The 115,343-nt window shown below is 56.9% G+C and carries 90 protein-coding genes, 3 tRNA genes and 1 pseudogene (2 of these 94 only partly in view); 46 read left to right on the plus strand and 48 right to left on the minus strand.

All coding sequences use genetic code 11. The annotated features are described in order from the left end of the window. From ACZ5DH_RS00945 to ACZ5DH_RS01000, 12 genes are all read left to right on the plus strand, one after another. Window positions 1-5,160: the 3' portion of an amino acid adenylation domain-containing protein gene (locus ACZ5DH_RS00945; RefSeq protein WP_464255305.1), read on the plus strand. The gene continues 3,114 nt to the left of window position 1, outside the view; only the last 5,160 of its 8,274 coding nucleotides appear in the window; the start codon falls outside the window, past its left edge; its stop codon occupies window positions 5,158-5,160. Between the two features lie 23 nt (window positions 5,161-5,183). Continuing rightward, on the plus strand, window positions 5,184-9,758 hold the full coding sequence (locus tag ACZ5DH_RS00950) for an amino acid adenylation domain-containing protein (protein ID WP_464255306.1): 4,575 nt from the start codon (window positions 5,184-5,186) through the stop codon (window positions 9,756-9,758). After that, on the plus strand, window positions 9,755-15,253 hold the full coding sequence (locus ACZ5DH_RS00955; RefSeq protein ID WP_464255307.1) for an amino acid adenylation domain-containing protein: 5,499 nt from the start codon (window positions 9,755-9,757) through the stop codon (window positions 15,251-15,253). Before ACZ5DH_RS00950 ends, ACZ5DH_RS00955 begins: the two co-directional genes overlap by 4 nt. Window positions 15,254-15,302: 49 nt before the next feature. Then, a complete protein-coding gene (locus tag ACZ5DH_RS00960) occupies window positions 15,303-16,433 on the plus strand; it encodes a saccharopine dehydrogenase family protein (RefSeq protein ID WP_464255308.1) in 1,131 nt (376 codons plus the stop codon). Then, window positions 16,433-17,248: an outer membrane lipoprotein-sorting protein gene (locus ACZ5DH_RS00965; protein WP_464255309.1), complete on the plus strand. Its 816-nt coding sequence runs from the start codon at window positions 16,433-16,435 to the stop codon at window positions 17,246-17,248. Before ACZ5DH_RS00960 ends, ACZ5DH_RS00965 begins: the two co-directional genes overlap by 1 nt. Window positions 17,249-17,755: 507 nt before the next feature. Continuing rightward, on the plus strand, window positions 17,756-18,574 hold the full coding sequence (locus tag ACZ5DH_RS00970; protein ID WP_464256579.1) for a 4'-phosphopantetheinyl transferase family protein: 819 nt from the start codon (window positions 17,756-17,758) through the stop codon (window positions 18,572-18,574). A 287-nt stretch (window positions 18,575-18,861) separates the two neighbouring features. Next, window positions 18,862-20,643: an ABC transporter ATP-binding protein gene (locus ACZ5DH_RS00975; protein WP_464255310.1), complete on the plus strand. Its 1,782-nt coding sequence runs from the start codon at window positions 18,862-18,864 to the stop codon at window positions 20,641-20,643. Continuing rightward, window positions 20,637-22,379, plus strand: a complete 1,743-nt coding sequence (locus ACZ5DH_RS00980; protein WP_464255311.1) for an ABC transporter ATP-binding protein — start codon at window positions 20,637-20,639, stop codon at window positions 22,377-22,379. Before ACZ5DH_RS00975 ends, ACZ5DH_RS00980 begins: the two co-directional genes overlap by 7 nt. 53 nt (window positions 22,380-22,432) lie before the next feature. Then, window positions 22,433-23,263 (plus strand): outer membrane lipoprotein-sorting protein, encoded by an 831-nt coding sequence (locus ACZ5DH_RS00985; protein ID WP_464255312.1) that lies wholly within the window; start codon window positions 22,433-22,435, stop codon window positions 23,261-23,263. A gap of 71 nt (window positions 23,264-23,334) precedes the next feature. Further along, window positions 23,335-24,564, plus strand: a complete 1,230-nt coding sequence (locus ACZ5DH_RS00990) for a DUF1302 family protein (RefSeq protein WP_464255313.1) — start codon at window positions 23,335-23,337, stop codon at window positions 24,562-24,564. 91 nt (window positions 24,565-24,655) lie between these two features. After that, window positions 24,656-26,959 carry an efflux RND transporter permease subunit gene (locus tag ACZ5DH_RS00995; RefSeq protein ID WP_464255314.1) on the plus strand — a complete coding sequence of 768 codons (2,304 nt, stop codon included), beginning with the start codon at window positions 24,656-24,658 and terminating at the stop codon, window positions 26,957-26,959. Next, entirely contained in the window at window positions 26,956-28,005 is a 1,050-nt protein-coding gene (locus ACZ5DH_RS01000) for a helix-turn-helix transcriptional regulator (RefSeq protein WP_464255315.1), read from the plus strand. Before ACZ5DH_RS00995 ends, ACZ5DH_RS01000 begins: the two co-directional genes overlap by 4 nt. 9 nt (window positions 28,006-28,014) lie before the next feature. On the opposite strand, the gene ACZ5DH_RS01005 is transcribed toward ACZ5DH_RS01000, so the two are convergent. The 3 genes from ACZ5DH_RS01005 to ACZ5DH_RS01015 form a co-directional block, all read right to left on the minus strand. After that, window positions 28,015-28,908: a helix-turn-helix transcriptional regulator gene (locus tag ACZ5DH_RS01005; protein WP_464255316.1), complete on the minus strand. Its 894-nt coding sequence runs from the start codon at window positions 28,906-28,908 to the stop codon at window positions 28,015-28,017. Between the two features lie 518 nt (window positions 28,909-29,426). Continuing rightward, entirely contained in the window at window positions 29,427-29,660 is a 234-nt protein-coding gene (locus ACZ5DH_RS01010; protein WP_464255317.1) for a hypothetical protein, read from the minus strand. A 149-nt stretch (window positions 29,661-29,809) separates the two neighbouring features. Next, complete coding sequence (locus ACZ5DH_RS01015) at window positions 29,810-32,017, minus strand: TonB-dependent receptor (protein ID WP_464255318.1); 2,208 nt, start codon at window positions 32,015-32,017, stop codon at window positions 29,810-29,812. Window positions 32,018-32,754: 737 nt separating this feature from the next. Between ACZ5DH_RS01015 and ACZ5DH_RS01020 the strand changes: the two genes are divergently transcribed. Then, window positions 32,755-33,123 carry a transposase gene (locus ACZ5DH_RS01020; protein WP_464255319.1) on the plus strand — a complete coding sequence of 123 codons (369 nt, stop codon included), beginning with the start codon at window positions 32,755-32,757 and terminating at the stop codon, window positions 33,121-33,123. 144 nt (window positions 33,124-33,267) lie between these two features. Here the strand turns inward: ACZ5DH_RS01020 and ACZ5DH_RS01025 are convergent, their stop codons facing one another. The 3 genes from ACZ5DH_RS01025 to ACZ5DH_RS01035 all read right to left on the minus strand — a co-directional run bounded on the left by ACZ5DH_RS01025 (window position 33,268) and on the right by ACZ5DH_RS01035 (window position 35,933). Then, window positions 33,268-34,071, minus strand: coding sequence for a 2-amino-3,7-dideoxy-D-threo-hept-6-ulosonate synthase (locus tag ACZ5DH_RS01025; protein ID WP_464255320.1), 804 nt, complete (start codon window positions 34,069-34,071; stop codon window positions 33,268-33,270). A gap of 130 nt (window positions 34,072-34,201) precedes the next feature. Beyond that, window positions 34,202-35,539, minus strand: a complete 1,338-nt coding sequence (locus tag ACZ5DH_RS01030; protein ID WP_464255321.1) for an isochorismate synthase — start codon at window positions 35,537-35,539, stop codon at window positions 34,202-34,204. 70 nt (window positions 35,540-35,609) lie between these two features. Next, the gene (locus ACZ5DH_RS01035; RefSeq protein WP_464255322.1) at window positions 35,610-35,933 is read right to left on the minus strand and encodes an isochorismate lyase; all 324 of its coding nucleotides are present in this window, start codon (window positions 35,931-35,933) and stop codon (window positions 35,610-35,612) included. A gap of 342 nt (window positions 35,934-36,275) precedes the next feature. On the opposite strand from ACZ5DH_RS01035, the gene ACZ5DH_RS01040 reads away from it, so the two are divergent. The 6 genes and pseudogenes from ACZ5DH_RS01040 to ACZ5DH_RS01065 all read left to right on the plus strand — a co-directional run. Then, window positions 36,276-36,551: a metal-sensing transcriptional repressor gene (locus tag ACZ5DH_RS01040; protein WP_464255323.1), complete on the plus strand. Its 276-nt coding sequence runs from the start codon at window positions 36,276-36,278 to the stop codon at window positions 36,549-36,551. Window positions 36,552-36,664: 113 nt separating this feature from the next. Then, window positions 36,665-38,548 (plus strand): heavy metal translocating P-type ATPase, encoded by a 1,884-nt coding sequence (locus ACZ5DH_RS01045; RefSeq protein WP_464255324.1) that lies wholly within the window; start codon window positions 36,665-36,667, stop codon window positions 38,546-38,548. A gap of 304 nt (window positions 38,549-38,852) precedes the next feature. Beyond that, window positions 38,853-39,542: a MotA/TolQ/ExbB proton channel family protein gene (locus tag ACZ5DH_RS01050; RefSeq protein ID WP_464255325.1), complete on the plus strand. Its 690-nt coding sequence runs from the start codon at window positions 38,853-38,855 to the stop codon at window positions 39,540-39,542. A 2-nt stretch (window positions 39,543-39,544) separates the two neighbouring features. After that, window positions 39,545-40,012, plus strand: a complete 468-nt coding sequence (gene tolR / locus ACZ5DH_RS01055; protein WP_464255326.1) for a protein TolR — start codon at window positions 39,545-39,547, stop codon at window positions 40,010-40,012. Next, entirely contained in the window at window positions 40,009-40,686 is a 678-nt protein-coding gene (locus tag ACZ5DH_RS01060; protein ID WP_464255327.1) for an energy transducer TonB, read from the plus strand. Before tolR ends, ACZ5DH_RS01060 begins: the two co-directional genes overlap by 4 nt. A gap of 133 nt (window positions 40,687-40,819) precedes the next feature. Beyond that, window positions 40,820-40,979 (plus strand): annotated as a pseudogene (locus ACZ5DH_RS01065) (transposase); the annotation flags it as partial. Between the two features lie 9 nt (window positions 40,980-40,988). Here ACZ5DH_RS01065 and ACZ5DH_RS01070 read toward each other — a convergent pair. Both ACZ5DH_RS01070 and ACZ5DH_RS01075 read right to left on the minus strand, forming a co-directional pair. Beyond that, window positions 40,989-41,213: a transposase gene (locus ACZ5DH_RS01070; RefSeq protein WP_464256580.1), complete on the minus strand. Its 225-nt coding sequence runs from the start codon at window positions 41,211-41,213 to the stop codon at window positions 40,989-40,991. Continuing rightward, entirely contained in the window at window positions 41,161-41,511 is a 351-nt protein-coding gene (locus tag ACZ5DH_RS01075; RefSeq protein ID WP_464255328.1) for a transposase, read from the minus strand. The genes ACZ5DH_RS01070 and ACZ5DH_RS01075 overlap by 53 nt, the downstream gene beginning before the upstream one ends. A 1,323-nt stretch (window positions 41,512-42,834) precedes the next feature. Here ACZ5DH_RS01075 and ACZ5DH_RS01080 point away from each other — a divergent pair. The 6 genes from ACZ5DH_RS01080 (at window position 42,835) to rfbC (ending at window position 46,460) form a co-directional block, all read left to right on the plus strand. Next, window positions 42,835-43,056, plus strand: coding sequence for an AbrB/MazE/SpoVT family DNA-binding domain-containing protein (locus tag ACZ5DH_RS01080; protein ID WP_464255329.1), 222 nt, complete (start codon window positions 42,835-42,837; stop codon window positions 43,054-43,056). Window positions 43,057-43,058: 2 nt separating this feature from the next. After that, window positions 43,059-43,487 carry a putative toxin-antitoxin system toxin component, PIN family gene (locus tag ACZ5DH_RS01085; RefSeq protein WP_464255330.1) on the plus strand — a complete coding sequence of 143 codons (429 nt, stop codon included), beginning with the start codon at window positions 43,059-43,061 and terminating at the stop codon, window positions 43,485-43,487. A gap of 69 nt (window positions 43,488-43,556) precedes the next feature. Further along, complete coding sequence (locus tag ACZ5DH_RS01090) at window positions 43,557-43,916, plus strand: hypothetical protein (RefSeq protein WP_464255331.1); 360 nt, start codon at window positions 43,557-43,559, stop codon at window positions 43,914-43,916. Beyond that, on the plus strand, window positions 43,913-45,031 hold the full coding sequence (gene rfbB, locus ACZ5DH_RS01095; RefSeq protein WP_464255332.1) for a dTDP-glucose 4,6-dehydratase: 1,119 nt from the start codon (window positions 43,913-43,915) through the stop codon (window positions 45,029-45,031). Before ACZ5DH_RS01090 ends, rfbB begins: the two co-directional genes overlap by 4 nt. Further along, window positions 45,028-45,921, plus strand: a complete 894-nt coding sequence (rfbA, locus tag ACZ5DH_RS01100) for a glucose-1-phosphate thymidylyltransferase RfbA (protein ID WP_464255333.1) — start codon at window positions 45,028-45,030, stop codon at window positions 45,919-45,921. The genes rfbB and rfbA overlap by 4 nt, the downstream gene beginning before the upstream one ends. Further along, window positions 45,912-46,460 carry a dTDP-4-dehydrorhamnose 3,5-epimerase gene (rfbC, locus tag ACZ5DH_RS01105; RefSeq protein WP_464255334.1) on the plus strand — a complete coding sequence of 183 codons (549 nt, stop codon included), beginning with the start codon at window positions 45,912-45,914 and terminating at the stop codon, window positions 46,458-46,460. The genes rfbA and rfbC overlap by 10 nt, the downstream gene beginning before the upstream one ends. A 459-nt stretch (window positions 46,461-46,919) precedes the next feature. Here the strand turns inward: rfbC and ACZ5DH_RS01110 are convergent, their stop codons facing one another. From ACZ5DH_RS01110 to ACZ5DH_RS01120, 3 genes are all read right to left on the minus strand, one after another. Next, window positions 46,920-48,059, minus strand: coding sequence for a double-cubane-cluster-containing anaerobic reductase (locus tag ACZ5DH_RS01110; RefSeq protein ID WP_464255335.1), 1,140 nt, complete (start codon window positions 48,057-48,059; stop codon window positions 46,920-46,922). A gap of 195 nt (window positions 48,060-48,254) precedes the next feature. Then, window positions 48,255-49,040: an acyl-CoA dehydratase activase gene (locus ACZ5DH_RS01115; RefSeq protein WP_464255336.1), complete on the minus strand. Its 786-nt coding sequence runs from the start codon at window positions 49,038-49,040 to the stop codon at window positions 48,255-48,257. Between the two features lie 539 nt (window positions 49,041-49,579). Further along, window positions 49,580-50,182, minus strand: coding sequence for a PadR family transcriptional regulator (locus ACZ5DH_RS01120; protein WP_464255337.1), 603 nt, complete (start codon window positions 50,180-50,182; stop codon window positions 49,580-49,582). Window positions 50,183-50,493: 311 nt separating this feature from the next. On the opposite strand from ACZ5DH_RS01120, the gene ACZ5DH_RS01125 reads away from it, so the two are divergent. Continuing rightward, complete coding sequence (locus ACZ5DH_RS01125) at window positions 50,494-51,462, plus strand: biotin synthase BioB (protein ID WP_464255338.1); 969 nt, start codon at window positions 50,494-50,496, stop codon at window positions 51,460-51,462. 393 nt (window positions 51,463-51,855) lie between these two features. Here ACZ5DH_RS01125 and ACZ5DH_RS01130 read toward each other — a convergent pair whose 3' ends face one another. From ACZ5DH_RS01130 to ACZ5DH_RS01145, 4 genes are all read right to left on the minus strand, one after another. After that, window positions 51,856-54,228, minus strand: coding sequence for a hypothetical protein (locus ACZ5DH_RS01130; RefSeq protein WP_464255339.1), 2,373 nt, complete (start codon window positions 54,226-54,228; stop codon window positions 51,856-51,858). Further along, window positions 54,225-56,483 carry a hypothetical protein gene (locus ACZ5DH_RS01135; protein WP_464255340.1) on the minus strand — a complete coding sequence of 753 codons (2,259 nt, stop codon included), beginning with the start codon at window positions 56,481-56,483 and terminating at the stop codon, window positions 54,225-54,227. Before ACZ5DH_RS01135 ends, ACZ5DH_RS01130 begins: the two co-directional genes overlap by 4 nt. Next, window positions 56,444-57,241, minus strand: coding sequence for a nucleoside triphosphate pyrophosphohydrolase (gene mazG, locus ACZ5DH_RS01140; protein ID WP_464255341.1), 798 nt, complete (start codon window positions 57,239-57,241; stop codon window positions 56,444-56,446). Before mazG ends, ACZ5DH_RS01135 begins: the two co-directional genes overlap by 40 nt. A 190-nt stretch (window positions 57,242-57,431) precedes the next feature. After that, complete coding sequence (locus ACZ5DH_RS01145; protein WP_464255342.1) at window positions 57,432-57,920, minus strand: CvpA family protein; 489 nt, start codon at window positions 57,918-57,920, stop codon at window positions 57,432-57,434. 548 nt (window positions 57,921-58,468) lie between these two features. Between ACZ5DH_RS01145 and ACZ5DH_RS01150 the strand changes: the two genes are divergently transcribed. The 4 genes from ACZ5DH_RS01150 to ACZ5DH_RS01165 all read left to right on the plus strand — a co-directional run bounded on the left by ACZ5DH_RS01150 (window position 58,469) and on the right by ACZ5DH_RS01165 (window position 64,616). Beyond that, window positions 58,469-59,125, plus strand: a complete 657-nt coding sequence (locus ACZ5DH_RS01150; protein ID WP_464255343.1) for a molybdenum cofactor guanylyltransferase — start codon at window positions 58,469-58,471, stop codon at window positions 59,123-59,125. A gap of 241 nt (window positions 59,126-59,366) precedes the next feature. Further along, a complete protein-coding gene (locus ACZ5DH_RS01155) occupies window positions 59,367-61,049 on the plus strand; it encodes an FmdE family protein (protein WP_464255344.1) in 1,683 nt (560 codons plus the stop codon). 943 nt (window positions 61,050-61,992) lie between these two features. Then, a complete protein-coding gene (locus tag ACZ5DH_RS01160) occupies window positions 61,993-63,606 on the plus strand; it encodes a DUF6056 family protein (protein ID WP_464255345.1) in 1,614 nt (537 codons plus the stop codon). Window positions 63,607-63,695: 89 nt separating this feature from the next. Then, complete coding sequence (locus tag ACZ5DH_RS01165) at window positions 63,696-64,616, plus strand: glycosyltransferase family 2 protein (protein ID WP_464256581.1); 921 nt, start codon at window positions 63,696-63,698, stop codon at window positions 64,614-64,616. Between the two features lie 258 nt (window positions 64,617-64,874). Here ACZ5DH_RS01165 and ACZ5DH_RS01170 read toward each other — a convergent pair whose 3' ends face one another. The 5 genes from ACZ5DH_RS01170 to ACZ5DH_RS01190 form a co-directional block, all read right to left on the minus strand. Beyond that, window positions 64,875-65,816 carry an IS481 family transposase gene (locus tag ACZ5DH_RS01170; RefSeq protein ID WP_464255346.1) on the minus strand — a complete coding sequence of 314 codons (942 nt, stop codon included), beginning with the start codon at window positions 65,814-65,816 and terminating at the stop codon, window positions 64,875-64,877. A gap of 926 nt (window positions 65,817-66,742) precedes the next feature. Next, window positions 66,743-66,817: transfer RNA gene (locus tag ACZ5DH_RS01175), tRNA-Gly, on the minus strand. 35 nt (window positions 66,818-66,852) lie between these two features. Continuing rightward, window positions 66,853-66,926 (minus strand) — tRNA-Cys (locus tag ACZ5DH_RS01180). 11 nt (window positions 66,927-66,937) lie between these two features. Continuing rightward, a tRNA-Gly gene (locus tag ACZ5DH_RS01185) sits at window positions 66,938-67,012 on the minus strand. A 322-nt stretch (window positions 67,013-67,334) separates the two neighbouring features. Further along, window positions 67,335-68,639, minus strand: coding sequence for a phenylacetate--CoA ligase family protein (locus ACZ5DH_RS01190; protein ID WP_464255347.1), 1,305 nt, complete (start codon window positions 68,637-68,639; stop codon window positions 67,335-67,337). Window positions 68,640-68,965: 326 nt separating this feature from the next. On the opposite strand from ACZ5DH_RS01190, the gene rsfS reads away from it, so the two are divergent. From rsfS to ACZ5DH_RS01210, 4 genes are all read left to right on the plus strand, one after another. After that, window positions 68,966-69,391: a ribosome silencing factor gene (gene rsfS / locus ACZ5DH_RS01195; protein WP_464255348.1), complete on the plus strand. Its 426-nt coding sequence runs from the start codon at window positions 68,966-68,968 to the stop codon at window positions 69,389-69,391. Window positions 69,392-69,394: 3 nt separating this feature from the next. Further along, on the plus strand, window positions 69,395-70,963 hold the full coding sequence (gene gpmI / locus ACZ5DH_RS01200; RefSeq protein ID WP_464255349.1) for a 2,3-bisphosphoglycerate-independent phosphoglycerate mutase: 1,569 nt from the start codon (window positions 69,395-69,397) through the stop codon (window positions 70,961-70,963). Then, complete coding sequence (locus ACZ5DH_RS01205; RefSeq protein WP_012624199.1) at window positions 70,956-71,198, plus strand: hypothetical protein; 243 nt, start codon at window positions 70,956-70,958, stop codon at window positions 71,196-71,198. Before gpmI ends, ACZ5DH_RS01205 begins: the two co-directional genes overlap by 8 nt. Before the next feature lie 264 nt (window positions 71,199-71,462). Continuing rightward, window positions 71,463-72,992, plus strand: coding sequence for an outer membrane homotrimeric porin (locus ACZ5DH_RS01210; protein WP_464255350.1), 1,530 nt, complete (start codon window positions 71,463-71,465; stop codon window positions 72,990-72,992). Between the two features lie 745 nt (window positions 72,993-73,737). On the opposite strand, the gene pstA is transcribed toward ACZ5DH_RS01210, so the two are convergent. The 3 genes from pstA to ACZ5DH_RS01225 all read right to left on the minus strand — a co-directional run bounded on the left by pstA (window position 73,738) and on the right by ACZ5DH_RS01225 (window position 76,757). Then, a complete protein-coding gene (gene pstA, locus ACZ5DH_RS01215) occupies window positions 73,738-74,556 on the minus strand; it encodes a phosphate ABC transporter permease PstA (protein ID WP_464256582.1) in 819 nt (272 codons plus the stop codon). 118 nt (window positions 74,557-74,674) lie between these two features. Further along, window positions 74,675-75,565: a phosphate ABC transporter permease subunit PstC gene (gene pstC / locus ACZ5DH_RS01220; RefSeq protein WP_464255351.1), complete on the minus strand. Its 891-nt coding sequence runs from the start codon at window positions 75,563-75,565 to the stop codon at window positions 74,675-74,677. A 343-nt stretch (window positions 75,566-75,908) separates the two neighbouring features. Continuing rightward, window positions 75,909-76,757 carry a PstS family phosphate ABC transporter substrate-binding protein gene (locus ACZ5DH_RS01225; RefSeq protein WP_464255352.1) on the minus strand — a complete coding sequence of 283 codons (849 nt, stop codon included), beginning with the start codon at window positions 76,755-76,757 and terminating at the stop codon, window positions 75,909-75,911. A gap of 256 nt (window positions 76,758-77,013) precedes the next feature. Between ACZ5DH_RS01225 and ACZ5DH_RS01230 the strand changes: the two genes are divergently transcribed. The 5 genes from ACZ5DH_RS01230 to ACZ5DH_RS01250 all read left to right on the plus strand — a co-directional run bounded on the left by ACZ5DH_RS01230 (window position 77,014) and on the right by ACZ5DH_RS01250 (window position 82,140). Continuing rightward, the gene (locus ACZ5DH_RS01230; protein ID WP_464256583.1) at window positions 77,014-77,694 is read left to right on the plus strand and encodes a response regulator; all 681 of its coding nucleotides are present in this window, start codon (window positions 77,014-77,016) and stop codon (window positions 77,692-77,694) included. Between the two features lie 73 nt (window positions 77,695-77,767). Then, on the plus strand, window positions 77,768-79,753 hold the full coding sequence (locus ACZ5DH_RS01235; RefSeq protein ID WP_464255353.1) for a sensor histidine kinase: 1,986 nt from the start codon (window positions 77,768-77,770) through the stop codon (window positions 79,751-79,753). A gap of 2 nt (window positions 79,754-79,755) precedes the next feature. Then, complete coding sequence (gene pstB, locus ACZ5DH_RS01240) at window positions 79,756-80,511, plus strand: phosphate ABC transporter ATP-binding protein PstB (protein ID WP_179980922.1); 756 nt, start codon at window positions 79,756-79,758, stop codon at window positions 80,509-80,511. Between the two features lie 114 nt (window positions 80,512-80,625). Then, window positions 80,626-81,489, plus strand: a complete 864-nt coding sequence (gene phoU / locus ACZ5DH_RS01245; protein WP_464255354.1) for a phosphate signaling complex protein PhoU — start codon at window positions 80,626-80,628, stop codon at window positions 81,487-81,489. Between the two features lie 24 nt (window positions 81,490-81,513). Then, window positions 81,514-82,140 (plus strand): YkgJ family cysteine cluster protein, encoded by a 627-nt coding sequence (locus ACZ5DH_RS01250; protein ID WP_464255355.1) that lies wholly within the window; start codon window positions 81,514-81,516, stop codon window positions 82,138-82,140. A gap of 489 nt (window positions 82,141-82,629) precedes the next feature. Here ACZ5DH_RS01250 and clpB read toward each other — a convergent pair whose 3' ends face one another. From clpB to thiD, 9 genes are all read right to left on the minus strand, one after another. After that, window positions 82,630-85,236: an ATP-dependent chaperone ClpB gene (gene clpB / locus ACZ5DH_RS01255; protein ID WP_464255356.1), complete on the minus strand. Its 2,607-nt coding sequence runs from the start codon at window positions 85,234-85,236 to the stop codon at window positions 82,630-82,632. A 247-nt stretch (window positions 85,237-85,483) separates the two neighbouring features. Next, window positions 85,484-85,798 carry a chaperone modulator CbpM gene (locus ACZ5DH_RS01260; protein ID WP_464255357.1) on the minus strand — a complete coding sequence of 105 codons (315 nt, stop codon included), beginning with the start codon at window positions 85,796-85,798 and terminating at the stop codon, window positions 85,484-85,486. A 21-nt stretch (window positions 85,799-85,819) separates the two neighbouring features. After that, the gene (locus ACZ5DH_RS01265; protein ID WP_464255358.1) at window positions 85,820-86,815 is read right to left on the minus strand and encodes a DnaJ C-terminal domain-containing protein; all 996 of its coding nucleotides are present in this window, start codon (window positions 86,813-86,815) and stop codon (window positions 85,820-85,822) included. Window positions 86,816-87,367: 552 nt separating this feature from the next. After that, complete coding sequence (gene uvrC / locus ACZ5DH_RS01270; protein ID WP_464256584.1) at window positions 87,368-89,428, minus strand: excinuclease ABC subunit UvrC; 2,061 nt, start codon at window positions 89,426-89,428, stop codon at window positions 87,368-87,370. 661 nt (window positions 89,429-90,089) lie between these two features. Further along, on the minus strand, window positions 90,090-91,643 hold the full coding sequence (locus ACZ5DH_RS01275; RefSeq protein WP_464255359.1) for an outer membrane homotrimeric porin: 1,554 nt from the start codon (window positions 91,641-91,643) through the stop codon (window positions 90,090-90,092). Window positions 91,644-92,546: 903 nt separating this feature from the next. Then, on the minus strand, window positions 92,547-93,332 hold the full coding sequence (truA, locus tag ACZ5DH_RS01280; RefSeq protein WP_464255360.1) for a tRNA pseudouridine(38-40) synthase TruA: 786 nt from the start codon (window positions 93,330-93,332) through the stop codon (window positions 92,547-92,549). Then, complete coding sequence (locus ACZ5DH_RS01285) at window positions 93,332-94,687, minus strand: MotE family protein (protein WP_464255361.1); 1,356 nt, start codon at window positions 94,685-94,687, stop codon at window positions 93,332-93,334. The genes truA and ACZ5DH_RS01285 overlap by 1 nt, the downstream gene beginning before the upstream one ends. Then, window positions 94,644-95,087: a flagellar export protein FliJ gene (gene fliJ, locus ACZ5DH_RS01290; protein WP_464256585.1), complete on the minus strand. Its 444-nt coding sequence runs from the start codon at window positions 95,085-95,087 to the stop codon at window positions 94,644-94,646. Before fliJ ends, ACZ5DH_RS01285 begins: the two co-directional genes overlap by 44 nt. 242 nt (window positions 95,088-95,329) lie before the next feature. Further along, a complete protein-coding gene (gene thiD, locus ACZ5DH_RS01295; RefSeq protein ID WP_464255362.1) occupies window positions 95,330-96,130 on the minus strand; it encodes a bifunctional hydroxymethylpyrimidine kinase/phosphomethylpyrimidine kinase in 801 nt (266 codons plus the stop codon). A gap of 275 nt (window positions 96,131-96,405) precedes the next feature. Between thiD and ACZ5DH_RS01300 the strand changes: the two genes are divergently transcribed. From ACZ5DH_RS01300 to ACZ5DH_RS01330, 7 genes are all read left to right on the plus strand, one after another. Then, the gene (locus tag ACZ5DH_RS01300; RefSeq protein WP_464255363.1) at window positions 96,406-97,929 is read left to right on the plus strand and encodes a hypothetical protein; all 1,524 of its coding nucleotides are present in this window, start codon (window positions 96,406-96,408) and stop codon (window positions 97,927-97,929) included. Then, a complete protein-coding gene (locus ACZ5DH_RS01305) occupies window positions 97,926-98,630 on the plus strand; it encodes a bifunctional adenosylcobinamide kinase/adenosylcobinamide-phosphate guanylyltransferase (protein WP_464255364.1) in 705 nt (234 codons plus the stop codon). Before ACZ5DH_RS01300 ends, ACZ5DH_RS01305 begins: the two co-directional genes overlap by 4 nt. After that, complete coding sequence (locus ACZ5DH_RS01310) at window positions 98,624-99,316, plus strand: hypothetical protein (RefSeq protein ID WP_464255365.1); 693 nt, start codon at window positions 98,624-98,626, stop codon at window positions 99,314-99,316. The genes ACZ5DH_RS01305 and ACZ5DH_RS01310 overlap by 7 nt, the downstream gene beginning before the upstream one ends. Before the next feature lie 66 nt (window positions 99,317-99,382). Further along, window positions 99,383-99,820 (plus strand): hypothetical protein, encoded by a 438-nt coding sequence (locus ACZ5DH_RS01315; RefSeq protein WP_464255366.1) that lies wholly within the window; start codon window positions 99,383-99,385, stop codon window positions 99,818-99,820. A gap of 181 nt (window positions 99,821-100,001) precedes the next feature. Next, window positions 100,002-100,439 carry a hypothetical protein gene (locus ACZ5DH_RS01320; RefSeq protein WP_464255367.1) on the plus strand — a complete coding sequence of 146 codons (438 nt, stop codon included), beginning with the start codon at window positions 100,002-100,004 and terminating at the stop codon, window positions 100,437-100,439. Window positions 100,440-100,606: 167 nt separating this feature from the next. Continuing rightward, window positions 100,607-101,041 (plus strand): hypothetical protein, encoded by a 435-nt coding sequence (locus tag ACZ5DH_RS01325; protein ID WP_464255368.1) that lies wholly within the window; start codon window positions 100,607-100,609, stop codon window positions 101,039-101,041. Between the two features lie 167 nt (window positions 101,042-101,208). Next, window positions 101,209-101,649, plus strand: coding sequence for a hypothetical protein (locus ACZ5DH_RS01330; protein WP_464255369.1), 441 nt, complete (start codon window positions 101,209-101,211; stop codon window positions 101,647-101,649). Window positions 101,650-101,694: 45 nt separating this feature from the next. Here ACZ5DH_RS01330 and ACZ5DH_RS01335 read toward each other — a convergent pair whose 3' ends face one another. The 16 genes from ACZ5DH_RS01335 to ACZ5DH_RS01410 form a co-directional block, all read right to left on the minus strand. Further along, a complete protein-coding gene (locus tag ACZ5DH_RS01335) occupies window positions 101,695-102,036 on the minus strand; it encodes a hypothetical protein (protein ID WP_464255370.1) in 342 nt (113 codons plus the stop codon). After that, window positions 102,036-102,689, minus strand: coding sequence for a DUF4417 domain-containing protein (locus ACZ5DH_RS01340; protein WP_464255371.1), 654 nt, complete (start codon window positions 102,687-102,689; stop codon window positions 102,036-102,038). Before ACZ5DH_RS01340 ends, ACZ5DH_RS01335 begins: the two co-directional genes overlap by 1 nt. Before the next feature lie 258 nt (window positions 102,690-102,947). Then, window positions 102,948-103,523: a hypothetical protein gene (locus ACZ5DH_RS01345; RefSeq protein WP_464255372.1), complete on the minus strand. Its 576-nt coding sequence runs from the start codon at window positions 103,521-103,523 to the stop codon at window positions 102,948-102,950. Further along, window positions 103,523-103,981: an N-acetyltransferase family protein gene (locus ACZ5DH_RS01350; RefSeq protein WP_464255373.1), complete on the minus strand. Its 459-nt coding sequence runs from the start codon at window positions 103,979-103,981 to the stop codon at window positions 103,523-103,525. The genes ACZ5DH_RS01345 and ACZ5DH_RS01350 overlap by 1 nt, the downstream gene beginning before the upstream one ends. A 132-nt stretch (window positions 103,982-104,113) precedes the next feature. Then, window positions 104,114-106,195, minus strand: coding sequence for a phage tail protein (locus ACZ5DH_RS01355; RefSeq protein ID WP_464255374.1), 2,082 nt, complete (start codon window positions 106,193-106,195; stop codon window positions 104,114-104,116). A gap of 12 nt (window positions 106,196-106,207) precedes the next feature. Beyond that, on the minus strand, window positions 106,208-106,726 hold the full coding sequence (locus tag ACZ5DH_RS01360) for a tail fiber assembly protein (RefSeq protein WP_464255375.1): 519 nt from the start codon (window positions 106,724-106,726) through the stop codon (window positions 106,208-106,210). A gap of 10 nt (window positions 106,727-106,736) precedes the next feature. Next, window positions 106,737-108,161, minus strand: a complete 1,425-nt coding sequence (locus ACZ5DH_RS01365; protein WP_464255376.1) for a hypothetical protein — start codon at window positions 108,159-108,161, stop codon at window positions 106,737-106,739. 67 nt (window positions 108,162-108,228) lie between these two features. Next, window positions 108,229-108,819, minus strand: coding sequence for a phage connector family protein (locus ACZ5DH_RS01370; protein ID WP_464255377.1), 591 nt, complete (start codon window positions 108,817-108,819; stop codon window positions 108,229-108,231). 449 nt (window positions 108,820-109,268) lie between these two features. After that, a complete protein-coding gene (locus ACZ5DH_RS01375) occupies window positions 109,269-109,712 on the minus strand; it encodes a hypothetical protein (protein ID WP_464255378.1) in 444 nt (147 codons plus the stop codon). 153 nt (window positions 109,713-109,865) lie between these two features. Next, window positions 109,866-110,855, minus strand: a complete 990-nt coding sequence (locus ACZ5DH_RS01380; RefSeq protein WP_464255379.1) for a major capsid protein — start codon at window positions 110,853-110,855, stop codon at window positions 109,866-109,868. Between the two features lie 231 nt (window positions 110,856-111,086). Then, entirely contained in the window at window positions 111,087-111,734 is a 648-nt protein-coding gene (locus ACZ5DH_RS01385; RefSeq protein ID WP_464255380.1) for a hypothetical protein, read from the minus strand. Continuing rightward, window positions 111,724-112,068, minus strand: coding sequence for a Bbp19 family protein (locus ACZ5DH_RS01390; RefSeq protein ID WP_464255381.1), 345 nt, complete (start codon window positions 112,066-112,068; stop codon window positions 111,724-111,726). The genes ACZ5DH_RS01385 and ACZ5DH_RS01390 overlap by 11 nt, the downstream gene beginning before the upstream one ends. After that, window positions 112,068-112,427, minus strand: coding sequence for a hypothetical protein (locus ACZ5DH_RS01395; protein WP_464255382.1), 360 nt, complete (start codon window positions 112,425-112,427; stop codon window positions 112,068-112,070). The genes ACZ5DH_RS01390 and ACZ5DH_RS01395 overlap by 1 nt, the downstream gene beginning before the upstream one ends. A 24-nt stretch (window positions 112,428-112,451) precedes the next feature. Then, a complete protein-coding gene (locus tag ACZ5DH_RS01400) occupies window positions 112,452-113,951 on the minus strand; it encodes a portal protein (protein ID WP_464255383.1) in 1,500 nt (499 codons plus the stop codon). Between the two features lie 2 nt (window positions 113,952-113,953). Beyond that, window positions 113,954-114,898 carry a GNAT family N-acetyltransferase gene (locus ACZ5DH_RS01405; protein WP_464255384.1) on the minus strand — a complete coding sequence of 315 codons (945 nt, stop codon included), beginning with the start codon at window positions 114,896-114,898 and terminating at the stop codon, window positions 113,954-113,956. Further along, window positions 114,898-115,343, minus strand: the 3' end of a protein-coding gene (locus tag ACZ5DH_RS01410; protein ID WP_464255385.1) for a hypothetical protein. 934 nt of this gene lie beyond the right edge of the window; only the last 446 of its 1,380 coding nucleotides appear in the window; its start codon lies off the right edge, out of view; it ends in the stop codon at window positions 114,898-114,900. Before ACZ5DH_RS01410 ends, ACZ5DH_RS01405 begins: the two co-directional genes overlap by 1 nt.

The raw sequence follows: 115,343 nt of genomic DNA on the forward strand, positions 1-115,343 counted from the left end.
GAAATGTACTGCCATACAGCCATTCGCCCTGGCGGTTCATGGCGGGATGACGATTTCACGGCGGATTTTCATCTGTTTGCCCCGGATGGGCACCTGATTGCGGCGGTTGAAGGGGTAGAAATGAAAAACACCCATCTTCCGGAAAACGCCCATAACGACGCATACACCGTGCAATGGCAAGTACAGGCTCCCGTTGCGGAACGGACTTCCGTGGCCGGTGATGAATGTTGGCTTGTCATCGGGAATAATAAGAATGTCGCGGAGCAACTTTGTTCCCTCATTCTGGAGTCTGGGCATGAAGCGACGGCATTGCCGGATGAACTGCATTGCGGGGCAGGAATGTCCGAACTTCTTGCCGAACGCCTTTCCGTCCGAAAGGGAATGAACGTCAACATTATCCTCCTGCAGGAGACAAGTGCCCTGCGAGAAGATGTTGACCCGGCTGAAGCGGCAGTGGAAGGGCAGGTAAAGGCTGTTTCACTTCTTCAGACAATCAAGGCGTCCCGTGCTGCGGTCGCGCGCTTTTGCGTGGTGACGTGCGGCGCGGTTGCTGTTTTGCCGGAAGATTCCATTGCCCCGCATATGGCCCCCTTGTGGGGATTTTGCCGTGTTGCGGCACAGGAGCACCCGGACATGGGCTTTTCCCTCGTTGACCTCGCTTCCGGCTGGGAGGGACAGACCGGATCTGTCAGGCTGCTGTGGGACACGTTGCGTCATCAAGGGAATGAATCGGAAACGGCCCTGCGTAACAATCAGGTCTATGTTCCCCGTCTCCGTCGGCTGGTGCGGCCAGCGCGTGCTGGAAGCGGCGATTGCCAGGACGAGCTGGACGGCACTTTTCTGGTCACTGGCGGACTTGGCGGCGTGGGGCTCAGAACCGCCGCATGGCTTGCGGAACAGGGGGCCCGGCGCATCGTTCTGATGGGGAGGAATGACCCTGACAATGTGGCGCAAAAGACAATTGACAAACTGGCGGATTCCGGCGCCCAGATTATTGTGCGGAAAGGCGATGTCGCTTGCGGGGAATCACTTGCCGCTGTTTTGGATGAAATTCGGGCTGCCGTTCCCCCCCTCAAGGGTGTTTTTCACCTTGCCGGTGTGGTTGAACAGAGCCTCCTGCTTGAGCAAAGCACGGAGAATATAAAAGAAAAAATGTCGGCCAAGGTCGAGGGCGCCTGGAACCTCCATCGTCTTACGGTGGCTGATCCGCTGGAATTTTTTGTGCTTTTCTCATCTTTGTCCACGCTCATGGGGGGGCCTGGCAGCGGAAATTATGCGGCGGCCAATATTTTTCTTGATGCACTGGCCCATTTTCGGAGCCGGCAGGGCCTGCCCGCCCTGAGCGTCAATTGGGGGCCGTTTTCTGAAGTCGGAATGCTGGCTGACGACACGCAGGGGCATCTGGCCCGTAAGCAAATGGGTATCCATTCCTTTTTACCGGCGCAGGCTTTGTCCCGCATGGCCGACCATTGGACATGCGCCCATCCGCAGGTGTGCATCGCTCATGTGGACTGGGATGCCTATGTCGCCGGACTGGGGGAAAATGTGCCCCCGCTGTTCTCTTGCCTCGCAACGGCACCGTCCCGTGAACCTGAGCAGGCAAAGAGCGCTGACGCTGTGATTCTTGACGGAATAATGGCCGGGAGCGAAGAGCAGCGGGAAAAGCTGCTGACGCAATTCCTTACCGCGCATGTGGCGGAGCTGCTCGGTCTGGACATTGAGGAAGTGCCGGGAGACGCGGATTTTATTCAACTGGGGATGGATTCACTAATTTTTATTAATCTTTCAAGCGTATTGAGCAAGAAGCTGAACGTCAGGGTGACATCTCACGAATTTTCTCAATTCTCCACAGTGGGGCAGCTGGCCCGGCATATTATGGGCGGGTTAAATACACAAAAAGGGAATGATGGTGCCAAAGTTGATGTTTCCGAATGCTTTGTTCTGCACGCTGACCCCGAAAACCGGTTTGAACCTTTTGACCTGACGGACATCCAGCAAGCCTACTGGGTGGGGCGCAGCGGCATGCTGGGCATGGGGCGTATTTCTTGCCACGGGTATAGTGAATACGACTTTGATGATCTGGACCCCGAGCGTTTTCAAAAGGCCTGGAGGAGCCTGATCCAGAGGCACGAGATGCTGCGGGCCGTCGTGCAGCCGGAGGGGCGTCAGAAGATACTTGAAACAGTGCCTGACTTTGTCATTCCCATATACAATCTGGCGGGTCTGGGAGATCACGCTGCCGGGGATCGTCTGGCGGAAGTTCGCAGCGAAATGTCGCACCAGATATTTGCATCAGACCAGTGGCCGTTGTTTGATGTCCGCATATCACGGCTGGGCGGCGTTCACAGCATAGTTCACATGAGTATGGATTTTCTTTTGACCGACGCCCACAGTATGAGAAATCTGTTTGAGGAGCTTTGGCACTACTATAACAATCCCGACGTGCCTCTGCCTGCACTGACCCTTTCTTTCAGGGACTATGTGCTGTCGGAAAAGAGCTTCCGCGATTCTCCTGTTTATCAGGCCTCCCGGCAGTACTGGATGGAGCGGCTGGATACTCTTCCCGGCGCGCCGGAACTGCCAACGGTAAAGACGCTTGAGGACGTTGATTCCCCGGTGTTCGTCCGGCGGCGGGCTCTTTTGGAGGCCGCTGGTTGGAAGAAGGTGAAAAACAGAGCCTCCACGGCCGGTGTTACACCCTCGGGCATTCTTATGGCCGCCTACGCGGAAGTTTTGGCGGTATGGAGCAAATCTTCCCATTTCTGCATCAACATAACCTTGTTCAATCGCTTGCCTGTTCATGAGCAAATAAATGATATATTTGGTGATTTTACTTCGTTGACGTTTCTGGAAGTGGACATGCCGGAAGGCGCCGGCTTCGAAGCCCGAGCCCGGCATATCCAGAACCAGATGCTGCGAGACATGGAACATCGCTGGTTCAGCGGGGTTCAGGTTTTACGGGAGTTGGGCAAGAAGGCCCCAGGAAACCGTGTGAACATCATGCCTGTAGTTTTTACGAGCAACCTGATTGCAGGCATGGGCGGGAAGGACACGGGGCCTTTGGGAAAGGCTGGGAAAATCCGCCATGGTGTGAGCCAGACCCCGCAAGTGTGGCTGGACCTTCAGGTGCATGAAGACGGGGGCGATCTTGTCATATTCTGGGATGCCCTTGAGGAAATTTTTCCGGGGAACGTCCTTGAAGACATGTTTCATGCCTTTGTGGCCCTGCTGGAGAGATTGGCCGACGACCCCGCCGTATGGGATGCCGTTTATATTCCTCTGGTTCCGCAATCGCAGCTTGACGTTCGCGCACGCATGAATGATACGGGGCAACCTGTGGAACCATGCCTGTTGCATGAGCTGTTTACACGCCAATGCCGGGCTTGCCCGGAAAAAGAAGCTGTAGTGGCCGCTGGGCGCACGATGAGCTACGCCGAAGTTGCCGGGCATTCCGATGTGCTGGCCCGCGAGCTTCGTCAGAAAGGCGCGGTGCCGGATTCTCTGGTGGCTGTGGTTATGGAAAAGGGATGGGAGCAGGTTGTCGCGGTGCTGGCCATTCTGAAATCCGGTGCCGCCTATCTGCCTATTGCTCCCGACACGCCGAAAAAACGCCTGGAGTTTATGCTGATGAGCAGCAATGTGACTCTGGTGCTCACGCAGCCCGGCATAAGCGAGAAGGTCTGCTGGCCGGAAGGCGTTGAAATCAGGGTTGTGGAGCAGATCTCAGGGGAGGGTATCGCCCCTGCGCCTCTGGAGTCCGTTCAAACGCCCGATCAACTAGCCTATGTCATTTTTACCTCCGGCTCCACAGGGCAGCCCAAAGGCGTCATGATTGACCACAAAGGCGCCGTAAATACCATTACTGACATTAACGAGCGTTTTGCTGTCGGGCCGGATGACAGAGTTCTCGCGTTATCGAAATTGAATTTCGATTTGTCTGTGTATGACATCTTCGGAATACTGGCGGCCGGGGGAACCGTCATCATGCCTGACCCGTCCGCTGACCGCGAACCTGCGCGCTGGATGCAACTGCTGCGTGATCATCGGGTTACCCTCTGGAATTCAGTGCCGGCGCTGATGCAGATGCTCGTGACCTATGCAGCAGAGCGGAAGGAGAATCTTTTACCTTCTGTCCGGCTGGCCTTGCTCAGTGGGGACTGGATTCCCACGGACCTGCCCCAAAAAATCCGCGGCACGATGCCTGATGTCGAGTTGGTGAGCCTTGGCGGGGCAACAGAGGCTTCCATCTGGTCCATTCTTTTCCCCATTCAGGAGGATGCTGCGCGGTGGCCCAGCATTCCCTACGGGCATCCAATGAAAAATCAGCGTTTTCATGTGCTTGATGCCCAGTTGATGCCCTGCCCGGACTGGGTTGTGGGCGAGATGTACATAGGGGGAGCAGGGCTTGCCAAGGGCTACTGGCAGGACAGGGAAAAAACCGACGATCACTTCATCCTGCACCCTCTCACGCATGAGCGGCTCTATCGTACAGGCGACATGGGGTATTACCGGCCGGACGGCAACATCATGTTTATGGGCAGAGAGGATTTTCAGGTAAAAATCGGCGGCCATCGCATAGAGCTGGGTGAAATTGAGGCGACGGCCAGACAGCTTCCGGTAGTTAGGGATTGCGCCGTCACCGTCATGCGCGGGCAGAATGATGCGCGTCTTCTGGTCGGGCATATGGTTCCGCAGCCGGGAAGCATCCTCTCCGCGTCCACTGTTCAGGCTTATCTGGCGGAACGTCTTCCTGCCTATATGGTGCCAACCTATTATTCCTTTTCTGACAAACTGCCCCTGACTGCCAACGGAAAAGTAGACCTCCAGGCTCTTTCTCAGTCAGAGGTGGAAACGGGTGCTCAGGCCCAGAGGGATGAGCACCCGGATACTGGTATTGAGGAAGAACTGGCGGAAATTTTCGCCAACGTGCTGCAAGTCAATACTGTGGGTATGCACGACTCGTTTTTCATTCTGGGAGGCGACTCCCTGACGGCCATACGGATAGTCAACAAAATAAAGGCCAGGTTCAATATAGACCTCTCCATTGCGTCCCTCCTGGAGGCGGGCACCGTTTTTAAAACAGCCAGTCTTCTGATGGAACAAGGCTTGGCGGTTGATGCGGTGGATGATTTTGAAGAAGGCGCATTTATCATTCAGTGAAAAACTGAAGGAGACACAGATCAATGGAGAAAGATTCAATTTTGACAGAATTTTCCGAACAGGGCGTGGAGCTGTGGGAAGACGATGGAAAGCTTCGGTACCGGATCAAAAAAGGACAGGATGCCAAGGCGCTACTGACCCGTATTTCTGACAGCCTGCCACAGATTCTCTCTGCTATCCGGGCCAGGAAAGAGCGTGAGGGGGCATTGCTGCAAACACTTGCTCCCGACCTTGAAAACCGCCACGAGCCTTTCCCCGTCACAGGTTTGCAAAGTGCGTACCTTCTTGGTCGTCAAGGTTTTTTTGAGCTCGGTAACCTGAGTTGCCAGGCGTACTTTGAGTTTGAAGGTGAAGCTCTTTCCGCCCAGCGGCTCACCGAGGCATGGCAGACCTTGATACAACGGCACGAAATGCTCAGAGCCGTTTTCGACGAGGAAGGGAACCAGAGGATACTGGAGGAAGTGCCTGCGTATACCATTCCTGAGCTGGACTTGAGGGAATTCTCCCCGGCGCAGAGAGACAGTAAGCTGGAAGAATTGCGCACTGTTCTGTCCCATCAGGTCATGAATCCGGAACAATGGCCGCTGTTCGACCTGAACATCGTATTCACGGAGGGCGAAAAGCTCCGCCTTCTTATCTGCATAGACATGCTCATTGCCGATTTTTACAGCATCCGGATTTTGTTCATGGAGCTGTTTGCGCTGTACAACTTCCCTCAGCGGGCTCTTCCTGCGCTTTCTGTTTCCTTTCGGGACTATGTGGTGGCAACGCGGGGCATGGCGGCATCGCTGCCGTACCAGCAGGCCAGAACATACTGGCTGGAACGGCTGCCATCCCTGCCGCCGGCCCCCGTATTGCCTCTCGCCCGAAACCCTTCAGGCATCAAGGCTCCCTCTTTTTCCCGATTTGGATTTACGCTTGACCCCGAAGACTGGCGCGCCCTGAAGCAGCAGGCTCAAATTCACGGTGTAACGCCTTCCGTGGCCCTTTTGACGGTGTATGCCGATATTCTGGGTGCCTGGAGCAATCAGGCGCATTTTTCGCTCAACCTCACCATTCTCAACCGGTTGCCTCTCCATCCTGAAATTATGGACGTTGTCGGAGATTTCACCACGGTGAATCTTCTCGAAGTGGATGTGCGCGAGCGAAAAACATTCGCCCGCAGGGCCGGAGATATTCAGGCCCGGCTGTGGATGGACCTGGAACACCGATACTTTGACGGCGTCAACGTCCTTCGGGAGATGTCCGGAAGCGGCGGCGGCCAGGTTTCCATGCCTGTTGTCTTCACCTCCACCATTGGCTTGGGGGGGGATGATCTGGAAGCGCAAGAGGGTTTTGGCGTGGGCAACATGACCTACAGTATTACCCAGACCCCTCAGGTCTGGCTGGACTTTCAGCTTGGCGAACTCAATGGCGCGCTGATGCTGGCCTGGGATTACGTGGAAGGGTTGTTTCCGGAAAAAATGCTGGAGTCCATGTTTGAGCGCTTCAAAGATCTTGTGCACGACCTTGCGCGAGATACGTCGGCATGGGGGAGTGAAGCTTCCATATCTGCCCCGCCGGAACAGCTTGCAGTGCGGGATATGGTCAACAATACCACGGCAGCACCGGAAGAGCGCCTGCTTCACCAGTTGTTTGAAGACCGTGTTGCTGAAAATCCCGAGCATATTGCCATAAGAAACGGCTTCATAACCATGACGTACGGGGAGTTGGCCCAGAAATCAGATTCCCTGGCGCATGTGCTGCGTGAAAAGGGTTTGGAGAGCCAGCAACATGTGGCCGTAGTTCTTGAAAAGGGATGGCAGCAGGTTGTTGGTGTTCTCGGTGTCCTCAAGGCAGGCGGGGTTTACCTTCCCATTGATGTTGCGACTCCGGAACTGCGGCTGCGCCACCTGTTGAAACATGGCGATGTTGACATCGTATTGACCCATAGCAGTCTCCTTGAGCGCATGCCCGGGCATGTGACCGGCATTGCGATAGATGCCCTGCCTCTGCGTGATGCGCAGCCTGTTTCGCAACGGGGTAAAAAAGAAGACCTTGCATATGTGATCTATACGTCCGGCTCAACGGGTGAGCCCAAGGGAGTCATGATTGATCATGCCGGTGCGGTTAATACGATTGTCGATATCAACCGCCGTTTCAATGTCGGACGGGATGATGTTGTTCTTGGATTATCCAGTCTGAATTTCGACCTTTCCGTCTACGACATTTTTGGGGCTCTGGCTGCGGGCGCAACCCTGGTGTTGCCCGAAGCCGGTCAGCAAAAAGAGAGCGGCCACTGGCTGCAATTGATGCAGCAGGAAAAAATCACCGTCTGGAATTCCGTGCCGGCGTTAATGGAGATGCTGCTTCAGGAGGCGCAGGGGGCAGACGATCCTGCTTTTACGGACATGGCGCTACGGCTGGTTCTTTTGAGTGGCGACCATATACCAACGCAACTGGTGCGAAAGATTCACTCCCTGTTCAACCCTGTGGCCTGCGTCAGCCTTGGCGGGGCCACGGAAGCGTCCATCTGGTCTATTTTTCACCCGATATCCTCAAATGATTTCGATATGTGCGCCATTCCGTATGGCCGCCCGCTTGCCAATCAGCGTTTTTATGTCCTGAATCCGACGATGGACCCTTGTCCTGATTGGGTCGTGGGAGATCTGTATATAGCGGGTAGCGGTCTGGCAAAAGGCTACTGGGCGGACGAAGACAAAACCCGGCAGGCCTTTATCCTGCATCCTGTCACAGGCGAACGGCTTTACCGAACTGGGGACCTGGGTTTTTATCGCCCCAATGGCGACATCATGTTCAGCGGGCGGAAGGACGCGCAGGTGAAAATACGTGGGCACCGGATCGAACTGGGAGAAATTGAAGCAACCCTGCGGCGGTATCCTGGAGTCGTTGATGCTGTTGTCGCCGTTTCCGAGGATAAAAATCAGAGCAGGCAGATTATTGCTGGCGTGGTAGTGGAGAATAAGCCGGAATGCCATGCCCCTGCTGAAGACGCCGCAGAAACCGCATCGCCCTTCACCGCCCTGGTCAACGGCGTCATGAAGGCAGACGAGAACATTCTGGCCTCCCTTGACCGTGAAGGTTTATCGGACTTCGTCCGTTGGGTGCATCAGATTACTGTGCTGGAGATCGCCCGTGTGTGCAAAGAGATGGGGCTGTTTGCCGGTGCTGGGGAGTCCGTAAGGTTGGATGAACTGACCTTGCGGCATCACATTCAGCCTGAATTTCATCCCCTCGTCCAACAGTGGTTTTCACTCCTGGTTCGGGAGGGGTGGTTGAACATGAAGGAGGAGGGTGTGTTCTTCAGGGACAAACCTTTTCCTGAGCATCCGTCAGCAAGCATCCCCGCCGGAGAATTCGCGGGAGTCGGCTGGCTGAAGCCGTATCTGGAAAATGCGGCCAGAATCGTCCGTGAGTGCGGGGGGCATGCGCAAAGCATCATCACAGGGGCTGCCGACCCGGCAGAAGTGTTTTTTCGGGAATCAGCCTCCCTCTCCCCCAGTTCATTGAACAGGGCCATGCCGGGTGCCGGGGAAATCTCCGCCGTGCTCAGTAACGCTCTGGAAGCCTTCATTCAAGCCAGAGGCGCGGAAGTACGCATTTTTGAAATCGGCGCTGTAGACGGAGCTGACACCCGTGTCTTTCTGGCAGGCCTGAACCGCAAAAATATCCGCTACACCGTGTCCGCCACTTCACCGTTTTTTATGAATACGGTCAGAAGAAATCTGAAGGACATCCCCGAACTGGAATACGCAATATTCAATGCGGAGCGAAACCCGGAAGAACAGAACCTGCCCTTGGGAGGGTTTGACATCATTCTGGGGGCCAACAGTCTCCACCGTGCCAAGGACATACCGGGGCTGCTTCGGCATCTGAAATCTCTGCTGGCCCCCAACGGCGTGCTCCTGTTCTCCGAAGGCACTGCCAACACAAGCCTTCAGTTAATCACTGCGGGTTTTCTTGAGCGGGGTTTTGGAGGTTTTACGGATGAGCGGGCAAAGACAAACACTCCTTTGCTCCCGGCGCCTCGATGGAAAGCCCTTCTGGGGGAGGCTGGTTTTGAGGACGCAGGGTTTTGCCCCGCCCATGAATCAACCGGGCAGAGCATAGGGCAGGCCGTATTTTTTGCGCGGATGCCTGCCGGAAGCACTGCCCCGAGCATTGCCAGGATCAACGACTTTTTGAAGCAGCGGCTGCCCGAATACATGATTCCGGGTGCTTATGCCTTTATTGACAAAATTCCTCTGTCTCCCAACGGAAAAGTGGACCGAAAAAGCCTTTCCGGTTGCATTGACGCTCTACCGCAAGACAAGCGGCCAATGGTTTCTCCTTCAACGGAAACGGAGATGCTTCTGGCGGAAATCTGGTGCCAGATCCTGAATATAGAATCCGTCGGCATTCATGAGGATTTTTTCGGCATGGGGGGGGACTCGCTGCTGGCGAACATGCTTGCCACTCAGCTGAAAAAAAGAACCGGGATTCGGGTTCCGTTGGGAACCGTTTTTGAAAAATCCACAATTTTTACATTAGGGCGGCATATCGACAAGAACCCCCATTTGTTTGAGCAAGAACCTGTAATGGAAGAGGGATTGGTATGAATGCCAGGGAATTACTTGATTATTTAAAGGGTAATGACGTTGAATTATGGAAGGATAATGGAAATATCCGTTTCAGTGCTCCCAAAAATGTAATGAACGGGGACTTGCTTGGTGAGTTATCAGCAAAAAAGGCAGAAATCCTTACATTGCTGGAAGAGCCGGAATCCAGAGAAAAATCCGAACAGACGCGGGCTTGCCCCGAGGGCAGGAACCAGCCGTTCCCGCTGACGGAGGTACAGCAGGCTTACTGGATTGGGCGCAACAACGTCTATGATCTTGGTGGCGTTTCTTGCCACAACTATATTGAGGTGGATTGCCCTGATCTGGACATCCCGCGGCTGGCGCTTGCCTGGAAGCAGATTGTCCGGCGTCACGAAATGCTCAGGGCCGTGATCAGGGAAGACGGGCAGCAGGTGGTTCTGAATGACGTTCCGGATTACGAAATCCGCACTATTGATGCGTCCAACGCCGCGGTCGAAGATGCCGAAGCCACGGTTCTTGGTGTCAGGGAGGAAATGTCTCACCAGGTCATGGACGTTGCTGCGTGGCCTTTGTTCGACATTCGGGCGGTGAAGTGCCCGGGCAGTAAAACGCGCCTGCATCTGACGTTTGAATACCTGGTGGCTGATGCATGGAGCATCAATATCTTCATTAAAGAATGGATACAGCTGTACTACGAGCCCGAGCACGCGTTTACGCCCCTTGAGTATTCCTTTCGCGAATATGTGCTTCACGGGGAACGCCTGAAAAAAAGCAAGGAGCATACGGCCGCTTTTGAGTATTGGAAAAAACGGCTGCCGACCCTTCCTGCCGGGCCGGATTTGCCTTTGAAAGCATCGTCAGGCGGGCTTGAAAAAAACACGTTTACCCGTTTGTCGTCCGCATTGGAAAAACCTCTTTGGCAGGCGCTCAAGCAATTGGGAAAAAAGAAAAAAATAACTCCTTCAGCCATTTTGCTGACCGCATTTTCCCAGATTCTCAGCACGTGGAGCAAGAAACCAAATTTCTGCATCAACCTGACGCTGTTTAACAGGCTGCCTGTTCATCCACAAGTAAATGATATTGTTGGTGACTTTACGTCACTCAACCTGCTGGAAGTGGATGCCTCCCTTCCGGGAACCTTTGAAGACCATGCGCACCGCCTGCAGAAGCAGCTATGGGCAGATATGGAGCATCGGTCCGTCGGGGGCGTTCAGGTTCTTCGCGAACTTGCACGTGAACGTAAGGATGGGGAGCAGATATTCATGCCCGTGGTGTTCACCAGTGTGTTGGGCTACGACACGCTGGAAGAGAACAATGCCTCCGCATATTCCAGACTTGGAAAGATTGTTTACAATATCACCCAGACACCGCAGGTCTGGATTGACCATCAGGTGACGGAAAGCAACGGGGCGCTTCAGTTCAACTGGGATGTGGTGGAGGGCCTTTTTCCGCAAGGCATGATTCAGGAAATGTTTGCCGCCTATTGCCGCTACCTGAAACAGCTGGTTCAGGAGTCGTTGTTTTCAGCAGCAGTCCCCCTGCTGACGCCTGAAAGCCATCTGGCGGTGCGGCGGCGCGTCAACCGCACAGAAGCAGCCAGACCTGAAGCGACGCTTCATGGCCTGTTTTCGGACATGGTTGATCAGGCGCGAGACAGGCCGGCCGTTGTCGCCTCTGACCGAGCTGTGACCTATGGGGAACTTGACGCCATTTCCAGCCAACTGGCCGGCTTCCTGACAGGCAAAGGCGTGAAAAAGGGCTCCCTTGTGGCTGTGGTTATGGAAAAAGGCTGGGAGCAGGTTGCGGCGGTGCTTGGTATCCTCAAGGCGGGGGCTGTCTATCTTCCCGTTTCTCCCGGGCTTCCTGAAGAACGCATGGCCCACATACTGGAGCATGGGGGCGTGGCTCTGGCACTCACCAGATCTGCTGACGGAAATCTGGCGCTGCCGTCCAGCGTTGCTGTTGCCTCTGTCGATTCTCCTGAAATTCAAGCATATCCCTCTCATTTTTCCGGGGTTGATGTCCTCCCCGAAGACCTGGCCTATATCATCTACACTTCCGGTTCCACGGGGCTGCCCAAGGGAGTGATGATTGACCACAAGGGGGCGGTCAATACCATTCTGGACATCAACGCCCGTTTCGCCGTCACACCGGCTGACCGCGTACTGGCCCTTTCCAGCCTTTCATTCGATCTGTCTGTCTATGATATCTTTGGAACCCTCGCCGCCGGGGCAACGCTTGTAATGCCCGTTGCGGAAGAACTGAAAGACCCTAGCTACCTGGCGGAACTGGTCGCCAAAGAAAGGGTTACGGTGTGGAATTCCGTTCCGGCATTACTGGAAATGGTTGTGGATTACGTTGCATCAGCGCCCGATATGGATATTTCCTCCATTCGTCTGGCACTGCTCAGTGGTTCGTGGATTCCGTTGGATCTGGCGGAAAAAGTCAGAATGAAGGCTCCCGGCGCCGAAGTTGTCAGCCTTGGGGGAGCCACTGAAGCTTCCATTTGGTCGATTTTTCATCCCATCGGTTCTCTGGACGCCTCCTGGGAAAGCGTACCCTATGGCACCCCGCTTGAAAACCAGAACCTGCGTATTCTTGATCAAGGCCTGAAAGACCGTCCCGACTGGGTTGTCGGTCAAATTCACATCGGCGGTATGGGCTTGGCCCAGGGGTATTTTAACGACCCGGAAAAGACGGCTTCCGCCTTTATCGTACACCCGGAAACAGGTGAACGGCTGTACAAAACGGGTGACATGGGAAGGTACCGTCAGGACGGCACTATTGAACTGCTGGGCAGGGAGGATAATCAGGTAAAAATACGTGGATACCGGGTGGAGCTGGGGGAAATTGAGGCCGCCATCAAGAGCCACCCCGCAGCGAAAGAAGCGGTGGTGGCAGCCGTTGGGGGTATCAGGGAAAACAAAAAGCTGGTTGGCTTCGTGCAGGTAGCCGCAGAACATTCGGAAGACTTTTACGATATCAGCACCGCCGATGCCACGGAGGCTTGCCAAGCCATGGCGGCCCTGGTGCAGTCCGCCAATGCCCAAGCCTTTTATTCGTCTGAAATTGGCGACCTTGATACCACCACATCGTTCATGGCCCTGCTTGAGGAACTGGCATTTCAGTATGTCTGCAAAGGGTTCATGACCATGAACCTGTTTGTGGACGCCACTGAAGGCCTTTCCCGCGATGACATGATCCTGCGTAGTGGTCTGGATCTCCGGCATGAAAAGCTGTTCAAACGGCAGATAGACCTGCTGCTTGAAAGAGGCGTTTTTGAGGAAATGGATGGCCTGATTTTTCAGGCCAACTCCTTCGTACCCGGCGATGCCATAAATTCCCTGTGGCAGGACGTGGATAACTTTTTGAAATGGATTCCCCAAAACCGGGAAGAAATCCATATCTGGCTTTCCTACATCCGTTCTTGCGGGGAAAATCTGGTCGGGTTGTTCCAGGGCAGCGTTGACCCTCTGAACATCTTTTTTCCCGACGGTTCATGGGAAACCGCGGAAACAACCTACCAACTCAATCTGGTCAGCCAGCATTACAATGCCGTTTACGGCAGCATCATGGCGTACCTTTCGCAAAACTGGAACAAAGAAAGGCCTCTACGCATACTGGAGGTCGGGGCCGGCGTGGGAAGTGCCTCCGCTTCCATCCTTCCTGTCCTGAACCCGGACAATACCGTTTACAACTACACTGATATTTCGAACTTTTTTACCAACGAGGCAAAGGTCAAATTCAAGGAATTTGCCTTTATTGAGTACGGCATTCTGGATATTAACCAGGATCCGTTTATTCAGGGATATTCGCCGGACAGTTTCGATGTCATTCTCGCCAACGGCGTTTTGCACAATGCATATAACATGGAATCCACCGTCCAATATCTTCAGTCTTTGCTGGCTCCGGGCGGGTATGCCCTGATCTTCGAGCCCGTTAAGGACACCAATCAGCTCATGATCACCATGTCCTTCCTTGCAGGGCTGAGTAATTTTGAGGACGACTACAGAATCAAAAGAAATTCCCCCTTCCTTCATAAGGAAAAGTGGCGTGAAGTGCTGCTTGGCAACGGGTTTGAGCGTGTGGAGTATGTGGGCGCGCCGGCTGCGTCGTTTGAGATATTCGGCGTGGAACTGATGATTGCGCAGGGCGCCACCCGGAAAAAGCTCTTCAACCCTGCGGTCATTACAGAACATCTGCGTAAAAAGCTGCCGGAATATATGGTTCCCTCGCTCTTTATGCCGGTAAAGGAGTTTCCGCTCACTGCGACCGGCAAGCTGGACAGGAAGGCCCTGCTCCATAAGCTGGGCGACCTCAACCTTGACCGCAGGCAGAAGTATGCGGCCCCGCGCAACTCGCTGGAAAAGCAGATTGCCGCCATATGGGAAAGCCTTCTTGGTATGGAAAGCATAGGAATTAATGACAATTTTTTTGAACTGGGAGGGGATTCTCTGCTGGTTTCCCAAATGCTCGTGAGGTTGCGGGAGCAACTGGCCCCAAGCATTCACTGGGAGCCTGTAATCCGCAATCTGGTGGAGTTTCCAACCATCGCCGGAATGGTGGAATCAATTCAGCACAATCAGGATATACGGCAGGGAGCGAACTCTCCTGTTGTGCGGCTTAAGGAAAATGGCAGGCTTACTCCTTTCTTTTGTTTTCATGACGGCACGGGCAACCTTTCGGTCTACTCCCGGCTGCCCAATTACATTGAGGCCGACCGCCCTCTTTACGCTCTCAAAATTGTTGATGCCGAAGAATATACGGACATTGCCAAAGAGCAGTTGGTCGAACGCTGGGCGGCGAAATATCTGGAGGAAATAACATCTATTCAGCCGGAAGGCCCCTATTTCCTGGGCGGATTCTGCATGGGTGGGCTCTTTTCTTGGGAAGTTGCCCAGCAATTGTGGCAAAGGGGTCAAGAGGTGAAGGCTCTGGTCTTGATCAGCAGTTCCCATACCCCGTTCATGATTGATGACGACTCTATGATATTGGAACTGTTTTCCTGGATATACCGTTTCTCTCTGCAGCCTAACGGGGTTGATCTTAAAACCGGCGACCGACTTGCAGGATTCATGAAACTGCTGGCGCAGCATAGCCCGGATGTCGTCAACCCGGAGTTCGTCAACAAGCTGTTCGCAGAGAACTTCTCTCTGGACGACACGCAATGGCCGGAACTGTCTCGCAAAGCTTATGCCATTGCCAGGGAGGAAAGCCTGGCTTTCGGTGAGGATTCTACCTTCGAGGATTTTGAAAGGGCTTTCAAAATTTTCAGGCACAGTTCTCTGAGTCTCCCCTTGTACAAGGTCCGGCCATACGGCGGAAGCGTCCACCTTTTCAAACCAAAAATGGCTGAGTACGCGTGCCTCTATGGCAAGCGGGATATGTCGGAGTATTTTGGCGGCCTTGCTGAAGATTTTCATCTTCATGAAATCCCCGGCAATCACCTCACGTGCATGGAAGAACCCAATATCCGCATTCTTGCGTCAAAGTTGAATTCCGTTCTGTCGTGATCTGCCGTCGGCGTTTTCATAGTGTGCAGAATGGTGAGGAACAGCTTCTATGAAAATTGGTATTCTAGGAGGTTCGGGGCAGGTGGGCCAGCATGCGGTGGCCCGCCTGCTGGCCTGCACCAACCATGATATTTTGATTGGAAGCAGGAATCAGACCGTGCTGGAGCGTGTGCGTGAAACCTTCGGCGAGCGGGTTCGGGTTTTAAGAACAGACATTTTTGACCCGGAATCTCTTGGTGAATTTTGCCGGGCATCTGATCTGGTGATTAACGCTGCCGGGCCATCTGCCTTGATTTTTGACAGGGTTGCGCAAAAGGCTCTTGAAGCGTCTGCCCACTACGTTGACCCCAGCGGCAACGCGAAGCTTTTTGCGCAGGCCATGGAGAAATCAGGGCTGATAAAAGAAAAGGGGCTGACGTTTGTTTTCTACGCAGGCCTGAGTCCGGGAATTTCCGCGATATACCCGCTGTTTCTGGGCGAAGGATTGTTTGATGAAGTGTCTTCTTTGGACTTTTTTCACGCAGGCGGCGGTAAAACGACTTTCAATTCCGCGTACGACTTTATCGCCAGTATGAATGACGGGAGTTCGGAAGGAATGGTGTACTGGCATGAAGGTCAGAAAAAAAAATGGAAGGCCGAGGTAAAGGAACACCATCTCCCCAGGCCTGTAGGTCGCGTTAAAGCATATCCCACGTTGTCACATGAATACATTCAGGTGGCAAAGCGCCTGTCAGCAGCTACAGCCCGCGCCTACAATGCCTATACGGGAAAAGAAACCCTCGCGACGCTGTTCAACATTCAGGTTTTCAACCAGGCCACAACACCGGGGCAGCTTGAGGAATCAAGCAGAAAATTCATGGAAGCAGTCAACCGCGACATGGAAGGGCGTGATCCTTGCTTCATGTTGCATGTGAAAATGGACGGCCGAAAAGACGGCAAAAGGCGAAAGATCATCTCAACCATGAGAGTTGATGACACGTATCAGATGATTGGCAAGGTTCTCGCCCACTGCGCTGAAAAAATACTCGCCGGTTCAGGTCATGGACCGGGTTGTTTCCTTTTTCATGACGCTGTTGATGCCGCCGGAGTGATGGAGCTTTTGGAAGAAACTGGAATAGTTCCTGAAACATGCATTATTGAGGAAAAACCCGGATCTACGAACATAGAAGGAGAAATCTGATGGTTGTAAGGCATATTGCAATATTTTTTGCCTTTTTTGCGGCTTTGTTGTTTTCGGATGTGTTGCCGGCAATGGCTGATGCTGCCCGGCCGACGGGCGCTGAAATTATGGACAAGATGTATACCCGCCCTGAGGGAAAAGACAGAACCGGCATAATGACTATGACCCTCACCAACGGTGAAGGCGCCAAAAAGGTTTTGACCTTTAAATACTACATAAAGGAATACGGGAGAGACAAAAAAAGTCTTATAACTTTTTCTGAACCTGAGCAGCTTCAGGGGATGGGGCTTCTCCAGTATGATAACTGGGACCCCTCCGTGGAAGACGAAAGATGGTTGTTCCTCCCTGAAAAAAAAGACGGAACAGCAGCCCCGGCCATGAACAAGGGTTTTCTCGGCTCGGATTTTACCTATGAAGAAATGGGCTGGCGCTCAACAGATGAAGACAACCATAAACTCGTCGGCGAAGAAGTTATTTCTGGTGTTCCGTGCTGGATCGTTGAATCCACGCCCAAAGACGAAAACCATGCGTATTCTAAAGTTGTAACATGGGTGAATAAAGATAATTCCGTCTATATGAAAAGCCTTTTTTATGACCGTGAAGGCAAACTTCTGAAAAAAATGACAACCTCAGATATCCTCAAAAAGGACGGCTACTGGACTGTGTATAAAACACGGATGGAGAACGTTCAGAAGTCGCATGTAACGGAGTACTCTTTGCAGGATATACAGCATGATACAGGACTTTCCGATGATCTTTTCGACCCCGGTAAGGTCAAAGGGCATTTGATCAAAATAGACAAGACAAAAAAATAGACGCCCGCGCAGTCGTCGCCGTGGGCGCATCAGGGGATGGCGTGAAGAGGGAGGGGGAGCCTTCCTCCCGCCGCTCCCCTGGCGTGGGAATGCCGGTTTGAAAAAAGGCGATAACCAGGCAGGGCTGGGGCAGAGAGGCAGGCTGATGTCCCAGCCCTGAAGCTGGAGGCATTTTATGCTGCGGTATTTGTCGAAAGCGGTCCAGGGCTGTCTCTAGAGCAGATTAACGTTGAAATGCTTCACATTTCAAAGTTTTCATTCAGCCGAAAAATACGATTTTCGGCTGAATCCACGCCATGTTGTGGCGCGCTGCACTTTCGCGCAGCGTTAGAACATTTACACTTTTTCAAAGTTAAAATGCTCTAAAGTGGTCTAATAGAACAAAAATGCCGGTTTCATGCCGCATGCACCAGAATTTGACACCCAGCCTCGCGTACTGGTTCCTGTCGTGCACAATTCCGGCGGGGCAAGGAACCTCAAGGCATGCCAGTCTGTTCATATCCCGCAATGCGGCCCCGTATCCATAAGGCAGGTTTTTCTGCCTGTCGCTTTTCTGCGGTACCCCACGGCATCATACAGTGCACAGGTTTGTGTGTCGGCAAAGCCACTTCGTGGATTCAGGCCTGCCGCCCTCACGTCACGGCCAACGAGCTGCACAAAGCCGCACGGTTCATGCATGCTGAGGACGCAGTCCGGCACATGGCGGGCCGGGCGCTTGTGCGGCGGGTTCTACAGGCCTCCGCCCAGAGAGCATTGACTGCCGAATTTACCCTGAACCCGTATGGCAAACCCTGCTGCCAGGACTCAGATGTGCATTTTTCCATTTCTCATTCGGGGGGCATGGTGTGGGCGGCATTTTGCCGCGATGCGTCCGTCGGCATTGATGTACAAAAAAAACTCCCTTTACAGGATTTGATGGCTCTTGTCATGCAGCTCCACCCGCAAGAAGCCATGGACATACGCAATTTTTCAGCTAACGAGCGTGCTGCCGCGTTTTATCGTTGCTGGACGCGTAAGGAAGCCGTGCTCAAAGTTCTTGGAAAGGGGCTGAGCTTGCCCTTGGACAGTTTTCAGGTGCGCGTTGATCTGAGTTGCTCGGACTGGATCGCATCTCTGCCTGATGAGGCTTGCCGCGCAACAACAGGAGCGGAGTATCGAGAACCGGGTTTCAGTGACGGGCAGAGCGGGTATTCTTGCAGGCAAGCTGTGGCGGTGCCGACAGGATGGACGAGCCTCGACGTCTGGAGTTCAGGCGTATACCAGTGCGGCGTAGCCGCCCAGGCTCCGGGGCTTGAACTGCACGTTTCTGTCATCACAAAAGCATAGAGTGGTCTCATGCCGCCCGTAAGCCGGGGCGCACGCCGGGGTACAGGCTTCACCCGCGGCAAAATTACTCCCGCGCCAGCCAGCCCCATGAACTGCGTACCCGCCGCTGGTTTGTCACTCTCCTCCAGAATTCAAAGGAGTTACGGCCATCAGGAATATTTTTTTGTACTGATGGCAGCTGCCACTAATATTATGGACGCCATCGCTAGCGACCATCCCCTCCGCGACGTATACATCTCAAAGCCTTTTGAGGTCCATCTACGGAGCTATGCCCAAGGGGGAAATGCATGCACAGCCGTCAAAATTCTTCCATTGCCCGTCTGTTACAGATTGGTGGTGAAAAGAAATTGTATCTCATCGCTTCAGTCGTAATTGCCGTTGCCGCCGCAATTATATCACTTGCGCCATATATCATCACATACATGGTATTAAGCATGCTGTTGCAGCCAAATTTTGGGGCAGAGCAATACAGCGAAGTGTTTAAGCTTGGCGTGCTCGCGGCTGTTCTGGCAATTGTTCATGGCATTCTTCATTTGGCGTCGCTTATGGCCTCGCACATTGCCGCTTTTGATATTCTGTACAACCTGCGCTCAAGGATATGCGCCCACCTTGGCAGACTTTCCATGGGGTATTTTACCTCCCGCCGTGCAGGCGCCATCAAAAAGGTGCTTACCGAAGACGTGGAAGAATTGGAGAGTTTTATTGCGCACCATATCCCGGATGTGGTGAGTGGCCTGGCCGTGCCCCTGTCCATTGTGGTTTATCTTTGCTCAGTCAATCTGAAGCTGGCCCTGGTAGCGTTTTTGCCCATACCGCTGGCCCTTTTTCTGCAACAGCGCACCTTCGCCAAGGGGAACAAGGAAAATTTTCGCGAAAAATACCACCAGGCTCTGGAAGATCTGAACGGCACCATTGTGGAGTACGTGCGGGGCATGCCTGTGGTGAAAATTTTCAACCACTCGGTTTCCTCTTTTACCAAGTTGAAAGAAGCCGCCCTGAATTACAAAAAATTCATTGAGCTTTGCACACTGAGTACCGCTCCGGCCTGGGCTGTATTTGTTGTGATTACCTCATCCGGGCTTTTGTTTATCTTGCCGTTTGGGGTGTATTTTTACCTCAAAGGCGACATAGGTTTGCCCACCCTTTTTCTCTTTTTCATGCTGGGGGCCAGTTACATGACCCCTCTTCTCAAAGTGGCCCTAATGGGTTCCCAACTCGGCCACCTGATTCTGGGGCTGGACAGGGTTGAGGCCATCCTGGCCGAACAACCCCTGCCCGAGCCGGAACATCCGCTTGAACCCAAGGATGCCAGCATAGAATTCAGAAACGTTTCCTTTGGCTACGGTGAAACAAAGGTATTGGATAATATAAACCTTTCCATTCCCGAAGGGCATATGGTGGCGCTGGTAGGCCCTTCGGGCGCCGGCAAAACCACTATCGCAAAACTGCTGTTACGCATGTGGGACATACAGGAAGGGGCCATCCTGCTGGGAGGCGTTGATGTGCGCTCCGTGCGCCTTCAGAACCTTATGGAACACATTTCCTTCGTTTTTCAGGACGGTTTTCTTTTCAGCGACACCCTGCGCGAAAATATCCGTATGGGTATGGAAGGGGTGGATGACGAGGCCATCATGAAGGCCGCACGCGCCGCTCAATGCCTGGACTTTATAGAAAAGATGCCCAGGGGGCTGGATACAAGGGTGGGTGAAGGCGGGGAGGTGCACCTTTCGGGGGGTGAAAAGCAGCGGGCTTCCATGGCCAGAATTATGTTGAAAAACTCCCCCGTCGTTGTTCTGGACGAGGCTACAGCCTTTGCCGATGCCGAAAACGAGGCCCGAATGCAGGCCGCCTTTGCTGAATTGATGCAGGGTAAAACGGTTATAGTAATCGCTCACCGCCTGGCTACCATTACAGACGCCGACTGCATTTATGTGGTGGACGGCGGCAAGGTCGTCCAGAGCGGAACCCATGAGCAGCTTGTGGCGCAAGCCGGGCTGTACGCCCATATGTGGGAAGCCCATATGAGCGCTCAGGACTGGAGCCTGAAAACGGAGGAAGCGGCATGCTGAAATCTCTGCGCATCATAGCAGGCGACCTGAGAAACCTCTATGGCCTGACCATATTGAATGCCTTGCATCTCATTCTGCGGGGTATTCCTTTTGGTATTCTTTTCCTTGTCATTCTGGAACTACTTAAAGACAAGGATGCGGTTTCCGTTTCCCGTCTGGTGGCCCTTTTTATTTTCATGGCCGTCACGATGGTGTTCAATATCTTTTTTGCCGTCAGGGTGCATGTGCGGGGGTACATTTCCGCCTTTGAAATGACAACCGAGGCCCGTTTGCGCCTTGGTGACCATCTGCGCACACTGCCTCTTGGTTTTTTCAAACAGCGGGACCCCGGCGATATTTCCGGCCTGCTCATGCAGGACATGTCAAAGGTGGAGGGGGTTTTCAGCCACAGCTATATGGACGCAATGGCCTGCCTCATTCTGCCCCTGATGCTGTTGACCTTTTTCTTTATGGCCGACACCGAGATGAGCAGCCTTATCCTCATATCGGTTATTCTGGCCTTTATCGTCCTGTTTTTTGCCCAACGGGTCATCAGCCATTTCGGTAAGCGACAGATAGCATCCAGAAACGCAACCATGTCCCGAATGCTGGAATATTTGCAGGGAATGCAGGTACTGAAGGCTTTTTCCCTTACGGGAAAAAACTTTTCCCGCCTGGACGCAACAATGCGCCGCCTGCGCGACGACAGCATTAAACTGGAAGGGGCAGGTGGTGCGCCTGTGGTGGCATTCTCCGCGCTGCTTGATGTGGGCTTTGCCTCTCTGCTGGTGTTCGGGGCATGGCTGCTTTCAGAAGGGCGTATCGAGGTGCCGGTCTTTGTGTTGTTTCTGGTCATTGGCCATAAATTTTATGAGCCCCTGCTCAACTATGGCCTGATAGCCTCGGAAATGCGGTACATGAACATTGCCGCAGAGCGCATTGCCGCTGTTCTGGAGACGACGCCTCTTCCCGAAAGCCCGTCACCGCAATGGCCCGAACGGCATGACATTGTCTTTTCCAATGTTACGTTCAGCTATCTGCATGAAAAAAATACCAAAAATGTTCTGGATAATATAACCGTCTCTATTCCGCACGGCACCATGACCGCCCTTGTGGGGCCATCCGGCAGCGGAAAAACCACCATTACCAGTCTTATCCCCAGATTCTGGGATGTGGATTCCGGCAGCATCACCATTGGGGGTGTGGATATAAAGAATATCCCCAATGACTATCTTAATTCTCTTTTCAGCGTTGTTTTTCAGGACGTGTACCTTTTTCAGGATACCGTTGCGAACAACATCCGCGTCGGCAAAGAGGGTGCTTCAATGGAAGAAATTATTGAAGCGGCCAAGGTTGCCCGGTGCCATGAGTTCATAGAAAAAATGCCCAATGGCTATGATTCGCTTATCGGAGAAGGCGGGGCGACCCTTTCCGGTGGCGAAAAACAGCGCATTTCCATTGCTCGGGCCGTTCTGAAAAACGCTCCCATTGTCATTCTGGACGAAGCTACGGCTTCTCTTGATCCGGAAAATGAACGCCTTATCCAGCAGGCCATTCTGGCCATCGTTCGCAACAAGACAGTCGTCGTCATCGCCCACCGCCTGAAAACCATCGTTCAGGCCGACCAGATTCTCGTTCTGGAAAAGGGCGTTGTCAGCGAAGCCGGAACACACGAGCAACTGCTGTCCAACAAGGCCCTGTATTCTCACCTTTGGGCTGAACAGCAACGCACTGGCGGTTGGAAATTCGGGCGGTAGGGGACGTGCTTCTCTTCCTCCCGCCGCCGCAGTTGTAACGTTTCCTGCATGTAATGGGTATCGACCTGAAAAATTTTGGAGAAAGCACAATGCAATCTGAAAGACCAACTTGCGCTGACTGCATAGCCGTATTGTCCATCTCTCTGCTTTGCTTGTTTTTTACAACTCCGGCCCTGGCTGCCGATGCCACAGCCATCATGCAGCAGGTTTACAACCGGGCTGAAGGCGAAGACCGAACTTCCACCATGACCATGACCTTGGAAAACAAGCAGGGCCGCCAGCGTGTGCGAAGCCTGATGTCGTATTCCAAGAACTATGGGCCGGACCGTAAATCAATCATGATGTTCCAGGCTCCGGGCGACGTTAAGGGAACCATCTTTCTCTCCTGGGAATACGATGATCCCAAACATGAGGACGACAAATGGCTCTATATGCCGGCCATGAAGAAGGATCGTCGCATCAGCGGAAACTCACGCAATGAATATTTTATGGGGTCTGACTTTACCTACGACGATATGGGCCGCCGTCACCCCTCCAAGGACCGCTACACCTTCCTGGGTGAAGAACAGTTTATGGGCCACGATTGCTGGAAAATTGAGGCGGTTCCGATTGAACCGGAAACGTACACCAAACGAGTCCTCTTGGTTGGTAAAGATGCCAATCTCATTCTCAAAGGGGAATATTTTGACAAAGACGGCCTGGAAAAAGTTTTTGAAGCCAAAGAGGTGCGTAAAATAGACGGATTCTGGACCATGCTCACCTCGCAGATGACCAATCTTTCCCGCGAACATAAAACCCTCCTGCACACACAGGACATGCAATATAACAAGGGGCTTGATGATGGTCTCTTTACTGTGACAACGCTGCAGAGGGGCCGTCTTTGATATGGGCTTGCCGCTTCGGGACAATACTACTGGTGTTGCTGGTTTGCACCTGCCTCGGCCGGGCTGAAAGTGTGCCTGGCCGTCCCGAACCTTCTCCTGAAGAAGAAAAGGCTCTTCCGGGGTGGTTCCAGAAACTGCAGGAACACGCCTCCCTGACAGGATATATGGAGGCTTTGCATTCCGCGCGTTTTATCAAGGCAGGTGACGCACCGTCCTCCCGCGCCCGCTTTCATCTGGAAAGCGAGCTGGATTTCAGCCCTGTCCACGGTTTCATTTCAGCCAATGCCGAAAAAAACTGGGCAATCCCGGATGAAACGGGCGTGAAGCTGCAGGAACTGTGGATGGAATATGTCGGCTCGGGATGGGATTTGCGCGTGGGCCGCCAGATCATCATCTGGGGCAAGGCCGATGGGGTGCAGGTAACGGACTTGATATCCCCGCCCGACTATACTGAGGCCATGACCCGTGACCTGGACGGCATACGTATGCCTGTGGATGCGGCCAAACTGCGCTTTACGGGAATTCCGGTGATGGGGAAGGACCTCAACCTGGAGCTTATTGCCATTCCTGTATTCAAGGAAGCCGAATTGCCGGAGGACGATAATCCGTGGGTTGTCGAACGCACCATGCCTCCGGGGATGTCTTTGAAATCGGCAAACAAACCGGATGTGTCCATTGATAACATGGAACTTGCAGCTAAACTTTCCGGGTATTTTTCCGGTCTTGATGTGGCTGTCTCCATCTTTCACACCTGGGACGACATGCCCGCCTATTTTTATTCAATTGACGGCAATGCCGTTCAAATTGAACCCGAGTATAAACGCATGACCGTTGCCGGGCTGGAATTTTCCCGTCCCTGGTCGGATTTTGTTTTTCGGGGCGAGGCCGCCTGGTATATCGGCCGTTATCGCACAACCACTGCCGGCAATCCCATACCGCGGGACTCCCTGAAGTGGCTGCTTGGTTTGGACTGGACACCGGGTGACGACTGGACAGTGGGCGCGCAAATCGTGACCGAAAGTATTTTCGACTACCACCCGGCCATTGATGCCGATGCTCACGATTCTCTGGTGACCCTCAATATTTCCAAAAAAATGTACAACCAGCTTCTCACTGTTTCAAATATGGTTTTTCTGGATTTAAACGACGGTGAATTTTATAACCGCGTCAAAGCTGAATACGAACTGGGTGACGGACTATATTGGTCCGTTGGTCTTGATTATTTCTCTTCCGGCAAGGGGCAATACGGCGTGTACCACGACAACAGTTTTGTCTGGACAAAATTAAAATACAGTTTTTAATGGGAAAAATATGATAGATAGCAGAAAAATTGTAAAGTACAGCCGCATTTTTGCAGAAGGTATTGTTCGATTTCGCGCATATTCGATAGTCATGTTTGTGGCACTTACAGCCTTTGCTCTGGCGGGGCTGCCGCATTTGCAGGTGGATACCAGCCAGGAAAGCTGGTTTCTGGAAGGCGATGAAGTTTTGCAGGCCAAACAGGACTTTGAGGCCATCTTCGGCAATGAAGACATGGCCCTGGTGCTGGCGACTGCCGACAATATTTTTACTCCGGAAAACCTGCGCCTGCTGCGTGAACTTGGGCAGGAACTTGAAGCCAGGGTTCCGTATGCCGATGACGTTCTTTCCATTGCGGAATTTGACTTTACGCTTGGCACTCCCGACGGCTTGGAGATAATCAACCTGGTTCCAAAAAATCTTGCTGCATTACCCACAGACGAAGTTTCTCTTCAGGCTATAAAAGAGTTGGCCCTGTCCAAACCTTTTTTGAAAAACCGCCTTATTTCCGATGACGGCCGCGAAGCCTGGCTGATGCTGCGCCTGAAACCCCTGCCGGCTGAACCGGACAGCACGGGCGAATTGCCTTCCCACGTCATGGCCAGGGTCTTTATGGATGTGGTGCAGCAGGAAAAATACGAACCCCTGCACCCTAAAATGTCTGGCGTTCATGTCAGTGACCTTGAGAAAAGGGATTATTTCGGCAAAGAGACTCCCAGGCTCATTGGCGTGTGCATTGCCATTCTGGCAACAGTGCTGGGGGTGGCCCTGCGCTGTTGGCAGGGGGTTGTTTTTCCTATGGTTACAGCTATTGCCAGTATTCTGATTGTGCTGGGCATTCAGGGGCACTTGCGTATAAGCATGGACCCGACCACGCTGTTTTTACCGATTTTTCTCAGTCTGACGTTGGCTACCTGCTATTCCATCCATATCTTCAACTTTTATCTGACCGAATTCAGACGAACGGGCAAACGCCGTCATTCCATCATATTCGGCCTTGCCAAAACAAGCTGGCCCCAGCTTTTCAGCAGTCTGACGACGGTGGTGGCCCTGCTCACGTTTTTGGTTATCCCCTTGCGTCCCATCCGTTGGGTAGGGCTGACTGCGGCCTGCCTTGTGAGTGTTTCATGGCTTCTGATAACACTTGTGGTTCCGGCGTTTTTGAGTTTTGGCAAAGACAAGGCGCCCTTGTCCGCAGAAAAGCTCGCTCACGGTTCCTTCCTTGATCGCATTGTGGACTATTGCGGTACCCATTGCCTGAACAAACCGTGGCGGTCGCTTGGCCTGTTTATTTCCTTTTTGCTGATCTGCACGGTGGCAGCCCTGAATCTGGAAGTGTCCTTCGACATACGGCGCACTTTCGGCGAGGGGGTTCCCTACGTCAAACGGCTGATAGAGGTGGGCGACAGCAAGGTGGGCACGCTCAATTCGTATGGAGTAGCCATAGAATTTTCTGATCCGGACATGGCCAAAGACCCGGTGATGCTGGCCAATCTGGATACTTTGGGTAAAGAGGTGCTGAGTTACCCCCTGACCAAAAGAGTGGGGTCCATAACGGATATTATCAAGGATTTGAATCAGGTTGTTAACGATGGGTCGCCTGAGGCATTCCGCATTCCCGAAACAAGGGAAGAGATCGCCCAGCTTCTGCTGTTGTATGAAAACGCGGGTGGCTCGGAATCAGAAAAATGGCTGGATTACGACTACCAGCGTCTTCGCTTGCAGGTTGAGGTCAGCGACTATAATTCCAGCATTCTGATGAAACAGCTCAAAGACGTGCGCAGCCGTTGCGCCGAACTGTTTCCTGGGGCCAAGGTTATCTTTACCGGCTCGTTAAGCCAGTCAACCGTGATGATGGATTATATTACCTGGGGGCAGATAGATTCAAACACCCTGGCCCTTTTGACCATCATGGCGCTTATGGCCCTTGCCTTCGGCAGTATACGGACAGGCGTCATTTCCATGATTCCAAATATAATTCCAGGGTTTGTAGTAGTAGCCCTCATGGGCCTCTTCAATATACCCCTGGACATCATGACCGTGACCATTGTTCCCATGCTCCTTGGCCTGGCTGTGGACGATACCATCCACTTTATCGGACACTGCCGTATAGAATTTGACGCCACAGGTTCCTATGCCAAGGCTGTGCGTACCACCTTCAAGACCGTGGGCAAAGCTATTTTCATCACTTCCGGTATACTCGTTCTTGGCTTTGGCTCGTACCTGTTTTCGGATATCAACGTGTTCGTCAACATGGGCTGGCTTATCGCCTTTGGCGTTCTGGCGGCTTTTGTAGCTGAATGCTTCATAACTCCGGTGCTTGTTTACAAACTGAAAACCTTCGGTCCCGAATGGGCGGCACAGCAACCAGCAGGGCAGGCGGTGAACAAGCCATGAAATCAGCCCTGGATAATAATCACGATGCGCATGCCTTTGACAGTGTGGGCTCTGCATTGGAACAGCGTGTACACTTGGGCAACGAAGGGGATTATTGTGCTCCGGCTACGGATAGTGAATACTCTTGCTCGTTACAACATTTTTCTGTGGAAAAAACCTCTTCCGGCATAGCCGTCGTTATGCTGGACCATATGGGCAGCACAATGGTTCTACCCAGACTGGAGTTTAAATCTGCCCAGCTTGCTTTTTTTTCTCTGTATTCTGATCAGGTGGATATTGATTGGGAATGCGAGGATGAGTCCGGGCGCACTTCCTTCACTCCGGGAAATTATGCCCTGGTGTGCAGTGCGGGAAGCTACGCTTTTGCCATAAAAAATGAAGCGCCGTGCAAGATCGTCGGTATAGTTCTCAGGCCGGAAGCGTTGCACGCTATTCTGGGGCCAGACGATACTCAGGCGCTTGCCTTGTCCCGCCTTTGTCGCGATGCCGCTGGGGCCTGCATCTGCTGGCAAGACGCCATACCCAGCGGGCAGGCCAGCTTGGCAGGAGCCCAGTTGCTTGCTTGCCCCATGACTGGAAAAGGCAGGCGGCTGTATCTGGAAAGTAAATCCATAGAACTTTTATCCGTATTCCTTGGCATGCTGCAGGGGCAGAGGCTGGAATTTGACGGTTTTTCCCACAGGGAGGATATACAAAAGATCGGATTTGATGGTTTTTCCAGGGAAGATATACAAAAACTGTACAATGCCCGGAGCATGCTGGTGGAAAGAATGGCGGATCCGCCGGGGATATCCGAGCTTTCCCGCCTTTGTTGCATCAACGAATTCAAGCTGAAAAAGGGATTCAAGAAGCTGTTCAGGCAGACAGTTTTTGAGGTCTTGCGTAAAGAGCGTATGGGGCAAGCCAAGCGGCTCATAGAAGAAAAAGGGTATTCCGTAAGCAGTGCTGCTTATGAAGTAGGTTATTCCAGTGTGAGTAGGTTTATTGTCGCTTTCAAAGGCGAATACGGTGCAACTCCGGGGGCTCTTTCTCTCAAGAAAAAGTAGTGTCTGCTCTTAACATTTTCTGCATTCGCTGGGCAGATAGTGAAAATGCTCTGCAAAGGCCTTGGTGAAGTGGCTTACGCTGGAATAGCCAACTTCCATTGAAGCTTCAGTTACGTTCATGCCACCTTCACGCAGCAGCTCTTCGGCCTTTTTAAGGCGGTATTTGCGCAAATAGTCAAAAGGGGTGGTGGCGTACACCTTCTGGAAAATGGGATACAGCTTGCTTTTGCTCAACCCCACGCTACGGGAAATCTCGTGCAGATCGGGGGGGGACTGCAGATTTTGGGCCAGCAGATAGGCGGCATGGTGTACTTTTTCAATGTCGCTGGCAGCAAGGCCGCAATAGCCGGCCTTCGCTTTGCTGCTCTCTTCTTCCTGAAGGCGCTGGGCGATCAGTTCGATCAACTTGCTTTCCATAAATAGCCGCCGCACTGTTCCTATATAGGGACAGTTCATGATCTGCATCAATGTGGCATAGGTGTCGGCTCTTATGGCATCAATGGCTATAAAAGGCTCTGAATTGACATCAAAAATCTTGTGTTCAAGCAGTTCCGGGTAGGCTTTTTCCAACAGAGGCAGATTACTCCGGAAGGCGGCAATGGAAATACGTTGTATCAGCTCGCCAGGTTGAATCTCAACATAGGATTCCAGTGGCGGGGTAGAGCTGGTTACTCTTTGCCCTTTGCCAATATCTATGGGCATGCCTCCATATGTAGTCCCGCTGAAGCCTCCTGACATGCAAAAGCCAAATCCGACACTTGCCTGCATTTCTGTAAACAGAATTTTTACCGTGCTGGCTGGCTGAAAGTTGGTCATGCTGAGGGTAAGTCCGCAAGGGAAGGTGATCTGCTCCAGAATAGTTTTTCTGTCACCCGTAGCCATGCCGGAGTAATTAAGGGCCACTTGTCCCTCATGGCAGCATTTGCCGGACAGTTTTACCGTGCTGCACCCACCCATCCGCCTGCCAATGTCACTTCCAACCAAGGTCGTTGGGCTTCCCATTATTGCCCCCTATGTCTGCCTATAGCATAAAGCTATGTAACTAAATAAATTTGTGGCATTTTTCAGTAATGAGTGTTCAAATGTTAATAAAATTGAAATTTATTGTCAATTATTGCGGAGGCACCGCCTGGCAGGTATGGCTTTGCTGCCTGCATTCGTAAGTGGCTCCACTGCCAACGGCTGAAACAAAGTTATTTGAAACAGCGATGCGTGCTTGGCAAGCCGGGCACGCATCGCAAATTTTGCGTTGCGGAGGCTCTTCTGAAACTCCGCAACGCAATCAGGCATTTTCAATCGCTAACGGTTCTAGGCCAGATTAACTTTGAAATGCTTCACATTTCAAAGTTGTCATTCTGCCGGAAAATGCGATTTGCGGTAGCCGTTAGCGGTTCTTTGCCGCTTACGGATAGCGACAGCCATCAGTAGGCTGTCCGTTCAATTAACCAATTGCTGTCTTTGCGGCAGCCGTTGCCCGCAGGGCTTACGGATGGCGACAGCGATTGTATGGGACAAGCCGTGTCGTTACGCATGCTGTCTTCAAGCGTAGTTTCGCGGCAGCCGTTGCCCGCAGGGCTTACGGATGGCGACAGCGATTGCATGGGACAAACCGTGTCGTTACGCATGCTGTCTTCAAGCGTAGTTTCCTGCGTCACAACGCTTTAAGCCTGCGTCACAACGCTTGAAGCATCCGTAGCTTCCTTCGTCGCAACGGCTAAAACTCGGCAGAATCCACGCCACGTTGTGGCGCGCTGCACTCTCGTGCAGCGTTGAGCATGTTAACTTTTTTCAAAGTTAACATGCGCTAGAAATACACATTGAAGCCCATGCCGACCTGGAGAGGCCTGATGGGCGTACCATAATAGTGTTCAGACCCCCACATGCCTTCGGCGGCATAGTTGAAAGCGTACTGGTTGGTGAGGTTTTCGCCATAGGCGTAAATTTCGTAGTGCTCGTCCTGGTAGCCAACTCTCAGGTTCAGCGTTGCATAGGGTTCCTGTTTTTGCGTATTTGCCCTGTCCCAATAGGTGTTGCCTACCACACGGATTCCGGGCCGCACATAGAAGCCGTCCAGGAAGTTGTATTGCACGTTGGCGCCCAGGGTGAAGTCAGGCACTGCCTGGATGGTATTGCCTGAATAATCCGCGCCATACGTTTTGTAGTCATCATACCGGGCATTAAGGTAGCCAAAATTGACAGTGGCTGTGAGGCTGTCAGTGATATGCCCCACAGCTTCAACTTCAACGCCACTGATATGGGCTCTGCCACTGTTGGACAAATAGCCGCCCACGGACGGGTCTGTCATTATTTCATTCTGAAAATCGTCGTAAGATGTGTAGAACCCTGCCACATTCAAAAGAAGTTTTTTGTCAAACAATTCTGTTTTGGCGCCAATTTCATATGTCCAGCTTGTTTCAGCGTCGTATTTGGCGTTTTCTATAGGAGTAGCGGCATTGACGTTGGGCGTCACGCCTCCTGCGCGCCAGCCCTTGGCCACAGTGGCGTAAACCATTGCCTCCGGCACAATGCGGTAATCAATGGTGAACTTGGGCAAAAACATGGAATCTGTTTTGCTGAGGCTGTCTTCGTTCCCCAGATAGGCGATGGTTCTGTCGTCGTGTATCTTTACCTTTCTCTCCACCCATTCTTGACGCAAGCCCACGGTGAAGCCCAGTTTTTTATCCAGAAGTCTGTAGGTAGCCTGACCAAAAACAGCATAGCTGGTTCCGTACAGGGTGTTATCCAGCATGGTGAAGTCCGGCGGAGTCATCATGTCGTTGCGGTTTACAGTTCCCTTAGAGTTGCGGGAAAAATCATGAAAAAACACGCCCGCAAGCCATTGCAAAGGGCTTTCACTTTCGGCAAGGGACTGAATTCTGAGTTCCTGTGTAAAGGTCAGGGCGTCATTTTTCAGCGTGCCGTCCATGTTTGTTTTCAACGGGTCCATGCCCCAGGTAGGCGTGTATGTTGTTGTTCCCGTATACGCGGTGCCGTCACGCTCAGTTGTGAACTTCTGATCGGCCTTGCGAATGGCTGTAATTGAGTACAGGTCGGCAAACGAGGTTTCCAGATGCAGATTCAGGTCGCCAAATACGCTGTTGACCTTGCCATGCCCTTCTTCGTTATAATCGGCTTCCCATTTTCTTTTGCTCTGGCCGACAATCGAGGCGGCGGAGTCGGTGATGGGCAGGGTTAAAAAGCCGCTGTTGGTGTTTATGGTGTAGGCTCCAAAATTGAGCGTGGCATCAAATTCCTTTGTTGGGGTAAAGACTGTTGATATGCGGCCCGCAAAGGTTCCTGACTGGCCTATATGGTCATCATTAAAATTGTTTTCCACATAGCCGCCTGCGCGGTTGCCCACAAAAGACACGCCTATTGCCAGTTTGTCCTGAACGACAGGGCCGCCGACACTTCCTCTGATGATTCCCCCGATTTCACTTTTGTAGCCGCCGTTTATTTCAGCGCCAAAATTTATATACGGCGTGTTGCCGGGTTTTTTGGTGACGACATTAATAACACCGCCAGCGCTGTTCATGCCGTACATGGTAGATTGCGGCCCCCGAAGCACTTCTATGCGCTCCAAATCAAACAACGGCAAGCCGGAGATGGTGAAAAAGTCATCGTAAGGAACACCGTCAACCAGCACCGTAACGGTTGGGTCCACGTCCATTGAGCCGTTTATACGGCCACGAATGCCAAAATAGGAATATGTACCCGGCCCGGCATCACCTATCTGGAGGTTTGGCACAACCCTGTTCAGATCTGAAAAGGTTGCGATGTTTTGCTGCTCTACCTCCTGCGCAGTAATAATGCCCACAGATGAAGGCACCTGCTGAATATCTTCAGCTCTTTTTTGGGCAGTAACGATAATCGTGGGCATTGTAGTGTCCAGCCCGTGCTGATGATGCCCCGCGTTTGCCTGCGCTCCGGCTTCCTCGGCGGCAAATGCAGGTATGGACAAACAAATGAATGACGCAAGAGCGCAGCCAAAGCAGGAGATAGCTTTACGCATGAATAATTCCTCCAAGATATTCTAGATTAAAATCTGATATCAAAATTCAATTTCAATTTCTGTGCGCAGATGGATTATTTCTAGCTCCAAAGGGAGTTTGTTTTTGTTGTTCTCCCCACAGGCTCCATCTGTATGGTATATGGCTCATACAACTGCGTATAAATTGAGCTTAAGAGGTATGAAGTTCCCTCGTAAAGGCTGAAACTACTTTGCATTAAGGTATTGGAGAACTTCCATACCGATATCGATCGTTCAACGTAATGTGGAACAAGGGAAGTGCAGCACAACGGCATTCACTGTCACGACTCTGGCATTTTCGGTATAGACTGGGTTTCGCCCGCAGTCATAAGAAAAATTACCAAAAAAACAAGTAGGAGAAGCCATATGTATTCACAGGCTTTGCCTACGGCTTTAGCGGCTACGCAGGCAGGCGTTTCTCATTCTCTGTGCGTGTGGTCGTGCTCTTGCGGGTATCCCAGCAGAGCGCCCGATGGTGCGGGGGCTGCCCTGCGCCGTCCCGGCAGAGCCGGAACCTGCTGGGTATGCCATCGGCCTGGGCTGTTTATTGCCAATGGGCCGCGGCTCAGGCGCTTCGCCGAAAAATATCGAAGATTGCGCTGTCGTGGAGTGAGGCTGGCGCAGCAGACGGCTTTGGATAAGAAAAATCGCCAAGTTCAGGACTCGTTAACTGTGAAACGGTTTGTAAAAAAAACGTATATAACGCAGCGAGGTGAGCTATGAATAACCGTTTTTATCTTTCCCGCGAGCAGGTTGACCGCATCAAAACATATTTTCCGTTATCACACGGCACTCCCCGGGTTGATGACAGACGGGTGTTGAGTGGAATTCTTTACGTTATAAAGCACGGCCTTCAGTGGAAAGACGCTCCTCGTGAGTATGGGCCACACAAAACACTGTATAACAGGTTCATACGCTGGAGCCGACTTGGCGTTTTTGACAAGATTTTTGCAGAACTCGCTGAAAATCATGAGACCATAGAACGGGTAATGATTGGTGTGAATCACCTTAAAGCACAGCGCACATCGGCAAGTCTGCTTAAAAAAGGGTTCTTTCCCGCAGTATCAGACGAACAAAAGACGAATTGAATGCCAGGATTCGTGCTGTGCACAATGTCGAAGGCAAAGCAGTTTCCGCCCCCAGAGGGATAGCGGGCAACCCAGACAAAAGGACCACTTGCCCTTGCTGCCGGAGAACCCAAAGGGCTCCCCCCTGTGTCTGTGACAGGTAACTTACGGTGACCGCTCCAGTACGGCCAGGGCTTCTTCTGCGGTTTTGTTGCCGTGTACAATGCTCCTCAGCGCCTTCAGCAGCGCTTTGCGCCGTGGGTGCTGGAAAACGTTACGCCCCACAGACAGGCCCGATGCGCCTGCCTTGATTGCGTCTGCCGCCATGTTCAAAAATTCGTAATCCGATGACATGCGCTTCCCGCCAGCAATGACTACCGGCACGCCGCATGCTTTTACAACGTCAGTAAAAGCGCCAGCTTCATCGGTATAGGAAACTTTGACGATATCAGCTCCCAATTCCATGCCCACGCGTGCGCAGTGGGCCACCACATCTGGTGCATGAGCGTTTTTAATATGCGGGCCACGCGCGTATACCATGGCAAGTAGCGGCATGCCCCAACTGTCGCAGGATTCAGCTGTCTTGCCCATATCCACCAGCATTCCACGTTCTTCAGCATCCCCCAGGTTGACATGCACGGAAACAGCATCAGCCCCAAGCCGCAGGGCTTCTTCTATCGACCCCACAAGAGCCTTGCTGTTGCAGAAAGGCGACAGGGCGGTGGAAGCCGAGAGATGCATTATCAGAGCCGCGCGTCTTCCGCCTGCAGGATGGCACTGACGTGCAAGCCCTTTGTGCAGAACCAGCGCATCCGCACCTCCGGCGACCATATCGTTCATGGTTTCGTGCGCATCTGTAAGCCCCTGTACGGCTCCAGACGTTACGCCGTGATCCATAGGCACAATGAGCGTCCGGTTGGAATTTTCGTCCATAATGCGGGAAAGCCGAATTTTTTTACCTGTATTCATAGCCGCTATCCTGTTTGGCAGCCCTGAACGTCCATGCCGGACGGTCTGACTTGGAATAAGAGCGTGGTATGTTGAGGTATCTGGCACAGTTGTCAGCGGCCTTTGCAGGCCGCGCACAGCCACAGCAGATTCAGTGGGCCGTCTGACCCCCAGCCTTTGCGTTGCCAAAAACCGGGCACAGACCGTCAAGCATTGTGGAGAATTTGATCTGCGTTTCCTGATATTCCTTGACCGGATCAGACCCCGCCACAAGCCCGCAGCCAGCGAAAAGCACGGCGTTCTGCCTGTGGATCACGCCCGAGCGCAGAGCCACCATAAACTCTCCGTTGCCGTCAGCGTCAAGCCAGCCCACAGGGCCAGCGTACCACCCCCGGTCAACGCCTTCGTGCTTTCGCAAAAAAGCCAGCGCTGATTCTGTGGGAACCCCGCCTACAGCGGGGGTAGGGTGCAGACGCGCAACTGCGTCAAGGAGGCTTTTGTGGGGAAGAAGATCCCCCGAAAAGTGCGTGACAAGATGTTGCACCTTGCGCAATTTGTGCAAGGATGGCGTGGCATCTGTCACAATTTTTCCGCAATATGGTTTTAAGGCCCGCAACATGGCCTGAACCACAAAATCGTGCTCAAGCTGGTCTTTAGCTGAGTCCTGAAGTGCCTGCCCCAACAGAGCGTCCTGCTCCGAATCCTCACTGCGGGGGGCGCTTCCGGCCAGGGCCATAGTCTGAAATGATCCAGCGCTGGCGGTTATGAGTATCTCCGGCGTGGCTCCCACAAAGTAGACGCCACGACGGCCAAACGCAAAAATGGCGGCCTTGGGGTTCTCTGCCCCCAACCGCCTGATGATATTGGGCACAGTGAAGGGGGTTGTGGATGTGGCCCGTATGGTACGAGCGGCAACGATTTTTTTTGCGGAACCTTGCGAAATGGCGTTCATGGCGCCATGAACGAGATTATGCCATTGAATTTTTGCTTCTTCAGGATCAAAAACTGAAACGCGTCCTTCCTGCTCAAGAGGTGTCATACCTTCATCAGTCCGGGATTTAAAAACTGAGAAGATGCTTTGAAGGCGGACAGCAGCATCCGCGCCCGGGGGGACGTGGTCCGCCGCAACAATGTGGCAGCAGCCGGAGCTACTTTGAAAAATGGTCAACCGGGGGATCACCAGCGCGCCGTCAGCAAAACCAAGCCACATAGAAGACGCCGGGCAAGCGGCATCAAAACGGAATCCGCCAAGAGCAACGGGGGGCGCAGAGCCCATAACCACGGCATTTTTTATAAGATTATGCCATTGCGCAGAAATAGTCGTAAATCTGTCCGTTCCGTGTCCTGTGCATTCAAGGGCCACTCCAAGTCCGAGCAGTGATTTTTTTGCAAGCCCAAGCCACAAGCTTGCGTCCATTTGCGATGAATAACGGGTGAATAACGAGAGCAGGTCCACTGTGGGCACAGAAGCGCCTGCAACGGCAAGCACGGGACATCCTTTTTGTGATGCTCTCCGGCAAGCACCCTGAATGGCAAAAAACAAAGGGTATTGTATCGCTTCAACCATGACGGCCAGCCTTGACCTGGCTGCGTGTTTTCCGCCAATGCTCAATCTGGGTTGCAATATACCAGCTGGTTATCTGTTCAAATAATTTTTCAATGAAGTCTTCAGAGAGACCAGCGTCCCTGGCCCAAATTCGCCGATCCGCCAGCATGGCTTTCACACGCTCCGGCGCGGGGATATCTTCTTCATTTTTTTTAAACTGTGCCGCTGCAAGAACATAGGCAAGACGATGGCCGAAAAGGCTGATTATTTCACTGTCCAATCGGTCAATTTCACAACGAACATCCCCAAGATCGCAACATTCATCAGGTAGTTTCATGATTGCCTCTTTTATGTGTCATGAGTATCAAAATCAGCGCAGCGGGTGGGCCTGTCGCCCCAATCTTGTTTTTTGAATCATCAAGCTGGATCACCGTGACAAACACGTTCTTCAGCAAATGAAACACATGAAGAAGAGCTGAACACCTGATGGGGTGACGTCTATGGCTTGATTAAATATGAAAATGAATTTCATTTTATGAAAATAAACGGTGCTGTATTTCTTGTCAATAACTTTTGAAAATTGGGAGGATACCCCCATACCGTAAGATAAGGTATTTGTTATCCCTATTGACTCCATACTCTACAGGGGTATGGTGTCCGTAAAAATGAAGGTGGAAGCATGAGAGACTGTATGGACGTCGAGGCTGTTACCAAGCGGCTTCGGCGCATTGAAGGCCAGATCAAAGGCATCATAAAGATGGTCGAGAATGGCAAGCCTTGCGAAGACGTTCTTATCCAGATAGGCGCGGCCAAGTCTGCTCTGCATAAAACAGGGCAGGTGGTTCTTGAAGGCCATATGCAGCATTGCGTTCTGGACGGCGTCAAAAACGGAAACGAAGCCGAGGTGTTGAAGCGGCTGACATCAGCCATTGAGCAGTTTTCAAGAATTGTCTGACTTACCAATATATGTGGTGCCGCCACATATATTTTTTCTCCCAATTCATATACCTAATAGGGGTATATGGTATATAAGGCGGCGATTTTTACCGCAACAAAGGAAGCGCTCGCATGCTTAAAACTCTCTTCGATATCCTGTCCGGGCTACGCATGACCGTGCTGGGGGGCGTTTTTCTGGCCGCCAGCCTTGTGATCCTACTGGGTGACATTTCGGTGCCGTTAGACCCGGCCTGGCTTACGATTTTCATTTGCGGGTTTCCTTTAGTCTATCTCGCTCTGTACCGCGTCTTTTTTGAATGTCGCATCACCTCCGCCCTGCTCATCTCCATAGCCATGTTTGCGTGCATTTATATCGGCGAGCTGTTCGCTGCCGGAGAGGTCGTATTCATTATGGCTATCGGCGCCATTCTGGAAGAAAGGACAATAGAAAAGGCCCAAAAAGGCATAAAGGAATTAATCAATCTCATGCCCCTGCAGGGCCGCAAGCTTACGATACACGGCGAAACCACGCATGAGGAAATGGTTGACGTTGAGCAAATCCGCTACGGCGACCTGTTGCGAATTTTGCCGGGCGAAACCGTGCCTGTGGACGGAACTATCCGCGTCGGCAACACATCCATAGACCAGTCAGCCATGACCGGAGAATTTCTGCCAGTGGATAAAACTGTGGGAGATGACGTCTTCAGTGGAACAATCAACCGATTCGGGGCGATTGACATTGAAGCCACCAAGATCGGCGAAGATTCTTCTTTGCAAAAACTTATCAGTATGGTGCAGGAAGCAGAAAACAGCAAAGCGCCCATGCAGCGCATTGTGGACAAGTGGGCCGCATGGCTTGTTCCCATAGCAATGATCATTGCCGTTGGCGCTTATGCCATCACAAGCGACATCGTACGGGCTGTTACCGTTCTTGTGGTTTTTTGTCCCTGCGCCCTGGCGCTGGCGACTCCCACGTCCATCATGGCCGCCATTGGTCAGGCCACCAAGCAGGGTGTTTTGATTAAATCCGGTGAAGCTTTGGAAAAAATGGGCAAGGTTGACCGCATAGCCTTTGACAAAACAGGAACACTCACCCATGGCACACTTGCTGTCAGCGACATCATCTCCTTTTTGCCTGAAAAAACGCCGCACGACCTGTTGCAGTTTGCTGCTTCGATGGAAGCGCTGTCAGAGCACCCGCTTGGCAAGGCCCTTGTGGCTCATGCCAAAGAAAAGAATGTTTCCCTGTCAAAGGCAGGCGGCTTTATCATGACGCCCGGCAGGGGCATCAGCGCCAGTGTTGACGGCACTGCCGCGCTTATTGGGAACATCGGCTATTTGCAGGACAGCGGTGTACATGTGGATGAAAAGGCCGCTGCCGTCTTGAAAAACCCGCGCATGCAGGGCAAGGCAGTAATTTTGATCGCCCTTGATGGCGTCTGCGCTGGCACTGTGGCGTTTTCGGACACACTACGGGCTGGTTCGCAAGATATGGTAACTAAACTGCACGATATGGGGGCAGGCGTTGTGCTTTTGACTGGCGACCATGAGCAAACAGCCAATTATTTTTCGAGACAGGCCGGAATTGACCTTGTCTACTCTGAACTGCTCCCGGCCCAGAAGGTCGAACACATCAAAGTATTGCAGCAGAAAGGCCATGTTGTGTGCATGGTTGGCGATGGCGTAAATGACGCCCCAGCACTGAAAATCGCTGATGTTGGCGTGGCAATGGGCTCCATGGGCAGCGATATTGCCATTGACGCGGCCGATATCGCGCTGATGGGCGACGACATCGCAAAAATTCCCTACCTGAAGCGCCTCTCTGATGCCACGGTTATTACCATCAAATTCAACATTACCCTGTCGATGGCAATCAATTTTGTCGCCATCAGCATGTCGGTCATGGGCCTGCTCAATCCCATAACGGGAGCCCTGGTGCATAACGCCGGTTCCGTTTTGGTTGTTCTCAATGCCGCCCGTCTGTACGAGCGAAAGTTGATGACCAGCGCTGCGTAGCTGAATCAGTATTTGAAAAAAAACTGCCGTTGCCGCTCAGGGAAAATAGAACAGGAATCGATACGGCTCAATGCCCTTGACGGCAAGACAACAACAAACTAAAATAGAATTTAAATTTCTATTTCACTATTACCATATCAAGTCATGACCCACGTGCAATTCACGCAGCAAAAACTGGCAGATTATCCGATGCGCGGATTTCGCGCGCGGCTATGAGCAGTTCGTACTCAATCAATTCAGTAGCTTCTCTGCCCTGATCGGGCAGCGCTGTTTTTATTTCAAAGTTTGAACAAGGGGGAAAAGAGTGAATTCCATGATTGAGGCCGTATTGCAGGCTACACTTATTTCAAAATGCGTATTGGTGCTGCTGTTGTTTATGTCTGTGGCCAGTTGGGCGTATATGTGCGGCAAATGGTTTACGCTGCGCGCAGCCCAGAGCCGAACCCAGGAGGGGCTGGTGGCCTTTGACGATGCCGCAAATTTGAGCCAGGCCCTGCCCGTGATGGAGGCTGACAGGAAGTCGCCCCTGTACGGCATCACCCGCCGCGCGGTACGTGAGTATAACCGCCTCACACGTACGGGCGATACCGACCGACTGCTCAACGACAACGTACGCCGTGCCCTGCATTTTGCCATTGCCGAAGAAGTGGCGCGGCTCAAATCATCGCTGGCGCTGCTGGCCACCGCCGCCAATACGGCTCCTTTCATTGGCCTGTTCGGCACAGTGTGGGGAATCATGCATTCCTTTACAGCCATAGCCCAGATGAAAAGCGTTTCGCTGGCGACAGTGGCCCCCGGCATCGCCGAGGCGCTTATTGCCACGGCTGTCGGCCTGTTTGTGGCCATACCCGCCGTGTGCGGCTATAACGTATTCAGGGCAAAGCTGACGCACATTGAGGGCGTGTGCATCAACTACGCCGGGCAGTTGCTCAATCGGCTACAGCATGAAGCGCCGGAATACAGCAAAGGCATCAGCTTTGCCGAGGAGCGCTGATCATGGCCGCATCCACAGACGACGACTTTGTTGCCGACATCAACGTGACCCCCTTCGTGGACGTCATGCTGGTGCTGCTGATCATCTTTATGGTCACGGCCCCGATGATGACCGAAGGGCTTGATGTGGCCCTGCCCAAGGTGGAGACTTCGGAAGTTTTGCCCACTGAGGATGATCACATCATCCTCACCATCAAGTCCAATGGGGCGCTATACCTTGACGAGTATGAAACCGGGCTGGCCGATCTGCCTGAGGTTCTCACCACGCGCGTGAAGAACGCCGGACGTCAGCTTTTTGTGCGCGCAGACAAAGACGTGCCGTACGGCATGGTCATGCACGTTATGGATCGCGTGCGCGGTGCGGGCGTCAGCGACGTGGGCCTTGTGACCACATCCTTGCCCGACTACGCCTCCGACGCGGAAAACAGCGGCGTAGCGGCTCCCGGCAGCAAGAAGGACAATCTGCAATGAAGGTGGGCGCTCGTGGCGTAACCCTGTTTTTCTCTCTGGGCATGCACGCTCTGCTGCTGGGTGGTTTTGTGTTTCTTGCCAGGGAAGCTCCAAGCAACGCGGAAAGAGTGTACCGTGTGGCCCTAGCCGAGTTTGCCCCGGCCCCCGCTCTGACGCCTCCCCCACCAGTGGCGGTTGAGCCGCCAGCACCGCCCCCGCCGCCGGAACCCAAAACGCCGGAAGTTCAGCCCCAAAAGCTGGAAACACCAAAACCGGACGTAAAGAAGATCAGCCCCAAAAAGAGCGACAAGCCCGTGCCCAAGGAGCAGGCAGCCACTCCGCCTCCGCCCCCGCCGCCGTCTGCTCCCGCTGGCCCCCAGCCGCGCACAGTGGGCGGCCTCAGCGCCTATGAGAGCGATACGCTGGACCAACGACCGAGCATTACCCGGCGCGTTGAGCCGGAATATCCCACCAAGGCGCGGCGCATGAATATACAGGGCTCGGCCAGCGTGCGGCTTGTGGTGGATTCTTCCGGCCAGCCCCGTCACTGCGAGATCATTAGTGCCACACCGAGCGGATATTTCGAAGAGGCAGCTCTCAAGGCCGCCCAAAGCATGCGCTTCGCCCCCGGAAAACTCAAAGGACAACCGGTAAACACTCTGGTGGTGTTGCCCTTCGCTTTTCGACTGAGATAGAGCTTTTTTTCGACATCCGCTTTGGATGTTCAAAAAATATCTGCGCTAGATAGTGACCTAAAATCATAAACAATTTTGTGTCCTCCCTTCACGCGGTATCTGCTGCGCTATATACACGCATCGATAACACGATATTTCTGACAGAGTTTGGGAAAACATATGAGTTCATCTCCCTGGTAGCGATAGGCACGTAGGCCGCCCCTCTGGAGATAACAGGCTGTTTATAAATGCGGTATTTTGGATATTGAGAACAGGGGGCACCCTGGCGTGATCTTTCTCCCGACTTTGGAGATTAGAGCAGATTAACTTTGAAATGCTGTATATCCACATGAATTGAACCAACCCTGAACGCCGTCACAGATGACGACGTTCAGGGTTGTAGCAGCGAGCAACTCTTCCTCCATTCGTGGCGTTATTCCCCGCAGTATTTGTTTGACTTTGCTTCCCATCTTCTCAATCGGATTGAAATCTGGACTATAGGCGGGGAGAAATAATACTGTTGCCTGGCCTTGCGGATTGTTTCGCAGGCTTCTTGAGACTTATGCGCGCTGAGATTGTCCATGACAACAATATCGCCATGGTGCAAATTGGAGCGAGGATTTCTTTTATGTAAGCATCAAACATTTTTCGATCTACTGCGCCTTCAAAAACAAGGCTCTCTGTTGTGCCATTAAGCCTGGCTGAAGAGAGTATTGTCAAGGTTTCCCATTGCCCACATGGAACGGAATCCAAACAACGTCTTCCACCGAGAGCGCGTCCATAAAGACGCGTCATGTTCGTTTTAAGACCCGACTCATCCAGAAAAATCAAACAACTGGCATCCATTGTCTTTTGGAACTCATGCCACTCAGCGCGACTCTTGGCGATATCTTTGCGTCCTTGCTCGCTTGCCTTCAGAGTTTTTTAAAGATGTACCCAATCTTTCTTGTAATTTTGTGGATTGCCGGCAAAGAACATTTTTTTCCGAAGCGCTCTTTAAGCTCATTGAGGGTAGTGTCTGGATTGTTTTCAATATAAGAGGCCAGTTTTGTTCCAATTCTTCGGCGCTGAATACGGAGTGCCTTTGGCCTCTCGGTAAAGAAGTGTCTCGATTTTGCTGACTTTTACGAATCCATCTGCCAATGGTTTCGATGTGACAGCCAAAAATATTGGCGAGCTGCTGCCTACTGGCAGTTCCCGTCCGATAAGCCGTTACGACAATAGAACGAACTTCAGAAGTTGCTATATTCATGGAGGAACTATAACAAATTTATACAATTTTTCAAAGTTAACCTGCTCTGGCCGGACAGTAATGGATGGTACTGAAGAGGTGCCGTCCCAATATATTCTGTATTCTAATAATTTTTAGGACCAAATTACTCCAGCAAGAAAGTAGCAACTGTTTTTCAAAATACCCCGGGAAACCAATGCACCGCTTTGGATGCTGAAATCAAGGAGATATAAGCCGTACTCAAGCTGGTGCATCGGCAGGATGGCACACGGGATTGGGTGAATACTGCGAATTACCGCTTCCGCATATCAATGGCTGCAGGCCGAATCACATTGGATAAAAACGCGCTACGGAAAGAACGGACTGACATCTTCCGCTTTGAGCATCTGGGAGACATTGACGTGGACGCTCTGCTGGCCCGCTGCGAACGCACTGGTGAGCCTTTCGAGAAACTGAGCGTTTCAACAATCAACTGAACTCAAAGGAGAATTGCAGTGGGATACTATTCTGACGTGGCCCTGTACCTGACCAGGACAGGCGCGGCAAAACTGGCAACGGCCATAGAAGCGGATGTCAACAACACAACCGAAGATTTCGCCAGCAACGCCTAAAGGAATTGGCCGGCGGCGGCCTGCCCACAAGGACGTGGATTCCGGCGCAGGGGCCTTTTGCTGGAGCTGGATGAAGTGGTATGCCGACTTTGAGGATGTGGCCTTTGTGGAAAGCTTCATGGCCGACCTGAAATATGAGGAGTATTACTTCATCCGCGTGGGTGAAGATTATGACGACATCAAAATGAACGGCGGCTTTTGCGACAATCCGCTGGGCATGCGGATTACACGGGGGGTGCATTTGATGACGCGCAGGACACCTTGGCAAAACGCTTGTAAAGGATATCCTTTAATCACGGATTTCTTACTTTGTCTGAGGAGGACGCTATGCTTGCCAAACTTACTTCTAAAAATCAGCTTACGCTACCCAAGGCCATTGTACAGCAGATTGACCAGTCCGAATACTTTGATGTGACTCTGGAAAATGGGCGGATAGTTCTTACGCCAATGCAGGTACGGCCTGCTGATGCCGTTCGCGACAAACTTGCGGACCTGGGCATTACTGAACAGGATGTGGCCGATGCAGTTAAGTGGGGGCGGAGAGTATAGCTATGGCCCTTCGCGTGATTCTGGACGCAAATTGCCTTGTCTCTGCGCTGATATTTTCAAAAGGAAGGACAGCTGAACTCCGTCAATTATGGCAAACTGAAGAAATTATTCCTGTGGTCTGCCGTGAAACTGTTACCGAGTTGATCAGGGTATTGAGCTACCCCAAGTTTACCCTAACCCCCCAAGAGGTTGAGAACCTGCTCGCTGAATTTCTGCCGTGGGCTGAAGCCATCACGCTGGAAATGCCTCATGCAGAAGTCCCCGAGCTTCGAGATCAGGGCGATGTGGTCTTTATCTATCTCGCAAGAGCAATCAAGGCCGCGTTTCTCGTGTCAGGAGATAAACACCTCTTAGATCTGCGACAGACATTCCCTGAATTACATATCACGGGACCTGCGGAATTCTTGGCGCACATTAAAAACCATAATTAGCAGCGATTACAATAAATTTAATAGAAAGGCGCGTCCATATGGGCGCGCCTTTCTACGTTGGAGGCGATAATGAAAAATACCTACACTTCCGTACTTGATTCTCTCCAGTCCGCAGACCTTGATGCGGGTCAGGTTTTCAGCGGCAAATCATCCGGCACCACGGTCAGAGGTTATGCCACCCCATCGGCCTACACCCCGGCTCTTGACCATGAATATATATTCCACGAGTCCAGCCGCGACATCGCAGTTTGGTTTGTCGCTTCAGCCGTAACCTGGTGCAATGAGGGTTTTCCGCAGTGCTGCGCTTCACGCATCGGGGCGCGACGCAGTATTTTACCCTGTTGCCATGCCTTTGCACATTTTGTTAGTCTGCAAAAATCTTCGGGTTTTCTGTTCGAACTCTTTTTGGGGGTTGCCAGGCTGCAATGAACAATTTTTCAGATCAAAAAGATATGCCCGTGCCCTGCCAGCTGGTGACCGGCGGCGCTGGATTCATCGGCTCGGCCTATGTGCTTCAGGCCCGCCGCGCAGGAATCCGCGTCATCAATCTCGACAAGCTCACCTATGCCGGCAATCCTGCCAACCTGTCTTCATTGTCAGGTGATCCTGAGCACATCCTGGTGCGTGGCGACATCGGCAATGGAGAACTGGTGGCTTTTTTGCTCCAGACCCATACGCCGGACGCCGTGATCAATTTTGCCGCTGAAAGTCATGTGGATCGCTCCATTGTGGACCCGGACGCCTTTGTGCGCACCAATGTGCTGGGCACGGCGTCCCTTCTGCGCGTGGTCAAGGACTGGTGGCGCACCCTGCCCGCCCACAGGGCGGAGAAGTTTCGTTTTCTGCACGTGTCCACAGACGAGGTCTATGGCGCCCTGCAACCCGGCGATCCGGCCTTTACCGAAACCACGCCGTACAGCCCCAACAGCCCGTATTCCGCCTCCAAGGCGGCCAGCGACCATATGGTGCACGCTTTTCACGAAACCTATGGCCTGCCCATACTGCTGACCAACTGCTCCAACAATTACGGGCCGCGCCAGTTCCCTGAAAAGCTTATTCCGCTGGTGATCCTCAATGCGTTGGAGGGCAAGCCTTTGCCCGTGTACGGCAAGGGAGCCAATATCCGCGACTGGCTGCATGTGGAAGACCATTGCACCGCCATAGCCCGCGTGCTTGAATCGGGCGCAGTGGGACGGTGCTACAATATCGGCGGCCACGCCGAGCGCGCAAATCTTGAGGTGGTGCGCGCGGTCTGTGCCATTATGGACGAACTGGTTCCTCTGGGCCAGGGCGGCCATGCCGACCTCATAACCTTTGTGACGGACAGGCCGGGCCACGATTTTCGCTACGCCATCGACTGCTCCAGAATAGAAAAAGAACTGGGCTGGAAGCCGGTGCACGCATTCGAGAGCGGCCTGAAAGAAACGGTAGCGTGGTATCTTGCCAACAGACCATGGGTAGACCATGTGCGCAGTGGCGCGTACAGGGACTGGCTTGCCGTCAATTACGGGCAGCGCGTCGCCGCAACGGGAGAAACGCGATGAACCAGTGGAAAGGCATCATTCTGGCCGGGGGGTCCGGCTCGCGCCTCTATCCCCTGACCCTCAGCGTGAGCAAGCAGCTCATGCCCATTTACGACAAGCCCATGATTTATTACCCGCTGGCCACCTTGCTCATGGCGGGCATCCGTGACATCTGCCTCATTTCAACGCCCGAGCACCTTCACCTGTATCAGGCCTTGCTGCGTGACGGCTCACAGTGGGGTTGCTCCATACACTACGTGGAGCAACCGCGCCCCGAAGGACTGGCGCAGGCCTTCCTGCTGGCTGAAGACCATATTCGCGGGCACAACACCTGCCTTGTGCTTGGCGACAACGTCTTTTTCGGCCACGGCATGCCCGATCTCACCCGAGAGGCCATGACGCGCGAGGGCGGCGCGACCATTTTCGGCTATCATGTGCGCGATCCGCAGCGCTACGGCGTGGTGGAATTTGACGATAACCGCCGTGTGGTAAGCATTGAAGAAAAGCCCCTGAAGCCCAAGTCCAATTTTGCGGTCACGGGGCTCTATTTCTACGACAGCGACGTGGTGGACATTGCCCGCGCCGTGCGCCCGTCGGCGCGTGGCGAGCTGGAAATTACCGACGTCAACAATGCCTATCTTTCCCGTGGCGACCTGCATGTGGAGCTTGTGGGGCGCGGCATAGCCTGGCTGGATACGGGCACCCACGACTCGCTCATGGACGCGGGGGCCTTTGTGCAGGCGGTGGAAAACCGTCAGGGGCTCAAGGTGGCCTGCCTGGAAGAGATCGCCTGGCGCAATGGCTATATATCCTCCGACGACGTGCGTGCTCTGGCGCGGCCCATGGCCAAGACCGGCTACGGGCAATATTTGCTTGATCTTGTGGATACGGGGATAGGACAGTGGAAGTAGTTGCAACGCCCATAGGGGGCGTCACGCTTATCAAACCCAAGGTATGGGGCGACAGGCGCGGATACTTTGTGGAAACCTGGCAGCAGGAGCGGTACGCCGCTGCTGGCATTGATCTGCCCTTTGTGCAGGACAACCATTCCCGATCCGCCTACGGCATTTTGCGCGGTCTGCATTTTCAAAAAACACGGCCTCAGGGCAAGCTGGTGCATGTCTCCCTGGGCAGCGTCTTTGACGTTGTTGTGGACATCCGCGCGGGGTCGCCCAGCTTCGGGCAGTGGTACGGCATTGAACTGACGCAGGACAACCAGTGGCAGTTGTGGGTGCCGCCGGGGCTGGCGCACGGCTTTGTGGTCACCAGCGAATACGCCCATTTTCACTATAAATGTACGGAATATTACTGCCCCCAGGACGAAGGGGCCATACGCTGGAATGACCCTGACCTCGGCGTGGTCTGGCCGGTGGAATGCCCCGTGCTGTCGCAAAAGGATACGGTAGCGCCCTCGTGGCGGGAATTTCAGGCCAGCCTTGCCACAACGTAGCTGACAGCAGGCATGGGCATGCATAATCTGCTCTAAAGAAACGCTGATTTATTCCGTTTGGCGTCGTTGCTTCACTTTTTTTGAAACAGTCGAGGACGGAAGAGTCCACTCCTGCTTCAAAAAAAGATCGCGCCTTGCCAAACGAAACAACTGCGCGTTTCCAAGAGGCCATTAATCAGTGTTTTCCTAAAAGCTCCCCATTGAAACGGGGAGCTTTTTTACGTGTATTTCGCCGCATAAAAACGAAAATCCAGAGCGGAGTACTGTTGTGGTGGTGCGCCGCCTTGGGGGCGGCCTCCAGAATCCCTGTCCAAGAGTAAAAAACACTTTGTACACTATCAAAATACACGAGACAGCGCTGTCCAAGAGTTTTAGGGGGTGGGGGCGTGGGGGAGGAGACCCTTTTGCAAAAGGGGCCCTCCCCCACAGAGCAGTTCAAACTGAAACTGTTCTGGCGGTCTACAGCATTTCCAAAAAGGCTTCGACGCGCACCTTGAGCTGTTCGGTATCGGTTTCAGAGTAGTCGGTTTCCACCTGAAGGTAGGGCAGGCCCAGGTCATTCTGCACAAATTTTTTCAGGGTCCAGGCTTCCACGGCATAGGTCTGGCATCCCTGCCAGGTCAGGTCCACCAAGGCATCCACAGAAAAGTCGGACGCCATCTGGCGCAGGGCGTCGTAGCGGTTGGGGTTGGGCGACATGACGGCGCAGGGCACGTCAAGGTAGCGGCGGGCCATGACGGTCAGGGGGTCGCCGTCTTCTTCCATCATGACGCGGGTTTTTTTGTAGGCGGAGCAGTTGTCCAGGCAGACGACGCTGCCGCCGCATTCTTCAATGAGGCGCACCACCTTGTGTGAACCGAGGCCCACGGGAACGCCGGTCAGCAGAATGCGGGGGGCTTCGGGGCTGGTTGCGCCCTGGCCCTCGTCGGCCAGGCGGCCCATTTCTTCCGCCAGATCTTCCAGCATGGCGATGCCCACTTCCTTGTCGGGAAAGAAGGACGTTTTGAAGGCGATCTCCACCAGTTCCACGCCGGTGACAGGCGAGGGTTTGCGCTGGGCCAGATCCATGACGGCCTTGAGCGCCAGGCGCTCGCGGTTCATGAGCCTGATGGCGTCGCGCAGCTTCGCATCGCCGATCTCCACGTCGAATTCCTGCTCAAGGCGGCGCACCAGACTCTCAAACTGGTTGCGCCAGTAGCTCAGCGCGTCGTTATCCTGAATCTGCGGCAACTGCAGCAAAGCTATGGGCTTGTAGGGCGCAAGCAGTTCATACATTTTTTTCTTGCCGTCACAGGTGGTGTCGGCCACCACGATGTCGGCGGCGGCCAGATAGGGGCAGCTGTCCTTGAGGGCAAAGCCGAAGCTGCTCTTGATGAGAGGGCAGAGGGCGCGGGGCAGGATTTCTTCCGCCGCCGGGATGGAGTCGTTCTTGGTGCCGCAGAGAGAGACCGGAATGGCCCCGGCGGCCAGCGCGATTTCTGACGGCGAGTACAGGCAGAACTGTCCGACGACCTTTTTGCCCTTCTCTTTGGCTTCCGTCAGGTTGAGCACGTTTTTTTCAAAAGCGGTGGTGATTTTGTCAAAACTGGCGCACTTCATGACTGCTCCTTTGTTTTGGCCCTGAGCGGCCGGACTGTTCTTTAGGAAACGCTGATTTATTCCGTTTGGCGGCGTTGCTTCACTTTTTTTGAAACAGTCGAGGACGGAAGAGTCCACTCCTGCTTCAAAAAAAGATCGCGCCTTGCCAAACGAAACAACTGCGCGTTTCCAAGAGGCTCTTTAATCAGTGTTTTTTTATTTTTTTCGTTCAAGCCTTTGGGCTGCCAGCAAGGCCGCGCCCAGTGCTCCCACCAGTTGCGGCTGCTCCGGCACCTGCACGGGCATGTCGAGCTCCTGGGCAAGAAAACCGCAAAAGGCCGGGCTGGTGGCCAGGCCTCCTGTAAACACGCACTGGCCGGTAAAGGCGATGCGACGGGCAAGGCCCCGCATGCGTCTGGCTATGGACACAAAAACCCCGGCCGCCAGATCGGCGGGCGGGGTTCCCTGCGCAAGAAGACCTACAATTTCCGTTTCCGCAAAAACAGCGCACATGCTTGATATGGGCACAGGCGCGCCATTGGCGGCGGTTTGGCCCAGCTCATCCAGGGGCATGCCCAAGATGCCTGCCAGCACCTGCAAAAAACGTCCTGTGCCTGCGGCGCATTTGTCGTTCATGACAAAGTCGCGCACGCCGCCACGTTCATCCAGGCTGATGGCCTTGCTGTCCTGCCCGCCGATGTCGAGCACGACGCCGGAGCCGGGGAAAAGCCAGGAGGCCCCTTTTGCGTGACAGGTGATTTCAGTAACGGTTTTTTGCGCAAAGGGCAGGGCGATGCGCCCGTAGCCAGTGGCCACGACTTGCCCGAGGTCGTGGCGGCTGGCGCCAGCCTCGCGACAGGCGGCGTCCAGAACCGCTTCGCCAGCCTCGCGCGTGTTCCACCCCGTAGGCAGCAGGGCGCTGCCAGCCACGGATCTGGCGGCAGCATCAAAGATTACGGCCTTGGCAGCTACCGAACCCACGTCTATTCCGGCTGAAAGCATTATTTTTCTCCTGTGCGCAGCGCGCGTCCGTCGTAGTGGCCCGCGTGGTCGCATCCGGCATAAGGCCCAAAAAAAGCCCCGCTGGTGGCGGGGCTGCGCTGTGGAGGAGAAGAACCGGCGGAATCTCTGAACCGCCTTCTGATAAAACACCAGGGCGCTGTTCAGAAATTCAGGCGGGACAACCTGCCCCACAGCGCCAGTATTCAGGTCATGCCGGAGCGCGTCAGGCTCCGGCCGTCACAGGACGCGCACGCGGCGCACAGGCCGCAAAAGGCCGAAGGCGTATTTTTAACCGCCCCCCGTGCGCGCGTCAGCACCCGTGTTTGCATATATTCTCCCGTGGTATCAGAGCAGTTTTTTACATGCGCTGCTGACGGCGTCAGCCAATGCCCGTGAAAGCTGCGTACCGCAACGGGCCTGCCACAATTGGCTGGGCGCGATCGGCTTTGGCCTGACCATTCGGGCAAGATCGGGCAGGCCGGGGCAGACCCGGCAGGCAGCCACGCATGGGCATGTCCCTGTAAAAGCGCTCCTGATGCTCAACTATCCCCAAAAGAACCAGAACTGTCAATTGGCGTGCTTTGTTGCACGGACGCACAGCGGCACGCCCTGCCCGTTCCCGTGCCGGAATGGCCCGCAGGCGGATCTGAAGGGCCGGAGTCGCCCTGCGCCACCCCCGGTGCGGCATCCAGCACACGCCGGATGTCGCCCACAAGCTCGCCTACGGAAGCGAGATAGTCTTCAAGGGTGCCCAGCCACTGTTCGAGGCAGGAGCGTCCTCTGGCCGCAAGGGCGTACTGCCTGCGGGCCGGGCCGCTGCCTTGCAGGTCCCAGGCGCAGTGCACAAGGCCTTCCTGCTCCATACTCTTGAGCACGCGGTAGATGCCCGCCGGGTCCGGCGGCTGCCCGTGAAATATGGGCATACCGGCCAGGCGTTCAAGAATGCGATAGCCGTGCAGATTTGCGTCGGCCAGCACCGTCAGGATGGCGGGGCGCACCAGCTTGACGAGATTTTTGCCCGTGCAGGCGCAGCCCTCGAAGGGGTTTTCGTCCTGAACCGGAAAATCCCGTCGGCCTGTCGTGCCTGCGTCATCTTTCTTGCCGGGATGGGACAGTGGTTTGAGTTCGCTCATTGGGTTCATGCGTATTCCGTGACTGTTGTCTCCCGTGCGGGAGCACGTGGTACGCGGCAGAAATCCGCCGCCGGACGCCTCAGGGAAAGCGCGGCTCCTGTGCGTACCCTAGCCAGAGGCGCGGGCCTTGTCGAGTCTGCCCGGCAGGGGATTGCCCCGGACGTGCCAAGCATAACCAAAGCGTGTTGCTCTGTTATTTGACTTGGTCTAGTAGTGAGGATACTCCAAAAATACCGGTTTTACCAACAAGCGTGCCTCTATATACGGACAGGGCGCGGACAGGGGCGAAAAAGGCGGGACAGCCCGCAGGGAGGCATGCCATGCCAGAGAATGCGGTAAAGGATTTTTCCTTCAGTGAAGAAGCACGCCTGCTGCTGGATACCACTGTCAGCGACAGGCGCATCGCCCATCTGCTTGAAAAAGCGGACGGCATGAGCCGCAGTCTGACAGACAGCCGGGGTTTTGTATGGGCGGCCATCGGCATTGACAGCACGCCCTGCGATATGGGCTGTACGTTTTGCAGTCAGGCCGCGCAATGGGACGTCTACAGGACCGCCCCGCCCCTGACCGAAGAGGCCATTGTGGAAAAAGCCGGGCAACTGGCCGACGGCGGGGCGGATTTTGTTGTTTTGCGCACGACGCAGCATTATCCCCTGGAGGTTTTGCAGCGCCTGGGCCGCCTGACGCGGGATCGCATCGGCAGTGATATCCACCTTGTCATCAATACGGGCGAAATGGGTTCCGACGATGTCAGGGCGCTCAGGGATTCGGGATTTAGCATGTCCTACCATGTGGTCAGGCTGCGCGAGGGCGTGGACACGGGGCACAGCGTGGACATGCGCCTGCGCACCATCGAGAATGTGCTCAAGGGCGGCCTTGAATTGCAATATCTCATTGAGCCTCTTGGGCCGGAACACAGCGCCGGCGAAATACTGGCCGAGGCCCGCCGCGCCCATGAGGTGGGCGCTTCGGGCACGGGCGTGATGGCGCGGGTGCCCATCATGGGCACGCCTCTGGCCCGTTACGGGCAGGTGTCCGACGCCTATCTCAAACGTGTGGCCGCCCTTGCCCGGCTGGAGTATCCCGACGGCGGGCGGCACCTCTGCGTCCATCCCCCCACGCCTGAGACTCTGCGCTGCGGCGCCAACACCATTATTGTGGAACAGGCCGCCAACCCCCGCGATACGTCCTCAAGCGCCAGCCCCTGGCGTGGGTTTGACCTGCCCGGCGCACGCGCTGTGTTGCGCGAGGCAGGGCTTGAGGTGCGCAAAACCAGGGCCGAAGCGTGAAGTTTGCAAGGGCGTGGGGCGGCCTGTTTCTTTTCTGCGGCTTGCACGGTCAAGTAAGAATTACCGGCGGCGTAGAACAGTGCAGATAGATGTTGAGATGCTGTGATGCCTGGAAAACGCTGTCGCTAACGTCTCCGCTTCAAATCAGAAAGCCCGTTATAATCACCTACAACACGCTAAGAGTTTCAGGGGGTGGGGGCGTGGGGGAGGCGACCCTTTTGCAAAAGGGTCCCTCCCCCACAAAGCATTTCACCGTGAAACTGTTCCAGAGCGCGCTAACATTCTGGTGGTGCGTAAAGACAGCGAACTTCCCGCACCGTAAACCTGTCTGACAATACAAAGCGCCCTCTGCGTGTGGCAGAGGGCGCATATTTATTCAATATATCCAATTGATTACTTGGCCTGCTGATCCCCGGAAGCAGCCGGAACCTCTGCCGGGTCAGCTGTCGGGGCCGCAGCGGGAGCGGGAGCCTGCGGCGCGGCGCTGACGCCGTCGTCAGCCTTGGGAGCCGCATGGGGGACGGCTGGCGCGGCATCCTCCGCCGGGGCGGCGGGATCGGCCTTGGCAGCATCGGCGGCCCCAGATGTCCCGGAAGCCGCGCCTTCGCTCTTGCCAGTCCCGGGTGCTTGCGCCGGCGTGCTGGGGGCATTGCCGCTCTTGCCGTTTTTGGCGTCCATTTCTTCCATCACCTTGGCATCGTAGTCCGCGGCTTCCGAAGCGGCTTTTTTAAGCGCCTCGTCAATGGTCGATGCCTCCTTGTCCGAATCCGGCCTGGCGCTTTCAGGAGCGGGGGTCAGCGGCGCGGCGGCGTCAGGCGAGGCCGTTTCGGGAGCCGCAGGTTCACCAGCGGGCGCCTCAGGAGTAGGCGTTTCCGGGGCAGCGCTTTCCGGTGCCGGAGCTTCACTTGCGGGCGTTTCAGGCGCAGTCGCGGGTGCGGGCCTCAAAATCTCTTCAAGATGGCTCAGTTTGGCCTGGGGAACGGCCTTGAGCTGCGGGCCAAGCAGCAGGGTGCCGGGCTGGGCCAGCAGGATGGCAATGACCACGCAGATGAGCAGCGCGCCGCCCATGCCGCCGTGAGCCCCCTTGCGCACCATGCGGGCCAGAAGGATGGCGGCCGCGATGCATATGACGCCGATAATGGGCAGGGCCTTGAGCCCGAGGACCATTGCGCGCTGGTCTGCGGTGAGGGTGAACTTGAAGAAGCCGCCCATCCAGTCCAGCGTGGGGCCGAAGCCCGCCGCCGTCAGGGCCATGCCCGCGTGCAGCAGGCAGAGCGCGGCGAAGATGAAGAACAGGCGGCCGCCCAGACCCGTGAGGCGCAGCAGCGCCTTGCCCAGCAAGGGGGCCGCAAGGCATATGACGGTGAGCGCGGCGCTGACAGGATCATAGGCGGTGAGGCTCAGCACAGCGGCCACGGTGACGCTTATCCACATAAAGGCGATTCCGGCCCTGTCCTTGCGCGAGGCCGCGAGGTCGCCGGGGGCGGTGCGCAATACGCGTACCCAGGAAACACAGGCAAAAATCGCCAGCCAGGGCAGCAGGCCCGCGGCGGCTATGAGCAGGGGCAGCCACCACCTGGCGCTGGGCCAGGGCCAGAGCATGAGGCGTTCGCCCAAAAATTTCAGATACCCGTCGGGCTGCTGCCAGAGCATGACGCCGCCAAGCCAGCAGGCCACCATAAGAAGCAGGAGCACAAAGCCCGTCACGCCGTCCAGCCCCTGCGCACGGCGGAAAGCGCCCCGCCATCCCAGAAAGAAGATACTGACGACCAGGGGCAGCAGGATGTGGAAGAGGCCCCCCGTGAGCCCGGCCAGCGCCGCCAGCACAAAGCCCGCAGGCAGGCTTATCCATGCCTGGGGTTTTTGCCAGCCGTGGCAGAGCAGAACCAGGGCAAAGAGGGTAAGGGCGGTGGCGAGGCTTTCCGGCCCGGTAAAATGTGCCAGGGGCACAAAGAGAGGGGCGGCCAGAAGAATCATGCCTCCTGCCAGCGCCGCCTGGGAGCTCAGGCCAGCCACCCGGGCCAGCGTCCACGCTCCCAAAAGGCAGAGCAGCGCGCCCGCAAGGCCCGCAAGGGGGAAGAGCAGGGGGCCAAAGTTGGGGCCGGCCATGGCCATGAGGCTCTGCATGCCCGCAAGGTACCAGTGGTAGACCGGCCAATGGGCAAGGCCGGGAGCGGCCGGAGCGAGCCACAGCCCGGTCTGGCTGGTCTGGTTGAACACAAGGATGCTTTCAGCCTCGCGCGGGCAGTACAGGGCATTGCCCATAAAGGCGGGCCATGCCTGGGCCAGCAGTATCAGAAGCAGAAAAAACGGGCCAACGCGGCTGGCGGCTTCAAAAATCTTTTGCGCGGCATTGGGCTTTACCGGAGCGTCCGGGGCCGCGCTGGCAGCAACCGTGGCGGCGCTTTGCCCGTCAGCGGTTTTGCCCGCCCTGCCCCGCCATGAGGAGAACATGCCCCGGCCTTTGGGCTTGCCGTCATTCTGGCTGGCCGCGTTCCGGGCGTTGTCCTGCTGGACAGGTCCGGACGAAGGGCCGCTCGCGTGGTCGTGTGCAGCATCGGCGTTGTGGGAGCCCTGTGGAGCTTCCAACGGGGAGGAGACGTCCCGGTTAGCGGCTGTCCGGTCGAAAGACAGGGGGCCTGCCCCCTGTGCGTCACCAGCCGCGTTGGCCTGAGCGTCCTTGCCGGGCCCGCTGGAAGGGGCATGGTCCGCATTGTCCACGCGGCTGTGCTGGTCGTCTTCAGGCTTGGTCGGGTTCTGGGTCATGGATTCGCTCCTTCAGAAGTTGCCGCCTGTCCCACGAGCAGCACATGCCGGGACTGGCGGGCGTCAAGGTCAAGTTCCACAGTATGCCCTTGCACGGGCAGGTTCTGGCCGTTCAGTATATTTCGTGCGCCGCGCGCCGGGGTCGGCAGGGCGCAGGCAAGGCGCTGGCTTTTGCCGGAAAAATTGGCGGCCAGCAGCCAGTAGCCGCCGCCGGGCAAGGCGTTCAGCACGCCCACGCAGCCTTCGGGGCCGGAAAAAATGGCGACCACGCGTCCCGCGGCCAGACCGGCCTCGCGCCGGGCGCGCAAAAGCACGGCCAGTTCGTGGACAAAACTTTGCCTGTCCGCCCACTGCCTGTCCAGAGCACCGAAAGCCAGGGGCGCTGGCGGCACGGAACCCACAAGGCCCATGCGCTCATCCCACAGGGGCACGTTGCCCATGCTGGCTGGCAAGCCCGCCGGGGGCTGCGGCAGGTTGAGCGCGCCCGTCATGTCCTGCGGGCTGATAAAGGCCAGCCCCGGAAGGCCTATGCGAAAAGAAAGCAGCAGCAGTACCGTTTGTCGCATGGCCGCAGCCTGCGCGGGCCTGGCGGCGGATGTGGCGTCCAGCCCAAGGGCCAGGGCCGCAAGGCCAGCCTGCGTGGTCCACAGCGTGGTATCTTCGGGCGAGGCCTTGGCCAGTTGCTGCGCCCGGCGTACCATATCCCTGCCCTGGGGCAGGTCCAGCAGGGGCCGCCAGTCCACGCGCTGCACGTCCTTTTGCCCACGCGCCAGGCGACTGTGATCCACACCCTGCTCCAGTGAGGCGCGCAGAAGCCGGGCCAGGGGGGCGGCGTCGCCGGTCAGCAGGGCGTAGGCCGCAGCGGGTTCGGTAATGACGTCGCGGGTAAAATCCACCGCCGTGTCCAGCACCGCCCTGGTCAGGGAGGGCGGCAGAACGTCATCCTGCATGGCCCATCCCCCGTAGCGGTGTATCTCGCGCGAAAGGGCGTCCAGCGCTTCCAGCCCCGGCGTCAGTTCCGCCAGACTGGACGCATCGGCCTGGCGGCTGGCAGACGGGCCTTTTGTTTTGCCCGGGCTTTGGCCTGTTCCCTGCCCTGGCGCCGCATTTGCCTGTGCGGCGGGCACATCCAGCCCCATGAGGGCTTCCAGACGCAGGCCTGCGAGGGTATGTTGCTGCAAGCCGGTATGGCGTATGACCGCTGCCGAAAATATGCGCCGGGCCTGTCCCGAAGGGTCCTGCCACAGCAATACGGGGCGCAGTGCATTCCCGCTGTAGCGGTATACCCAGCGCCGGGTCTGCCCGTCCGCGCCGCGCACCTCGCCCGTGACGGCCCAGCCGCCGGGTGTTGTCCAGGGCAGGGTGTCGCGGCTGAGGCCTGCGGGCAGAAGCCCCCGCTGCACAAGGGTCTGCACGGCCTGCGGCCGCAGGGGCAGGCAGTCCCATTCATCACCGGTGACAGGCAGGGCGTCCCAGTCTTTTTGCGGCACGGCCATCATGGCATAGAGACCGTCAAAACGCGAGGCGCGACGCGCCTGCAGGATAAAGTCCGGCCCAAGACCCGTGGCGGCCGGCGGCAGTTCGCCGCCCATCTGGATGTCCTGTTTTTCCAGACGGGACGCGGTGTTCTCAAAATCTTCCTCCGTCCCCATGGTCGGGTCCAGACGCAGGGCCGTCACGTTGACGCCGCCGGGCGTGGACATCTTCCGGCTGCCCCAGATATCGCCTTTTTCGCCCGTGGGCGCGGCAAAAAGCCCGTTCAGGCCGGCCTGACCCAGAAATTCCGGCAGCCCGGACAGGCCGAGGGCCTTCCAGAAGGGCTGCCCCGCCGTGACCGTATGCGGGTTCACGTCCAGCCATGAAGGCGCGGCGGAGAGCAGCAGGGGAACCCGGCGGGCAGCGGCGCTGTTGCGCCAGATGCGTTCCGTGCCGGAGACCTGGGCGGTAAGCTCCTGGGTGGAGCCAAGCATGGACTGGCGCTCAAGCCATTGCAGATAGCCCGGATCAGCGCGCGGCAGGACGCCGTTTGAGGCGGAAGCCGCTGGAGCCGCGCCGGACGCGCGCCGCGCCGCGCCTTCCTGCCGTGGCGTGCAGGCGCAAAGCAGCAGTGCCAGCACGCAGAAAAAGAGCGGCAGCAAGCGCGGCGGCAAAAAAGAAGCCGCAAGAAAGGGGCGGCGCTGTGCCGCGCACGACATGGGCCGCGTCTGCCCCGTAATCAGGACCGGGCCTCTTCCTCTGCCTTGGCCGTATTCCACAGTTCGTCCTTTTCGTCGAGGCTCAGAGCCGTAAAGTCCTGCCCCTGTTCGCGGGCCAGCTCTTCCATGCGGGCAAAGCGCTTCAGGAAGCGGCGCGTGGCGAGGTCAAGGGCCTCGCTGGCCTTGATGCCCTTGCGGCGTCCCAGTTCGGTAATGCTGAAAAGCAGGTCGCCCAGTTCGTGCTTTTGCGCCTCCGCATCGTTGCTGGCGGATGCGTCCAGCCATTCCAGCCATTCGGCTTCAACCTGCTGCTCCACCTCTTCGTCCTCGGGCCAGGTAAACCCGACGCGGGCGGCCTTGGAGTGGATGCGATAGGCCTTGAGCAGGGGAGGCAGGCTTTCGGGCAGGCTGTCATAGAGCCCCTTGGGCTTGCCCTCGTCGTCGGCATGTTCGGCTCTTTTGATTTTTTCCCAGGCTTTGAGCTGCTCATCCAGGCTGTCAAAAACCGTGTCGCCAAAAACGTGCGGGTGGCGGCGGATCATCTTGGCCTTGTTGTTGTTGAGGGCGTCGGCAAAGGTGAACTGGCCTTCCTTTTCATACAGGCGGGCCACAAACAGCAGCAGAAAGGCCACATCGCCAAGCTCTTCGCGGATGTCGGCCACATTGCCGGAGCGAATGGCGCTGACCAGTTCATGACTTTCTTCAATGATATAGTCGGCCAGGGACTGGGCGGTCTGCTCCTTGTCCCAGGGGCAGCCCTCGGGGCTGGTGAGTTTGTCAATGACGGCCTGCAATTCTTCAACTGCGCTCTTTTCCATAGAGTCTACGCTTCCTTGCCTGTTACGGATGCAGTGTTAAGGAAACGCTGATTTATTTCGTTTGGCGGCGTTGCTTCACTTTTTTTGAAACAGTCGAGGACGGAAAAGTCCACTCCTGCTTCAAAAAAGTTCGTGCCTTGCCAAACAAAATAACTGCGCGTTTCCAGGAGGTTCTTTAATCAGTGCGTCCTCAAAGTCCCAGACGCGACACGAGGTCGGGCGGCAGCCAGCCCCGAATCTGCGCCGAAAGGGCGGTAAAATAGGGTGGCACGCGGCTGTGTTGCATAAAGGCCGCCTGTGAGAAATATTTTTGCAGCACAAGCATGCACAAAGACCATAAAAGCGCGCCCTTGGCAAAACCCAGCGCGGCTCCGGCCAGCCTGTCTGCCCAGCTGACAAAAGAAAGCGAAAGGATTTTTTGCAGCAGGCGGGCCAGCAGGGCCACTGATATGAGTACGCCCAGAAATACAAGCACATAGGCCGCAATGGTGCGCCACCCCGGATCAGAAATGAGGGTCAGGTGGGGCGAAAGCAGATAGTGATAGGTGTGGGCAGCCCAAAAACCGCCCAACAGCGACACAATGCCCGCCACTTCGCCAACAAAGCCGTTAAGATAACCGCGTCCGGCAAAGAACGCCAGCGTCAGAACAACAATGAGGTCAAAAATATCCTGGCCCATGGTTTCTCCCTGAACGTACCCCTTGCGTGTGCCTTTAGCGCCACGCTCGCACGCGTGCGCAACGGGCAGCGCCAGACACCATAGCAAAAGCGTGGGCGCGGCACAATGCGTCAGACAAGGGCATGCGCCCGCCGGGAGGCCGCCAACGGTCCTTTGGCAAAAATCCTTGTGCGCATCGTCGGGAAAAACCGTTTTCGGGCCAACCGCCGGTTCGCCAGCGAGGCGGAAGGGGCTGGCGGCTGCCCGCGCATGGCCCCCCGTGCATGCCCTCCGTGGAGTTCCCGTTGCGAGGGGCCAGTCCCGATGGACAAGCGTGGCGCAGATGTGCTGTATCGTGCCCCAACCGTCGCGCCGTAATCACGTGATAAGTGGAAGGGGCACGCCAAAGGCAGTCAACGCCATGGCGGTTTTGACATGATCCGTGCAGCGGTTACAGTAGTCAGGCATGGGTGCGGAAACGGCACACGCTCAGGGCCAGTTCAAAGCCAGTTCAAGGCCCGTTTAAGGAAAGGCCTGTTCGTATATCATACTATTATGGGAGATGGGACATGGTGGCACAACTGGACAGAGGCCCGGTTGCCGGGGTCGTGCTCGCGGGGGGACTCTCCCGCCGTATGGGCAGGGACAAGGCCTTGGAGCGTCTGGCTGGCCCGCCGGTCGTAGAGTCCGCAGAGAATGTGGCGGGTGGCAATGACGGCAGCATGCTGGCCCGTATTCACTCTCTGGTGCGTTCCCTTGTGCCCGTATGCTTTGTTTCCTGCCGTGCGGACACTCCACGGCAGGGGTACGACTGCGTTTTCGATGCCGTGCAGGGGGTAGGCCCTACGGCAGGTCTGCAAGCGGCCTTGCGACGGGCCGAAGGTATGGGCTACACAGCCGTGCTGGCGCTTTCCTGCGATCTGCCCTTTATGGATGCCCCCACCTTGCGCAAACTGCTCGCGGCCAGAAATGAGGCCCCGGCCACAAATCTTGTCACGGCGTACCGCGAACGACATACCGGGCGCATTGAAGCCCTCGTCGCTGTGTATGAGGTGGGGGCCCTGCCGTACTTTGATCGAGCTCTGGTCCTGGGGCAGCGCCGGCTTGCCAGCGTTATTCCACAGGAATTACATTATTTTTTGGATTACGGGCCTGAAGAGGGCGAGCCTTTTTTCAACTGCAACAATCCGGAAGATCTGGCTCTGGCCCAGGCCCGGCTGGCATAGAAAATCACGATTTTTAAAAAAATCGTGATTTATTAATTATACCTGTATGTTATTATGACGTGGAATTCTGTGACGGCCGCACGCCTTTGCCGGAAGGCCCCGTCATTCGTTCACAAGAAGCTGCCCCCCCATATGGGGAAAGCGCGGCGGACAGGTAGCAATAAAGAGCGACTTGGCATACATAAATTCTGAACACAGTCCCCCATCTGTCTGCATCGGGCAGCATTTTTTGGAGAAGTACATGAATATCGGCTCCTATACTTTTGACGAATTTCGCCGTCTGGCGGAGAATTTTCACGGTTACGCCGCTCCCGGCCTGCTTGTGGGCGGGTATATGGTTGAGCTGGCCAAGAGGCACCTGCCAGAGGGCACGCTTTTCGAAGCAGTGGTGGAATCCGGCAAATGCCTGCCCGACGCGGTTCAGCTGCTGACCCTGTGCAGCATCGGCAACGGCTGGATGAAGATACACAATCTGGGCCGCTACGCCGTGTCGCTTTTTGACAAGCATACGGGCGAGGGCGTGCGCGTGAGCGTTGATCCTGTGAAAATGGCCGCGTATCCCGAAATAGAAGCGTGGTTTTTGAAGAAAAAAGCCAAGAAAGATCAGGATGTTCCCCGTCTTGAGGCCGAAATAGAACAGGCTGGCGACACCATCTGCAAGATTGAGCCGATTATGGTGAAGCGCCGTTTTATCGGGCACAAGCATATGTCGCGCATTGTCTGCTGCCCCGTGTGCGGCGAGGCCTATCCCGCTGAAGACGGCCCCGTGTGCCGGGGCTGTCAGGGCGAAGCTCCATATGTGGTTGCCCGGCGCGAAATAAAGGCCGCCGAGCGCCACGAGGCCGTCACAGGCGTGCGCGTGGTGCCCGTGCAGGAAGCCGTGGGGCAGACCCTGGCCCACGATATGACCCGCATAGAACCTGGCCAGTTCAAGGGGCCGGAATTCAAGGCGGGACAGCGCGTCAGCGTGGGCGATATCTGTCGTCTGCAACAGATGGGGCGTTTTCATGTGGCTGTGACGGATGCCCCCGCCGGGGAAGGGGCGGTTCCTTCCTTTGCCTCCGGCGACGGAGATCTTGTGCACGAGAATGAGGCGGCCGAGATTTTTGCCCGTCGTATGGCGGGCGAGGGCGTGCGCTATTCCCTGCCGCCCCGCGAGGGCAAGGTGGAATTTACCGCAGCCAGGGACGGCCTTTTCAGCATTGATGTGGAACGCATGCGCCGGTTTAACCTTGTGCCCGAAATAATGGTGGCTTCACGGCAGGACGCCACCCTGGTCAAGCAGGACGGCCCCCTGGCCGGCACGCGGGCCATTCCGCTTTTCATTACCCGTGAGCGGCTCTCACAGGCGCTTGAGGTTCTGGAGGGCGGGCCGCTCTTCAGCGTGCTGCCCCTGCGCAAGGCGCGCGTGGGCATTCTGGTGACAGGCACGGAAGTTTTTCAGGGCATCATCGAGGACAAGTTCATCCCCGTCATTACGGCCAAAGTCACCATGTTGGGGTGCAGCGTGGCGAAGACGGATATTGTTCCCGACGACAAAGCCCTGATGGCCAGGGCCGTAACCGGAATGCGCGAGGCCGGGGTTGATCTGCTGGTCACGACAGGCGGCCTTTCCGTTGATCCTGACGATGTGACCCGGCATGCCCTGGTGGATGCCGGGCTGACCGACGTGCTGCACGGCGTGCCCGTGCTGCCGGGCACCATGAGCCTTATGGGCCGCATCCCCGGCCCCGATGGCGACATGCAGGTGCTCGGCGTGCCTGCCTGCGCGTTGTATTACAAAACAACGTTTCTGGACCTGGTGTTGCCGCGCCTGCTGGCCAACCGTGGGATCACCCGCGCCGAACTCGCACGTATGGGCGAGGGGGGCTACTGCCTTTCCTGCCATACCTGTACCTGGCCAAAGTGCTGGTTCGGCAAGTAGCAGGTGCCCCGTGCAGGGTGATGCCTGAGGGCATGTTTTCTTCTGCTTTGGTGAAGTAAAAACGCTGAACAGTATTCACGGTAAAAAAAATGCAAAAATAAAGGCGGCTGGCAGAACTGTGCCGGCTGCCTTTTTTTATCAGGGCAATGGCATTTCAGCGCAGGGTCACGTTGAACCTGTGCTGGCGCAGCGTGAGCCGCTCGCGCCGTGAGACTGCGGGCGCGGTCTGGCTGGGCTTGCACGCGCCGTAACGGGCATGCCGTCATTATAGCAGATTAACTTTGAAATGCTTCACATTCCAAAGTTTTCATTCAGCCAAAAAATGCGATTTGCGGCTGCATCCACACCACGTTGTGGCGCGCTGCACTCTCGTGCAGCGTTAGAGCATTCACACTTTTTCAAAGTTAAATGCTCTAGCGTACACATTTTCAAAGACAATTCGCGCAAAAGACTGTACCGGCTGCCACTGATGTTTTCAGAGCGCGTTTTTGGAAGAGCCCTGTTTGCCAATTTGGTGTGCTTCGCCGATTGTCTAATTTGGGCTCTTGGGGTATCAAGGACTATATAAAAGCAACTGCACTGCCCCCTCGAGGTTTCTTGGCGCGTGCTTCAAGTCATTTGGGAAACATCCGGTTTGGGATGGCGCCCATTTCAGGGGGCGTATCTTCATTTTACGGATGGCGGCGAGTACAAGTGATTTTGCTCTGCCGTTGAAAGCAGGCTTTGTCCTGTGCATGGAAATTTAAGCCTGATAAAGAGACTGTTATACACAAGAACTGTATTTTTGTTCCTCCTGTATAGGAAATGACATTTAACTTCCATTTAAATTTGGATAAACAACAGTTTTTTTGCTGAAAAGAAAAGTTTCATGATTTGCGCAAGGCTTTCAAAAGCGTTCGCGTCTAGTCTCTGTACCCTTTAGCTGCTTGGCACTAAAGTGAACATGAAAAATACAGTAATTGTATCGTTGCTCATAATGGCTGTAATGGCTTTTTTTTGCGCGATGACACCCTGGGTCTTTGATGATTTTGGGTATGGATCTGGCGGTTCGAGCCTTACAGCCATATTTGCGGTCCAGATGAATGAACACCAGAGCTGGAGCGGCAAGTTTGTCGGCCATTTTATGGCGCGGGTTCTGCTGCATGGTCCCACCTGGCTGCATCCGGTGCTGACCCCCGTCATCTTTATGGGTCTTGTTTTCTCAGGAGTTTTACTGGTTCTGGGCGTGCAATGGCGTGAAAAGCTGCGGGCGTGGCATCTGGTGACGCTGGCAGGCCTTGTGTGGTTTGCGTTACCAGCGTTTGGCACCGTGTATTTCTGGCGCACTGGCACGCCGGACTATGGCTACAGCCTGACCTTTGCCACAGCCTTTCTTGTGCCCTACCGGTTCTGGATGGATAAAGAGGACTACAGGCTTCCTGGAGGCACTGCCTTGGCGCTTGCCGGAGTTCTGGCCGGGTGCAGCAATGAAAATGTGGGTATGCTCGCAATTCTGACGGCCTCTTGTATTGCAATCTATCGTTTCCGCAGCGCCAAAAAGGTGCCGCTATGGGCTGTTGCGGGTATTGCCGGGGCCATCGTGGGCTGGGTTGTGATGATGACGGCTCCTGGCAATGCCGTGAGACTGGCAAGCTTGGGTGGTGCTGAAAAAATACCGGTACTGTCGCTGAATTCATTCAACAGGTTCTTAACGTTCTGGAGTTCGCAAGAGCTTGAGATGCTGCCCTATATCCTGATTGCCATCGGCGCCTTGTGGCTGCTGCGGCGTCAGGGCCGATTGAGGCTTGCAACAGTTTTGCCCGGGCTGGTATTTTTTTTCATGGCCCAGACCAGCCTCGCGGCGTTTCTGTTCAGCCCGTCCACGCCATACCGGGCCATGTCCGCTACATTTTTTTACATTGCGCTGTGCTGCTTTGCCTTTATTGCGGCATGGGCAGCGCAGGGCGGGGGCGAAAAGTTGCTCTATGCCGCTTTTTGCGCGGTGCTGCTGACCAGCGTAGTGGTGGAGGCCGGAGTTTTTATTACGGCACAACCCGCCATTGAAGCCAGAAATCAGGCCATGGCAGCCGGAACCGTCACCGCGCGCGCATTGGAATATCCAACAACAGACAAGTATTTTTTCCCAGGCTATGATATCATTGAAGTTGACTCTTACGGCCCCCAAAAACTCCAGATGGTTCCCTGGGACGAGGCCGTGAGCCTTGATATGCCCGGAACAGGCACAATACGCGGGCTTGTCATCTGCAATGTTGTTTATCTGGACAATCTTCCGGCTGGCAAGGTGTCCGTTGCCGCCGTAGCCCACAGGCAGACGGTCGCCAGCAAGGTACAGGCCGTTTTGCGCTGGCTTTCTCCCTTGACTGCCCGTGAAACAACTTTTACACCCGCGATAACTTCGCGCTACGCTCCAGCCTCCGCAACGGTCACTGCCGACGGCAAGGCTGCCCTGCACATTGAAGGAGTTACGGATTTGAGCAGTCTTGCCTACATGGCTGTCAGCGAGCCCGGCAAGCCCATGGCATGGAAGCGGGTTGCGGTGGAAGCCAGCGGCATGTAGCAAGTAGTCATGCTGCGCGCAGATATTTTCCACGTTACGACCGGAGAAAAAAATTGGATCGTCCTGGTATTCCTTTATTGGCGCTGGTTGTGCCTTGTTATAATGAAGAAGAGATGTTGCCCAAAACGATGGACGCGCTCTCGGCAGTGCTGGCAGAGTGCAAGGCCAGGGGCCTCATTCAGAATGAAAGCTACGTCCTGTATGTAAATGACGGCAGCGCGGACGGCACATGGCATTTGCTTGAAGAACGCCATGCCATTGATCCGTTTTGCAGGGCCATCAGTTTTGCGGGCAATGCCGGCCACCAGAATGCCGTTTGGGCGGGTATGATCACCGCGCGGGACTGGGGTGTTGATTGCATCATAAGCCTGGATGCAGACCTGCAGGACGACATTGCCGCCATTCCCAAGATGCTGGATCATTATGCCAATGGCAGCGAAGTTGTTTACGGCGTGCGCTGCGATCGCAGTACAGATACCGTCTTCAAGCGGGCTACCGCGCACATGTTCTATGGTTTCATGCGCTGGCTGAAAGTTCCCCTCATCCCCGACCATGCCGACTATCGCCTTGTGAGCCGCCCTGTGCTTGAGGTTCTTGACAATATTCGTGAGCAGGGATTGTTTTTGCGGGGATTGTTTCCCTCTCTGGGCTTCAGGCACAGCGAGGTGCACTATGAGCGCCGCGAGCGCACTGCGGGTGAAAGCAAGTATCCTTTCTGGAAGATGGTCTCTTTTGCCTGGAAAGGAATCACCTCATGCAGCGCGGCCCCGCTGCGCCTTGCGGGACTCATGAGTTTTATCCTGATGATTGCCGCTCTGGCATACACATGCGTTTCGCTTTTCAAATATGCCATGGGCGAGACAATCCAGGGCTGGACGTCCATGATCATTGTGGTGTTGCTTCTTGGGTCTGTGCAGTTGTTTTGCCTGGCGCTCATGGGCGAATACATCGCAAAGATGTTCACAGAGGTTAAAAACAGGCCCCGCTATATAGTGGAAAAAAAATTATAGGCAGGGCAGCCCACCAGCGCATCCTTTCCAGAGCACGTTTGCGCTCTGGCGGTTGTGTGGCGGAAACCCTAGCGTCACACTGTGAAAAAAGCCCCAACGATGGATTGAAAAAACCTTCAGCCCGCTGCAGCAGTTGTGGGCTACAGGGCCGAGATCGCTCGCCTTGTTCCAAATCCTCGGCTGCGCTGCGGGGTTTTTCAGGCCTTGACAAACGTCGTCGCCTGTCTGCCCATTTGACTGTTCGTCCGTCTGCTCCATCTAGATGTAGAGTGTCAACACGTTGTTCACCCCCCCTAGCTTCGAAGCTGGAGGTTTTTTGCCAAGGGCCGAATGTGGTCGCAGAAAGTTATAACGATGCGTCCATATCGGCAGATAAGCTGTTCTTTTCCATGAGTGGGTATACGTTTCGGCGTATGCCCACTCATTCAATGCTGTTCGAATAAAGCGTTCTGCCTTGCCGTTGGTTTGTGGCCGGTAAGGCCGGGTTCGCTTGTGCTTTATCCCAAATTCACGACAGGCATCACGAAACTTCCACGACCTGTAGCACGATCCGTTATCCGTCAAAATTCGTTCTACCTTGATGCCGTGCACGGCATACCAGGCAACGGCAAACCACAAAAACTCTACCGCGGATTCCGCTGTTTCATCCGGGAGAATGGCGGTGTACGCGGCCCTTGAGGCATCATCAACGCAAACGTGCAGGTATTCCCAGCCTGGCCGTCTACGGTGGGCATTGCCCAAACCGACTTTGCGATGCCCAACGCCATCAATCTTGCCCAACTTCTTAATATCCAAATGCAGCATTTGCCCAGGATTTTCCCACTGGTAGCGCTGGACAGGATCCTTTTTCTCCAGGGAAGCCAGCCGGGAACAACTGAGCTTGCGTAAGGCTCGGAACACGCTGCTGCGACAGATATCCAGGCGGAGGGCGATTTCATCTCCGGTTTTCCGCGCTTTCCGCAATGCAAATATTCGGCAGAAATCCTCTTCTGACAGCTTGTTACGACAACGTCTGGGCCGTGAACCGCGATCTGCAAGCGCCTCCTGCCCGCCATGAGCATGGCGACTTTTCCATTTTCTTGCGGTACGCAGGCTCACGCCATATCCAGCTGCCACTCTGGCAGCCGGTTCATATTGCATTCGCCGCACCATTTCTTCTCGACTACGAATCGTCAGTTTGGCATTCTTATGGCTGTTCACCCTTTCCCTCACTCGGTTTGCTGTTGTCTGGTAACTCCAGCTTTACCGATTTTGGGAGGGTGAACAACCTATTGGAACATTACATCTAGAGGCTGCGTGAGCAGACGCCCGCCGCGGAGGCGCAAGCGCAGCTTCAGCCGTTGCCCGCAGGGCTGTCCTGCCCCGTAAGACGTTTCCGTCAACGGTTCAGGCAAGCCCTGCGGGTAACAGCCGCCGCGAAGACAGCACCGCTAATTATTGGCGCGGTTACGCGCCGAAGCGGGCGTCTTGGAAGCATTGCTTCAGGCGTTGTGACGCAGGAAACTACGCTTGAAGACAGCATGCGTAACGATGCGGCTTGTCCCTTACAATCGCTGTCGCCATCCGTAAGCCCTTCGGGCAACGGCTGCCGCGAGAATGGATATTTTCAATGCGAAAATGCTATAAGACATACGACAACGGCCCGGAAGAAGCTCCGGGCCGTTGTCGTATGTCTCGCTTGATCGTTTGAGGCGTAAGCCCTTGGCAGCTTTTTGAACGGCCGGTTCTTCACGATCCGTCAAAGCAATGTTATCAAGGCCGCAGTAGCGGTCGGGGGCTTTCCGAGGTGGGCTTTCAGAGAGATTTGTCGTTATAAAGAGCCGGGTTATTGTGCGCCATACGTCAAGCGTCACGATGCCTTTTCCACTTCACCGGGAGTGGGCGTTTTCTGGCCTGGTTGCCGGTTACACCTGCGCAATGCTTTTCGTGCGGCCAAGGAGCGACAAAAAGTCCCAAAGAGTGCCCGAGAGATGCGACTTGCCGTGGCAACAAAAAAACATGGTTCTCCCGACAATTCCTTGATGGACAAGGACAGAGGATCACCATGCGTTTTCATGTATCTGCACGAACAACGGCAAATAATATTGTGGAATCTGACACGCTGCCGTTGAGCTGTTTTGCATAAGTGGAGCGGGAGACGGGATTTGAACCCGCGACTTCAACCTTGGCAAGGTTGCACTCTACCACTGAGTTACTCCCGCGTGGTCTGCAAACGGCGAAGCGTAAAGAGATTTTTTGGAGGCGGCATCCAGATTTGAACTGGAGATGGAGGTTTTGCAGACCTCTGCCTTACCACTTGGCTATGCCGCCAGAAAAAAATTTGGAGCGGGAGACGGGATTTGAACCCGCGACTTCAACCTTGGCAAGGTTGCACTCTACCACTGAGTTACTCCCGCTCAGCGAGGTATGCTTTTACGTGGATTGCCCCTGAGTGTCAAGCATTGTTCCACAAATCTCACGGAGTTTTCTTTTTTCCTGCTTTGGGCGGCGTAAAAAACGCTGATAACTCGCATAAAAAGCCACGATGGCAAACAAGGGCGAACCGTCCGTTGGGAGGCGCTTTGCCCCGAGCGGCGCTTCCCATAATTCGGCTTGCCGCGTCGGGGTCATTTTACCGTCAGATCGCCCTGCGGCGGCCGCGTGAGCAAGCGCCCGCTGCGGCGCGCTGCACTTTCGTGCAGCGTTAGAGCATTTACACTTTTTCAAAGTGAAAATGCTCTAGTCTTTGCCGCGCTGGTCAACAATGCGCTGGGCCTTGCCCTCGGAGCGCTGGATGGAGCGCGGCTCCATCAGGCGCACCTTGGCCGTGACTCCCAGGAATTCCTTGATGTTCTTTTGCAGGCGGCTTTCCAGCATCTGGAGTTTGCGAATTTCGTCGGCAAACAGGCTGTCGCTGACTTCCACGCGCACTTCCAGCGTGTCCAGATTGTTAACTGAGCCCACAATGATCTGGTAGTTGGGGGTGAGGCCTTCACTTTCCATAAGCAGACCTTCGATCTGCTGCGGAAAAACGTTGACCCCGCGTATGATGAGCATGTCGTCGCTGCGGCCCTGCAAGCGCGAGATACGCACGTGGGTGCGGCCACATCTGCACGGCGTGTAGTCCAGGCTGGTGAGGTCCCGCGTGCGGTAGCGCAGCATGGGGATGCCCTCCTTGGTGAGGGTCGTCAGCACAAGTTCGCCCACCTGGCCGGGGGGAAGCTGCTCGCCGGTCACAGGATCAATGATTTCCGGCAGGATGTGATCTTCCCAAAGGTGCATGCCGCACTTGGCTTCCACGCATTCCATTGCGACGCCCGGCCCCATAATTTCAGAAAGGCCGTAAATGTTCATGGCATCGATGTTCATTTTTTCTTCGATGTCCCGGCGCATGGCTTCAGACCAGGGTTCGGCTCCAAAGATGCCTATGCGCAGCGCGAGTTCGCGAAAATCCACTCCCGCTTCCTGCGCGGCTTCCCACAGATGCAGGCCGTAGGAAGGCGTGGCGCACAATACAGTAGCGCCAAAATCGCGCATGAGGTGCGCCTGACGGCGCGTGGCTCCGCCGGAAGCCGGAACAACCGTGGCCCCGATGCGTTCCGCGCCGTAGTGCGCCCCAAGCCCGCCCGTAAAAAGGCCGTAGCCATAGGCCACATGCACCACGTCCGAGCGGTTGACCCCTGCGGCGGACATGCTGCGGGCCATAAGCTCGGCCCAGTTTTCAAGGTCGCGGGCCGTATAGCCCACAACCACGGCCTTGCCCGTGGTGCCGCTGGAGGCGTGCAGCCGCACGATATGGTCGCGCGGCACGGCAAACAGGCCGAAGGGGTAGTAGTTGCGCAGGTCCTGCTTTTCGGTAAAGGGCAGAAGTTTCAGGTCGGCCAGAGTTTTGATGTCGGCGGGGGTGATGCCCGCCTCGTCAAAGCGTTTGCGATAGAAGGGCACGTTGGCGTAAACGCGGTCGCACAAGTCGCGCAGGCGGCGCAGTTGCAACGCTTCCAGTTCCTCGCGGGGCAGGGTTTCCTGTTTGATATTGAAAAGCACGACCCACTCCTTATAGAATAGATAGCTGGCATTTGGCGGCTTGGGCCGTCAATGAAAAAGAAAAAATGGCTTCGCAGCGTGGAGACCCTTTTGGGTATGCCGCAATGTCCGCACCGGGTCAACAAAAACGGGGCATGGCGGGAGGGAGCCCTGGCCAGGAAGGCCTATGGCGGGCCGTGCGGCCTTGCCCTGAAAGATGCGCAGCAAGGGATGCTGCCGGGCTTCTGGGCGCATGTCGGACGGGTTGCCGTCTGGCATGCCAGGGGCGTGGGACGCGGCTTCGGGAAGCCATTGCCCTTGACCCGGCTTTGCGATATGTGCTTGCTATGGAAAATAATCACCCCAATACTCCCTCCGGGGGCCGCGCCCCCAAGCAGTTTTCAGAAGTTCCCGCAAGCCGCAAGGCGGCGGATATGGTCCAATGGCTTGAAGAGCACAAGGCCTTGCGTGTGGTTTGCATTGATCTTGAGGGGCAGGGCGGTTTTGCCGATGCCCTGATCATTGCCAGCGCCGGTTCGGTGCGTCACGCCCAGAGCCTTGCTGACGGCGTAAGCCTGATGTGCCGTGAGAAAAACTACGAATTTCTGCGCACGGAAGGGTACGCCGCCGGGCAGTGGATCCTGGTGGATATGAACGATGTTATCGTCAACATCTTTCAGGAACCCGTGCGCGAGCTTTACGCCCTCGAAGCCCTGTGGGGGCATGGCTCCGGAGCCGCAAAAACCGCTGGGCGCGAAGACCGCGGAGAATAATATATGACGCCAACGCTGCTGTTGATACTGGATGGCTGGGGCATTGCCCCGCCAGGGCCGGGCAATGCCCCGTACCTGGCGAAAACCCCCAATCTGGACGCCCTGACGGCCCGCTGCCCGCACGGGCAACTCATAGCCTCCGGGCGTGATGTGGGCCTGCCCAAAGGATATATGGGCAATTCGGAAGTCGGGCACCTGAACATCGGGGCAGGGCGCGTGGTCTATCAGGACATGACGCGCATCGACGTGGCTGTGGAGGACGGCTCCTTCGCGACCAACCCTGTCATCAACGACGTGCTGGCCGCGGCCAGTCGCGGGGGCGGCAAGCTGCACCTTGTGGGTCTGCTTTCCGGCGGCGGCGTTCACAGTCATATCCGTCATCTGGAGGCCTTGTGCGGCATGGCTGCCGGGCAGGGCATCCCCGTACGCGTGCACGCCCTCATGGATGGCCGTGATTGCGAGCCGCACAGCGGGATGGACTTTATCCGCGAGCTTGAAGCCAGCATCAAGGATCAGCCCCAGACGCGCATAGCCAGCCTTGTGGGCCGCTTTTACGCCATGGATCGCGACAAGCACTGGGAGCGGGTCAGTCAGGCCTGGAATGTGATAGTGCATGGTCAGGCGCCCACGGCGGCCAATCCTGAGGCGGCGGTGCGGGCTTCATACGAGGCGGGCGTTACTGATGAGTTCATGAAGCCCGTGCGCTTTGACACGGGTGACGCCGCCCCCGGCATGGCCGACGGCGACGCGGTCTTTTTCTTCAATTTCCGTGCCGACCGCATGCGCGAATTGACAGCGGCCTTCATTACCCCCGGTTTCGAGGGTTTTGACAGGGGCAAGATGCCCGTGCTGTCGGCGCTGGCGTCCATGACGTCCTATGAGGCCAGCTTTACCCTGCCGGTGGCCTTTCCCAAGGAAGCGGTCAGCCAGGGCCTTGGTCAGGTCGTGTCCGAGCGGGGCATGCGCCAGCTGCGCCTGGCGGAAACGGAGAAGTACGCCCATGTGACCTACTTTTTCAATGGCGGCGTTGAAGAGCTGTTTACGGGCGAGGACCGCGTCCTTGTGCCATCGCCGCGCGATGTGGCGACCTATGACCAGAAACCTGCCATGAGCGCGCCTCTGGTGACGGATGAGTTCGTCAAGGCCTGGAACTCCGGGCAGTATGACCTTGTTGTCTGCAACCTTGCCAATGGCGATATGGTGGGGCATACCGGCGTTGTTGAAGCCGCCGTCAAGGCCTGCGAAGTGGTGGACCAGTGCGTGGGCCGCATGATGGAAGCCGTGGAAGCCCGCAAGGGACGCATGCTCATCATTGCCGACCACGGCAACTGCGAAGTCATGCTCACGCCCGAAGGGCATCCGCAGACGGCCCATACCACCAATCCTGTGCCCTGCATCCTGCTGGAGCCTGACGGCGCGGTGAAGGCGCTGGCCGACGGCAGGCTGTGCGACGTTGCCCCGACGCTACTGGCCTTGTGGGGGATAGAACCATCAGCCCCCATGACCGGGCGCAATCTGGCTCTGAACGGCGCTGACGCCGATCAGGCGCGCAAGGAGGCCGCCCGTGGCTGAGCGTAAAAGGCCCATTGAGCCCGTGGCCCCTGACGGTATGGAAATCCTTTTCTTTTACCAGTGCCCAGGCTGCGGCAAACACGTGCCACAGGCCAGCCCCACCGAACCGCGCATGGTGCGCTGCCCAGGCTGCGGGCAGGGTTTTCCCATCATTCCGGTGGACGAGCACAGCCTGCATTATGTGCGCATCATGCTGGCCGAGGGCAAGGCTGCCGCTGATCCAGATTTTTTGTAGTACAAGAAACTGTCCCGCCTGGATTTCGTGCAGGCAGTTTTCGCGATGAAAACCATTTTGAAAACCCGGCTGTCACCTACGTGGCGGCTGGGTTTTTGTGTCTGTGTCAGCCTCATGACGAAGCGCCGACACGTGATGGCAATTTCGGTTAAAATTTTTTTACGAAAAACCTTGCGTATATAAATAAATCCGTGTAAAAGAATTTTCAACCTTAATGTAGGTTGTCAGTATTACCTGTGGGACGTTTAAACGAGAGGAAGGGCTATGAAACGTATCTGTACACTTATTTTGGCCGCCGGCCTCCTGCTCGGCGCTGCCACCGGCGCCAGCGCCATTGATTTCAAGGCTAAAGGCCAGTGGCTCATGGGCTTCAGCGAGGGCCAAGGCAGCCCCATTAACACTTTCCGCGATGCCCAGGGCGCGAAGACCAAGGGCAGCACAGAGGATGACTTCCAGGCCGCCCAGCGTCTGCGCCTTCAGTTGGATGCCGTGGCTTCCGAATCCCTGTCCGGCACCGTGTATTTCGAAATCGGCACCACCCAGTGGGGCCAGGCGAGCAGCGGCGGCGCCCTTGGCGCTGACGCCAACAACACCATCCGCCTCAAGCGCGCCTACATTGACTGGGCTGTGCCGCAGACCGACGCCAAGGTGCGCATGGGCATCCAGGGCGTGGCCCTGCCCAACGTGGCCGGCGGTTCCGCCATTATGGACACCGACGTGGCCGGCATCACCGTCAACTACAAGTTCAACGACAACGTTGGCCTGACCGCTCTGTGGGCCCGTCCGCTGAACGACAACTATGTTGACAAAAACAAGCCCTCGCAGAGCAACTATCTGGACAACATGGATCTGTTCAGCCTGATGCTGCCCCTGACCTTTGACGGCGTGAAGGTAACCCCTTGGGCCATGTACGGCATGGTGGGCAAGAATGCTCTGAAGTCTTGGAATGACAAGACCAACAGCTATGATGCCATCGGAACCCGTGACGGCAACCCCCAATTTACCCTGCGCCCCTACCCGGGCCTGACTGGCGTTGACAATATCGGCAAGACCGGCAACGATTACGGCACCGCTTTCTGGGCTGGTCTGCCTCTCGCCATCACCCTGTGGGATCCGCTGAACATCGAACTGGACATCAACTACGGTTACATGCAGGGCATGGGCCGCTTTGACGCCGTGAAAAATGGCGTGACCAAGCGCTCCAGCACCGAACGTCAGGGCTGGCTTGCCAAAGCCCTGGTGGAATACAAGCTTGATTGGGGCGTGCCCGGCATCCTGGGCTGGTACGCTTCCGGTGATGACGGCAACCCGAAGAACGGTTCGCAGCGCATGCCTTCCATTGTGCCTATGGGCAACTTCACCTCCTTCCTGGGTGACGGCAACATGGGCTGGGTCCGTCAGGATTACGCCATCGACTACGCCGGAACCTGGGGCATCGGCGCCCAGATCCGCGATATGAGCTTCATCGAAGACCTGTCGCACACCTTCCGCGTGGCCTACTTTGGCGGCACCAACAGCACCGGCATGGTCAAGTATATGGACAGCGCCAGTGCCTGGGCTTACGGCTACGGTGAAAACACCAGCCCTTACCTGACCACCAAGGACGCCCTGGTGGAATTCAACCTGGTGAACAGCTACAAGATTTACGAAAACCTCGAAATGAATCTTGAACTGGACTACGTTATCAACTGCATGGATAACAGCACCTGGAAGAAGGCCAACGGCGGCAACGGCGGCAGCTTCAGCAAGCAGGATATGTGGAAGGCCCAGGTGGTCTTCGCGTACAGCTTCTAGCGCAGAGTACCTTTGAGAATATACATTCTCAAAGGTAAAAGCACGCTCACTACGGCGTTTAACCGCGCAGATAAACTGCGCTTACGCCTCCGTAGCGGACGTCTGCTCACGCAGCCGTCAGAGCAATGTAACTTTTACATTGCTCTAAGCTGAGCGCTTGGCCGAAAGGCAAGGATTACGACTTCAAGGGGAGGCTTCGGCCTCCCCTTTTTGCGTCGGTATTCCTCATATGGCCGTTCAGGGGCCGTGCCGCCTTTTGAAGCAAGCGCCCCTGGCGGCCTGTTCCCGAGCGGCCATGTATGTGATGTGCGGATGATGCAGAAGCACGCCGTGATCGGGGCGCGCTTTCTTGACGGAATCTCTGCGCCTTACATGTGCGGTAAACGCAGGGGCGCCCGCCATTTCCCCGAGCCGGGATCTGTGCCGGGAGGTGAAGGGTGACTGGATCAGAGCAACTTTGGAATGCTTCACATTCCAATTTGTCATTCCGCCGCTTCGGCGCGTAAGCGCGCAAATAAATAGCGGTGCTGTCTTCGCGGCGGGCGTCTGCTCACGCAGCTGCCAGAGAAATTTCAAACTGAAACGGCTCTAAAACTATAAAAGTTTTAGGGGGTGGGGGTGTGGGGGAGGAGACCCTTTTGCAAAAGGGTCCCTCCCCCACAAGTATTGCACCGTACCCCGTTTTTGTCGGAGCGCGTTCGACGCTCACGTCCTTCCCCTACAAAGCACAGCAACGTACATTGCTCTAGCGTTTGCGTTGCAGATGGTCGCGCAACAGGATGGCCAGCAGGTTCATGCTCAAAACCAGCAGCAGGAGTACAAGGCCGGTTCCGTATTGCAGGGGCCGGGTTTTGGCTATTTCGGTTCCGGCCGTGGCCAGCACGTACATGTGGTAGGGCAGGGCCATGACAGAGCTGAAAATGGAGTCCGGATTCTTGGGCGTATAAAAGACCGCCGCGGTGAACATGATGGCTGCGGTTTCGCCCGCCGCGCGGGCCACGCCAAGGATAGCCCCAGTGAGCATGCCGGGCAGCGCGCAGGGCAGCACCACACGACTGATGGTCTGCCATTTGGTTGCGCCAAGGGCCAGGGAGGCTTCGCGGTAGGTGTCCGGCACGTTGCGCAGGGCTTCTTCAGCAGTGCCGATGATGACGGGCAGGGTCAGCACGGCCAGCGTCAGCACGCCTGAGAGTATGCTGACCCCGAAGCCGCAGAAGGTCACAAAAAAGGACAGGCCAAAAAGGCCAAAGACCACGGAGGGCACGCCAGCAAGGTTGTTGACCCCGAGGCGCACATAGCGGGCAAAGGCGTTGCGCTTGGCGTATTCGTGCAGGTATACCGCCGAGGCCACGCCAAGGGGAAAGGCCAGCAGCAGTGCGCCCAGCGAGAGAATGGCCGTGCCGATGATACAGGGCAGTATGCCGCCCTCTGTCATCATGTTGCGGGGAGACTGGCTGACGAACTCCCAGCTCAGCGCGGGCAGGCCGTTGTAGAGCAAAAAGCCGCATACGCCCATCAGGGCCAAAACGTTGCAGGTGGCCACGCCGCGCAGAAAGAAGAACATGACGTTCTGCGCGCGTCCTCTGGCCCTGCCGCTGGAGGGCAGCGCCACGCGCGCGGACGCGCCGGGCCGCGAATCGTGCTGTGAAGATGATGCCTGTGACATTTTTACGTCCTGTTCCCTATAAGCTGGAAGTTCCGGCCTGACGATGTTTTTCGGCAATATGCCCGGCGAGCATATTGAAGGCCAGCGTGAGCAGAAAGAGCACAATGCCTATGGCGAAGAGCGCGTGGTAATGCTCGCCTCTGAAAGGAGCCTCGGCCATTTCTGCGGCGATGGACGCGGGCATGGGCCGTATCGGGTCCAGCAGTGATGTGGGAATAATGGCCGCGCCGCCAGCCACCATAAGGACCACCATTGTTTCGCCGATGGCCCGCGACATGCCCAGCATGACGGCAGTGCCGATGCCGGAGAGCGCGGCGGGTATGACCACCCGAACCGTGGTCTGCCAGCGGGTGGCGCCCAGCGCCAGCGAGGCCTCGCGCAGGTCGCGCGGTACGCTGTACAGGGCATCCTCGGATACGGAACAGATGGTGGGCACGCTCATGAAGGCCAGCACCAGGGAGGCGTTCAGCAGGTTCAGGCCCGTGGCCGCGTCCAGATAGTCTTGCAGGAAGGGGGCCAGCACCACCATGCCCAGAAAACCCAGCACCACAGAAGGCAGAGCGGCCAGAAGTTCCACAAAGGGCTTGATGATGCGGCGAACGCCCGGATGGGCGATTTCCGTCAGGTATACGGCCGTAAGAACCCCGAGGGGCACCGCCAGCAGCGAGGAAAAAAACGTTACCGCCAGCGAGGCCACCAGCAGGGGAAAGATGCCGAAAAGCCCCGGGTCCTCTGTGGGATACCACAGATCGCCAAAAAGGAAATTTATGGGCGAGTAGTGCGCAAAGAGCGGCAGGCCTTCCATAAACAGAAATATGACAATGCCGGCCAGGGCCAGCAGGGAGCTGGCCGCCATGCCGGTAAGAATATAGTGAACCAGCTTTTCCTTCAGATCTCTGGAGCGCATGGGCCGTTCTCCTGACGCGCTAGCCGCGTCTTTGGCACTTGTGGCGCATATGCCTGGGCAAGACGGGATGTGGCTCCCGTTGGCCCCGCACCATGCGGAAATTGTTTGCAGGGCATGCTGCGCCCTTGTCCGTCAGAAATCTCCCGTCATTCCGGGATAATTTGTCTCCACTCCGAAATGGTTGCAAGGCGGAGTCACCGCACCGCCAGGCAACCATTTCGCAGAAGCGGTCTTGCTGACGCGAAGGCGGCAGCCGCCACGAAGTGGCGTGGATTCTGGCGAAAACCACGTTTTTCGCCAGAATGATGCGTTGAAACACGGAGTTTTGCAAAAGCAAAATGCTCTATTTGCTCAGGGGCACGTAGCCTACTTCACGCACGTCCTTCTGGCCCTTGTCGGGGGCAAGGAGGTATTCCACAAATTCTTTCACCACGCCCTTGGGAGCGCCGTTGGTAAAGATGTAAAGTTCGCGGGCAATGGGCCACTGCTTGGAAACGGCGGTTTCAGCACTGGCGCTCACGTTGTTCACCTTGAGGGGCTTGGTGGACTTGTCCACATAGCCGAGGCCCACGTAGCCGATGGCGTTCTTGTTCTTGGACACGGCCTGCACCACAGCGCCGTTGGAAGCCTGCATAAGGGCCCTGGGGCTGACGCGCTCCTTGTGCATGACCAGTTCTTCCCAGGACTCGAAGGTACCGGAAGAGGTGTCGCGCGAGACGGCCACGATCTGGGCGTCTTCGCCGCCAAGGTCTTTCCAGTTGGTGATCTTGCCGGCGAAAATGTCGCGCAGCTGTTCAACGGTGAGCTCGGCCACCTTGTTGGCGGGGTTGACCACAGGCACGATGGCGTCAATGGCGATGGCCGTGCGCAGGGGGGTCACGCCGTTTTTGGCCGCGGCTTCCACTTCCTTATCCTTGATGTCGCGCGAGCTCATGGCAATATCGCACTGTTTTTCGAGCAGGGCCTTGAGGCCGTTGCCGGAACCGCCGCCGGAAATGCTGAGTTCCGTGCCGGGATGGGAGGCCATGAACGCTTCACCGGCTTTTTGCACCACGGGCAAAACCGTGGTGGAGCCGTTGATGACGACCTGCTGGGCGGCCATGGCCGGAGCGCTCAGGCAAAGGACGGTGATGGCGGCGGCAAGCAGTTTGCCGCTGTAACGGGTCATGCGGGACTTGAAGTCGAAAGACATGGGTCTTCTCCTGTTGTTGAAACTCTGTGACATTGGTCTACATTGGCGGTTTTCGCCCGCCGCGACTCTTTTCTGGCCTTGTTCTGTTACAGAATGATGTCAGAACCACGAAGACTGCGTGAAGTCCGTATTTGCTTTTCAAATCCGCGTGGGGCATGTTTTTTTCAGTTTTACTCAGCGTCACGCAATTGTAACAAATCCACCATCACAATGGCGCAAAGAGGCGATGTACTCGGGCTGCGTCAGAGAGGTGTGAATTATGAGTCAACAAATACTGATAGTTGAAGATGAAGCCGACATCCGTGAACTTTTACGTTTCAATCTTGAGCGTGAAGGCTTCAGCGTGCTGGAGGCAGCCGACGGCAATGAAGGTCTCAAGCTGGCCCGGCAACATATGCCCGACCTTATGCTGCTGGACGTCATGTTGCCGGGTTTTGACGGGTTTGAGGTCTGCCGCCGCCTGGGTGCGCAGGCGGAAACCGCCAATATTCCGGTTCTCATGCTGACAGCCAGGGGCGAAGAAATGGACAGGGTCGTGGGATTGAGCCTTGGGGCGGACGATTACGTGGTCAAGCCCTTCAGCGTGCGCGAACTCATGCTGCGCATCCGGGCGGTGCTGCGGCGCGGAACGCGCAGCAGCGAAAGCCCTGTGCTTGAACGTCACGGCATACGCCTGCGGCCCGAAGCCCATACGGCCGAGGCGCAGGGCGAAGAGATGCCGCTTACGGCCACGGAGTTTCGTCTGCTTGAAGACCTGCTCCGCCACGCGGGGGCGGTGCGTACGCGCGAGCAGCTGTTGAACAAGGTGTGGGGCTATTCTTTTGAAGGGTATGCCCGCACCGTGGATACCCATGTGCGCCGTTTGCGCGCCAAGCTCGGCGACGCGGCCGCCATGCTGGAAACTGTACGCGGCGTCGGCTACAGAATCAAGGAGTAGAAAGGTCCCGCACGGGCTGCGCCTGTGGGGGCCCATAGCAAAGCTGGCGGCATGGCCGCACTGGCAGGGAACTATGTTTTCATTCAGAACCAGAATTTTTTACGGCATGCTGGCTGTGGCCCTGGTTTCCATAGCTGTGGCCGTGTTCTACGGCAAGGCCTGGTTTGAAAAGGCCCAGCTCGAATCCGCGCGTGAACGCCTTGTGCGTGAAACAGTGCTGGCCGGGGCCATACTGGACAGGCTTGGCGACCATACATCCGGGCTTTCTCAACTGGCGGACATTCTTGATATGCCGGAAGAGCGCCTGTCTCTGCTGAACAGCAGGGGCAGCGTGCTGGGCGATACAGCCCCCGGAGCGCAGCCCGTCACCCGTCTGGACAATCATGCCGACAGGCCCGAAGTACGTGAGGCCATGGCCGGAAGGGCAGGTTTTACCATCCGGCCCAGCGGCACTCTGGGCACAGATCTGGCCTATGCCGCTGTGGCCCTGCAAAACGGCGATATTTTGCGCGTTTCCGTGCCGCTGGTCAGCCTCAGGCAGATTATAGACAGCCAGCTTGCCGTCTTCACGCGCATAGGCCTTATCACCGTGGCGCTTTCGCTGGCGCTGGCCGGGCTGCTGTCCGGCGCGTTGCGGCGCTCGTTAAGCCAGATGGTGTCTGTGGTGGAGGCCATATCCCTTGGCAACTTTCAGCGTCGCCTGCGCCGTATACCAGGGCGCGAATTCGCGCCCCTGGCCGACGCCGTGAACCGCATGGCCGAAAATATCGAGGAGCACATCCGTGCGGCGGCCGAGCAGACAGCCCAGCTTGAAAGCATCCTCGACACCATGAGCGACGGAGTGCTGGTGCTTGGCCCGCGCGGGCGCATACGCCGTTGCAACAGGGCGCTGGCCAGGGAATTTCCCGATGCCGCGTCGGCCCTGGGCGCTCAGGTGGTTGAAGTCATCCCTTCGCCGCCCTTGCAGAATGCCGTTGACGACCTCATGGCAGAGGCGGAAGCCCGTAACCATGCGCGCCAGCGGGCGCTGGCCCTTGCCGCCTCCGTGGCGCAGGACTACCCGGGACTTGTGGGGGCCGAAGGCGCCTCCGGCGATGGCGCGACCCAGGCCCGGACAGCCGGGGCTGATGCCGCCGGGGTGGCAGCGCAGGATTTGGTCGCGCCAGACCTTGAGGGCCTTGAGGACGGCGAAGACGACAGCGATGAAGGGCTCACCCCGGAAGTCGGGCGTATGCAGCGTTATCTGCACCTTGAACTGCCTTCCGGTCAGGTCATGTCGGTCTGCATTTCGCTGCCCACATCCGCCGACACGGAAAAGGGCGGGCAACTGGGCGCTGTGGCCGTGTTCCACGACATCACGGAACTCATGCGGCTCGAGAGGGTGCGCAGGGACTTCGTGGCCAACGTGTCGCACGAATTGCGCACGCCGCTTACGGCCATACAGGGATATGCCGAAACTCTCATCAGTCTGGACGGCCCGCCGGAATGCCGCCGCTTTGGCGAGATCATTCTCAAGAACGGGGCCTACCTTTCGCGCATGGTGGAAGATCTGCTTACCCTGGCGCGCCTTGAGGGCAAGAGCGGCAGCCTTGAGCTTGCCCCGGTCGATCCCCGCGAAGCTCTGGCGCAGGCCACGGGCATGTGCCGGGAAGTGCTGGACCGCAGGCGCTGCAAGGTAGAGTCACAGATCCCGGCCGACTGTCGCGTCATGGCCAGCCAGCCGCATCTGACCCAGGTCTTTCGCAATCTGCTGGAAAACGCGGGTCGATACGCGCCAGAGGGCGGCGGCATCCGCGTGGGCGCGCGGCGGGCCGGCGACAGCGTCATCTTTCGCGTTACCGACGATGGCCCCGGCATTCCCAAGCAGGACCTTGAACGCATATTTGAACGCTTCTATCAGGTCGAGCGGCACAGGGGACAAGCCAGCACCGGCCTTGGCCTTGCCATCTGCAAGCATATCATTGAAAGGCACGGCGGCAGCATCCGGGCGGAAAGCCCGGCGCCTGACGGCAATACGGCCCTTGTTTTCACTCTTACTTCCGCTCATGGAGCAGCATAGTCATGAAGGAACATCTGCTGGCACGCAACGTCAGTGTCTATTACGGGCAGCACAAGGCCCTGCACGAAGTGTCTCTGGCCTTCGAACCCTGCAAGGTGACGGCTCTTATCGGCCCGTCGGGCTGCGGCAAATCCACCTTTTTGCGTTGTCTGAACCGTATGAACGACCTCGTCCCCGGCGCGCGCGTGGAAGGTGAAATCCTGCTGGACGGCAAAGACGTGAACCGCCCGGATACGGATGTGGTTTCGCTGCGCTGCCGGGTGGGCATGGTTTTTCAGAAGCCCAACCCCTTTCCCAAAACCATTTATGAAAACGTGGCCTACGGTCTGCGGGTCAACGGCCTCAGGGACGAGAGTCTTATAGCTGAAAAAGTTGAACTTTCTCTGCGAAGGGCCGCCATCTTCGACGAGGTGAAAGACCGCCTGCAAGCCCCGGCCATTGGTCTTTCCGGCGGGCAGCAGCAGCGCTTGTGCATTGCCCGCGCCCTGGCTGTGGAGCCCGAAGTGCTGCTTATGGACGAACCCGCAAGCGCCCTTGACCCCATAGCCACGCAAAAGATTGAAGAAAGCATCCGTGAGCTGCGTGAGTCCCTGTCCATCATCATCGTTACCCACAACATGCAGCAGGCCGCCCGCGTGTCCGATACAACGGCGTTTTTCTACATGGGTGAACTCATTGAGTATAATGCCACAGATATAATGTTTACACGGCCAGCCAAAAAACAGACCGAAGACTATATCACCGGGCGTTTCGGCTAGGAGGCGGCCAGAGTTTCGTCTTCCGGCCCTGAGGCCTTTGTTCGCATTCAAAACCAAACCAGATGTGGCCGCAATCCGGTCAGAACATACAGCGCGATTTTTCAGGAGACTGTCATGCAACAGGCCAATTATCTGCAACAACTGCTTGTGACCCTGCGTACCCGGCTTCTGGTCATGTGCGCCAGTGTGGGCATTGCGCTGGAAGAGGCGGGCAAAGCCCTTGTCACCAACGATCCGGGCAGGGCCGCTGCCGTCATCGAAAGCGACGCGGCCATCGATGCCCTGGAAAACGAGATAGACGAAATGGCCCTGCGGCTGCTGGCCCGGTCGCAGCCTGTGGCCAGCGACCTGCGCTTTGTGGTCACATCCCTGCGTATGGTGGTGGATCTGGAGCGTATTGGCGACGAGGCCGTGAGCATGGCTGAACAGGCCACCCTCATGCAGGACATGCCGGGCTTCAGCGTGATACCCCACGTGCGCGAGCTTTACGTGAGCGCGCGCGAAGCTTTTGAAAACGCGGTGCGGGTCTTTCGCGAGAACGACGCCCAGGAAGCGCTGATCATGAGCCGGGGCGATGACGAAGCGGTGCAGACTGAAGTCCGCATCATCCAGGGGCTTATGGAAGGCCTTTCCGACCCGCAGAGCAGCCTCGAACCGCATCAGGCCATGCACATAATTTTGGTGACACGTTCGCTGACGCGCATCTGGCGGCGTTCCGTCAACATTGCCGAGCATGTGTACTTTATCAGCCGGGGTGAAAGCCTCAAGCACAAGGGCGAAAGCAGGGACGTCATGTTTTCCGCCCCTGCGACGCCACCCGCCGCTGGCGGGTTTACGCCTGCCGCCGCTTCGGGCGAAGCCGTCAAGCCCCATGAGGCGGACGGCAATGAAAAAAATCCCTCGCGCCGCAACCGTGCCGAGAAAGGCACAGACCCTGCAAAAAGTGGCACTGCGGAAAAAGGCACGGACAATGCGTGACCCCAAGCGCCGGGAGAGCGGGCCATGCCTTTAGCGTGGCCACCGGAGGCGCGCGCGTTCAGGTATGCGGACCCGCCCCTTGAGCGCCGCTACCCCGACCTCAGCCTTCTGCTTGACGCCTATGCCGTGGTGGATCTGGGCGTGAAGGTCGCGGTGGGCCGGGACGGGCGCGTGCCTGCCTGCCATTCGGGGTGTGCGCAATGCTGCAGGCAGCCCATCCCCGTAACGCCGCTGGAAGTGCTGGCGCTGCATTGTTACGCACGCCACAGGCTGCCGCAAGACAGGCTTGCCGGTCTGGCACAAAGGCTGTCGGGCTATGAGGGGCAGACGCGGGATATTGCCTCGCCCTGTCCCTTTCTTTATGACGGCGCCTGCCTCGTTTACCCCGTGCGGCCGGTGGCCTGCCGACAGTACATGGTTTTCGGCACGCCCTGCGCACAGGGAGAAGACGCCAGCCGCAGCCGCCCGCAGGATGTGCTTGCGCCGTCCTATGACCATATGCTGGCCGCGCTGATGCGCACGCTGCCCTGGTACGCAGGGCACGAACCCGGGCCGCCAGAACACCCCACCGAAGAAAGCGCCAGAGAGTTTTTTCACGCCATCACCTCCGTGATACAGGCTGTGGCCTGGAACCGCTTTTTCCGCGTCTGATTTCTGGTTGCTTCGCCATGCCGAGGCACTTCACTCGCGCAGCCCCAGAGCGCTTGCAAATGCACCCGCGCTGCCGTGAGCGTTGCCGCATTTTTGTGTCTCGCGCTGCACTTTCGTGCAGCGTCAGAGCATTTACACTTTTTCAAAGGTAACATGCTCTAAAATTAAGAGTTTTAGAGCATTTTCAAAGTGAAATTGCTCTGGCGACTGCGTGAGCAGGCGCCCGCCGCGAAGGCGTAAGCGCAGTTTATCTGCGCGGTTAAACGCCGTAGTGAGCGTGCCTTAAACTTTGAGAATGTATATTCTCAAAGTTAATCTGCTCTAGGGGGAGGGGGCGTGGGGGAGGAGACCCTTTTGCAAAAGGGTCCCTCCCCCACAAAGCATTCCAACACGGCATTGCGCCAATACGTACGGCGCGCAACGCACAGGGCCCGCACGGTTTTTCGCCGTGCGGGCCCTGGTGTATGGTCTTTGTGTTTGGTTCAGATATTACGCTGCGGTGAAGACAAGCTGTTCGTCCTTCGCATCCACGGTCACGGTCTGGCCGTCGCGGATCTTGCCGCCCACCAGCAGGCGGGCCAGCGGGGTTTCAACCGCCTGCTGCACGTAGCGCTTGAGGGGCCGTGCGCCGTAAATGGGGTCGTACCCGGCCTCACTGATGAAGCTCTTGGCCGCGTCGGTCATGTTCAGCTTGATCTTGCGGTCTTCAAGGCGCTTGCGCAGGCGAGCCATCTGCAATTCGACAATACGGCTGATCTGGTCGCGCCGCAGAGGCAGAAAGACCACGGTTTCATCAACGCGGTTGAGGAACTCCGGTCTGAAGTGCGCGCGCAGGTCTTCCATAACCCTTTCGCGTGCGCCTTCCTTCAGGGTTCCGTCAGCCTCGATGCCGTCCAGCAAGTGCATGGAGCCGATGTTGGACGTCATGATGACGATGCAGTTGCGAAAATCCACCGTGCGTCCCTGACTGTCGGTAAGGCGGCCATCGTCCAGCAGTTGCAGCAGGGTATTGAAGACGTCCGGGTGGGCCTTTTCTATTTCGTCAAAAAGAATGACTGAATAGGGTTTGCGCCGCACGGCCTCGGTAAGCTGGCCGCCTTCGTCATAGCCCACATATCCTGGAGGCGCGCCGATGAGGCGGGATACGGAGTGCTTTTCCATATACTCGCTCATGTCGAGACGCACCATATTGTCTTCAGTGTCAAAGAGCGCTTCGGCCAATGCCTTGGAAAGCTCGGTCTTGCCCACGCCCGTGGGGCCCAGGAAGATGAACGAACCTGTGGGCCTGTCGGGGTCGGAAAGACCGGCCCTGGCGCGCAGCACAGCGTCAGACACGGCAGTGACGGCTTCGTCCTGGCCCACAACGCGCTCATGCAACTGGTCGGGCAGGCGCAGCAGTTTTTCGCGTTCCGATTCCAGCAGCCGGGTAACGGGTATGCCCGTCCATTTGCCAACAATTTCGGCCACGTCGTCGGGCCGCACTTCTTCCTTGAGCAGGCGCGCGCCATTGGCGTCGTCGCTTCCCGCTGCTTCCGCGTCAGCCAGTTTTTTCTCAAGTTCAAGCAGTTTCGAATACTTGAGTTCAGCGGCCTTGTTGAGGTCATAGGCGCGTTCGGCCTGCTCGATGGCCAGCTTGGTCTGTTCGATCTGCTCCTTGATCTCGCGCACCTGGTTGATGGAGCCTTTTTCGCTTTCCCACTGCTTGCGCAGTTCGGCCTGATCGGCGCGCAGGTCGGCCAGCTCGTTTTCAAGCTTTTCAAGGCGGTCGCGTGAAGCCGCATCGGTTTCACGGCGCAGGGCCTCGCGCTCGATTTCAAGCTGCATGACCTTACGGTTCACTTCGTCCAGATCCGCGGGCAGGGAGTCTATCTCCGTGCGGATGAGGGCCGCGGCCTCGTCAATAAGGTCAATGGCCTTGTCGGGCAACTGGCGGTCCGTGATGTAGCGGTGCGAGAGCACCACGGCTTCCACAATGGCCGAGTCGCTTATGCGCACGCCATGGTGCACCTCAAAGCGTTCCTTGAGCCCGCGCAGGATGGAAATGGTGTCCTCCACCGTGGGTTCGTCCACCATGACCGGCTGAAAGCGCCGTTCCAGGGCCGGGTCCTTTTCAATGTACTTGCGATATTCGTCCACGGTGGTGGCGCCGATGCAGTGCAGCTCGCCGCGCGCCAGCATGGGTTTGAGCAGATTGCCCGCATCCATGGCGCCTTCGGTTTTGCCCGCGCCCACGATGGTGTGCAGTTCGTCAATGAAGAGGATGGTATGGCCTTCGCTTTTTTCCACTTCATTAAGAACGGCCTTGAGGCGCTCTTCAAATTCGCCGCGATATTTCGCGCCGGCGATGAGCGCGCCCATATCCAGCGCGAAGAGCTTGCGGCCCTTGAGGCCCTCGGGCACGTCGCCCTTGACGATACGGAAGGCCAGACCTTCAACGATGGCGGTTTTGCCAACGCCCGCCTCACCAATAAGAACGGGGTTGTTCTTGGTGCGGCGCGAAAGAATGCGGATAACCCGGCGTATCTCGGCATCGCGGCCGATAACCGGATCCATCTTGCCCTGACGGGCGGCCTCCACCAGGTCGCGGGCATACTTGTTCAGGGCTTCAAACGTGTCTTCCGGGTTGGCGCTGGTCACGCGCGCGCCGCCGCGCAGTTCTTCCATGGCGGCCACAAAGGCGCTGCGGGTGATCTTGTACTCCTTGAACACCTCGCCCAGAGACGTGGAAGACGGCACTTCGGTCAAAGCCGCGAACAGGTGGTCAACGCTGACGTACTCATCCTTCATGCGTTTGGCTTCATTCTGGGCGTCGCCCAGAACCTTGGCCAGGCGCTGCGTGATCATGATCTTGGTGGGGTCCATGCCGCCGCCGGACACGGAGGGGCGCTTGCGCAGCGCGCCTTCAACGGCCACGGCAAAGGCGCGGGGCTGCACGCCCATCTGATCCAGAATGCGCGGCACTATGCCGTTTTCCTGCCGGGTAAGAGCCAAGGCCAGATGCTCGACGTCCGTTTCCTGATGGCCCATGCCTGCGGCGAGGCTTTGGGCTTCGCTGACGGCTTCACGCGCTTTTTCAGTGAATTTGTTAATATCCATATGGATTCCTCCGACAATACCGCGCCGTTACGGGCGGCAAAATATATTTTTGGTTCCGCTACAGCAACATTGTGTGGCAGTTCCTGGTGCAGATTAAGGAAGCACTGATTAAAGAGCCTCCTGGAAACGCGCAGTTGTTTCGTTTGGCAAGGCGCGATCTTTTTTTGAAGCAGGAGTGGACTTTTTCGTCCTCGACTGTTTCAAAAAAGTGAAGCAACGCCGCCAAACGGAATAAATCAGCGTTTCCCTAATCTTCAAAATTCTTAAGGCTGCGCACCGCGCGCTCCAGGGCATCAATACGCTCAAGCAGGTCCACGATAATGGTGCCGCCAAGAACGGGCAGTTCAAAATCGCAGCAGATACGCTCAAGTTTGCGCACGCGGTAAATGTCCGCATCGCGGAAAAGGTGCTGCCGCTCGGCCGCGCCGCGCGTTTCAAGCCAACCCAGAGCGAGCAGTTCGTGAAGACGCTCGGGGTCTATGCCAGTAACCTGAACAAATTCTTCCCATACCATGACCGTGGACGGCGCGGGCAGGGTGGGATTTTTGGGTGTCATGCTCATGCTAAAACCCTCCACCAGGCGTTATGCGCGGGCCTTGAAGGCCGAAGTATCCGCCAGTTTCTGCCAGAGTTCGCGTTCGGCGTCAGACAGTTGCGCTGGCGTTTTTATCATGACTCTGGCCAGCAGGTCGCCACGTTTGCCGACCGCGCCCAGGCCCTTGCCGCGCAGGCGGAACTTGCGGCCGGAACTGGAGCCAGCGGGAATCTGCATTTCCACATGCCCCTCCAGCGTGGGCACTTCAACCCTGGCGCCGAGAACGGCCTCCCAAGGGGCCAGGGCAAGGTCGCACTGCAGATTTTCGCCGTCCACCTTGAACGTGTTGTGCGGAAGATAGCGCACCCGCAAAAAAAGGTCGCCGGGAGAGCCGCCAGGCGCGGGATCGCCCTGCCCGGCCAGCCGCAGCTTGGCCCCTTCGCGTATGCCCGAGGGCACGTTGACTTCAAGCGTCTTGGGCCCCTGCGGGCTCTGGATCGACACGGTACGGCTGCCGCCCTTCTGCACTTCTTCAAGCGTCAGGGGCAACTCGGCCTCCACATCCCGGCCACGCCGGGGACGGGAGGAAAAGCCGCCAAAGGGGTCAGGGCCGAATTGCGCGCCACGGCCGCCTGACTGCCCGCCGAACGAGCCGCCAAAAGGGTTGCCGGACTGGCCGCCAAACTGCGCGCCACCAGCCGCGCCGCCGAAAAGGGTTTCAAAAAAGTCTGAGAACCCTGATCCATCAAAACTTTTGCCGCCAAAGGTAAAGTGCACATTTTCAAAACCCGGCTCGCCCTGGAACTGCTGGCCATGCTGCCAGTTGGGGCCAAGCTGGTCGTACAGCTTGCGCTTTTCCGGGTCTTTAAGAACTTCATGCGCCTCGTTGATTTCTTTAAATTTGTCCTCAGCCTGCTTGTCGCCGGGATTCAGGTCGGGGTGGTATTTGCGCGCCAGCTTTTTATAGGCCTTGGAAATGTCCTCGGTCTTGGCCGTGCGCTCTACTCCCAGCAGTTTGTAATAATCCTTGTAAGATACTGACATTCTGTGCTCCCCCGTGCGAATCGTACTCCCGCTCGCGCCGCCCTTTTGGGGATGGTGGTTCGGGCTCTGCCGGCCGTATTGTGCGTGGCCGGGTCTCAATATGCAAGAATAAGGCCGTGATACCTGAGGTCAATGCCTGCCTGTGAAAAACAGTATACATTTTTACACAAAAACCAAAATCCTTATCGGGTTTTTGGGAATTTTTGCCTTGGGGATTTTCAGACATGCCTAAAGCGGGCTCTGGGGGTGATTTTTCGTCGGCTGCGGGAACTGGAGACGCGGGAGCAGGGGGCAGGTGCAGGGCGGGCGCGGTAAAGCCATGCGGCCCAAAACCGAGCAGCGCCATGAAGGAGCGCAGAGTCTTTGGGCGTCCACGCGCCACAGCGGGAGGCGTGGTTTTTTATCTGCATTGTACAGATAACCTCTGGAATACGCAGGAATATAGTAAAGATTTTAGGGGGAGGGGGCGTGGGGGAGGAGACCCTTTTGCAAAAGGGTCCCTCCCCCACAAAGCATTTTTAAAAAATGCTGCTTGAGCAGCAAAGGGGATTGTTACACATGGCCAAGGCCGGAAAGTTTTTGCAGCAGCAGTGCGGCCTTGGCGGGGCCGATGCCGGGCAGGCCGCACAGTTCTTCCTGTGTGGCCGCGCACATGGCTTCCACACTGCCGAAGCGGTCCCACAAAAGGCGCGCCGTGGCTGGCCCGATGCCGGGCAGGCGCATGAGCTCTCCAGAAAGGGCCGCGCCGCGCTTGGCCTTGCGGTGGCGGCCAATGGCAAAGCGGTGGGTGCTGTCGCGCACGTTTTGCAGAAAAAGCAGTTCCGGGCCGCCTTCCCGCAGGGGCAGGGGATTGACCCTGTCAGGCACAAAAATACGGTCGGCCACATTGCCGGCGCGGCGGTCGGCGTGGCCTTGTTCGTCCCTGGCCTTGGCGATGGCGGCCAGGGCGAAAAGGTCTGGCTGCCCTGCCTCCTGTAACGCGCGCTGAATGGTGCGCAACTGCCCGCGCCCGCCGTCAATGAGCAGCAGGTCGGGCCAGGGGGGGCCGCTTTCCAGCCTGCGCGCCACCCAGGCGTACAGTGTGGCATAGTCGTCGCCGCTGTCAGGCATGGCATAGGCGCGGTACTGTGAGCGTGCGGGCTGGCCTTCTTCAAAAACCACCATGCCAACGCGCGTCTGCTGCCCCCCTGTATGGGAAACGTCCACGCATTCGATGCGGTGCGGCGGCCCCGCAAGGTGCAGGGAGCGGGCCAGCCGGTCAAGAATACCCAGTTCGGTTCTTTGCTCCTGACGGCGCGCCTCTTCACGGGCATTGGACTGGGCCATGTCCACAAGCTGGTTATCCCCGGCATGCTGGGGCGGCACTATGCGCACAGCGCCGTTTCTGCGGTCGGACAGGGCCTGCTCCAGCAGTTCGCGGGCCGTGAAAGAAGAGAGAGGGGAGGACGGCGCAGCGGTGTCCCCGTGAGGGGCGGCCTGTCCGGTATGGGCTGGCGCGTCCATTCCCGAAATTTCTGGCCCCGGAGTTACTGGCCGGGAAGTCAGCGGTCCGGAAACTGCTGGGGCCGCATCCGGGACAGCATGAAAAGATGCATCAGGAGCGGGAGCCAGACTTTCAGCAAAGGGATTTCCATCGTCGTCCGTATGTTCCATATCCTCGGCATCGGGGGGAAGCCAGGGTAGAAGGATGCGCGGGGGCGGGGTTACCTGGCTGTAGTACTGGCTCACAAAGCTCCAGAGCAGTTCAGGGGCGTCTTCAAAACCCAGGCCCGGCCAGTAGAAGGCACGTCCATCCGTCACTGCGCCGCCTCGTACAAAGACAATGCCGAGAGCAAGGCCCCTGTCAGCCGGAAAGAGGCCCACGGCATCCATGTCGCCGCCACCGGGCAGGACCGCGGCCTGACGCTCCACCGTGCGTTCCACGGCGCGGATCTGGTCACGCAGAATGGCGGCTTTTTCAAATTCCAGATCTTCCGAGGCTCTGTCCATTGCCTCGCGCAGGCTGTTCATCAGAGGCGCGGCGCGTCCCTGTAAAAGATCACAGACCTTGCGGACGTTTTCATTGTATTCCTGAGGCGTCACCATGCCCATGCACGGCGCGGGGCATTGCCCCATAAAATGGTACAGGCACGCGCGCACGCGGTTTTTCATGGCCTTGTCGGAGCAGCGGCGCAGGACGAAAGCGCGGTGGATGATTTTCCACGTTTCGCGTGCCGCCAGCGCCGAAGTGAACGGCCCGAAATAGCGTGCGCCGTCTCGCCGGGCCTGACGAACAATTTCAAGCCGGGGAAAGTCGTGTTTGGTGTTCAGCCGAAAGAGCACATACTGCTTGTCGTCGCGCAGTACGATGTTATAGCGCGGCCTGTGCTTTTTGATAAGGCTGGCCTCAAGAAGCAGCGCTTCTTTTTCCGTGGTGGTGGTGAGGTACTCGATGCTTGCGGCATGAGAAAGCATTGCCCTTGTTTTGGCTGGCAGCCCGTCAGGCCTGAAATAGGAAAGCACACGCCGCCGCAGCACACGCGCCTTGCCAACGTATATGATGCGGCCCCGTTCATCCTTGTAGAGGTAAACGCCGGGCGACAGAGGGATGGTTGAGGATTCCGGTTTCTGCATGGCATCCATATAACCACCCTTGGTCAACTTGCCAACAGAAAGAAGCAAAGGAAACGCTGATTTATTCCGTTTGGGGCGTTGCTTCACTTTTTTTGAAACAGTCGAGGACGGAAGAGTCCACTGCTGCTTCAAAAAAAGTTCGCGCCTTGCCAAACGAAACAACTGCGCGTTTCCAAGAGGCTCTTTAGACCAAATTAACTTTGAGAATGGATATTCTCAAAGTTTAAGACACGCATGCTTCGGCGCTTAACAGCGCAAATAAATAGCGGTGCTGTCTTCATCCGTAAGCCCTGCGGGCGCGTTAGCCGTTGCAGCGTCAGCGGCTTACGGATAACGACAGCGACTCTTTGAGTAAGATTTTTGCGTAACTCATTGCCGTCTTTATCCGTAGCTTCCTGCGTCACAACGGCTAAAGCAACGGCTGAAGCTGCGCTTACGCCTTCGCTGCGGGCGCCTGCTCACGCAGTCGCCAGAGCAATTTCAAAGTGAAAACGCTCTAATCAGTGTTTTCCAAAGTGCAAGTGGGATGCCTCACGTGAGGGATTTTGCACAGTGAGTGGACGTATGCCCCTGCCGCGCAGGCGCGTTCCATTGGCTAAAGCCAACAGAAAAAGGGGAGCCTTGCGGCTCCCCTTTATAGTGAAACTTGAGTCCTGTTCTCTTAGAAAGAGTACACGAAGCTCACGTTGACGTTCCAGGGATCACGCACTTCGTCGGACTTGCCGTTCATCTTGCTGTTGCCCCACACGGACTTGGACTGGTCAAGCCAGGTAGCCAGGTAGGCGGCGTCGAGCATGATGATGAAGTTGTCATACATCTTGTAGGTGTTGGTCAGGCCAACTTCCATGGCGTAGTCCTGCGTGGTCATGTACAGGGGGTCCATGCCAGCAATACCGTCGACGCCGCCGGCGTTAGCCGCGATGCTGTTGCCGTTGCGGTTCATCTTTTTGGCCATATCCGGGCTGTTGGTGCCGCCGATGAGGTTCACGCGAAGGGTGTGCTTCAGGTTTTCCAGGAAGCTCATGTCCTTCAAGCGGGCGCCCACGCCCCAGGTGCCAGACATGCTGTAGCCAAGGGTGGCTTCACGAGCGATGTAGGGGTTGCCGTTGAAGGCAAAGTTGGAGAAGCCGTTGTTGCTGTTGTTCACGCTCAGGCTGGGCATACGCTCGGAGCCGTTGGCGGGATTGCTGTCGTCGCCGGAACCGTACCAGCCGTAGATGCCGGGGATGGCCCAGTCAAGCTTGTATTCGGCGAGCAGAGAAGCCAGCCAGCCGGAACGGTTGAGGCGGCTCTGGTCGTAGCTGGCGGAACCGTAGTTGAAATCCCACGCGATGCGGATGGGGTCAAACATGGTCACTTCGCCGGTCAGGCCAGCCCAGATGGTGCTGCCGTATTCGTTCAGCTTGTAACCGGTAACAGGGCTGCCGTCCTTGTGACGGGCGCCGCCAGCGGGAATCATGCCAGCCTTGGGGTACTTGCCGGAGGTGCCGGAGAAGTTGTTGAAGTAACCGTCGGCTTTATTCTTGTCAAGGCCGCGGAAAGCATTGGGGCCGATGGCAGCGTACATGACCCAGGGGGTCACTTTCACGCCGTCAAAGGTCAGGGGAACGAGCAGGGCGGCAACGTCAACGTTGTCCATGTAGTTGTTCTGCGTGGTCTTGGCGTCGTTCACATAGTTGTCGTTGAAGGGACGGGCCCACAGGGCGGTCACGGCAACGTTTTCGTTGAACTGATAGGAGGCGGTGATGCCGGCCACGTCGTCGTTGAAGACCTGGCTTTCAGTGGTGAAGCTGGGCAGAGCCATGCCCTGAATGCCCATGCGCACCTTCAGGTCGGTCTGGGGAACGAGCCAGTCGATGTAGGCGTTCTTCAGCTTGATGGAGTTGTTGTCGTCAGCGCCAAGAGCGCCGCCGGAAGGACTGGTGTTGCTGCCAGCTTTACCCCATGTGGTCTTGCCGATTTCAAAGAACACGGTACCGGACAGGGATTCGGAAGCAACGGCGTCCAACTGCAGGCGAACACGCTGGTTGGCTTCGAACTCGTCTTCACTCTTGTTGTAGCCGGTGCGGCCGTTGCCGCCGGTGAAGTTGCCGTTCTGGCCGTAGTCAAAGCTCATGATCCACTGGCCCTTGGCCTTGAAGTCAATGGCGCTGGCGCCTGTGGCAGCGCCGAACACCAGACCGGCCGCCAACAGAAGAGTAGCGATCTTTTTCATGGTTAACCTTCCTTTATTTTGCCCAGTAAGGGCACGTTGTTTCTGTACACGCCTGTGGAGCGGATGTCCGCTTCGGGCCAACTATAGGAAAGGCTCGAACACATTGCAAGCATTATCGTGCAAAAATTTTAACCCTTCTGGGATTTAAAAAAAGAAAAAATTAAAAATTTCTATTAAATCAAAATGTTAAAGTTTTTTTACACAGTAAATTTTTTCTTGGCGGCAATATTTTTTTGTCCGTATACCAGTAAAAAATTAAAGGTCGCTATAAATTCAGCATGTTACATCCATGTTACCATCAGTATAATTTTTTGGCATTGACCTCGAAAGCGGAGACGGCATTTGCTCGCAGGCATTGTCTGGTTCGACAGGGGGTTGTCATGGCGGTTCCGTTCTGCGGAATGGACCGTTTGCGCTTGACATGCAGAGAGGTGGCTTGAGTTCGGCTGTGGAGACAAATTAACGAAGTATAGTTTTTTATTTTTAATATATGTTAGAATATAAATAGAGTGTTGTGAGAGCGCCATTGCTTACCATTATCATTGGGTTCACCAGATGGTTTGGATGGTAGAACGCGAATTCTGGGTAGTGATCAGCGAACTCTGGGGGGCACGAAAGGAGCCTTGTCCTGCTTGCAGCCGTCTGCTGTGATCTGCGGCCCGCATTGGGACTGCTCTGGCGGCTGCCGCAGAGACGGCGCCGCCCGGAGCTTGTGCTGCCGGGACTGTGTTGCCCGGAATTTGCGCTGCCAGGCAAAAGCAGGAGCCGCACCCCATTGTGAACAGGCATTCACGACGAGGTACGGCTCCTGGCAAAGTCGTGCGGGGGATTATGGGGATCAGCGTGTGCCGGTTTTCGGGCATCCGGCTCATGCCCGCGGACTGTACGTGCCCCGCCCCCTGGTCAGGCCTGATCCGCAGCGTAGTCCACGCAGGCAAGCGCGAGCCCTTCAGGAGGCGCCGTCACCGAGGGCAGCGCCCGGCGGTCATGAGCCGCCAGCAGCGCGGGTATCTGCTCTGCCTGCATCTTGCCCTGGCCGCAGGCGGCCAGAAGACCGGCCATGTTGCGCACCATCTGCTTCAAAAAGCCGTCAGCCGTGACGGCAAGGCGAAGCATGGGCGCGTGGGGCGGATAAAATTCGCAGGGGGGCAGCTCTTCCAGTCGGGCGTCCAGCAGGGTGCGCTCGGTATTTTCCACATCCGTGCCCGCATTGCGCAGCCCGGCAAAGTCGTGCGTGCCCAGCAGGTACGGAATGGCGCTGCGCATGGCGTCCTGATCCAGCGGGCCGCAGTTCCACACAAAAGGACGAAGCTGGGGCGGCATAAAGCGCCGGTCCTGCCAGAACTGATAGACATAGGTTTTGCGCAGGGCGTCCTTGCGGGCGTGAAAATCAGGCGCCGCCCGCACTGCTTCCAGAACGCGGATATCGCGCGGAAGCACCGCATTGAGGCTGTGCCGCCAGTCAAAGCCCGCGCGGGCGTCGGGCACGTCGCAATGCGCCACCTGCCCATGGGCGTGCACGCCGGAGTCCGTGCGGCCCGAGCCATGCACGCGCACGTGCTGTCCCGCGATTTGCAGCAGGGCGGCTTCAAGCGCGCCCTGAACTGTTGGCGGGGGGGTGGGCTTTTCCTGAATCTGCCAGCCGCTGTAGCCCGTGCCCACGTAGGAAATGAGTAGTTTGAGACGCATTATTCCGGCAGCTTCATGCGGGTGATGATTTCCGTCAGCTTGGCTGTTTTGGCCGGATTGACGTAGGTGAGGATGTCCCCCGACTGTTTGGGCGACATGCCGGTAAGAATGCGTACCGCTACACGTTCATCCATACTTTCCAGTGCCTTGGCGGCGGCCTTGGGCTTCATCTGGGTATAGGTGAGCACCAGTCTGCGGATTTTTTCATCCTCAATGCCGCGCGCTTCGCGGATCATGTCCTTCATTTTCTGTTCGGCGTTCTGCATGTCCTTGAGGCGCTGATCCATCTGCTGGCGCAGCATGAGAATGTCCTGCTGCTCGCGGGCCAGTTCCTGCGCCTTGATATTGGGATCAATGGGCGTTTGCGCGGGGCGCACGGAAGGGGCCGGAGGCGCGGGCACGCCTGTCTGGCTGCTCATGGGCAGGGCAGGGACGCTGCGCGTGTTCGAATCGCCGAAGCCGGAAGCGCCGCGTGGCGGCAGAGGGGCGCCGTCCGTGCCCTGGCCGCGCGGGATGTTGGACGGAATATCCGGGGCTCCGGGCAGGGAATAGGGCGCGGACTGCGCGGCGGGCGCAAAGGGCGAAGCCTGGGTTGAGGGCGGCGTCTGCGGCACGGGCATATCCTGGGCGGCCGCGTGGGCGGCCTGCACGCTGCCAAGGGCGGGGATGGGCAAACGGCCAAGGGCGTCCAGCCAGCTGTGCTCGCCAGAAGCTTTTGACGCGGCAGTCGTGGCGGCGGGGCTGGCATGCGTTGGCGCGCTGACGCCCGGCTGGGCCAGAGGCGCAGGCAGGGGCGCGGGCTGGCTGATGTCCGGCGGGGTGAAAAGTTGCTGCTCCGCTGCATGGCTGATGGGGGATACTCCCGCTGGCATCATGGGCGAGGGCAGGGCGTCGGCATCCATTACACGCCCCTGCGCGGCAGATCCACGCGGTTGCGCGGCGGCCGCCATTCTGGCTGCGGCAGAACCCTGCGGCGCATGGGCCTGATCTTTGGCAAGCCGGTCAGCGGGCGAACTTTGGGGCTTACCCCCCGCGTCTGGAGCCGTGTGCGCAACGGGCGCGCCAGCGGCGCGCTGCGGCGTTGCGGGCAGATTCACGGGCTCGGCGCTGTTGTCGTTTTCCTGACGGCTGGCCGCCACAAGCGCGGTCAGCTTGTCCATAACAGCGGCCTCGGAAAGCGGATCCGCCGGAGGTACAAAGGCCGTTTGCGACGGCGCGCCGCCGAGCCATGAAGGCAGGGGAACGTCAAGAAGCAGCATGCACAGCATGGAGAGCTTGATGAAGCAAAGCACCGCCAGCCAGCGGAACAGCTTAGAGAGTCGGAGCTTTGTAGCGGAGGGTTGCTGTTTCGTCATTGGTGCGTTGCTCCTTCAATTGTTCCTCACGGGCATAGTGCTGCTTTTGCCTTTCCTTGAGTTTTTCCAGCAGCTTTTTGTCGATGGCGCGTTCGGCCAGCAGTTTGCGGGCTTCTTCAGCCAGTTGTTCCAGCATGCGTACCTGGATGGCTTCGTGCGCGGCGTCGGCGCGCAGGCCCTTGACGTATTGCTCAAGCAGCCAGCGTTCGGCGGCATCCATAAGAACCGCGCCCACAAGGCGGTCTTCGGCCTGGCGCAGTTCGGCCTTGATCCTGTCCAGGCGGTCCTGGGCTTCGGCAAGGCGGGAACGCTGTATGGCCAGATTGACCTTGGCCTCTTCTTCCAGCTGTTCCCGGTAATCCAGCACTTTTTGCATCTTGAAACGGAAGGGCACGCGCATACCGCCTTTTTTTTGACACCTGCGGGGCATCCGTTTTCATCAAGTGCAAACAGCGGGCCAAGCTGTGGCCGGTTTGCGCGCGAAGTCTGTGCAGCCAGACGTTGTCAGACGAGCGCAATCTGTTCACGCAGACAGGCCGCTGACCTCTCTTCCATCTATCATCTATAATGATAGAAGCAGCAGGGTCGGCTGACACGGCAGTGCGTATAACAAATCCAATCTGCTCCACAGCCCTCAGGGCGCTATACGTTCAGGGCCGCCGCATGGTTGACCGGTCCGGCTCCTTTGCCGGGGCTGTAGCTGCGGCGCAGGGTGAGGTTAAGATACTCCTGTGCCCGCGTCACGGCCACCTGCAGGGGCAGCCCCTTGCCAAGCCCCACCGCGATGGCGGCGGAAAGCGTGCAGCCCGTGCCGTGGTTGTTTATGGTATCCACCTTGGCCTGCGGCAAGGCCTTGGGGGCCTCGCCTTCGATGCACAGGCAGTCCGTGACCACAACGCTGCTTTCCATATGACCGCCCTTGATAAGCACGGCCCTTGCGCCCATTTGCAGAAGTTTTTCGCCAGCGGCCGCGGCGTCTTCAAAGGTGTCTATGGTCGTATTGGTCAGCATTTCGGCTTCGGGCCTGTTGGGCGTCAGCAGATCGCAGCCGGGTACAATGTCGTTGATGAGGGCGCTGACGGCGTCTTCATGCAAAAGATTGCTGCCGCTCTGGCTTACGGAAACCGGGTCCACGACCAGAGGAAAGTTGCGTTGCCGCAGTATGGGAGCTATCGCCCTGATGATAGGGGCGGAAAAAAGCATGCCTGTTTTGGCGGCCGCTACGGAAAAACCGTCAAGCACTGTGCGCAGTTGCAGAGCCACAAACTCGGGATCAGGGGCGTGTATGCCCGTGACGCCCAGGCCGTTTTGGGCGGTAAGAGCCGTAATGACGCTCATGCCGTAGCCGCCCATGGCCATAATTGTCTTCAGGTCTGCCTGTATGCCCGCACCGCCGCCGGAGTCGGACCCGGCAATAGTGAGAATGTTGGGAGGAGTCAGCATGTGAACCTCTTGGGTAGTGGGTAGAAAACAGTAAGAGCGAACAGAACCGCACTATAGCCCGCCCTGATGCCGGGTGCAATGTGTTGCTGTTCGCCACCGTTCCGACCCCGGAGAGTCTAGAAAATATCTTCACAGCCCCGAAAAGCAATGCTAGCATCAGCAAAGCGGTATGAGCCGGTATATGGGTATCCTGTGGGGTCGAAAGCGTCCTGCGAGGGGTTTTGCGCCGCAGTGTGATCAGGTGTTTTCACACGCCGCTGTTGAAGGAGTTGCGCATGAAACTGGAAAAAAAAGAACCCGGAGTACCGGGTATTATCAATCTTCCTGAGCCCGCTCCGGGCAAGGGCGGCCGCAAGGTGGTGGTTCTGGCCCTGCTGGCTGTGCTGCTGGTGGGCGGGACCGCCTATTGGCTCACGCGCGATAAAGACACGCGCGACCACTGGCGCGATCAGGCCGCCGCCGTTATCGACAATGCCACCAGCGGCACGCCCCTGGCCGGCGTGGGCGACGTTCTGCGTGACGCGCCTCCGCCGCCTCCGCCTTCGGTGGTGAGTCCCTATACAGAGCCGGGTACCCTGGCCGGACAGAATGTGCAGGGAACTGTGAACAGCCCCGCGGATGCGGCCATGCCCGGAAACGGGACTGCCGCCACGCCGGACGGTGTCGCCCCCCCCACCGGGCTGACCCCGCGCGTTACGGAAGACAGCCGCGTGCGCCCGCAATTTGTGGAAAACCTGGCGGCATATCTGGTTTCGCGTTTCAAGCCCGGCCCGCGTGTCGGTACGCTCAATACTTCGGTACAGAGCGTCAACCAGCGTTTCGGTTCCAAACTCACCGGCCTTGGAGACGGCGACGCGGGGGGCAGGGTCGCGCTTTTGCGCTATGCCTTTCATCCGACCATGCTGCAAGGGCTGTACCGCCTGTATGTGGACCGCTTCATGGAAGATATTGCCCGTGAAGCCAGGGCCAGGGATTTGAACGCCGAGCAGACGCAGCAGTTGTACATGGCATTGGCTGGCCGGCTCGTGATGCTCGCCGGAGCGCTTGAAGGCGTTGCCGCCACCCCTGACCTGGACGCGCGCCTGCGCCAGATGGACGCGGCGGCGCAAAACACGGTGGGCATCAACAGCCAGATGGCCGAGGCCGTGTTTGAATACGACCAGTTGCGTGAAGCCAAGGCTTCACAGGCCCAGCTCAACACGGCCCAACTGCGCGTGGATGGCCTTGGGGCACGGTTTCGCCGTTCCCTTGAAGAGCAGGCCGTGGCGCAACGGGCGCTGGTGAACGCCATCCGGCGCGGGGCCGGACAGACTATGGACGATGACGAGCTTATTTTTGTGGCCCGCTGGGCTGACCGCCGCCTCAAGCAGGACCCGCAGGCCATGGCCTCGGTGCAAACGGCTGCGGGTATCCTGCGCGATCTTGCCCGCCGTTGCGCACAGGCCGCCACGGGCGCGCCCGCGCCTCATAACGGCGCGCCCGCTTCCCACTCAGGGGCAGCGCAGGAACCCGCGTATTCCGGCCCAACGAGCGGGCAGGGAGCAGCACCCGGCGCGGCGCAGGGGCTGACACCACCCGCAGGCAATGGCGCGTTGTCAGCGCCTGTTCCTACTTCAGTCCTGGCTCCGGCTCAAGCTCCGGCCTCGGCCTCGGTTCCGACGCAAATGCCGTCTCAGGGAATGGCCCCGGCTGTTCCCGCCGCGCCTTCCACGCCGCATGCAAGCCCGGCCCTCACGCCGCCAGCAGCGCACCCGGAGGCCGTTGGGGCACCGGTTCAGGTGGGCGGGCAGGGCCGTTGAGCGCACGTTGCGTCTTTTTTGTGGGTGGCACACGCAGCGGCAAAAGCGGCATGGCCCAGCGCTGGGCCGAAGCCGTGGCCCCGCAACGGCTGTACCTGGCCACCTGTTGGGCCGAGGACGAGGAAATGGCGCGCCGTGTGGCGCGGCATCAGGATATGCGCGGCGCTGGCTGGCAATGCCTTGAGGAACCTCTGAATCCCGCCGCCGCCCTTGACCGTCTTTTTGCAGCGGCGACACAAACTGGCGGTGTGCGCGCTTCACAGCCGCCATCGGCAGTGGACGGCCCGACAGTGCCGGAAGGGCCAGACGTGCCAGACGGGCTGGCAGGGCCGAAAGGGCCGGAAATACCGGACGGGCCAGAAATGCCGAAAGGGCCGGAAACCGCCGTGCCGGGCGTTATTCTGCTGGACTGCATAAGCTTGTGGATCGCCAATCTTCTTGCCCGTGATCAGGACGAGAAGGCAATTTTACGTAGGGTATCGGCCCTTGGGGAGCGCCTTGCCGCGCCCCCTTTGCCCGTGGCCGTGGTCAGCGCCGAAACGGGCCTGGGCCTTGTGCCCATGTCGCCTCTGGGGCGAGCTTTTAATGACGTACTGGGTCTGGCCAATCAGGAACTGGCCCGGGTCTGCCGCCATGTGGTTTTTGTCAGTTGCGGCCTGCCCCTGGCTCTCAAGGGGGCGCTGCCGGAGGAACTATGCTGAACTGTTCGCGCAAATACAGCGGCACGGCCCATAGAAGGGCCATGCCGCTGGTCTTGTTGTGTGTTTTTCTGATGTCCCTGTGTTTGGGATTTGCCGCGCCGTCACTGGCGGCAGGCACGGCCGCCGCCGCGCGACAGTGCGTCGTGCAGGCTGGCAAAGCCGTGGACAGCGCCGATACGGCGGCTTTTGAAAAGCTTGTGGATATGGACGGCATTCTTGCTGCCGCCCTGGATATTTTTGTGCGGCGGGCCAGGCAGCCGCAGGCAGCGGCCGACCTGCCGCCCATGCTGGCCATACTGTTTTCTCAGGCCGCATCAGGCGAGCAGGGCAGCGCCACGGTGCGCGCCCTTCTGCTCAACGAATCACGCGCCTTTATCGTCAACGGCATCAGTTCCGGCGCGTTTGCCGGGCGCAAGGTGGAAGGGCGCGCCGCTCAGGGTGTACTGGCCCCCCTGTTCGCGGACGCTTCCACTGGCCGCAAGGAAATTCGGCAGGTGGGCGAGGCTCGCGCAAAAAATGGCGACTGGCTGGTGCCTTTTACTGTCTACGATCACGGCAATGGCGAAAGCTACCGGATAACCGGGCGAGTGAGTTTTGAAGGAAGCAGCACCGGGCGGCTGGTTGCTGTCGAAAACCTTGAAGCCCTTATGGGACAGGTTGCCGACGAAAGCCGCAGTGTGCAGTGAGGTCTGATACGTTCAGTGCTATGGTTGCGATAATCTTTTGCAATAACAGGCCAGCGCGAGGCTTGGATGCGTATATCTGTTGATAATCGCCATAGAATAGTGCTTTTGCTCTTTGTTGTGCTTGACCACCTGGTGTGGCTGTATGGCGGACATTGGGAACAGGCGTCTTTTGCTTATGTGGTCATGACGGAATGCATACGTGTTTTTGTGGGCATTGCCCTTGTGGCAAGCTTTTTTCGCCCCAAAATTCTGGAGGGCAGCGTTAAGTTTGTGCTGGCGTATTGCGTAGCCATGCTGCTGCTGAATCTATTTGGGTGTACGGATAAATCGAGAGGGGGTCGCGCGCCCGGTTCGATGCCCAATATTTTTTGGTTCAAAAAAGACCGTCTCGTTCCCATTGACGATGGTTTTTTGGCAGTAGTTTTTTATGTATGTTTTATATTGAGTACATATTTTTTCTCTGGAAAGTATATTGACCCAGAAATTATTGTAAAAAATAAATAAATCCTGTAAAAATATTATTTATTCTTTCTATAGATATATATTAAAGATGTATTTACTGTTATTGAGATGTTCATGGGCGGTGCATCTGTGGTAGAATGTGCATTTATTGAGCTCTAATGCGTTCAGCCTAATGGTTTCGACGATTTTTTTTGTAAAGACAGGCCGCCTGAGGTTATTGACTATGCGTATATCTGTTGATAATCGCCACAGAATCGTACTACTTGCCTTTATTATTGTTGACCACTTTATATGGCTGTACGGCGGGCATTGGGAGCAGACGTCTTTTGCTTATGTGGTAATGACGGAATGTTTCCGGATTTTTGTGGCGTTCGCCCTTATTGCAAGTTTTTTTTATAAAAAGATTCTGGAAATAACTGTTAATTTTATATTGTCATATTGCACCATTATGATGTTGCTCAGTTTTATTGGATCTTCAAGTGATGGAATATCACTTACGACACAACCTGGTGCTACACCCAATATTCTTTTTTTTAAAAAAGATCGCCTTGTTCCTATTGATCACGGATTTCTAGCGTCAGTAATTTATTTATACTTTATATTAAGTTCATATTTCTTTTCTGGAAAATATATTAATAAAAATATTATTACAAAAAATTAGTAACGTATGAAATATTATATTTTTTTGTGTATTTTAACGGTGCGGTTGACTGCTTTCGGCTTCATGTGGCGGAAAGCAAATGAAATATACAGTGCGCAATGATATTTGCTACGTACAGTGATGACGATTTTTATTGATTTTGCAGACACTGCCTGAGGTTATTAACTATGCGTATCTCTGTTGATAATCGTCACAGGATAGTACTACTTGCCTTTGTTATTGTTGACCATTTTATATGGCTGTATGGCGGACATTGGGAACAGGCGTCTTTTGCTTATGTGGTCATAACGGAATGTATACGCATTTTTGTGGGTATAGCTCTTGTGGCAAGCTTTTTTTACAAAAAGATTCTGGAAATAACTGTTAATTTTATATTGTCATATTGCGCAATTATGATGTTGCTCAATTTTATTGGTGGCACGGATAAAACGAATTTTTCCGAAGTGCCCGGTTCGGTGGACAATGTTTTTTGGTTCAAAAAAGACCGCCTTGTTCCTATTGATCATGGGTTTCTTGCGTCAGTAGTTTATTTATACTTTATATTAAGCGCATATTTTTTTTCTGGAAAATATATTAATAAAAATATTATTACAAAAAATTAGTAACGTATGAAATATTATATTTTTTTGTGTATTTTAACGGTGCGGTTGACTGCTTTCGGCTTCATATGGCGGAAAGCAAATGAAATATACAGTGCGCAATGATATTTGCTACGTACAGTGATGACGATTTTTATTGATTTTGCAGACACTGCCTGAGGTTATTAACTATGCGTATATCTGTTGATAATCGCCACAGAATCGTACTACTTGCCTTTATTATTGTTGACCACTTTATATGGCTGTACGGCGGGCATTGGGAGCAGGCATCTTTTGCTTATGTGGTCATGACGGAATGCATACGCATTTTTGTGGGTATGGCCCTTGTGGCAAGTTTTTTTGATAAAAAGATTCTGGAGCCTAGTGTCAATATCGTACTGGCATATTGTGTGATCATGATGTTGCTCAACGTTTTTGGAAGTACGGATAAAGTGAGACCTTCCGACGTGCCCGGTACTATGGACAATATTTTTTGGTTCAAAAAAGACCGCCTTGTTTCTATTGATCACGGATTTCTAGCGTCAATAGTTTATTTATACTTTATATTAAGTACATATTTCTTTTCTGGAAAATATATTAATAAATATACTATTCCAAAGGCCAAGCAATAGATTGTTTATATATATTGCTTGGCCTTTATACTTAATTATAATGTGTTATTTTTTACGTTTTTTGGCTGCTTCTTTGAGCAACTCTGCACCGAATATTATTATGTATTGCTGCAGATCAAAAAGATTTGCAAAACCACTTCCCATTTTTTCCGCTCCAGATTTCACAACTCCCTGTAGCAGCTTAATGTTTTTTGTTTTTTCCGGATGCCCATAAGGGTAAGACCACCACGGGCGCAAGGCGTCAAGCATGCCGCCGAAAATGCCGCCGCCAGCGTCCGTAGCCGTATTCCGGGCGGCCTCAGCAACCAGCGTACCCCTGGCAAAGGCTTCTGAGGCGCGCCAGCCGTCTGTTCCTGCAAAAAATCCACCACCACGTCCACCACCCATTACGCGGCCTCCTTGCGAGCAGAAAATGCGTAGTATGGTATTTCAATCAGTTCTGGCCCGTTATTACGGTAAGGCCCGAAAATATCGTCCGGCATCCGGCTGTAGTTGACGATGGTTTGCGGCTGGAGCGTTTCAATCATAACGGCCAGACCCTGTTTGAAATATTCTCTGTCCAACTTGTTGCGTAGCAGACCATTGGTGCTGACGGCCACGGTCCCCCCTTTGGGCAGACCTTCAAAGGCGAAGGCATAGGTGCGTTCGTCTCCCCATCTGATATTGGGTATGATTGGCACGCCCTCACGTTGCAGCCAAAAGGCCAGTGCTCTGTTGCGGTAGGTGTTCCATATCTGCATGGCCAATGGCATTTCGCGGTATATGCTGAAATCAGGCGTAATCACGCCGGCAATACGCTTGAATACCGGCAGGTAGCGCTTTGGATTGTTCCAGACACATTCAAAAATATGATCGTGAGTGTAGAAATGCAGCCAGTTTTTATCGGTCGCCTTGGTATATGCCCTTTCAAAAGGAAGGGCATTGGCAGGAGTATAATGAACCGGCTTCAACTGCGGCAGTTCAAAAATCGGGCTGAACTGCGCTGTTTTAACCAGTTCGGACTTGAAAACGTCATAGCGGTTGTGGCGTGAGCGTTTCAAAATGCCTCCTTGAAGCAAAGAGGTTTTGTTGTTTTTTCAGTAAAAAGATTTTGCGCAGACCCTTGGAAACCTCGTTTCGGGTGTGAAGACTCCCTTCAAGAGCCTGAAACCCGGATAAACGTTTTAGGGGGTGGGGGCGTGGGGGAGGAGACCCTTTTTCAAAAGGGTCCCTCCCCCACAAAACATTTCCAATGAAAATATGTCTTTGCCGTATGCAGACGGCGCGCACACCGGGTGCGCGCCACAATATGCACATGCTCAGGGCAACAGCGGGCCGCGCGTGCCGAGGGTGTAGAAGTTGCGCCCCATGCGGGAAGCGCCGTTGAGCAGGGTGGTGGTCAGGCCCAGATAGTCGGTTTGCGCGTGACTGCCGAGATTTTCGGCGTTCAGGGCGGCCCCTGTGGACTGGTTGCGCAGGTTCCAGGCGCGCACCTGCTGGTTGTACGCGGCGGCATTGCCCTGCTGCTCCTGCGCCAGGGCGTCCAGTTCGCCTTTTTCCGCAGTATCAAGGTTCAGATCGAGCTGACTTCCCGCGTCAACCTGCGCGCCGGATGTCGACGCCTGCGCTCTTTGCCCGCCGATGATGCGGGCGGCCTCCTGCCGTTTTTTTACCGCGGCTTCATACCCGGCCTGTTTTTCCTGCCGGGCGGCATCATCCGCCAGGGTGGCGCTCTGTTCCGCCTGCTGCGCGCTGCGTTCAGCCAGCTTGGACTGGTATTCGGCCTGTTGGCGGCGGCTTTCGGCCTGCTGGATGGAACTGACCGTGCCCACGGCGGCTCCGGCCAGAGCCACGGCCGCACTTATGGCAGCGGCTGTACTGGTTGCAATGGCCATCAGCAAAGCTCCTTGTGCCAGATGGTTTCGGTATGGTGCGCGCCGAGGCGGCGGTACAGGGCGTCACAGGGACGAGAGGCGGGCGAACTGTACTGCACAAGACCCGCGCCACGTTGATGGAGTTCCGCCTCGGCATGGCGCAGCAGGCCAAGGGCCGTGAAGCCGCCCCGCGCCTGCGGGGTCAGATACAGACCGTCCAGAGCCGCCAGCAGCATGCCCTGACGGTGCGGGCAGGGCACAAGGGTAAAGGCCGCATAGCCCGCCAGAGCGCCGTCGGGCGCGCGGGCCGCGCTGACGTGCAGCATGCCCAGGCTCTCAAGGCGGGCGTAGCGTGCCGCGTCCAGACCATAGGCCGCGTCTCCGTGCAGGGGGGCCTCCACTTCGCTCCAGTGCGCGGCGGTGAGGGGCCGGGCCTCGGCCTCCAGTTGGGTGAAGGGTTCTGTGGCAAATGCCAGCATGGTGTTCTCCTTTGTTGATTCAGGGAGATGCCGTAAACAGGCGAATATGGGCAGATTGATTGTACGGTTGCGCCATGGCGGAAGGCGTGGTTTCTGACAACCGCGCAAGTCAGGGAGAGGCGTGACGCCGCTTCAGGAAAAGCTCACTTCCAGCACCAGGGAAAGCAGCCGGAAGGGCAGGGGCCTGTCCTGAACCAGCCAGAGACTGTCTGACGCGGCCCAGGTGCCGCCGGGGGCAAAGGACACGTCGCCGGAATAGGGCAGTACCGCCTGCCCCCAGTATTCCGGCAAAAAAGGCAGGTCGTAGAGTTCCTGTCTGCCAGGGCCGTATTTGCCGCCAACGCTGCGGTACAGGCGGGCGGTGCACGTGCCGTGGGCGCGCTGGCGGCCAAGGGTTGTGCCGGATGGGCCTTCCAGTTCTATGGGCAGGGTGGCGAGGGTTGAAACATAGGGCAGTCCCGCCTGCACCACACTGGCCGCATAGGGCAGTTCCATGCGGCCCTGGCGCACCACGCAGCCTTCCACCGGGCTGCCGTCCGCCAGTATGGCCAGTTCGCATCCTTCAAGGTGATTGAGGCCGTCCAGGCTGGCTTCGGGCTGCCGCGGGCGCAGGGTCAGTCCGCAGTCCACAAAAAAGGCTTCCTCAATGGCTTCGTGATCCTGCCACTGCGGGGCGAGGCGTTCGAGAAAGATACGCTCCTGCCCGTTTATCCGGCGTTCCACCACCAGCATGATGGTATCGCCCTTTTCGCCGGAGATGGCGGCCACCGAAAGCACCCGCCCGGCGGTGACCTGACGCGACCAGCCCCAGATGTCGTGCTCCTTCATATAGGTGAAGGCCAGCAGCAGGCCGTCGTCGCGCAGGCACCAGATGGTGGAGCCGGGCGTCTGCTGATAGGCCCACTGCAAAATGGTGTGGCCTTCAAAAAGGTGCGGGGCCATGATGGAAAGGTCATTGCCCGCGTAACCGTCTTTTTCCAGCGAATAGAAGAGGTCGCGCACGCGTGCGCCGTGGCGCTGTACATGCAGGATGGAGTTGCCGATGATTATGGGCGCAAGGCCCGCGCTGCCCCAGTAACTTTGGGCCGTAATGCTGATGTTGCCCGGCGTGATGGCCGCGCCGTCGCCCCCGGTGGCCTTGTACTCGCTGCCCGAGGTGCCAAGCAGCAGATCGCCGAAGCTGGCGGCCCAGGTGACGGCATCTATGGCGCCGGAGGCGATGAGATATTCCACCGGGTCATCATTCTGCAACGGGCGGGATTTGCGAAAGTTCTCAAAATCTCCCACGCGCGACATGTAAAAGGCCTGCGGATTTTTGGGCGTGGCCGCCAGCACCATGCGCTGCTGGTGAAAGGTCACCACGCCGGGGTAATTGCCGTCAGCAAAGGGGTCCCAGTCTTCTTTCGGGGTGTCGGACGTATTGGCCTCATAGTTCTGGTCGCTGAAGCTCAGGCCGGTGGAAACGCCGATAAAGCCAAAGTAGCCCGCTTCTTCCCTGTAGATATTGTATTCCACAGCGTCCGTAACGGCGGGCCAGGATATGGACGCGCTGTTGCCCTGCACCCAGTCGGACGGATGGCGGCCCGTGGCGCATTGCCCGGCGGGCGAAGCAAGGGATTCGCGCCCGTTGGCGTCCACGGCCGCCACCTTGTAGCGCAGGGCGTAGCTGCCCGCCGTGCCGTAAAATGTCACCGAGGGAGTGGACGGCGGCTTGAGGGACGTGTTGAGCGCCACTGCCTCCAGATGCCAGGCGTATGCGGCATGCCCGCCGGTGGAACCGGAACTCCCGGAGCCAGAGCTGTTGTCCGCATCCCGACGCACCACCTTGTGCAGGGGGTGATTGCTGTGGGCGAGGTACACGATATCACCCACCTGGGCGTAGGAGATGTCCAGCAGTTCATCGGGGCTGTAGGGCGTCGTAATGGATGCAATGTCCTCAAGCCCCCGCTCGCTGGCGATGCGCAGGCTGTGATCGCCCAGAACCAGCACGAAATTCTGACTGGCCAGGGCGCTGAAGCTGAAAGGAATAAGCACGGAATACCCGCCAAGATCAGCGACAAAGCGGGTGCCGGGGCGACGGGTCGCGTCGCCGTGCAGGCCGGGGAGCATGTTTTCCATGCAGGAAAGGCAGTTGCGGTACCGGGCAAGATCATAGCGCGCTGAAAGGGTGGGCGCTATTTCGCCGCCGGTGAAGTTTTGCAGGGCTGTGCGCATGGCGTGCTCCGGTTACAGTTGCGGAATGACGGGCCAGGGAGTTTCATCGCCGCCGCCGTCCCAGGGAGCGCCGGGCTGGTCTGGAAGGTCGCGCAGCGCCTGACGGTATGCCCGGATAATTCCAAGCTCTTCAGGGCCGACGGGGTAGTCCGCCAGCAGGTACTTGTCTGTGGCGGCAAGGCGGGCGTCACGTTCTGTGCGCAGTCGTGAGGCTCTGGCGGTCGCGCTGTTATACGCGGCGAGGCGCGCCGCTTCTGCTTCGGCTTCTTCGGCTGCTCGAGCGGCGGTTTCCAGTTCAAGCCGCTCTTTTTCAGCCTGCCACAAGGCCACGAACGGAGCCACTTCGTCGTCATAGGCTGTGGCGTCATCCGTGGAAAGCGGCCAGTTGTAGTCATCCTCCCACTCAATGTGCCCTTGCTGCCCGTCCCACTGAAGAGCGTGCATGCCAGACGGCGCAGTGAAGTCAAAAATTAGCGCAGTACCGTCTAAAAAAATAAGCTTGTCTGAAGGAACTACTGTTACTACGGGCATGGCGTTTTCCTTATATAATTTTTATAACAAAGTTGAGTGCGTAATAGGGCATAAGGTTAGTCACTGTATTGGTAGCAGCGGACAATGAGTGAGTATGTGCGTAATTAGCTCCGGCCGCTCCAGTTGTAGCTCCCGTAGCCAAATATTCAAGGAAACCTCCTGAATCGCCGGTATACCTTTCATACACTCCGGTGTAGTAGTGGGCGTGATATGCAAGTTGCTCTGTGGTCAGTGTTGTAGCCCCAACACTGCCGCTAACAGTATGGTTGTGATTGGCACTACCACCAGTAGTTCCAGCTACGTATGAAATGCTTGCCCCTAAAAGCGCCCTGCCCGTAAGGTTGGGCACTGCGTCGCCCTTGCCATTATTGCCGCCGTCGCACAGTATCCAGTCTTCTCTCGCTGATGTTTCACCAGGCATGATGGCCCGCCGCCCGTCGCTCCCCCCAAATTTCACGCCCCAGACAGGGATGGGGACAAATGGCGGGAAGGCGTCCCAGTATGAGACACTCAGCTCTCCTTCACCTGTGATGATTGTACCTGTCCCAGGTTTGACAATGCCTGCCTTTTCGGGGGTCGCAACGTCTATAGGTGTGACAGAAATTGTCCCTTCTTCCGTCACGGCAATACCTTTGCCGATTTTAACAAAGCCAAGTTTATCAGCGTCCGCCGGGCCAACATTGGCCAAGCTTTGCGCCCGGTTGGCTTCCATTTGGGCGCGGTCGGCCTCCGATTGCGCTCTGTCTGCCTCGCTTGAGGCCTTACCGATTTCTGCGGCAACGGCCTGCCGCGCATCATCCGCCGCTGCCTCGGCTGCCGCTTCTGCGGCGTTTGCCGCGCTCTGCGCCCTGTCGGCCTGCGCCGTTGCGGCAGTAACTGCGGTTGCTGTCGCTGCTGCAATGGCAGCCGAGGCTCCCGCAGCGCTGGCCGCTGCCTGAGCGGCGCTCTGTCCTGCCGCTGTCTTGGCGGCCTGGGCGGCACTGCCGGCGTTTTGCGCTTCGTCTCGGGCGGCGTAGACTGCCTGAACAACGTCTTGTGGGGTCTCCGAACTGGTGGCGGGCAGAATGACGGCGCGGACCAGCATTTCTTTCACCTGCTGGCGTTCTGCTGTGGCCTGATCCAGGGCGTCCTCAATGACCTGCGGGTCAAAGCGGGAGGCGCTGACAAGGTTCACCTCCTGCGTAAAGGGCATGTTGCGGGTGACGGCCAGCTTCCAGCCAGCGGGAAGGGGCGCGGCCTCATGCCGGTAGACGATTTCGCCGCCGGACGCGCCGATATCCGCTGTCCATCCGGAGGCCTCGGTGGTCGCCCCGTCAGGGGAAGTAAGCGTGACCACAAGCTGTGACGCATCCCACACCTTGAAACCGAAGGGAAAGCGCGTGGCCGCGTCATTACCTTCATAGACGGCCCGGCTGGGACTATAGGGCATGGTCATAAATATATCCTCGCTGTTATGTGTGCGGCCAGCTGGAGCAGTTTACGAATGAAATGAGTCAGCTGCTCTAGCGGGTGGCAAGCCAGGAATCCTCCGCCGGTTTTTCGCTGCGCTCCGAGGCCGCTGCCTCGCGCGCCGGGGGAAGACTGGCTGTATAGAGTTGTTCCAGTTCGGCGGCTTTTTGCCCATTGCCCTTGAGCAGGGGCACGGCCACAAGGGCCGCCAGTTTGCGGGCCAGCATATGGGCGAAAAGATCGTCAAACAGGCGGCTGTTGCGCACGTCCTCGGTGTACAGAAGCAGGGCGCGCGAGGCGTTTGTCAAAAGCAGAGAGCCGTCGCCCGCCGTATTCAGGGCAAGGCAGAAGGGCCTGTCCGAAAGGCCCTCGTGCCGCACCGCATGCACCTTGAGGCAGTTTTCAGGCAGGGCGTAGGCAAAGCGGTATTCCGGCGCGTAGCCCTGCGGCAGGGCCTGCAAGGCCAGCCATGCCCTGCGCTGGGCGAAACTCCAGGGAAAATCGCGCAATACCTGACGCCGGGCAGAATCCCAATACAGACGGCATTGCAGGACTTCTGGCGTGCTTTCACGCTCGGAAGCCACGCTGCGCGCGCCCAGAAAACCAAGAGCGCGGTTCCAGATGTCAATCTGGCTGATGGTCATAGCGCCTCCTATGGGGTGAGGAATGGAAAAAGCCTCCGGCGGCCAGGCCAGCCGGAGGCGGGAAATGTTGTTGTCACTGTGAGATGCCTGTGGGGGAGGACGTGCCTTTTTTGCCTTGAAAGATCAGGGCAGCCACTTTGAGGTGCCTTGTGGGGGAGGGACCCTTTTACAAAAGGGTCCCTCCCCCACGCCCCCACCCCTTAAAACTTTTACTGTAGTATAGTAAAAGTGTTTTCTGATCCGAGGTGGGGGTTAGAGCATTTTAACTTTGAAAAAGTGTAAATGCTCTAACGCTGCACGAAAGTGCAGCGCGCCACAACGTGGCGTGGATTCAGCCGAAAATCGCATTTTTTGGCTGAATGAAAACTTTGAAATGTGAAGCATTTCAAAGTTAATCTGCTCTAAGACAGCGCCTTTAAGGTATCCCCCTGTCTCTGAGGGCGTCTGCCCTAGCCAGCCATGAGCGCCTTTTCATAGGGCAGGTCTTCCTCGCGCAGCAGGGCGGAGAAGATGCTGCCCTGAGTGACGCTTTTGCCGCTCACGGGCGTGAGCGTGAACGTCAGGCGCAGCCAGCTCTTGCGTACCCCCTGCGGCAGAAAGCGGTGATAGGGGCGGGCTCCGGCTGCCAGGGCCGGGTTTTCCGACGAATGGGGCACGCTGACCGTGGCCCCGGCCACGCTTGTCCAGGGGCCGCTGGCGGTATCGGCCTCTTCAAGACCGATGGTCAGGGACTGCACCTCTTCGGGCTTGAAGCCCTGCGTTACGGACAGGCGCAAGGGCATGGGCTCCATACGGCCCGGCAGTTTGAGCGCGTTGAGGGCCACCGCGGGCCCGGTGGCGCTGGCGGTGAGGGGGCCTTCAAACAGAATGGAATTGCGGTCAATAATAGCCATGTGGGCTCCTTGTTTTATTGAAGCGTGGCGATTGAAGCGTTGTGATTGACGTATGGCGATTCAAGCTGCGGATGTGCTGGACTTGAGCAGCCGTACCGCAACCATCCGGGGTAATTCGTTGGCGTGGGGCTTTCTTCTCCGTCACAATCCTGGTTACACGACGCTTTCGCTGGCCAGCACGGCGTCGCACTGGCGCACGGGGCGGCCGTGCAGCACGGGAACAGCCTTGGAGTCAAAGAATTCGCCGTACTGCAGCTGCACGTTGCCAGCATCGGAATTTTGCAGTTCCAGAGCCGTGAGCACATCGGAATTGGCGTACCACACGGCTTTCTGGCGCAGGTGCTGGGGCATGCGGTTTTTTGCCTCGATGGTCAGCTTTTGCAGGTCGATAAAGCCGCTCTGTCCCTTGCGTTTGCCAAGGGCGGCCAGGGGCAGGTTGGCCACGCGCACCACGGCGCGCCAGTCGCGCACGGCCAGACCGCAGCGCCAGTTGTACTTGTCGCCCACCACCTGATACTTGCGGCCGTCGGGGTCCTGGGCCATGTAGGTATTGAGGTCCTCGTGCGAAAGACCGCCGGTGCTGCCCTTGGGGTAGATGCCGTGCACGGCCTGCGCGCCCCAGGAAATGAGCCAGAGCGAGGTGCAGCCGCCCTCGTCGCGGCCGCCGGCGTCCAGCACGTTTTTGGCGTCCTGCGCGGGATAGCGCATGGACAGGCCGTTGAATTCATCGGGGTTGAGGTTGCTGTTGCCGTAAAAAAGCGTGGCGGCCACTTTCTGGCGCATGGCTTCGGCAAAGGACACGCCCTCGCTCATGCGGAAGGCCTTGTCGCGGCTGCCGTAGAGGCGCAGCTCTTCCACGTCCAGTTCCATGATGGCCTCAAGAATGCCGCAGCCCTCCTTGACCTGCCCCCACTGGGACTTGGAGGGCGGCGTGCCCTGATAGAGCCTGCGCCAGTAGACTTCGGGCAGGCCCGTGCGGATGCGCGTGAGGTGCCCGTCGCTCTGGTTGGATTCCATCCAGAGCACGTCGTCCATAATGTCATTGGTCTTGTTCATCAGCTCGATGATCTGACCGGCCTTGTCGCCACGGTAAAACTGTTCCATTTCCGCCAGAGAAACCACAAGACCCGCAGAGTTGGACATGATTGCCTCGTATGTAGAAAGGTGAATGGACAAAAAAGGGGTAAGCCGCGCCACGGAAAACAGTTGTGGAGCGTCTGCTGAAACCGTGAGCATGCAGCGGACAAGATTTCTGCCCGGAGCGGTTTGTGATGATTGCCTGCCCGCTCAATGGCTGAACCGCCCATGGCGGGTTGATGACAGGCGGGAAAACCCCGTTTTCAACAGCAGTGGGTTCAGAAGGGGCAGACCGGGCTACTTGCGTGAGCTCCAGCCAGCGTACATGCGCTCCTCAAGCGGCGGCATGCCGCCGCCCGGTTCGCCGCGCACCAGGCTGTCTTCCATAAGCGCGTCAGCCACCCTGTTGAAAAAGCGCAATACCTCCGGGTGATTGCCATAGCCGCTTTCTTCAAGCAGCCTGCCGATGTGCCTGCCCTGGTCAAAGCGGTCCAGAGCCAGCTGGGCGCGGGCCACATTGGCGGCCATATGAACGCCGCCAAGCTGCGGGTCCTGCGCCACCTCCTCACGCCACTGGCTGACCTGCTTTTGCCACTGCTCATGCCGGGCGGCTTCGTGCTGGCGCATGTGCTGCTCTATCTGGCGGTGCAGCAGTTCCTGACCCGTGGCGTCACTGCCGTTCTGGGCCGAAGTATGGTCCGGGTTCTGGCCCGAGTTGCGGGCAGGGTTCTGCCCGGAATTCTGATCGGTGGCAGCGGCGGCGCCGCCGGGCATCCTGTCATGGCCGCTTTGGCCGCGCGGGCTGCCATAGTTGCCAACGTTTACCGCCCCGCCGGAACCGCCCGAAGCGCCGAGCCATGTGTTTGCTCCTGTGGGGGTGTTTGCCGATGCCGCGCCGGGGGCGCTGTCCTGTGCGGGTGCGGGAGTAAAAGCGTCATACGTCATGTTCGTCCTCTCTGTTCTCGAGCAGTTTCGGCAAATTGCCGGGGTCGGAGCGCTGCACAAGGCGCAGCAGGGTCATGCCCACATAGCGGCGGCCCTCGGCGAAGCCGAGGCGCGCGGCATCATGCGTGCCCGGTGCGCCGCAGCCGCCATTGTCAAGGTTCTGGGCGCTGAAACACTGGCATTGGTGGACGAGCCAGCGCAGGAACAGCCGCCCCTGCCGCTGGGCCATGAGGCTGTTGACGGCGTCGCGCAGTTGGCGCTCGGCCTCCTCCATCCGTTGGCGGGCTTCCCCTTCCTGCCTGTGCGCCTGTTCGTACGGGGCGAAGATATCCATCAGGGCGTCTCCCGCGGCGCGTGACGCCGGGCTTCTTCCATACTGTGCGCGACCGGGGGCGGACTTTCTGCCGTCTGACCGCCGTTACCGCCAATCTCGTTGACTTGCGCCTGGGCCGCACGTCCCAGCAGGGCCACAAGACCGTCAAGAACCGTGCCCTGCCTGCCCTGCGGGTCTGTGAGCGGGCTTTGGGCAAGCTGGTGCACAAGGTCCGCCCCCTGTTTCAGGGTGTCTGTCAGGGCCGCGGCGCGCAGGGCTTCGGCTCTGGCGGCGCGCAACTGCTCACGTTCCTCAAGGGAGCGGGTGAGGCTCACGGGCAGGCCGAGGCTGTCGGCGTAATTGTCGAGCAGGTGATCCACGTTGAGGGTGTCCAGAGCTTCGGGCTAGGCCGAAGAAGCCCTGAGGGTCAGGGCCAGATACTGATCCGCCGCGCTGACGCCCACCAGCTTTTGCGCCTGCGCCAGCAGGGAGACGAATTCCACCTTGAGGCGTCGTCCGGCCAGTTCGGGCGGGCAGGGGGGCAGCATGTCCAGCTCGCGCATGCATTCGAATGTTCTGTCCATAAGCGGGATAAAGAGTTCGTCGTGCAGGCGTTCCAGCACCGGGCCGATGAGAACCAGTTTTTCTTCCTCACGGGCGGCTATTTCACTGGCGGTCACGCCGCTGCGGCCCTCAAGAATGAGTTTGAAAAGGTCATTGTAGAGCCCGGATCTGATCTGGTTTTGCACGGATTCCATAGCGCGCCGGGCTGTGGACAGGTCGGGGTTGACCTGAAGCAGCGGCGTCGCCGCCTGCGGGCTCTGGCCCGGGGCGCTGTCCACATAGTTGATGCCGCCGGGGGTCAGATCCAGCCCCACGGAGCGCAAGCCCGCCGACACGCTCATGGGCGGGTCCACAGCCTTGTGGATGGCCTTGAGCGTGGTGATGCCCATCTGTTGCAGCATGCGGCAGTCGGGCAGGGCGTCCATTGCGGGCGAGCGCCCGTAAACGTCATTGCCCGCCACATCCCAGCGCGGGCCGAAACCGGGAAAATGCCTGAAGCCCGACTCACGCAGGGGGTGTTCGCCGCCGTCGCGTCCCTCAAGCCAGTAGACCGACGCCACGGGCATGTGCATGGCCGCGAGCATGCCGGGCTGGCAGTCCACACGCGGATACACGGCCTGGATGACGCTGCGCCTTTCGTCCGCGTTGCGGCCGGCCGCCTCGCGCAGGGATTCGGGCAGGGCCGAAAGGCCGAAGGTCTGCACGAGCTGGCGCAGGGTCATGCTTGAGCGGCGAAAAACCGTGTCCACCTTGCGGGCGGCGTCGCAGTCCAGCACATACTCGCCGGCGCAGAGCGGCATAAAGCGGAAGCCCTGTGTGGGGTCGGCCAGTTCAAAGGTAAAGGCCGTGCCAAAGGTCGCCAGTTCCGCGTACAGGGTGTGCATGGCGTTATAGAAGTTGCAGCGGTGAAAAACGGCGCGCATGCGCGTGGCCACTTCGTCCAGCCATGCCTGGCCGGGACGGCTGCGGGCCAGATCCGCATCGTCCAGTCCCAGGCGGAACCAGGGGCGGGCCGGGCTGGTCAGGCCGCCCTGAAGTCCGGCGGCCAGCGTGCGCATGGCCAGAATGCCCGTGGCGTCCACAAGGCCGCTGTTGAGCATGGGGCCTTCCTGATCTTCCTGCCCCTGCTGCCGCAACCGGCAGCGCGTGGGCAGGAAATGGTCGGCAAGGCTCTGCCATGCCGTGTCCCAGGGCGCACGGCGGCGCAGAAGGGCCTGATACCTGCGGGCCAGGGCAGGCACGTCCGCGCGCACCAGCGGATGATCCCGCTCGCCGTCCGCGTTTTCAGCGGCGGCCCTGGACGGCGGCGGCAGTGTCGTAGTGTAGGATGACCGCAACATGTCTATTGCCCCAACAGTGTTTTTTGCGTGGCGTCCGCCCGGTTGAGCGGGCTTGTGTACACCGAGGCGTTGATGCCCGCGGCCTTGCTGGCCTTGTCTTTCTGCGCCTGACGGGCGGCGGTGGCAGCCTCTGTGACAGGTTTTTGCACCTCCTGCTTGGGAACGGGGGTAACTTCAGGAACACTGGGGGAACTGTAACCTCCACCAAAACCCATAACGGCCTCCCTGGCTGTTGTATGTTCTGCAAGATCACGCGGCGTGCAGAGCACCAGCACGCCGTCCACATAACATTGTTTACGGGCGTGCCAGCAGGCTTGCGGCAGGCGGCCCATGACGTGAAAACCGCAGGCTTCGGCCAGCCGCCATGCGTGGCGATTGGGCGCGGGGCACAAACCGGCGATGGCGGCGCAGTCCAGATGGGCGAAAGCCCAGGCCAGGCCGCCGAGCGCCATGCGCACGGCCAGCCGCGCGGCAGTGCGGAATGTGGTAAAGTCAAATTCCCACACCTTGCCCCGACGTGGCGTGAACAGGGCGCAGCCCAGCATGGACGTCGTGCCGGGGTCGGGGCTGACGGTCAAACCGTCGCCTGGTCGCGCCGCTGGCCCGCTTTTGCCTAGAGCAATTTCACTTTGAAATTGCTCTGCTGACGCGAAGGCGGCAGCCGCCACAACGTGGCGTGGATTCTGGCGAAAACCACGTTTTTCGCCAGAATGATGCGTTGAAACAGGGACTGTTTCAAAAGCAAAATGCTCTAGGGAGTCGCCGCCTTCAGCAAGATGGCAACAGAGCAGCAGTCCACGCCGGGGAGAAGTGATGCGCCGCCAGTCAGCCAATGTGGGAGCGGCAAGCCCGCTCATGGCGCAGCCAAGCAGCCCCTCGGCCTGCATGCGTAAAAAGACGGCGTCCCGCTGGGCCTTGCTGACGGCTGGCGCGTAGTTAAAAAGCATCAGGAGCCTCCAAAGACATCGTAATGGGTTTTGGCGCGGCGCTGGCCGCCATGCGCGTCCTGTGGCGGACGAAATCCGGTGGCAGCGTAGCGCAGGGCGTCCGCCGCGTGGCTTGTCCAGTCGTGCAGGGGGCCGGAACCTGCCGCCTGCTGCCCTGGCCGCCATTGCCGCCTGTATGCCCTGAGGGCCTTGACGCCCCCGGCGCAAAAACCGGCGTCAAACCAGCAGCGGGGCAGGCAGCGGCGCACGGCGTCAATTCCGTCGGCCAGACTCAGGGACGGAGCCAGGGTAAAGCGGATGCCGAGCTGGGCCGCGCTTTCCCACCGGCTTTGGCCTGTGCCCAGCTCGCGCACGCGGATGTCGTGCGGGGCCAGATGCGTGCCGTAGGTAAAGCCCCGGCCCGCCATGCCGGACTGGCCGTCCAGCGGCGCTTGCCCGGCCGGGC

It is taken from the genome of Desulfovibrio simplex, from assembly GCF_055387835.1.

What these genes read in the sequence shown, in the direction of transcription:
- rfbA (WP_464255333.1), top strand. Translation starts at nt 45,028, where the DNA reads ATGAACCAGTGGAAAGGCATCATTCTGGCCGGGGGGTCCGGCTCGCGC.
- ACZ5DH_RS01160 (WP_464255345.1), top strand. Translation starts at nt 61,993, where the DNA reads ATGAAAAATACAGTAATTGTATCGTTGCTCATAATGGCTGTAATGGCT.
- uvrC (WP_464256584.1), bottom strand. Translation starts at nt 89,428, where the DNA reads ATGCAGAAACCGGAATCCTCAACCATCCCTCTGTCGCCCGGCGTTTAC.
- ACZ5DH_RS01335 (WP_464255370.1), bottom strand. Translation starts at nt 102,036, where the DNA reads ATGGGTGGTGGACGTGGTGGTGGATTTTTTGCAGGAACAGACGGCTGG.
- ACZ5DH_RS01400 (WP_464255383.1), bottom strand. Translation starts at nt 113,951, where the DNA reads ATGTTGCGGTCATCCTACACTACGACACTGCCGCCGCCGTCCAGGGCC.
- ACZ5DH_RS00950 (WP_464255306.1), top strand. Translation starts at nt 5,184, where the DNA reads ATGGAGAAAGATTCAATTTTGACAGAATTTTCCGAACAGGGCGTGGAG.
- truA (WP_464255360.1), bottom strand. Translation starts at nt 93,332, where the DNA reads ATGCGTCTCAAACTACTCATTTCCTACGTGGGCACGGGCTACAGCGGC.
- ACZ5DH_RS00995 (WP_464255314.1), top strand. Translation starts at nt 24,656, where the DNA reads ATGTTTGTGGCACTTACAGCCTTTGCTCTGGCGGGGCTGCCGCATTTG.
- ACZ5DH_RS01015 (WP_464255318.1), bottom strand. Translation starts at nt 32,017, where the DNA reads ATGCGTAAAGCTATCTCCTGCTTTGGCTGCGCTCTTGCGTCATTCATT.
- ACZ5DH_RS01060 (WP_464255327.1), top strand. Translation starts at nt 40,009, where the DNA reads ATGAAGGTGGGCGCTCGTGGCGTAACCCTGTTTTTCTCTCTGGGCATG.
- ACZ5DH_RS01115 (WP_464255336.1), bottom strand. Translation starts at nt 49,040, where the DNA reads ATGCTTTCAGCCGGAATAGACGTGGGTTCGGTAGCTGCCAAGGCCGTA.
- ACZ5DH_RS01120 (WP_464255337.1), bottom strand. Translation starts at nt 50,182, where the DNA reads ATGAACCCAATGAGCGAACTCAAACCACTGTCCCATCCCGGCAAGAAA.
- ACZ5DH_RS00960 (WP_464255308.1), top strand. Translation starts at nt 15,303, where the DNA reads ATGAAAATTGGTATTCTAGGAGGTTCGGGGCAGGTGGGCCAGCATGCG.
- ACZ5DH_RS01310 (WP_464255365.1), top strand. Translation starts at nt 98,624, where the DNA reads ATGCTGAACTGTTCGCGCAAATACAGCGGCACGGCCCATAGAAGGGCC.
- ACZ5DH_RS01330 (WP_464255369.1), top strand. Translation starts at nt 101,209, where the DNA reads ATGCGTATATCTGTTGATAATCGCCACAGAATCGTACTACTTGCCTTT.
- ACZ5DH_RS01375 (WP_464255378.1), bottom strand. Translation starts at nt 109,712, where the DNA reads ATGGCTATTATTGACCGCAATTCCATTCTGTTTGAAGGCCCCCTCACC.
- ACZ5DH_RS01365 (WP_464255376.1), bottom strand. Translation starts at nt 108,161, where the DNA reads ATGACCATGCCCTATAGTCCCAGCCGGGCCGTCTATGAAGGTAATGAC.
- ACZ5DH_RS01075 (WP_464255328.1), bottom strand. Translation starts at nt 41,511, where the DNA reads ATGGATGCCAGTTGTTTGATTTTTCTGGATGAGTCGGGTCTTAAAACG.
- phoU (WP_464255354.1), top strand. Translation starts at nt 80,626, where the DNA reads ATGCAACAGGCCAATTATCTGCAACAACTGCTTGTGACCCTGCGTACC.
- ACZ5DH_RS01225 (WP_464255352.1), bottom strand. Translation starts at nt 76,757, where the DNA reads ATGTCTTTCGACTTCAAGTCCCGCATGACCCGTTACAGCGGCAAACTG.
- ACZ5DH_RS01235 (WP_464255353.1), top strand. Translation starts at nt 77,768, where the DNA reads ATGTTTTCATTCAGAACCAGAATTTTTTACGGCATGCTGGCTGTGGCC.
- ACZ5DH_RS01145 (WP_464255342.1), bottom strand. Translation starts at nt 57,920, where the DNA reads ATGGGCCAGGATATTTTTGACCTCATTGTTGTTCTGACGCTGGCGTTC.
- ACZ5DH_RS01315 (WP_464255366.1), top strand. Translation starts at nt 99,383, where the DNA reads ATGCGTATATCTGTTGATAATCGCCATAGAATAGTGCTTTTGCTCTTT.
- ACZ5DH_RS01035 (WP_464255322.1), bottom strand. Translation starts at nt 35,933, where the DNA reads ATGAAACTACCTGATGAATGTTGCGATCTTGGGGATGTTCGTTGTGAA.
- thiD (WP_464255362.1), bottom strand. Translation starts at nt 96,130, where the DNA reads ATGCTGACTCCTCCCAACATTCTCACTATTGCCGGGTCCGACTCCGGC.
- ACZ5DH_RS00970 (WP_464256579.1), top strand. Translation starts at nt 17,756, where the DNA reads ATGCGGCCCCGTATCCATAAGGCAGGTTTTTCTGCCTGTCGCTTTTCT.
- fliJ (WP_464256585.1), bottom strand. Translation starts at nt 95,087, where the DNA reads ATGCGCGTGCCCTTCCGTTTCAAGATGCAAAAAGTGCTGGATTACCGG.
- clpB (WP_464255356.1), bottom strand. Translation starts at nt 85,236, where the DNA reads ATGGATATTAACAAATTCACTGAAAAAGCGCGTGAAGCCGTCAGCGAA.
- pstB (WP_179980922.1), top strand. Translation starts at nt 79,756, where the DNA reads ATGAAGGAACATCTGCTGGCACGCAACGTCAGTGTCTATTACGGGCAG.
- ACZ5DH_RS00965 (WP_464255309.1), top strand. Translation starts at nt 16,433, where the DNA reads ATGGTTGTAAGGCATATTGCAATATTTTTTGCCTTTTTTGCGGCTTTG.
- ACZ5DH_RS01085 (WP_464255330.1), top strand. Translation starts at nt 43,059, where the DNA reads ATGGCCCTTCGCGTGATTCTGGACGCAAATTGCCTTGTCTCTGCGCTG.
- pstA (WP_464256582.1), bottom strand. Translation starts at nt 74,556, where the DNA reads ATGTTCTTCTTTCTGCGCGGCGTGGCCACCTGCAACGTTTTGGCCCTG.
- pstC (WP_464255351.1), bottom strand. Translation starts at nt 75,565, where the DNA reads ATGCGCTCCAGAGATCTGAAGGAAAAGCTGGTTCACTATATTCTTACC.
- ACZ5DH_RS01150 (WP_464255343.1), top strand. Translation starts at nt 58,469, where the DNA reads ATGGTGGCACAACTGGACAGAGGCCCGGTTGCCGGGGTCGTGCTCGCG.
- rfbB (WP_464255332.1), top strand. Translation starts at nt 43,913, where the DNA reads ATGAACAATTTTTCAGATCAAAAAGATATGCCCGTGCCCTGCCAGCTG.
- ACZ5DH_RS01250 (WP_464255355.1), top strand. Translation starts at nt 81,514, where the DNA reads ATGCCTTTAGCGTGGCCACCGGAGGCGCGCGCGTTCAGGTATGCGGAC.
- ACZ5DH_RS01360 (WP_464255375.1), bottom strand. Translation starts at nt 106,726, where the DNA reads ATGCCCGTAGTAACAGTAGTTCCTTCAGACAAGCTTATTTTTTTAGAC.
- ACZ5DH_RS01130 (WP_464255339.1), bottom strand. Translation starts at nt 54,228, where the DNA reads ATGACCCAGAACCCGACCAAGCCTGAAGACGACCAGCACAGCCGCGTG.
- ACZ5DH_RS01325 (WP_464255368.1), top strand. Translation starts at nt 100,607, where the DNA reads ATGCGTATCTCTGTTGATAATCGTCACAGGATAGTACTACTTGCCTTT.
- ACZ5DH_RS01090 (WP_464255331.1), top strand. Translation starts at nt 43,557, where the DNA reads ATGAAAAATACCTACACTTCCGTACTTGATTCTCTCCAGTCCGCAGAC.
- ACZ5DH_RS01390 (WP_464255381.1), bottom strand. Translation starts at nt 112,068, where the DNA reads ATGGATATCTTCGCCCCGTACGAACAGGCGCACAGGCAGGAAGGGGAA.
- ACZ5DH_RS01275 (WP_464255359.1), bottom strand. Translation starts at nt 91,643, where the DNA reads ATGAAAAAGATCGCTACTCTTCTGTTGGCGGCCGGTCTGGTGTTCGGC.
- ACZ5DH_RS01040 (WP_464255323.1), top strand. Translation starts at nt 36,276, where the DNA reads ATGAGAGACTGTATGGACGTCGAGGCTGTTACCAAGCGGCTTCGGCGC.
- rsfS (WP_464255348.1), top strand. Translation starts at nt 68,966, where the DNA reads ATGGAAAATAATCACCCCAATACTCCCTCCGGGGGCCGCGCCCCCAAG.
- ACZ5DH_RS00975 (WP_464255310.1), top strand. Translation starts at nt 18,862, where the DNA reads ATGCACAGCCGTCAAAATTCTTCCATTGCCCGTCTGTTACAGATTGGT.
- gpmI (WP_464255349.1), top strand. Translation starts at nt 69,395, where the DNA reads ATGACGCCAACGCTGCTGTTGATACTGGATGGCTGGGGCATTGCCCCG.
- ACZ5DH_RS01080 (WP_464255329.1), top strand. Translation starts at nt 42,835, where the DNA reads ATGCTTGCCAAACTTACTTCTAAAAATCAGCTTACGCTACCCAAGGCC.
- ACZ5DH_RS01320 (WP_464255367.1), top strand. Translation starts at nt 100,002, where the DNA reads ATGCGTATATCTGTTGATAATCGCCACAGAATCGTACTACTTGCCTTT.
- ACZ5DH_RS01125 (WP_464255338.1), top strand. Translation starts at nt 50,494, where the DNA reads ATGCCAGAGAATGCGGTAAAGGATTTTTCCTTCAGTGAAGAAGCACGC.
- ACZ5DH_RS01000 (WP_464255315.1), top strand. Translation starts at nt 26,956, where the DNA reads ATGAAATCAGCCCTGGATAATAATCACGATGCGCATGCCTTTGACAGT.
- ACZ5DH_RS01155 (WP_464255344.1), top strand. Translation starts at nt 59,367, where the DNA reads ATGAATATCGGCTCCTATACTTTTGACGAATTTCGCCGTCTGGCGGAG.
- ACZ5DH_RS01345 (WP_464255372.1), bottom strand. Translation starts at nt 103,523, where the DNA reads ATGGCCATTGCAACCAGTACAGCCGCTGCCATAAGTGCGGCCGTGGCT.
- ACZ5DH_RS01385 (WP_464255380.1), bottom strand. Translation starts at nt 111,734, where the DNA reads ATGACGTATGACGCTTTTACTCCCGCACCCGCACAGGACAGCGCCCCC.
- ACZ5DH_RS01285 (WP_464255361.1), bottom strand. Translation starts at nt 94,687, where the DNA reads ATGACGAAACAGCAACCCTCCGCTACAAAGCTCCGACTCTCTAAGCTG.
- ACZ5DH_RS01025 (WP_464255320.1), bottom strand. Translation starts at nt 34,071, where the DNA reads ATGAATACAGGTAAAAAAATTCGGCTTTCCCGCATTATGGACGAAAAT.
- ACZ5DH_RS01370 (WP_464255377.1), bottom strand. Translation starts at nt 108,819, where the DNA reads ATGACCATCAGCCAGATTGACATCTGGAACCGCGCTCTTGGTTTTCTG.
- ACZ5DH_RS01110 (WP_464255335.1), bottom strand. Translation starts at nt 48,059, where the DNA reads ATGAAGTGCGCCAGTTTTGACAAAATCACCACCGCTTTTGAAAAAAAC.
- ACZ5DH_RS01380 (WP_464255379.1), bottom strand. Translation starts at nt 110,855, where the DNA reads ATGTCCAACTCTGCGGGTCTTGTGGTTTCTCTGGCGGAAATGGAACAG.
- ACZ5DH_RS01300 (WP_464255363.1), top strand. Translation starts at nt 96,406, where the DNA reads ATGAAACTGGAAAAAAAAGAACCCGGAGTACCGGGTATTATCAATCTT.
- ACZ5DH_RS00955 (WP_464255307.1), top strand. Translation starts at nt 9,755, where the DNA reads ATGAATGCCAGGGAATTACTTGATTATTTAAAGGGTAATGACGTTGAA.
- ACZ5DH_RS01045 (WP_464255324.1), top strand. Translation starts at nt 36,665, where the DNA reads ATGCTTAAAACTCTCTTCGATATCCTGTCCGGGCTACGCATGACCGTG.
- ACZ5DH_RS01405 (WP_464255384.1), bottom strand. Translation starts at nt 114,898, where the DNA reads ATGCTTTTTAACTACGCGCCAGCCGTCAGCAAGGCCCAGCGGGACGCC.
- mazG (WP_464255341.1), bottom strand. Translation starts at nt 57,241, where the DNA reads ATGGAAAAGAGCGCAGTTGAAGAATTGCAGGCCGTCATTGACAAACTC.
- ACZ5DH_RS01265 (WP_464255358.1), bottom strand. Translation starts at nt 86,815, where the DNA reads ATGTCAGTATCTTACAAGGATTATTACAAACTGCTGGGAGTAGAGCGC.
- ACZ5DH_RS01210 (WP_464255350.1), top strand. Translation starts at nt 71,463, where the DNA reads ATGAAACGTATCTGTACACTTATTTTGGCCGCCGGCCTCCTGCTCGGC.
- tolR (WP_464255326.1), top strand. Translation starts at nt 39,545, where the DNA reads ATGGCCGCATCCACAGACGACGACTTTGTTGCCGACATCAACGTGACC.
- ACZ5DH_RS01020 (WP_464255319.1), top strand. Translation starts at nt 32,755, where the DNA reads ATGAATAACCGTTTTTATCTTTCCCGCGAGCAGGTTGACCGCATCAAA.
- ACZ5DH_RS00980 (WP_464255311.1), top strand. Translation starts at nt 20,637, where the DNA reads ATGCTGAAATCTCTGCGCATCATAGCAGGCGACCTGAGAAACCTCTAT.
- ACZ5DH_RS01350 (WP_464255373.1), bottom strand. Translation starts at nt 103,981, where the DNA reads ATGCTGGCATTTGCCACAGAACCCTTCACCCAACTGGAGGCCGAGGCC.
- ACZ5DH_RS01260 (WP_464255357.1), bottom strand. Translation starts at nt 85,798, where the DNA reads ATGAGCATGACACCCAAAAATCCCACCCTGCCCGCGCCGTCCACGGTC.
- ACZ5DH_RS01355 (WP_464255374.1), bottom strand. Translation starts at nt 106,195, where the DNA reads ATGCGCACAGCCCTGCAAAACTTCACCGGCGGCGAAATAGCGCCCACC.
- ACZ5DH_RS00985 (WP_464255312.1), top strand. Translation starts at nt 22,433, where the DNA reads ATGGGTATCGACCTGAAAAATTTTGGAGAAAGCACAATGCAATCTGAA.